Below are 115095 nucleotides of genomic sequence, written 5' to 3' on the forward strand. Positions count from 1 at the left end.
CCTCCCAGCGGTTGAACCGGCCCGTCGAACTGCCGTCGGATTCAAGCCTGACCGCAACGGTTTACAACCCGCTGGACGGATATCAGTTATTGGTCCGACAGCTAGCCGCCAACATCGGCGAGATGCGCCAGCGCTTGGCCAAGACGGCACCGCGCTGGAACATCTGACGTTTCTTTACGGCTTACTGCGTTGTTACCGTCCGACGAAATTTCAGGGTCCAACCCTGTTGCATGCCGGCAGCGGCCAACAGAATCGCGGCTACGCCGATCCATTGCAGCGGTTCCAGGCGATGGCCAAAGGCAAACCAGTCAACGAAAATCGCCGCAATCGGGTAGATGAAGGACAACGCACCGGTCAGTGCCGTCGGCAGTTTTTGGATCGCGCCATAGAGCAGCACATACATCACGCCGGTATGGACAATGCCCAGGGTTACCAGACTGGCCCAGGCACTCGGCGCTTGCGGCAGTGCCGAAAAGTGCGCGAACGGCGCGAGTAACAGCACGCCGGTGGTGACCTGAATCAGCGCGATCAGATGCGGCGGTGTGCCAGTCAGGCGCTTGATGATCAACGCGGCAATCGCGTAAAGAAATGCCGCCCCCAACGCCAGAGCGATGCCCATCAGGTAATCATTACCGCTCTCGCCCTGCCCGCCATGTGCGCTGACAATCGCCAGCATCCCGAGAAACGAAATACCCAGCCAGAACAGTTTCTGCAGAGTGATTTTCTCGTTGAGGAACAACGCGGCCAACCCCACCAACATGAACGGCTGAACGTTGTAAACCGCGGTGCCGATGGCAATCGAGGCGCGGGAGTAAGAAGCAAACAACAGCACCCAGTTGCCGACAATCGCCACGCCGCTGAGCACAGCCAGCAAGAACGTGGTGCGGGTAAGAATGCCGGGACGGAGGAAGCCGAATGCCGCGCAGATCAGCAACAACGTGCCGGCGCCGAACACGCAACGCCAGAACACTACGTCCAGCACCGGTTGCCCGGACACCAGCACGAACCAGCCGATGGTCCCGGAAATCAGCATGGCGGCGGTCATTTCAAATGACCCGTGACGTATGGTTTTGTCCATCATCAGACTCCTGTGTTTGAGCCCAAAGTATGCCAATCCGACGAGGGGCTTCTCCAGCGCAAAAAGCAGGCTAAACTCGAAATCTGCCTTTTTTATCAAGGCGGTTTTAATTAATTGCCTAATTGGGGGTCGTCATGACCGACGATATCGACCAAGTGCTGATCACGGCATTGATGGAAGACTCACGCCGCTCGCTCAAGGCTCTGGCGCAAATCAGCGGCCTGTCTTCGCCCAGCGTCGCCGAGCGTTTGCGTCGTCTCGAAGAGCGTGGCGTGCTCAAGGGTTACACCGTCGAGATCGACCCCAAATGCTTTGGCTATCAACTCCAGGCCATCGTCCGTATTCGCCCGCTGCCAGGCCAGTTGCAGGAAGTGGAACGGCAGATCCAGGCCATTCCCGAATTTACCGAGTGCGATAAAGTCACCGGCGACGACTGTTTTATCGCTCGCCTGCATGTGCGTTCGATGGAACAACTGGACACCCTGCTCGACCGCCTCAACACCCACGCCGAAACCAACACTGCAATCGTCAAGAAAACCCCGGTCAAGCGCCGCTTGCCACCGATGGCGTGAGTTCTCACTCAAATCGCAGGCAAGAAAAAACCCGCCGAAGCGGGTTTTTTCCTCAAGGCTGACGATTAATCATCGCGACTCATGATGCCGAACAGCTGCAACAAGCTGACGAACAGGTTGTAGATCGATACATACAGGCTGATGGTCGCCATGATGTAGTTGCGCTCACCGCCGTGAATGATGGCGCTGGTCTGGAACAGAATGCAGACCGAGGAGAACAGCACGAAACCTGCGCTGATCGCCAGTTGCAGACCACTGATCTGGAAGAAGAAGCTGGCAACCACCGCACCCAGCAACACGAAGAAACCCGCAGTGATGAAGCCACTGAGGAAACTCATGTCCTTGCGGGAGATCAGCACATAGGCCGACAGACCGCCGAACACCAGCGCAGTCATCGCAAACGCGGAACTGACCACCTCGGCGCCGCCCTGCATACCCAGGTAACGGTTGAGGATCGGGCCGAGCAGGAAACCCATGAAACCGGTCAGGGCAAATGCCGACACCAGGCCCCAAGCCGAATCACGGAGTTTGTTGGTGAGGAAGAAAAGGCCGTAGAAACCGATCAGCACCACGAAAATGTTCGGGTAGCCGACGCGCATCTGCTGAGCGACATACGCCATCACGCCGCTGAATGCGAGGGTGAGAGCGAGTAAGCCGTAAGTGTTGCGCAGGACGCGGCTAACCTCTAGCTGCTCAGCCTGCACGCTGTTATTAACTGCGTAATCCTGTTCGCGCATGGCGACACTCCTGTTGGTTTGAAACGTTCAGTCGCAAAGATCATAACAGACGCTCTGTAACAAGCTATGCGGAGAGTTTGACAGTGTGTTTCATTCAGGTATTATGGCGCCCGCAACGCAAACGGAGGTGTGGCCGAGTGGTTTAAGGCAACGGTCTTGAAAACCGTCGACTGTAACAGGTCCATGAGTTCGAATCCCATCGCCTCCGCCATATTTGTATCGATAGAGCCCTGATTATTCAGGGCTTTGTCGTTTCTGGCTTTTGGAAAAATCGTCGAGCCCACACCTCAACCCACACCCTGGATGAAGTATGGCTTTTCGACCAGCGGCTAATTTTTCGAATGGTCTCTTACCTGTATCTGCAGCCGTGAAGAACGGGGTTTGAATCAGCGTCCGCAGGAAGCGCCGGAACGAAAACAGAGGTTGTGATCTCTTTTCGACACAGCCCAACAAACTACGCGTAAATCGGCATAGGGGTGGCCTTCATAGGCCGTTCCCCTGCGAGCAACCGACTCACTTGCGCCCAACTTACCGTTTGAACCGCTTTTTTGCCTTGTAAGACGCTACACACTTGACCTCGTTTCGGGAGAACCACAGTTCGTAGCCCAGAAACTTGCGACCCAATGCACTCGCCACCGCACTCTTGCTCTCGTTGACCCTCAAGTGCAGCTTTTCATACAGACGCTTCAGCAAAGCCATCACCCGCTGCCCGACCCTCTGGCTGCGCACGTAAACGTTCACATCATCGGCATATCTAATAGCCTTTAGACCGATCAACCACATTCAAGAGTGGCAGTCCCTCACACTCTCTTTGGAGATTCTCAACAATCACCGCCACACCACCTTCAATCTGCAAATCACTTGCAACATGAGGAGTCAGGAGCACTCGAGGGTGTTTCCAGAGTGGGTTGTCTTGGGCGGGAGGCTCTTGTACCAAAACATCCAGTACGGCACCTCCCAGACGGCCTTCATCCAACGCAGAGAGCAGATCCGCGTCTACAACGTGGGCGCCACGTCCCACGTTAATCAGTCCAGCGCCATAAGGGAGACAATCAAGCCTTGCTGCATTGAGTATTCCGTCTGTTTCGGGAGTCAGCGGCAACATGTTCACAACGATGTCGCACTGCCCTAAAAATTCCTCTAATTCGTCCAGGCCGACGTAACAGTGACCACCTGGCACCTCCTTCGAAGAACGACTCCAGCCGCTGAGTTGAAAGTCCAATGGCTGAAGGCGATCAAGCGCGGCGCGTCCGAGATTACCAACCCCCATGACACCAACACGCCGCTGTGAAGCGTGCACGATTGGTCGAGGTTGCCAGCGACCCCTGCGCTGATCCTCTTGGTAAGCGAGGATGTCTCGATGCAAGGCAAGAACACCAAACAGAACATACTCAGCCATGATGTCCGCCATCGAGCTATCTACCAGCCGTATGAGCGACACGTGAGCAGGCAAACGGGCCAAATCGAACTGATCAACTCCAGCCCCCGCAGCATAGAGGAGCCGAAGATTACCAAACTGCTCCACAAGGCTGGGAAGAGGCTCCCAAGCCAGGATGTAGTGCACCTCTGCCGGGTTACCGATATCAGGCCATTGGCGGAACTCTAGTTGAGGGGCGAGCGTTGACAGGCAATCTCGCCATTTCTGCGCATCGGCGGGATTGGCCATGTATAGGATGCACATTGAAAACCCCCTATTCGCCTTTCAAATGCGCATAGCTATCAACGAAACGCTTAAATTTGTGTTGGCCACACGTGTACGCTTCATACTTCGCGGGTAGAGCCTCACTCACGCAGGTTGGCACAGGTTCAACAACCGCATCGAAATCCAAATCAATAAAGAAAGGTATTGAATAGCGCTCTAGACCGCTGGTATTTATGACGCGATGCATTGTCGAGGTGTAGCGATCGTTGGTGAGGGTTTGAACCAGATCACCAATATTGACGATAAAAGTGCCTTCAACTGGAGGGGCAGTAACCCACTCCCCTGCACGGTTCCTGACTTGCAAACCGCCAACTGCATCTTGGGATAGGACCGTCAAGAAACCATAGTCCGTGTGCGCCCCAATACCAATCTCCTCTTGGGAAACTCTTCCGATCTGGGGCGGGTAACGCAAAATCCGCTGAATCGTGATGGGCTTACGCTGAAGGTGTTCAAAGTAATTTTGTGGTAGACCCAAGCTCAGCGCGATCCCACCAATAAGCATTCGCGCGAGTGCCAATACAGAGGAATGGTAATCTTCGGCAACCTTCTCAAATTGCGGCAGTGCCGACGGCATTTGATTAGGACCAAAAAATGGAGAGACCTCATCGTAATGAGCTCCGCAATCAAAACATTCTTTGAAATCGCGGGTATTAGCAGGATCGACGTTTTCCGCGTACATCGGTATATAACCACGTAGCGTGGGCCCGGAATTTACGACATTAAGCTTGTTCTTCTCATCAAAAGGAAGCTTGAAAAAGCTTTTGGTAAGCGCATACATCTCATCTATTAACTGCTGGTCAATACCGTGATTTTTTATATAAAAAAAACCCACCTTTTCGCATGCATCACCTATTTGGCTTGCCACCTCCTGTGGATTTTCGCCGTTTATGAGCGACGATATATCTATGACTGGAATTTCAGTGAAAGCTGTTTGTTTGCTAGCCAGACGAATATCAAATAACTCTGTCATGTATGTTCTCCTTTCAAGAATGTCAATTAGGCAGAAGATTTAGAAAGCACGGCGACGCCCTCTTTGATCTCACTGAGCCACATAATTCAACAGCATGCCCGCATGCTACTGCTCGTTTATTTTTCTCAAACTAATTTTCAAGAACCACTCATCATATAACGCCGCAAGGCAATACAATGGCCTGTGTCCGGCATTTATAAAAATCCGATCCAAAGATAAACACTCAACACCCTTCACTCACTGCAAAGGGCATCGAACTGCAAAATAGTGACAAAACAGTGGCCGTCGTCACTGGCCCGCTGTTGTTGCAGCAGTCGTGCCGTCAAACATTGCTGAAAAGCGGGGCTTGTTGGCTGAGTAGTATTCTGCAACTACCTTATCTGCCGAGCTATCACGCGCAGTAGCCATCATTTTCTCAAGGTCAGCTTTAGGGATTTTGAAGTTGGCGAAGAATCGAGCAACATCGGGGTGTTCTGCGCTAAAACCTTTGCGTGCGACCGCGTGGATTTGCTCAGAGCCTCCGAAAATCTGCTTCGGATCATCCAAATATCGCAGTGACCACTTGGAGAACATCCAGTGCGGGCTCCATGCGTTAATCAAAGACCACTTGTCACGTTTCAGATTACGGTCCAACTCGCTCAACATTCCAGACTCTGAAGAAGCGACCATCTTATAACCATCAAGACGATATTCTTTAATGGCCTTTTCCGTAAGTTTGTACTGACCATTACCCACTTCGGAAGTCAAAATCTTGCCGCCGAGTTTTTCCCTTACCTCTGGCTTGTTAAGGTCTTCGACACTGGCGATTTCACTGACAGGAATAGAAGTGGGTACCGCCATGCCAATCCGCCCCTCATAAAGCACCCCTAAGTCTTCGAGCTTGTCGCGGTATTTGTCATAAAAGGACTTGTGAGTGCTTGGCAGCCAAACCATAGGAATCAGGTCGATATTACCGTTAGCCAGCGCCTGGAACTGAATACCAATATCGGCCAGAACCAATTTAACCGGTTGCTTCAGGTGATCTCGCAACGCTGTGTCTGCCAGCTTTACAGCGATCTCCGTATCCGACCAATTCACCCAACCAATACGGATAGGCGCGGGCTCCTCGGCTTGAGCTATCAGGCTGCTGGAGATCATAACCAAACCTGCAAGCCAGCCGGTACAAGTTTTACTGGATAACGTAATCATGTGCATCTCCGCGTGCTGTATTAATAGTTATTGGCAGGACAGCAGAAGCATCAACTTCCCTCATAAAAATGCGAAGCTAATATTAAACTTTCAAATATAAAGTTTCGCACCTTGTTCTGCCATGGAATCATTATCAACTCACTCACAATGCCTGTTCGAGCGCCGGTAATGCCTCAAACAAATCCGCAACCAACATGTAATCTGCAACTTGGGCGATCGGCGCCTCAGCGTCCTGGTTGATCGCGACGATTACCTTTGATCCACTCATACCCGCCAGGTGTTGAATGGCGCCACTGATACCTGCGGCGATGTAGAGATCCGGTGCCACTATTTTCCCCGTCTGCCCGACTTGCAAGTCGTTGGGGGCAAAACCTGCGTCCACTGCAGCGCGTGATGCGCCTACGGCGCCACCGAGCTTGTCTGCAACACGTTCGATCAATGCAAAATTCGCTTTGCTCTGCATCCCGCGACCACCGGAAACGACGACACGAGCGCTCGACAGGTCAGGCCTTTCGCTCACCGTCAGCTGTTCGCTTACAAAGCTGACAGTGCTTGCACTGCGCCCCCCATTTACGGCCGTGACTTCGCAGCGATCCTGATGGGACGAGGCTTGGGCAAAAGCCGAGGCACGGAGGGTCAACAACTTGACTGAATCGATGGACTGAACGGTGGCGATCGCATTACCCGCATAAATGGGTCGCTCGAAAGTGTCTGCCGACACAATTTTGATGACGTCCGAAAGCATTCCGACATCCAGGCTGGCCGCTACCCGTGGCAACACATTGCGACCCATGCTGCTCGCATCGGCCATTACATGGGTATAAGTGTCGCCCACTAGCGAAGTGATCAGTGGCTGGACATTTTCGGCCAGCGTCTTCTCGAACATCTCATCCTGCGCGAGCAGCACTCGATGCAGGCCCTTGGTAAGCGCGGCCTGTTCCGCAACGTCTGATGCCTCCGCCCCTCCCATCACAAGCAAATCCGTTTCGAAGCCCAGATCGATAGCAGCAGTAATTGCACTCAACGTGCCTGCCGTGAGTTGACTACCTGTGTGCTCGGCTATAACCAATGTGCGCATCAAACTAACCCCGCCACGTTTCTCAGTTTTTCCACCAGTTCAGATACCGAACTGACGTTGATACCTGCTTTTCGCACTGGAGGTGGCGTCACCTTGAGCAGCCGGGTGTGCTCCCTCACGCTCGCGCCCAAGCCATCAGCGGCAATCACCTCGAGCGGTTTTTTCTTGGCCTTCATGATGTTCGGTAACGAGGCGTAGCGCGGTTCATTAAGGCGCAGATCACAGGTAACAACTGCGGGTGCCGTAAGGGCCACAACCTGGCTGCCACCATCGACTTCACGCTCAACAACCCATCGGCCATCGGCATAGCTGATGGCTGAGGCAAAGGTGGCCTGACCACTACCTATTAATTGCGCAACCATCTGCCCGGTCTGGTTGTTCTCCTGGTCGATAGCCTGTTTACCAAAAAGGATCAATTGAGGCTTTTCGTTATCGATCACTTTGCTTAGGTATTTGGCCACGTTGAGCGGCTCGAGCATCGCGTTCGTTTCCACCAGGAGTGCTCGATCTGCGCCAAGCGCTAATGCCGTACGTAATTGTTCTTGCGCAGCAGAAGTGCCAACTGAAACGACCACCACCTCGCAAACCACGCCTTTTTCCTTAAGGCGAATAGCTTCTTCCACTGCGATTTCGCAGAAAGGGTTCAAGGCCATTTTTACGCCATTCAGGTCGACGCCTGAACCATCGCCTTTAACACGAACTTTCACGTTCGGGTCGATGGCGCGTTTTACCGCTACGAGCACTTTCATAATTCCCTCGGGCACTCATCAATCGATGCAATGGATGAAAGGCGTGGATGAGCCAGTTCAGTCCTTGTTTTGACGGATGTTAATCCTGGATTTTTTGTTGCGCAAGCAAAATGTACACATGTGTCACCAACCATTGACACAGGTGTACATTTATCCTAATTTCTAGTCACCAAGCCTGATGAAGCCCACTTTGGAGCGCACCACGATGTCCAGCGATCCCTTGCTGCAACCCTATAAAATCAAGAATCTGACCCTCAGAAACCGGATCATGACCACCTCCCATGAACCGGCCTACCCTGTGGATGGCATGCCCAAGGATCTCTATCGCGCCTACCACGTGGAGCGCGCAAAGGCCGGTGTCGCCCTGACCATGACTGCCGGTTCCGCAGCCGTCTCCCGAGACAGCCCGCCGGTATTCAACAATGTGCTCGCCTACAAGGATGAAGTGGTCGGATGGTTGAAGGACCTGACCGATGAATGCCACGAACATGGCGCGGCAGTGATGATCCAGTTGACTCACCTGGGCCGCCGCACCCGCTGGGACAAGGCCGACTGGTTGCCGGTGGTGTCGCCGTCACACCGTCGCGAGGCTTCACACCGCTCCTTCCCGAAGAAAATGGAGGAATGGGACATTGAGCGGATCATCAAGGACTATGTAGACGCCGCGGAACGCATGAAGGCGGCAGGTCTCGATGGTCTGGAGCTTCAGGCTTACGGGCATTTGATGGACCAGTTCTGGTCGCCGTTGACCAATGACCTCGACGGCCCTTATGGCGGCTCGCTGGAAAACCGCATGCGCTTTACCTTCGACATCCTGCGTGGCATCCGCCAACGGGTCGGCGAAGACTTTCTGCTCGGGGTTCGCTACACCGGAGATGAAGAACTGCCCGGTGGCTTCAATGCCAGCGAGGGCATGCAGATATCCCACATGCTCAAGGACAGCGGACTGGTCGACTTCCTGAACGTGGTACGCGGCCACATCGATACGGACGCTGGCTTGACCGATGTCATCCCGATTCAGGGTATGCGCAACTCACCCCACCTCGACTTCGCTGGAGAGATCCGTTCGGCAACAGGCTTCCCGACCTTCCACGCGGCGAAGATTCCCGATGTTGCCACGGCGCGCTACGCGATCGCCTCGGGCAAAGTGGACATGGTGGGCATGACCCGCGCGCACATGACCGATCCGCACATCGTGCGCAAAATCATCGAGAAGCGCGAAGAAGATATTCGCCCGTGCGTCGGCGCCAACTATTGTCTGGATCGCATCTATCAGGGTGGCGCGGCCTACTGCATCCACAACGCAGCGACGGGGCGGGAAACCACCATGCCTCATGACATTCCCAAAGCCGCGGTCAAGCGCAAGGTGCTGGTGGTCGGTACGGGCCCTGCCGGGCTGGAAGCGGCGCGGGTCGCCGGTGAGCGCGGCCATGATGTAACGGTACTTGAGGCGGCTGACCAACCTGGCGGGCAGATTCGTCTGACGGCATTGAGCGAGCGTCGTCGCGAGATGATCAGCATCATTGATTGGCGCATGGCGCAATGCGAACGACTGGGGGTGAAGTTTCATTTCAACACCTGGGCCGAAGCCGACACCGTGCAAGCCTTCGAGCCTGACGTGGTCATCGTTGCGACCGGCGGTCTACCGGATACCGAGGTGCTCCGCAAAGGCAACGAACTCGTGGTTTCAACCTGGGACATCATTTCCGGTGACATCAAGCCCGGTCGCAACGTACTGATCTTCGACGATGCCGGGGATCATGCTGCTCTACAGGCAGCCGAAGTCATCGCCAATAGCGGCGCGAAAGTAGAAATCGTGACCCCTGACCGCTCGTTTGCACCTGAAGTCATGGCCATGAACCTGGTGCCCTACATGCGCAGCCTGCAGGACCTGGACGTCACCTTCACCGTCACCTATCGGGTCGACACAGTGGAAAAACGTGATGACGGGCTCGTTGCAACCTTTGGCAGCGATTACGGGCAGGTCCACAAGCAGCGCGTGGTCGATCAGGTGGTCGTCAACCACGGCACTCTTCCTCTGGACGACTTGTACTTCGACCTGCGTCCTCTCTCCACCAATGGCGGCGCGGTAGAGCAGCATGACCTGATAGCCGGCACGGCACAGAACATCGTCACCAATCCCGAAGGACGTTTCCAGCTGTTCCGGATCGGCGACGCCGTGTCTGCTCGCAACACCCACGCGGCCATCTACGACGCTTTGCGCCTGGTGAAAGAAATCTGAATTCGAGCCTTCATTCTTGTTGGAACGGAGGCTCGCCAAAAACAAGAGGGGGAACCATGTCAGCAGTGACCATTAAATCGAAGGCGGCAGTCGCTTTTGGCCCAGGACAGCCGTTGCAGCTGGTGGACATTGATGTCGCACCGCCCAAGGCTGGCGAAGTACGGGTGCGAATCGTGGCAACCGGTGTCTGCCACACGGATGCTTTTACTCTGTCGGGCGACGATCCCGAGGGGATCTTTCCTGCCGTATTGGGTCATGAGGGTGGCGGGATTGTCGAGTCGATCGGCGAAGGCGTGACGTCATTGTCGGTCGGCGACCATGTGATTCCGCTGTACACGGCCGAGTGCCGGCAATGCAAATTCTGTCTGTCGGGCAAGACCAACCTGTGCCAGGCAGTCAGAGCGACACAGAGCAAGGGCTTGATGCCTGACGGAACATCGCGCTTCTCCTTTGAGGGCCAGCCGGTGTTCCATTACATGGGCTGCTCGACCTTCTCCGAGTACACGGTATTGCCAGAGATCTCCCTGGCCAAAATCCCCAAGGATGCGCCTCTAGAGCAGGTGTGCCTGCTGGGCTGTGGCGTGACCACAGGCATAGGTGCCGTACTCAACACTGCCAAGGTCGAGGCCGGGGCAAGCGTTGCGATATTCGGGCTCGGCGGGATCGGGCTGGCGGCCATCATCGGCGCGAAAATGGCCAACGCCGGGCGAGTCATCGCCATTGATATCAACCCGGCCAAGCGGGACGTCGCCCTATCGCTCGGCGCCACCGATTTCATAAACCCCATGGACTATGACAAGCCCATCCAGGACGTGATTGTCGAGCTCACCGACGGTGGCGTGGACTATTCGTTTGAATGTGTCGGCAACGTCAAATTGATGCGAGCTGCTCTGGAGTGCTGCCACAAGGGCTGGGGTGAATCGATCATTATCGGTGTTGCCGGTGCGGGCCAGGAAATCAGTACCCGCCCTTTCCAACTGGTAACCGGGCGCGTCTGGCGTGGCAGCGCGTTTGGTGGAGTCAAGGGCCGCACGGAGCTTCCCAGCTACGTCGAGAAAGCGAGCACCGGCGAAATTCCACTGGAAACCTTCATCACTCACAACCTTGGCCTTTCAGACATCAACAAGGCTTTCGAATTGATGCATGCAGGGCAAAGCATCCGCACCGTCATTCATTTTTGACCAAGGCACTGCCGTGATACCGGCCAGCGCTCACACCCGCATCACAACCCAAAGGAAATCAAAATGTCTGTTTTTACCCATGTCACTGTCGGTACCAATGACCTTGCCGAAGCACGGACCTTCTATGATCGTGTTCTCAAAGAAATTGGTCTTAACCGTGTTGCCGACCTTGATGAATCCGGCTCCATTTGGGGCGTGGATAAACCGTCGTTCTTCGTGCTAAAACCCGCCAATGGCAATCCTGCCAACGTTGGCAATGGCGTGACCGTGAGTTTCGAAGCGCCAAGTCGCGCTGCAGTACATGCATTCCACGAAACCGCACTCGCGGCGGGTGGCACCTGTGAAGGCCAACCGGGTTCGCGTAGCTGGGCTGAAAATGCCTATGCCGCTTACGCTCGGGACCTTGATGGCAACAAACTGGCTGTCTACTGCTTCAAGGCCGAATAATCGCAATCGGTTGACGCTTTCTACAGTGAAGGCCCTTCAGCGGGCCTTCACTGTCTATCCCCTGCCCTGGCTACATTCCCCGACGCGCAACTTCAGCGCCGGCCTTTACCGCCGTCCCCACAATGGACTCGATGTTCTGATCGGCCATCGACTGCAGCGCTGCCGCCGTCACGCCACGATAAGCCATCAACGACTCAATCATTTGTCGCGGATCGCGGCTGGCAAGCATCTGGCCTCCCCCCACCACCACGCTTTGTGCAGCGTGTTGCGCGATGGCAAGTGGAATTCCTGCAGCCACCGCCTGATTAGTCAGCGCCATTTGCAACATCGCCGGGAAGGCCGGCCCAGTCCCGGACAATGCACTGAGATAATCAATACAGTCTTCATCAGGCACTTCGTCCGCCGAACCTACGCACTCGAACAGTCGCTGCACCCATTGGCGGTCGCGCTCAACAAGGTTTCCGGCACAGTACCAGGGCGTGAACGACTGCCTGATTTCCACGGCCGCATTCGGCATGGCCCGCACGATTACATCTGCACCGGTTGCCGCACTGATGACTGCCGCCGGAACTCCGGCCATCAGAGAAATCACTAACTTGCCGCGGGCGTTGATCAGCAGTTCGCGAAACTGCTCCGGCCGGATGGACAGCACGACAATATGGCTGAGGTCCACCAACTGCTGGTTGTCGGCCAGCAGCCTCACGCCTGGCTCGAAAGCACTGACGCCGGAGCGGTTCGAGATCAACAAATGGTCAGGCTTGATGAAGCCGCTTTCAAGGAGCGCCTGCGCGATTGCGCGCCCGAGCCAGCCGGTGCCCCCAATGATACCCAGGGTTCTATTCTCCATCGGCAGGAGACTCCTCGAATGTATCGACCAAGGGAACGAAAACACCGGGCTCTTTTTCTGCGTAGCCGAACTTTCCATAAAAGCGGTCCAGCTCGCGACGCTTCGGTACCTTGCCGGTAAACACGCTCACGTACTGAGGAATCCGTCGAAATCGCACGACAATATCTTCATTGGTTTTCATCGAGATGTAGCCGATCTGTGTGAGATAGATCGTCCTGGCCCGAACGTCAGCCCCCTCGACGTCGTAACCAAACCGTCGGAACATCGCGGCCAGGGCATTCATCCGCGCTTCATCGGCTAAAGCGATTTCAGCTTTGACTTCGTCCGATTGCAGCGCCCAACTGCGCACGGCAAATTCAAACTGCGAGTCGAACAGCTCAGGGTTCAGCCAGCACTCGAAGACGTTGAGAATCGCTTCGGAAATACTTTCTGCATAACTCTCACATTGGCTGACCATACCGCCGGTGTTCTTGTCCCGCCAACGAGCCAGGAGTGCCGCTAGCAGCTGTTCTCGATCTTCATAGAACCAGTAGAAGCTGGTACGAGACAAATTCAAACGCTTGGCCAGCGGCATCACCCGCACAGCATCCACACCCGACTCTTTGAGAGCATCGTAAGCGGCATCCAGCCAACCATCGACGGAGCCTCGCCAGCCTGCGTCCTGCGCTTTGGTTTTCGCCCTTCCTGTCTGTGACATTCGGGTTGCACCTTTCTTTGAAAATTCTTCGTCACTGTACACCTCGGAATCTGTGGCGTACACGGCATGTACATCGGCGTACATTTTTTAGACATATGTTCGCCATGCCAAGAGGATGTTGCGCGCGCGATTTTTTGGATAACGCCACGTCATCCTTTGGCCCAGTAAAAAAGTTGTTGGACGTTGCGATCCATTGAAACCAAATAATGGCTGCGCCAAAAACTTCAGGCAGGTTGCCCTATGAAATTCAATAATAAAGTGGTGGTCATTACCGGCGCTGCCGGCGGTGTCGGACAGGCGCTAGCACTATTGTTCGCCCGAGAAGGCGCCAAGCTTGTCTTGTCTGATCTTGATGAAGCCGGTTGCAAATCAATCTCCGCCAAAGTCCGTGACCTGGGCGCAGAAGTCCACTACGTGGCAGGCGATTTACGCCGAAAAGAATATTGCGAAGCGATTGTCCAAACGGCCGTCGATGTTTTTTCGGGGATCGACATCGTATTGAACAATGCGGGCATCATTCCCCGCGGCACGATTGAGGAAACCACCGACGACATGTGGTTCGACGCCATGGGCGTAAACCTGAATGCGGTGTTCTTCATTTGCCGTGCCGCGATACCGCACATGAAAAATCGCCCGGGCGCCGCAATCGTCAACACATCATCTGTCTGGGGCATTTATCCCGGCCCCGCTCATGTGGCGTATTGCACAAGCAAAGGGGCTGTTGCGGCATTAACCAAAAATCTGGGCCGCGATTGCGCCCCTTTGGGCATCCGTGTCAACGCCGTATGCCCGCACGAAATCAACACCCCGATGATACGCAGCGGCTTTGAGCGTCGCGGCCTGGATCCGGACAAAGCCGTGCAAGAACTGAACAAGAGCGTGCCATTAGGCCGCATCGCCGAGCCTGAAGACATTGCGGATGTCATCGCATTTCTGGCGTCCGACGAGGCCAGGTACATCGCCGGTGAAACGGTAGAAGTCACAGGCGCCAAGCCGGTATCCGGCTAAGGAGAGGTAGCGATGCTCAACGGTAAAAATGTAGTGGTGACCGGGGGCGGCAGAGGGATTGGCCGAGGCATCACCGAACAATTGCTTGAGGCGGGAGCTTCTGTGTTGATCGCTCAGCGTCAGGCACTGGACGCCGACTTGCAAAATCACCCTCAAGTCTATTTCGTCGAGGCTGATCTCGCCTCGATGGAGTCACCCAATTTGATTGCCAAGTTCGCCCAGGAGCAGCTTGGCGGAATCGATGTCCTGGTTAACAACGCCGGGTTCATGTTCGAGAAATCCATTGATGATATGAACGAGCAGGACTGGGATCGCATGATGGCAGTCAATCTGCGGGCGCCAGCATTCTTGTGCAAGGCGTTGGTGCCTCAGATGCGTCATCGAGGCGGTGGCAGCATCATCAACATCGGTTCGATCGAAGGCATAGGTGCCAACCCTGAACATGCCGCGTACTGTGCCTCCAAGGCCGGCATCCATGGGCTGACCCGAGCCTTGGCAATCGATCTCGGCCGGGACGGGATCCGCTGCAATGCCATTGCTCCAGGGTGGATCAATTCCGAGTTGAGTGATGCGTACCTCGCCGCTCAAGCTGATCCGCGTGCGGCGCGCCAGGCACTCCTGCGCCTTCACCCGGTCGGGCGTACCGGATTGCCGGCGGATGTTGGCGGGACAGTCGTTTTCCTGGCCTCCGAATCATCGGCCTTCATCACCGGGCAGGTGCTGGTGGTGGATGGTGGGCGCACGGCGAAACTACCACTGCCGTTTTGATCGAATTCGCCCAGCTCGGTCGGAACTGACGATGCCTCGAGAGTTCGCGTATGCACAGTTGAGCGTCCTGAAACTGGTGGCGAATGGGTGCTAAATGCTCTCGCCGGGTACTGATACCAGGCGTAGGATCGATACGATGACTGCTAATCATGCGTCGTTGGAAGGTGACTTCCAACCAATCTGCATTCACGCGCAAACGCAAGACATATACCGCCGCACTGTAAGGCCACGCGACCCTTCGCAGTACAAGGGCCGTGTTCTCACAACAACAAAAGCGAGGTGAAATCATGTCTGGTAATCGTGGTGTCGTGTATCTCGGCGCAGGCAAGGTCGAGGTGCAGACCATCCCCTATCCGAAAATGCAAGACCCGCGCGGCAAGCGCATTGACCATGGCGTGATCCTGCGCGTGGTTTCGACCAATATCTGCGGCTCCGACCAGCATATGGTACGTGGCCGGACCACGGCCCAGGTCGGGCTGGTGCTTGGCCATGAGATCACAGGCGAGGTAATCGAGAAGGGCCGCGACGTGGAGAACGTGCAGATCGGTGATCTGGTCTCGGTGCCGTTCAATGTCGCCTGCGGCCGTTGTCGCAGTTGCAAGGAACAGCACACAGGCGTTTGCCTGACGGTCAACCCGGCGCGCCCCGGCGGTGCCTATGGCTATGTGGACATGGGCGACTGGGTTGGCGGCCAGGCCGAATACGTGCTGGTGCCGTATGCCGACTTCAACCTGCTGAAGCTGCCTGATCGCGACAAGGCGATGGAGAAAATCCGCGACCTGACCTGCCTCTCCGATATCCTGCCGACCGGCTACCACGGCGCGGTGACCGCCGGTGTCGGCCCTGGCAGCACGGTGTATATCGCCGGTGCCGGTCCGGTCGGACTGGCTGCCGCCGCCTCCGCCCGTCTGCTGGGTGCGGCGGTAGTGATCGTCGGCGACGTCAATCCACTGCGTCTGGCCCATGCCAAGGCTCAGGGCTTCGAGATCGCCGACCTGACCAAGGACACTCCACTGCACGAGCAAATCGCCGACCTGCTCGGTGAGCCGGAAGTCGATTGTGCGGTCGATGCGGTGGGCTTCGAAGCCCGTGGCCACGGCCATGACGGCGCACAGCACGAGGCCCCGGCCGAAGTACTCAACGCGCTGATGGGCGTGGTGCGGGTCGCCGGCAATATCGGTATCCCCGGTCTGTATGTCACCGAAGACCCGGGCGCGGTCAACAAAGCCGCCAAGCATGGCAGCCTGAACATCCGTTTCGGCCTCGGCTGGGCCAAGTCCCACAGCTTCCACACCGGCCAGACCCCGACGATGAAGTACAACCGCCAGCTGATGCAGGCGATCATGTGGGACCGCATTCACATTGCCGAGGTCGTCGGCGTGCAAGTGATCAGCCTGGACGACGCGCCGCGCGGTTACCACGAGTTCGACGCCGGGGTGCCGAAGAAATTTGTCATGGACCCGCACAAGCTGTTTAGCGCGGCCTAAGGGGTAGGTTGGGAAAAGGGCAGCGTTGAGCTGCCCTTTTTTATCGCCGTGCCTCGCCCTGAAAACCAACCACGCATTGATTACTTCATACACTCAGGTGCGTTCACGCCTTTGCCTTAATCGCATACAGCCCACCAATAATCACCAACGCAGCACCGACAACCACCCAGGTGTCCGGGCGCTCGGCAAACACGATCACACCAATCAACGTGGCGAACACCAGAAGCGCATAGTTGAACGGCTGCAGGGAAGAAGCGGTCGCGTATTTCAGTGCTTGAATGAAGAGAATCTGTGCGACTACTCCGGTCAATGCCAGGATCCCCATCAAGAGGCCCTGGACTGGAGTCGGAGTCACCCATGCAGGCAGCCCCGCAAATGTGACCGTCAGGGCACCCACACTTGCCATGTAGAGCATGTTCGTTGCGAAGGAGTCGTGCTGGCTAATCCGGCGCGTCAATACGTTGAACACCGCGAACGCCAAAGCAGCCAGCAGGGGGATCAGCGCCGCGAGTTCAAAGACGCCCGCGCCTGGTCGGAGAATGATCAGTGTGCCGGTGAACCCTATCGCCGCAGCAACCCAGCGCCGCAGCCCTATGAACTCCCCAAGCACCGACCCCGCCAATGCCAGTGTCATCAGCGGAAATACGGCATAGAGTGCATGCATTTCGGCCAGGCCCAAATATCGTAGCCCCACTGCAAACAGTACGGTTTCACCCACAGCCAGCAACGCTCGAATGATTTGCAGCCAGGGGTGCTTACTGCGAAACGACGCTTTTGCCCTACCGTGGCAGGCGGCATATCCGAGTGCAAAAACGACAAACACCCAATAGCGCATCATGACCAGTTGGGCGACCGGGAAGTCTTTGACAAGCACCTTGGTTATTCCGTCCTGGCTCGCAAAGATAAGCATTGAAAGCAGGCATAGAAAGATCCCGAGTCGTGGCCTCGCGACCCCAGGATTAGCGGCGACAGTGGGCGCAGTATTTTTTGTTCGGTCGCTCTTCAATCGCAACTCGGCCATGCCCTCCTCCTTAAAATTTCAGCAACGGCCTGTTTTTTACTTCGCCATTCGCATTTCTCTCGAAGGCCGGTAACCAAAACTCATCACGCCCACAAGCGCGAGCGCGCAGGATGCCTTCCAGATATTTCTCATGGATTATTCCGTTCTTATTAGTGACTTGTTAAACGGCCTTTATTGGAAAGTCCGACAACTTAAATTTGTTAACCTTCTCGCCCGGCCCAAAACTCATGCCAGCGAATAACCGAACTGACGCCCAGTTTCGTTATTATTTTAGGTGGTAGCTTGCTGGGGCCTGGTGCGTGACAGAAGCTATCGAGAAACGCCGAACGCGTGCCCGATGCCAACTCCGCAGCCATCACACCTGCCAGGGTGCTTTTCACAGTACCCAGTCCATTTTCGCAACATGCCGAATACAGATTTTCTTCAATCTCGCCAAATGCCGCAGCACTGTTACGACTTAAGCACAGGCGGCCGGCCCAACTGAATTCCAACGCCGTGGATTTCAGCTCGGGAAAGCGCGCATCCAGGGAGTGACGCTGCTCCTTAGCCACCGCAGCTACCTGCTCTGGAGTGACTTGGATGCTCGGTTCATAGGTGAACTTTGTCCGAATGACAATTCGCGAGAGACCGTCTGAAGAGATCTTGCGAACGGTCGCTCCCATTGGATCAGCCGGCAGCAACGCCCACTTGGCTTTGCCCGGCACCTCTTTCCTGAATTCATCATCACTGTATGCCGCCGTCATGGACGCGTAAGTGAAGACGTGCAGCAGGCGCCCTTGATAATGGCCGAAGTTTTCAATGTGCCCGTTAACCCCCAGGATGACCTTGGGTGCGTGCACCGTACCGTTATGAGATCGAGCGCTCCAACCGCTTCCCTGCTTGGTCAACTCAATAATCGGAGAGCGCTCGAACAGCGTGATTTTCCCGTCGAGCCCTGCTGCCAGGTCTCTAATGTATTGCGCGGGTTGAATCATCACCGCGCCGGGAGTGTAGATCCCACCGTGGTAATAGGTGGACCCGGTGATTTCACGCATTTGCGCGGCATCAAACATCTCGAACTTTTCGCCAATGCGCTCAAGGGATTGAGCGTAATTGACGTTCAGCTTCAATCCCCGCTCAGTGGCGGCCGCGTTGATCTTCCCTGAAGGGTCGAAGGTGTCGGCGGACATGCCGTACTCCCGCGCAGCTTCAGCGGCAAATGCAATCGCAAAACGATTTTGCGTGATTTCCAGGGCCGTTGCAGACTCGCTCGCCACGGAGTATTCCCCGGACGACAGACTGTGCGGCACATCGATCATGAAACCAGAGTTTCTGCCCGCCGGCCCCTTGGCGACTTCATGAGCATCGACCACAACAATGCTGTCACCCGGGTGTAACTGTGAAAGCCTGCGAGCAGCGGACAGGCCAGCAAAACCTGCACCGATAATCAGCCAATCCGCCGTCACGTTTCCATCAAGCATGCGGACAGGCGCAGTGCGTGCGGAAATCGCCTCCCAACCTGAAACCCCGGTATCTACCGGCAGGCGCTTGATGGTATGGGTGCTCATTTTTCGGTCTCTTCGTCCGACCGATCAGACACATCGATCCAGATGGTTTTGATTTCGGTGTACTGGTCATGGGCGAAAATGGATTTGTCCCGACCGCCGAAGCCCGACTCCTTGTAGCCACCGAATGGTGTCGATGCGTCGCCCTCACCAAAGCAGTTCACGGTAACGATGCCCGCGCGAATTTCCCGCGACAACTTGATTGCCCGCCGCAGACTGCCTGTATATACCGAGGCGGCCAAGCCGTAGACCGTGTCATTGGCCAACGCAATGGCTTCGCTGATCGTGTTGAACGTGGTGACCGAAAGGATCGGGCCGAAGATCTCTTCCTGGAACAGCCGGTCGTCTCGACCAACACCGTCAATCACCGTTGGCTCTACAAAGGCACCGTTTTGGGTCGCGCCACCGTAAACAACTTGAAGCTTTCCGGCGGTGGCGTGCTCAAGGTACGACTTCACTTTTGCGAAATGCTCTGGGCTGACCAGCGACCCTACGCGATTCTGCGGATCGAGTGGGTCACCCATCTTCCATTCGCGGATGTAGGCGCCCATGCGCTCCAGCAGCTCGTCTTTAACAGACGCATGGACGATCAGACGTGAAGTCGCGGAGCAGTTTTCGCCCATGTTCCAGAATGCGCCATTGACGACATGCTGAGCGACGAGATCCAGGTCTTGGGCATCGTCCATCACCACGGCCGGATTTTTTCCGCCGCACTCAAGGACGATGCGTTTCAGGTTCGAATCGGCGGCGTAATGCAGGAAACGGCGGCCGGTCGCGGTGGAGCCGGTGAAGCTGACCATGTCGACATCGTTATGCAAACCGATGGGCTCACCAACGTCTTTACCCGTGCCGGTGACAATGTTGAGTACACCAGCGGGTATACCGGCTTCAAACGCCAGCTGAGCGACACGCAGCGTAGTCAGCGAGGTTTGTTCAGCAGGTTTGACGATGACCGAACAGCCCGCAGCAAGCGCCGGACCGATTTTCCAGGCAAGCATCAGCAGCGGGAAGTTCCAGGGCAATACACAGCCCACCACGCCGATCGGCTCCCGGACCACCATGGTCAGCGCGTCGCTGCCAACCGGTGCTGTGTTGTCATAAATCTTGTCAATCAGTTCTGCGTGCCAGCGGATCGTGTGGATGGTGTCCGGGATGTCGACCAACTGACATTCACTGACCGGTTTGCCGCTATCGAGACTTTCGAGGACGGCCAGTTCGTGTTGATGGCTTTCAAGCAGGTTTGCAAACTTCAACAGAACCGCTTTGCGCTCCCGAGGAGAGATAGATCTCCAGCGTCCATCCTCAAATGCCTCCTTGGCATTGCTCACTGCGAAGTCGACATCATCGGACGAACACGCTGCAACGTCGGTCAAAAAGTCACCGGTCGCCGGATTGTTCGTGGCGAAGGTTCTGCCAGAGATCGCGGGGTTGAACGCGCCATTGATGAACGCCTTGGATGGCAACGAAATGTCTTTGGCCAGAGCGGCATATTCGGCCTTGCTCAGAAGATCACCCATGGCTGGCTCCCGAAGAAATGTTGGCTACGTTACGTTTGAGTTCTGTAATGACCGACGCGAAACTCTGTTTTTCGTCCGCTTCAAGTGGCTGCAATGGCAGGCGCACGTTACCGACTTTCAATCCCGCAACTTCGCAGCCGTACTTGATCGACTGCACGAACTTGCCACCGTCCAACGCATTCATCAGCGGCATCATCGCCGACATGATTTGACGGCCTTTGTCGAAGTTCTTTTCGATCACGCAGGCTTCATAAAGCGCAACGTGTTCCTTGGGCAAAAAGTTGGAACCTGCGCACACCCAACTGCGGGCGCCCCAGGCAAAAAACTCAAGGGCCTGGTCGTCCCATCCGCAGGACAAGGCGATGTTGGGGAACTGCCGGGCCAGCCTATGCACCTGGCCCATGTCGCCAGAACTTTCCTTGATGGCGACAACGTTTTTCGATTGGCTGACACGCGTGAAATATTCTTCGTCCATCGAAACGCACATGCGCCCCGGATAGTTGTAAAGCATGATCGGCAAGTCCGCTGCGCGATCGATAGTGAGCGCGTGAATCGCGTTTTCCTGTGAGGTTGGCAGCGCATAAGGCGGGGACGTGACGAGAATGGCGTCAGCTTTGATCGATTTGGCATCCTTGGCGTACTGAACCGCATCTTCGGTACGAATCGCCCCGGTACTGACGATCAGTTGCACCCGAGTGCCGATCACATCTTTGGCGTAGGCCGCCAACTCGGTGCGTTCTTCGGAGGTCTGCGCATAATACTCGCCGGTCGACCCGCCGATAATAATGCCGTGCACCTTAGCCTCAATCAGCGACTCCAAAACTTGCGAGTACACATTCCAGTCAATCTCCCCGTCCGAGTTATAAGGAGTTACTGCTGGCGTATAAATACCTTCAAATTTCAAGATAAATGCTCCGAATGCGAGTCAGGTGGAAGATAAACGAGCGCGTCAGCGTTGATGCCTTGAGGCGCAATAAAAAACTCCATATTTCACGGGACACAGGCCCTGACGTTTAAAGTCCCTGCAAAGAGCAGTTTTCTGCTTTCACAAATGACCTGCAGAGGCTGTGTTACCAACTAGTGCGGTGGACTGCTGAATCCAGACTCGCATGCGCCAAGAAGGTGGTCAATAGTGTGTATTGCTGCCGCATACCTTTCTGAAAGGGTAAATCCTTCAGCCAATAAAATTAATTTCCCTTAATAATCAACAATATAAAAAATCATCGCCGAAGCGACGGCATCAATCGATAACATTTGTTTATGCATTGATAAGAGTAAATGTTTCTTGTTGACGCACGATTGCCGTCGTAGCCTTACAACAGCGATATTCTACCGATACATTGGATAAAGATTTTCTCGTACAGTCGTCTCATTAATTAAGATCTGGTTTCCCAGGCTCGAATTAAGGTGATGTAGAAATATAGCTATTGATGCAAACATTGGCATTCCGGAAATGTCTGCATGAGTAAGGACTTGAACGAAATGAGTGCACGGATGGCACCACCATCCAAGAAGGCACACTTTTCGTAAGGCGCTTTCTGGACGTGGTAAACCGTTCCGGTTCGCGGATAGAAGCAGCACAGTTTGATGGGCTTGCATCCTCAGACGGTACTGCGAACTCAAGACCGTTTGGCCTCACCTCGCTGAGCAGGCTGAACGTTTCGCCCCCTTGGTATTTTGGAGTGTGTTGACCGTGAGCACTAAATCGGCAGTTTCAAATCTTATCGCGCAGCGCAAGCCTGACCACGCGCTGCCAGGTGCCCTTTATAGCGATCCAGACGTTTACAGGCAGGATCTGCAACAGATCTGGCACAAAAGCTGGATCTTCGCAGGGCACACATTTGAGCTGGAGAAGTCAGGTCAGTACCTGTCGCTGCAAATCGGCGACTACCCTGTCGCTATCGTGCGCGGCGCAGACAAGCAGATTCGTGCATTCCACAACGCCTGCCGCCATCGCGGTTCCAAGGTGTGCCCGGAAGCCAGCGGCAAAGTTGCCAAACTGGTGTGCCCTTACCACAAATGGACATTCGAGCTGGACGGCAAACTGCTTTTCGCCGGGAACATGGGGGACGATTTCGACAAGTCTCAGCATGGGTTGAAGTCGGTGCATTGTGAGGTCGTCGAAACGTACATCTATGTGTGCGTTGCAGAGGTCGCCCCAGACTTTTCGTCGTTCAGAAAATCCGTCACCCCTTTCGTTGCGCCTCATAACCTGGACGACTGCAAAGTCGCGTTTGAGTCGAACATCATTGAGAAAGGCAACTGGAAACTGGTTTTCGAGAACAACCGTGAGTGCTACCACTGCGATTGTACTCACCCGGAATTGATGCACTCATTCGTGGACAACCCATCGGTGGGTGGCGCCGGCGGCGATGAAGATCCCGAACTCAAAGAGCACTGGGATCGCTGCGAGGCGGCAGGTCTGCCTAGCCGATTGGTCATGGATGATAAAGGTCGTTTCAGAATGACGCGCATTCCCCTGTTTTCCGGGGCTGTCAGCTACACAATGGATGGCAAGCCTGCGGTCGCTGGCCGGTTGGACACCACCGGAGAAGCCAACATCGGAGCGCTGCTGTATTTCAACTACCCATCAACCTGGAACCACTTTCTGGGCGATCACGCGCTGAGCTTCCGCGTACTGCCCATTGGTCCGGGCGAGACGTTGGTCACCACAAAATGGATCGTCAAGAAGGACGCGCAAGAAGGTGTCGACTACGACATCGATCACCTGACCAAGGTTTGGCTTGCAACCAATGACCAGGATCGCACCTTGGTTGAAGGGGCACAGGTCGGCGTCAGTTCTCCTGCTTATGAGCCTGGCCCATTGTCGGTAGCCAGCGAAATTGGTGTGTGTCAATTTGATGATTGGTACTGCAAAACGATGCTTGATCAGCTCAATGACACCATCCCGTTAAGATCTGTCGGCTAAGTGCAACACTGCCGGTGGTGAGAATCATGAATGATCACCACCGGCATCCCCTTCAGTTCTGCCTTGAGCAATACCTGTTGGCGGTGGAGCTCCCCGCACCTCGAGTGATTGCTCAATCACGGCCGCCTTCCTTTCTTCTAAACGGCTCAGGAAAACTGGGCCAGAATCCAGTCGCGTAGCCGGCAACAGGCGTCGTCATTGATCCGGTCTTCACGAAATGTCAGATAGTGCTGGCTTTCATGGAGAACCACTTCCTCGTCGATCGGCCGAATCAGCGTGCCGTTTTCGATCAGGTTCTCGACCAGATGATTCCAGCCCAGCGCTACACCTTGGTGTGTCAACACCATGCTAATCACCAGGTTGTAGTCATTCGCGTTGAAAACGTGAGGACTGTCGTGGGGGCGTTTCTCGATATCAACATCGTGATAAGCCAGCCAAACACCCCAGTCGACGTGCTCCGCTACCTGGGATCTTCCATAGGGGCTGAGGTTTAGCAAAACCCCGTCGCGTAATCCTTCCAGGCTGGATAGCTCAGGGTGCTCCGCTTTGTAACGAGGCGTGCACACCGGGTAGATGACGTCATGGAACAACGGATAGCTACGATACCCATCCTGAATCCTGGCCATCTTGGTGATGAAGATGTCCGGAGTTACACCCGGCTCCATCGACAAAAAGTTTTGAGTGGTTACCAGATTGAGGTCGATGTCTGCGTTCTTGGTAAAAAACCCCGGCAGCTTCGCTGCGAGCCAGAGGGCTGAAAACGCGGGAGAACAGCAAAGCGTCAGCGTGCGTTTGCCTGCATTGTTGGTGCGAATGCGCTCCGCCGCTTGGGAAATATTGACGAAAGATAGCTGTGCCGCATCAAAAAAAATGGACCCGGCTTCCGTCAACTCGACCGCTCGACCCACCCTCTTGAAAAGATCCACCCCAAGGTACGCCTCAAGCTCCCGAATCTGACGGCTGATTGCCGCTTGGGTAACGCACAGCGCTTCAGCCGCACGCGTAAAGCTCTGATATTTGGCGGCGGCTACGAATGACTTCACTGCTTTCAGAGACGGCATTTTCAGCAGCGTCATGTCTGGATCGATGTGCTTAACCATAACCTAGAGTATTGAATATCCGGTTTGGGGCCTTTCGGAGGGCCGTTTGGGATGAGATCGGCCGAAGGGTTGCACCTAGAGCCTAAACTGGAGCGTAGCTGAAACAGTGGGTCTAAGACAGGCCCAGCGGCAGTGGTCTTCGCAACTAGCACTGTCGCAGTCGCAATTTGACCTATTTAAATGATTGATAACATCACGTTATTGATTGGCGGGAAGAAATGTTGTTAGACGCTGACCCTATTAGGTAATAACTTGGTTCTCAAGGAACTGCTTAATTCAGCGCCGATAAAACAAAAACAATAAACATCACATAATAAAGAGGATGGTCACAATGACTAATTCCCAATCTGTCTCCCATTTTGTCTGCCCCCACAAGCACCGTCTTAACTGATCAAGACACGTACACCTAAATTCTTGATCTTACGTCGTAATTGCAGCAGGAGGGGTTATGAGTCTTGGTGACGAGATACTCTCGGTAAAAAACATTTACAAAGTCTTTGGTACTCAGCCAAAGCTCGCGATGGAGATGCTGGCTCGCGGTGCTGACAAGAATGAAATTTTCAGCAAAACCGGTCAAGTCGTTGGCGTTTTTGATGCCAGTTTCTCCGTAAAACGCGGTGAGATTTTCGTCATCATGGGACTTTCCGGCTCTGGAAAGTCGACGATGGTTCGGCTGTTCAACCGACTGATCGAACCGACCTCGGGCACCATCCATCTCAACGGCCAGGAAATCACCGGTCTGTCAGATGCTGATCTCCTCAGCGTTCGTCGCAAAGACATGAGCATGGTGTTTCAGTCATTCGCCCTGATGCCCCACATGAGTGTGATCGACAACGTCGCTTTCGGCCTGGAAATCTCGGGTGTCGAGGAAAGTGAACGGCATAAACGTGCACTCGAGGCACTCAAACAGGTGGGGCTCGATGGCCACGCCTACAGCTATCCGCATCAACTGTCCGGCGGCATGCAGCAGCGGGTAGGTCTAGCCCGAGCGCTGGCCAACGATCCCGCCATCCTGCTGATGGATGAAGCCTTCTCGGCACTCGACCCACTGATTCGCCACGAAATGCAGGGCGAACTGATCCGTCTGCAGGCAGAACAGCATCGCACCATCATCTTCATCTCCCATGACATTGACGAGGCTATTCGCATCGGCCATCGCATCGCGATCATGGAGGGTGGTCAGGTCGTTCAGATCGGTACCCCGCAAGAGCTGCTTTGCAACCCAGCGAACGATTACGTCAGAGCTTTCTTCAAAGGCTTTGATGCCTCGAAGATCCTCAAGGCGGGTGATGTCGCCAAAATTTGCGCAGAGCATCCGTACGCCATGGATCACTCCACTCCTACGCTTCGCGACGATGTACTTCTGCAGGACGTCTTTCACATCGTTGCTGATGCCGTTAATCCAGTTGCCGTGCTCGATCGCCAGGGTGTGTTCAAAGGCACGATCTCCAAGAGCCTACTGCTTCAAACAATGAGCCGACACTAACAGGCTCTATTTGCTGGCTTGCCAGGCTCGGACATTCAGGTGATGACATGAACGAATTCAATTTCCTAGACCCCTTTCAATCCATCAACGTCCCTTTGGGCCAATGGGTAGAAGTTGCCCTGAACTTTCTGGTTCATAATTTCCGCGAGGTTTTCCGATCGATAAGATGGCCAATCGACCAAGTACTTAATGGTATTCAGTTCGGATTGTTGGCTATTCCTCCGTCAATATTCATTATTATTGCAACGCTCTTCGGCTGGCAGATAGGAGGGAAAAAGATAGGCATACTTTGTTTCGTCACCCTCACTCTCTTAGGAGTGATCGGCGTATGGAATGACGCCATGATCACCCTCGCCCTGGTGCTCACTTCACTGTTTTTCTGTGCAGTTATTGGCATTCCGCTGGGCGTCCTGTGTGCCCGAAGTGACCGACTAGAGATGCTTCTGCGCCCGGTACTCGATGCAATGCAAACACTGCCTGCATTTGTTTATCTGGTGCCCGTGGTGATGCTGTTTGGCATCGGTAACGTACCGGGAGTACTGGTCACGATCATCTTTTCGGTCGCACCACTGGTCAGGCTCACCAATTTGGGCATTCGCCAGGTACCGGAAGACAAGGTTGAAGCTGCACGGGCTTTCGGATGCACCCCACGCCAGATGCTGAGGCGGGTTCAACTTCCCTTAGCTGCACCGACGATCATGGCGGGTCTGAATCAGGCATTGATGTTGTCACTGTCCATGGTGGTGATCGCTTCAATGATATCGGTTGGTGGACTGGGGATGATGGTACTTCGAGGGATTGGCCGCCTCGATATGGGCTTGGCAACCGTCGGTGGATTGGGTCTGGTATTGCTGGCGATTTTCCTCGACCGACTGACCCAGGCAATGGGCGAACGCAGTAACAGGGCAACCAAAGGTGAACACTGGTACCAGACAGGACCGGCGGGCGTCATTTATCGCCTGAAAAGAAAAAACACTGTCATGAAAATAGAAGTCAGTCCTAAAGAAAGCTAACTCCGCTAAGCGGCGCGTCGTGAACCAAAAGAAATGCCAACTTCTTTAATCCAGCCAAGGCAAACGATAATGAACTTCACAACCTTCGGAATAAAACAGAAATTCATTCACTCTGTGGCGCTTTTAGTACTAGCGGTCTCCCCTGTTTTCGCATCAGCCGCCACGGCGCAGGAGCCCGGAAAAGGTATATCAATCACCCCGATTTTCCCGTCAATTGCCGAAGAGCGATTTCGCGGAGAGATCGCAATGGCGGGGCTCAAGGAATTGGGCTACGACGTTCAGACGCCTAAGGAAACCGAATACTCCACCATGATGATTGCGATTGCCAATGGTGACGCTGATTTCTCGGTTCATCTGTGGGAGGAACTGCACAAATCGTTCTACGCTAAGGCCGGCGGTGATGAAGCGATGGTGAAAACCGGCAATATTATGCCGGGCGTACTACAGGGCTACATGATCGATAAGAAAACGGCTGACCAGTATCACATCACCTCTCTTGATGATTTGAAAAAGCCAGAGATTGCCAAGCTGTTCGATAGTAACGGTGACGGTAAAGCGGACCTGACTGGTTGCAACCCCGGCTGGGGCTGTGAGCTGATCATTGCCCACCATATGAAAGCCTATGGCCTGGATAAGACTGTCACAAATAACCAGGGCTCCTATTTTGCCCTGATGGCCGACACCATTGCTCGTTACAAAGAAGGCAAGCCGATTCTCTATTACACCTGGGTACCTCAGTGGATCTCCGGTGTTCTGATCGAAGGTAAAGATGTTGTTTGGTTAACCGTGCCACGTACGGATCTTCCAGGTGGTAAAAACGATGTCAACACTACCTTCAACGGTAAAAACCTTGGTTTCGCGGTCGACAGTGTCAGAGCCGTCATCAACAAAGAGTTCGCCGAGAAAAATCCGGCTGCCGTGAAGTTCCTGTCTGAAATGCAGATCTCTACTGACGATGAAAGCGCGCAAAATCTCAAAATGCACAATGGTGAAAAAAGTGCAGCTGACATTACTCGTCACGCCAAAGAATGGATCGCGGCCCATCACGCGAAATACAACAGCTGGCTGGTAGACGCACGAGCCGCGGCTAATACCGCCACCGCAAAAAATTAATCCCGTCATTTAAATCTGCATAAAAGGTTGCCCTTCCCCGGGCAACTTTTTATCCGTTTCGGCGTTCATCATTCAGGAATCATGAAATGCAGTTGTATTCATTCGTCCAGAATTTCAGTTACAAGGACGCGCCCCTGCATACACGCGAGTTGGTTAAAACTTGCCTGCTCGACATCATTGGTGTGGCCGCCGGTGCTCGCGACAATCAAACCAGCGTGATGCTCAAAACCTACGCTGACACCCACTACTCTGCCAACAAGCTGTCCAGCCGCCTTTGGTTCGACGGCAGAGCCGTGCATCCATTGGGCGCTGCGTATGCAGGCGGTTTCTGCGTTGATAGCCTGGATGCACATGAAGGTCACTTCACCTCCAAGGGACATGCGGGTGCAACCGTTGTCCCGGCCCTTGTTGCATTGGTTGACGCGTATCGCAGCCAGGGCAAAGAGATCAGCGGCGAGGAGTTCCTCAGCGCACTGTGCATCGGTTACGAGACCGCCCTGCGTGCGGGCCAGGCATTGATGGCCACCGCTCCTGAATATCATGCCTCAGGCGCCTTTTCCGGAATCGGGGTCGTTTGCGCCGGTGCCCGCCTGCTGAAGCTTGATGAAGCGACATTCCGTCATGCGCTGGGTATCGCAGAATACTTCGGCCCGAGATGCCCGATGATGCGCCTGGTGAGCTTTCCGACAATGTTGCGTGATGCCCACGGCGCCGGGGCGTATGCCGGACTGAACGCACTACTGATGGCGCAGCTCGGTGTCACTGGCGCCCCAGCCGCCACCGTTGAACCGTTGGAGATTTCCACTTTCTGGCAGGACATTGGAACCCGTTGGGAGATCGACAAGCAATATTTCAAGCCTTGGCCGGTATGTCGCTGGGCGCAACCGGCACTCACCGCCATGACCGATTTGATGCGAGCACATCCGGTCATCACTGCAGAGTTGATAGAGACCATAGATGTCGAAACATTCCATGAGTCTGTGTGCTTGCAGGGGCATTTTCCGAAGAACGCGGACGAAGCCCAGTATGCGCTGGCGTTCCCGCTGGCGGCCTTGATCGTTCGCGGGAAGCTGGGGCCAAAAGAGGTCACCGGTGATTCCATTCATGCACCAGACATCTTGAGCATCAGCGAGAAAATCACCCTTCATGAGGCGCCTGACCTGTCGACCAGGTTCCCGGAGGAAATTCTGTCCCGCGTCACGGTTACCCTGAAAGACGGCACACGTCTTACGAGCCCAACCGCGACGGCCAAGGGCGACCCCGGCAACCCTATGTCGAGTGACGAACTCACCGCTAAATACCATTTACTGGCTGATGACAGTTTGGGAACCACACTCAGCAATGCCATCAAAAACAGTGTTGAAACATTGCCCGATAGCGATGACTGCCAATCATTCTTTGATTTGTTGCTGTCTGCTCCAAAAACCGCTGCGTAGATCCGCAACGGTTTCTTAGCTATTCGTTCAGGTGTCAAAGAGGATTTATGCCATTCGTATTCGAGAGCGTGCTCAAAGACAAGAACATGGGGTACTCCTATACGGCAGAGAAACCAATAAAGCCGCAGGCGGTGACTCGTGTAGCTTTCGTGCTTTTGAGCAACTTCTCGATGATGTCGTTCACCGGCGCTATCGATGCGCTGGTGACCGCCAACCTGATTAGCGAGACACCGGCATTTGAGATGTTGACTGTCGGCATCAAAAACCGTCTGGTAATGAGCGATTTGGGCATTGCGATTTCAGCAGACCTGGAGCTGTCACAACTACCGGATCGTATCGACGTTCTCATTGTCGCCGGTGGTTTACGAGTGAAGCTGGTCAGCGATCCACTATTACGACGCAAGCTGCGTAACGTCGCCTCTCTTGGCGCGACGATGGGCGGTTTGTGGAACGGTGCATTTTTCCTGGCGGAAGCTCAGCTAATGGACGGTGTCGAGTGCGCCTTCCATCCCGATGGACGAGCGATGATGGAGGATGTTTTCCCCAAAGTCCTGGTCTCTTGTCGAACTCACGTAATTGACAAAAACCGTATCACGTGCGCTGGCGCCAGCAGCTCGTTACGCATGATGCTCGAGCTCATCACTACTAAACAAAGCGTCTCGCTGACCCATGCTGTCGAGGAAATACTCAGTTGTGATCAGACCGCTGAAGTGTCTGGGATATCGACGGTCATCGTTGACTCTGACCCTACCTTGCCTCAAACCCTGAAGCTTGCTTTAGAACTGATGCAAAAGAACATTGAAGAGCCGTTATCCATCGACGAAGTCGCTGAGTGTGTGAACATTTCCCGACGACAATTAGAGCGTCGCTTCTGCCGTTTCGTGGGGGCCACGCCCACACGCTACTACCTTGAGCTGCGCTTGACTCGAGCGCGGCAGCTTATTCTGCAGAGCAATCGGCCCATCACCGATATCGCGATAGCGACCGGTTTCTGTAGTTTCGCCAATTTCCATTTGCGCTTTCGTGACTTCTTTGGCGTAGCGCCAAGTAGTTATAGAGCAACGTATGAGCGCAGGCGCTAGGTTTTCCGAAACCTCGGCCCGCCAAACACACACAAGAAACCCGTACTGTCTAAGCCCAACAAACGATGGCTAGCATCATCGATAAGGATTACCGAGAACTATGAATGCTCCATCGCCCGTGTTGGTACCCACGGCTAACCACAGCGAGCGGATGTCTACACGCATCGCCTTCCTTATCGCGGGTTTACTCATGTCCGCATGGGCGCCTCTGGTCCCATTGGTTAAAGCCCGCGCTGGCCTGGACGATGGCGGCCTGGGGTTGTTGCTGCTTGGCCTGGGCGGTGGATCTATCGTGGCCATGCCCTTCGCTGGTTATCTCACTGCACACTATGGATGCCGACCGGTCGTAATCTGGGCGACGATTGTCTTGTGTGCCCTTCTTCCGCTATTGAGCACCGTGGCGTGGCTGCCGGGCCTGGTGATCGCGGTCATTCTCTTCGGCGCCAGCATGGGCATGCTGGATTGCGCCATGAACATTCAGTCCGTCATTGTCGAAAAAAACAGCGGCCAGGCACTTCAGTCCGGCTTCCATGGACTGTACAGCGTCGGTGGCATAGTGGGCGCCGGGGCGATGACTGCTTTATTGACCTTCGGGCTGGATCCATTGATTGCGGCGCTTTGTATCGTTGCCGCCGTTCTGGGATCGCTTTACAAGGCTGCGCCGGCTTTGCTGACTTACGGCACTGAACGGGGTGGACCCATGTTCGCGGTGCCCAGGGGTATCGTGCTGTTTTTAGGGGCGCTCTGTTTCATCGTCTTCCTCACCGAAGGCGCAATCCTCGACTGGAGCGCGGTTTTCCTTGTCTCGAACCGAGGGTTAGAGCCGAGCATCGCCGGCTTGGGCTACGCATCCTTCGCCGCTGCGATGACGGTGGGTCGCCTGACAGGAGATGCCATCGTCATCAAACTAGGAGGCGTGCGCGTCGTTGCACTTGGCGGACTCTGCGCAGCCGCAGGCATGATCGTGTCACTTGGAATCGATGGCTGGGCCGCATCCTTGATTGGCTACGCTCTGGTCGGTGCTGGATGCTCAAACATTGTCCCTGTGCTCTTTACTGCTGTAGGCCGCCAGCAACGTATGCCACAGGCGGTAGCTATCCCCGCTGTCATCTCGATGGGCTACACGGGGATTCTGATAGGACCCGTATTTATCGGGGCGGTCGCCCATCTAAGTACCTTGTCATTTGCTCTGGGCTGCGTGAGTGTTTTGCTGATTTTTGTCAGTGCGACAGCGCGATTACTTCGCAATTAACCGGATCTTTTCAGAGGTAAAGGTCATGCTGTCACCCCGAACAGAACGGGACTTCAAGATTCTCGGACAAGCTGCCAGACATCAATAGAACTCGAAATACGTCAAATTAGCGGACATCGCCTCCGCCATATTTATACGAAAAAGCCCTGATTATTCAGGGCTTTTTCGTTCCTGTCTTTTGAAAAAGTGACCAGCCACCTGCGAGCATTGCTACGTCCAGTAATCGACCTGATGAGGCCAGTCGCTCGAAAGAAGTCGCCATTCAATCCCGAGCAATCTTGTCATTTGCCAAGGCTTAGGGCAGGGTCGATACCACTGAGATCTCTGTCAAAGGAGTCACCCCATGTCAAAGCTATATCCCAGTGTCGATCCCGAGGGGCTGGTCGAGTATTCAGTGGTCTACACCGACCGCTCGCTCAACCACATGTCACAGTCATTTCAAGACGTGATGAAGAACATTTCCAAAACCCTGAAACAGGTCTACAACGCCCAGGCTGTTGCGGTGGTGCCGGGTAGCGGCACATTCGGCATGGAAGCGGTGGCGCGACAGTTTGCCACCGCCCAGCAATGCCTGGTGATACGCAACGGCTGGTTCAGTTATCGCTGGAGCCAGATCCTTGAGATGGGCAACATCCCGGCGGCCACCACGGTGCTGAAAGCCCGACCGGTCGACACGGGTCGTCAGGCTGCCTACGCCCCACCCCCTCTGGACGAAGTGCTGGCAGCCATTCAGGCGCAGAAGCCGCAGATTGTCTTCGCCCCCCACGTTGAAACCTCGTCAGGGATTCTCCTGCCCGACGAGTACCTGCGGGCCGTCGGCGATGCCGTGCATGCGGTGGGTGGCCTGTTCGTGCTGGACTGCATCGCCTCAGGCACGCTTTGGGTCGATATGCAGAAATGCGCAGTCGACCTGCTGATCAGCGCACCGCAGAAAGGCTGGAGCGCCTCCCCTTGCTGCGCCCTGGTGATGCTCAGTTCTTTGGCCCTCGAGCGCATCGAACAGACGCAAAGCAGCAGTTTCGCCTGCGACCTGAAAAAATGGTTACAGATCATGCAGGCCTACGAACAGGGCGGACATGCCTACCATGCGACCATGCCCAGCGATTCCCTCGCGCGATTTAATGACGTGATGAAAGAGACGCAAGCCTACGGTTTCGACAAGGTCCGCGGCGACCAACAGGCTCTGGGCGATCGGGTGCGCGCAATGTTGGCCGGCAAAGGCATCAAAAGCGTGGCCGCAGCCGGCTTTCAGGCTCCTGGCGTAGTGGTGAGCTACACCGATGATGCCGACATCAAGAACGGTAAGAAATTTGCCAACCACGGCCTACAGATCGCCGCCGGAGTGCCGTTGCAATGCGACGAGCCGGCCGACTTCCAGACCTTCCGCATCGGTCTGTTCGGACTCGAAAAGCTGCACAACATCGAGCGCACGGTCAGCACCCTTGAGCAGGCACTGGACGAGGTGATGGTTAACTAAGCCCTCATCTTGCCCGCATCGAACTTGTGAATTCCGGGAGGGCTGGTTCTAACATCACGTCCGGGCGATAAGCGTCATATTCGCCGCACAATCGCGGATCAAAGGTCACGGGATTGTCATGAAGTGAAAAGGCGTTGTCGCCAAATGTAATGTCCACCGCTCCCCCGTCTATAAGCTGCTCCTCAAGATCTGCGTGGCAAGCCCTGCATTTTCCCAATGCACGACTTGCTCGTAGCCCTATAACCGCAAAGTGCCCGTCTTTTGGGCCTTACCGGAGTGGCGCAATGAACAAGAAAAATAAAGATTTGTCCCAGCTAGCTGCAACGCACACGTTGAACCTGAATCCGGCGGTCAGTCCTCGCGCGCGCGACCTGCTCGGCACCGCCCGCATGGTCCTTCGACAGGTGTTGAAGCAGCCGGTGCATAGCGCGCGGCACATGGCTGCATTCGGTATCGAGCTGAAAAATGTCTTGCTCAACCGCTCGCCGCTCAAGCCGGCGGCGGGCGACAAGCGCTTCGACGAATTGGCCTGGCAGCGCAACCCGCTCTACCGTCGCTACCTGAAGACTTATCTGGCCTGGTGCCAGGAGATGAACGACTGGATCAGCACCAGCAACCTCAGCGAACAGGACGCTCAGCGTGGTCAGTTTGTCATCGGCCTGCTGACCGATGCCATGGCGCCGACCAACACCCTGGCCAACCCGGTAGCGCTCAAACGTTTCTTTGAAACCGGTGGAAAGAGCATCCTCGATGGTTTCTCGCAGCTGACCCGGGATCTGATCAAAAACGGCGGCATGCCCAGCCAGGTGGACAAGACGGCGTTCGAGGTGGGCCACAATCTGGGCATCACTGAAGGTGCAGTGGTGTTTCGCAATGACGTGCTGGAGTTGATCCAGTACAAGCCCCGTACCGCGCAGGTGCAAGTGCGTCCGTTGTTGGTGGTACCGCCGCAAATCAACAAGTTCTACCTGTTTGACCTGACGCCGGAGAAGAGCCTGATCCGTTTTCTCCTCGACAGCGGTATCCAGACCTTCGCGATCAGTTGGCGCAATCCGGGCAAGGCACAGCGTGAATGGGGTTTGTCCAGCTACGTGGAAGCTTTGAAGGAAGCAATCGACGCGGTGCTTGCGATAACCGGCAGCGCCGACCTGAACACCTTCGGTGCCTGTTCCGGGGGCTGCACCCTGTCCTCGCTGCTGGGTCACTACGCCGCCCTGGACGAGAACAAGATCAATGCCTTTACCCTGGGTGTCAGTATGCTGGACATACAACCCGACACCCAGCTCGGGCTGTTCGCCGACGAAAAGACCCTCGAGGCAGCCAAGCGTCGTTCCTGGAAAGCGGGCGTGCTGGAGGGCCGCGAGCTGGCCAAGGTCTTCGCCTGGATGCGCCCTAATGACCTCATCTGGAGTTACTGGATCAACAACTACCTGCTCGGCAACGAGCCGCCGGCCTTCGATGTCCTCTACTGGAACAACGACACCACCAACCTGCCCGCCACGCTGCACGGCGAATTCATCGATATGTACCAGAGCAATCCGTTCGCCCGCGCCGGTGCGCTGGAAGTTTGCGGCACATCGATAGACCTCGGCCAGGTCACCAGTGACTTCTACTGCATCGCCGGCCTGAGCGACCACATCACCCCGTGGGACGCCTGCTACCGCTCCATGCATCTGTTTGGCGGCCAGGGCGAGTTCGTGGTGTCCAACAGCGGGCATATCCAGAGCATCCTCAACCCGCCGGGCAACCCCAAGGCACGCTTCATGACCGGCAGTCATCTGCCGGACGAGGCTCAGGAATGGATGGACGCCGCCAGTCAACAGGCCGGCTCCTGGTGGCCCCACTGGCTGGAATGGCTGCAGACACGCTCGGGTGATCACAAAAAAGCTCCGCGTAGACTGGGCAACCGAGCCTATGCAGCTGCCGAGGCTGCGCCGGGAACCTACGTGCACATGCGCTGAGCCTGTTGGCATCAAATGGGGCTACGCTGTCCTTAAAACCGAGGAATCGCGATGCCACATTCAGACCTGCTCCCCTCCTTGTTGTACAAGATCAACGAAAACCAACTCGCCCTGGAGGCCGCCATCCTGGAAATTTCCAACTGGGTCGAGGCGCGCGGCTCGGCTGACATTGCAGACAACGTGCGCGCCGAATTGGACACCATCGACAAGAACGAGGAGTTCATCAAGCTGACACTGGCAGTGCTGATGACCCCGGAGTGACCTGGAGCGACAGCTCGTCGCCTCGTCCGCGCCGCGATAGCCGCGTCTCGATTTGGCCAGGTTCTACGCCTGCCCCGCCGCCATGAAGATTGCCAGACATGCGCTGGAAGAGGTTTTGTAACGACGCCTTCACCCGCTGGTCTACCCTGAATGAACAGCAGGAGGGTTCAATCATGTGCGGACGCCTTTCACAGTACCGGGGAATTCACGACTTCGTCGCGGCGCTCAGTATCCCCCATGCACTGATCAACTATGCCGGCGACCAGCCTTTCGAGCGCTACAACGCCGCTCCGACCACTCAGCTTGCCCTCATTCACCAAGAAGGTCAGTTTCTGCGCGCTGACATGGTTCGCTGGGGCTGGCGCCCGCACTGGGCCAAAGACCGCGTCGCGCCGATCAATGCCCGGGTTGAGAAAGTTGCCCACGGACCGTTCTTCAAAGCGATCTGGCCTCATCGGGCGATCATTGCGATCGACAACTGGTTTGAGTGGGTTTATGAAGGCGGGCCAAAGAAACAGCCTTACCTCATTCGCCACCGTGACCGGACACCGATCCTCTGTGCCGCGATCGGTCAGTACCCCATCGCTGAGCGTGAACCGGGTGAGCAGGACGGCTTCGTGATCATCACCGCCGACAGCGCCGGAGGCATGGTCGATATCCACGACCGACGCCCGGTGACATTGAGCCCGGAGCTGGCCCGAGAATGGCTGGACCCGGCCCTGCCGAAAGAGCGCGCCGAGCAAATGGTCCTTCTTGAGGGAGAACCTGCCGAGGCCTTCGAGTGGTTCAAGGTTGACAATGCTGTCGGCAACGTACGGAATCAGGGGCGGGAGCTCATCACCCCCCTTGACCGAGACGGAGGCTGATCGAGCAATCGGTCAAGCGATTCGGACTCAGGATCGATTTCGCACCACTCATCGATAAAACTAAATAATCGAAAGTGCCTGCCGATAGTCAAAACAATGCCCCAGCATCATGGGATTTTAGAACGTGTAGTAGCGAGTTCAGGCTTATGAAAGATATCTATCTACTGATCGAGCATGGTATGGATCAGGGCGAAGTTTACGTACTGGGTTGGTTCGATGACGAGAAAAGGGCCAAGGAAGTGGCCGAGGAGAAAGAGTGGGAGGTTTACCGAGCCAGCTTGAAAGCTGAGCATCCCTGGTCAAATCACAAACCGTTGTCACCAGACCAAACCAAATACCGTCGCTTCTGGATCAAAGAAATTTCCAGATTTGATCACGTCCCGGTTCCCAGGTCTTCGGCAGTTCATTGACCCGGCAGGGCAGCGACGGCGTTCACGGTGCGAACTGAATCAGCTCCGCACCCTACTGGGTCTGGACTTCTCGCTAAAAGGACGCTCACTGACAATGCCAAAGAAGCGGCCAGTTGACACTGCTGCAAGTGCTGCAGATATCGAGAAATCCATCCAAGCCCTGAACAAAATGGCTGAACGCCTGTGGGGAGATGGTCGAGAGAGCGAGGCTAAAGCCCTCCTCGATGCCTTGGATGCGTTAAACCGGGCGCTGGACCGGATCAGGATTGGTGAAAGTCGCAGGGTTCTTCATTGAATACCGTCTTGGATCTGGAACGAGGGTTGATGGCATGGCGCACTCATTTCAATACCAGATAACCGAATCCGTTCGTGTGGTTGAGATCGAGATTGGAAAACTGCTCGATTTGGCGGCAATGCTGAAAGAGGATGGAAACGATGCCTTGGCGACGGCCGTCTCGAATCAGGCGAATAAGCTGCTTGAGGCTGCGGTGGCGCTGAGAATTGCAATGGCAGGCTAGCTGCATGCCGATCGTTCAAGAGTCTGCCCCACCCCGGGCTTTGCACCTGTCATGCCTTCGTCACACCGACCAAGCACACTGCAGGCAGCCAAAGGGATTTGGCCACGTGTATAAAGAGCCCGGCCTGGCGCCGGGCTTTTTCGTTCTTGAGCACCTCACAACGACAGCAATCCACTGTACAACCCATACGCTGCCAACCCGGCCCCGGCGATAACGCAGGCAAAAATCCCTTTCTCGACAGGCGAAAACAAAGGCTCGCCCTGCTCATGTTTTGCCTTGGCAAATAAAATCACTCCGGGCGCATACAACAACGCCGAGAGCAGCAAATACTTCACCCCGCCGGCATACAACAGCCACACCGCGTAACACAGTGCGATCCCGCCAATCATCAAGTCTTTGGTGCGCTCGGCCGATGCGTGTTCGTAGGTTTCGCCGCGCCCGCTCAACAGCACCGCATAGGCCGCCGACCACAGGTAGGGCACCAGAATCATCGATGACGCGAGGTAGATCAGACTGGTATAGGTGCCGGCAGAGAACAGTGTTATCAGCAGGAAAATCTGGATCATCACATTGGTCAGCCACAAGGCGTTGACCGGTACATGGTTGGCGTTTTCCTTTTTCAGGAAGGCCGGCATGGTCTTGTCCTTGGCCGTGGCAAAGAGGATTTCAGCACAGAGCAGCGCCCATGACAGCAACGCCCCCAACAGCGAAATCGCCAAACCAATGCTGATCAACAGCGCCCCCCAATGACCGACGATATGCTCCATCACCGTCGCCAGTGACGGATTCTGCAGTTTGGCCAATTCGGGCTGGCTCATGACGCCGAGGGACAGCACGTTAACCAATACCAGCAGCGCCAACACCCCGAGGAAACCGATGACCGTCGCTCGACCTACATCCGAACGCTTTTCCGCCCGGGCCGAATACACACTGGCGCCTTCGATGCCGATAAAGACGAAGACGGTCACCAGCATCATGTTGCGCACCTGATCCATCACACCGCCAAAATCCGGATTGCTGCGGCCCCAGATATCCCGGGTAAAGATGTCAGCCTTGAAGGCCACGGCAGCGATCACGATAAACATGATCAACGGGACGATCTTGGCGACGGTGGTCAGTTGATTGATGAAGGCGGCCTCTTTGATTCCGCGCATCACCAAAAAATGCACCGACCACAGAAGGATCGAGGCGCAGCCGATGGCGATCGGCGTGTTGCCTTGGCCAAAAACCGGAAAAAAATAACCCAGGGTGCTGAACAGCAGCACGAAGTAACCGACGTTGCCTAGCCAGGCGCTGATCCAGTAACCCCAGGCGGAAGAAAAACCCATGTAATCGCCAAACCCGGCCTTGGCATAGGCATACACCCCGGAATCCAGCTCGGGTTTGCGATTGGCCAGCGTCTGAAAGACGAAGGCCAGGGTCAGCATGCCAACGGCAGTGATTGCCCAGCCGATCAATATCGCGCCTACGTCGGCTTTCTCGGCCATATTTTGCGGCAGGGAAAAGATCCCGCCGCCAATCATCGACCCCACTACTAAGGCAATCAGCGCATTCAAGCGGAGCTTTTGCGTCGGCTGTGACATTTTTTGCGCCTCCGTTTACCCGCGGGGACTTTCATAGTCGGTATTAACCAATTGACAAAGCGTAATAGGGGTTACCGATTAACGCCAGGCAAAGGATTTTTTATAACGTTTCGCAATAAAAACAGCAGTGTAATTATCAGCACCTCATTGGGCACCCATGAAACAGCAATTAAAATTTGCCAAACACTGGAAACCAACTAGCGTGAAGTCAGCAATTATTTTCTCCCTGGCCGCTTAAAAACAGTCACGACAACAAGATTATTACGAACAGCCTTATTTTCGTAAGTCTTTAAATAACAATGAAATATAGATATGCATTAATCGAAAGAACATAACGAAACCAATGTTGTTTCTCCTCCCCTGCAATGGAGTCATGCAATGTCTGAATCCCCGGGAAAACTGAAACTCGGCGCGCTGGTTGCATTGGTCGTCGGTTCCATGATCGGGGGTGGGATCTTTTCCCTGCCGCAGAACATGGCCGCCAGTGCTGACGTCGGTGCCGTTCTGATCGGTTGGGCAATTACGGCCGTTGGCATGCTGACCCTGGCCTTTGTTTTCCAGACGCTGGCCAACCGCAAGCCCGATCTGGACGGCGGTGTCTACGCCTACGCCAAGGCGGGTTTCGGCGACTACATGGGTTTCTCGTCTGCCTGGGGCTACTGGATCAGTGCCTGGCTGGGTAACGTTGGTTACTTTGTTTTACTGTTCAGCACCCTTGGTTACTTCTTTCCGATCTTCGGTGAAGGCAACACGGTGGCGGCGATCATCGGCGCGTCGGTGCTGCTCTGGGCCGTGCACTTTCTCGTGCTGCGCGGGATCAAGGAAGCCGCATTCATCAACCTGGTGACCACGGTCGCCAAAATCGTACCGCTACTGCTGTTTGTCCTGATCGCGATTTTCGCCTTCAAGCTGGATATCTTCACCGCCGATATCTGGGGCCTCAAAAACCCGGACCTGGGCAGCGTGATGAACCAGGTGCGCAAGATGATGCTGGTTACCGTCTGGGTATTCATCGGCATTGAAGGCGCGAGCATCTTCTCGGCCCGTGCGGAAAAACGCAGCGATGTGGGTAAAGCCACCGTGATCGGGTTCATCACCGTGCTGCTGTTCCTGGTGCTGGTCAATGTACTGTCGCTGGGGATCATGACCCAACCGGAATTGGCCAAACTGCAGAACCCGTCCATGGCCGCGGTGCTGGAACACGTGGTCGGTGAGTGGGGCGCGGTACTGATCAGCGTCGGCCTGATCATTTCGTTGCTCGGTGCGCTGCTGTCGTGGGTGTTGTTGTGTGCGGAAATCATGTTTGCCGCCGCCAAGGACCACACCATGCCGGCCTTCCTGCGCAAGGAAAATGCCAACCAGGTGCCGGTCAACGCCTTGTGGCTGACCAATGCGATGGTGCAACTGTTCCTGATCATCACGCTGTTCTCGGCCAGTACCTACCTGTCGCTGATCTACCTCGCCACCTCGATGATTCTGGTGCCGTACTTGTGGTCTGCGGCTTATGCGCTGCTGCTGGCGATGCGCGGTGAGAGCTATGAAAACGCTCTGGCCGAACGCAGGAAAGACTTGTTCATCGGCGCCATTGCGGTGATTTATGCGATCTGGCTGATTTATGCCGGCGGCGTCAAATACCTGCTGCTCTCCGCCCTGCTCTACGCCCCCGGCGTCATTCTGTTCGCCAAGGCTAAACTTGAAGTCAATAAACCGGTTTTCACCAACGTCGAGAAGTTGATTTTCGCAGCAGTCGTCGTCGGCGCCCTGGTCGCAGCCTACGGGCTGTATGACGGCTTCCTGACCCTGTAACGCCTAAGTGTTTTGTCATCTGGAGGATCACTGCAATGACCACCGAAAAAGTTAAGTACGGCGTCCATTCCGAAGCCGGCAAACTGCGTAAAGTCATGGTTTGCTCCCCAGGCCTGGCTCACCAGCGGCTAACCCCGAATAACTGTGACGAACTGCTGTTCGACGATGTGCTGTGGGTCGCCCAGGCCAAGCGTGACCATTTCGACTTTGTCACCAAAATGCGCGAGCGCAACGTCGATGTGCTGGAAATGCACAACCTGCTGACCGATATCGTCGCCATCCCCGAAGCGTTGGACTGGATCCTGGAACGCAAGATCACCGCCGACTCGGTTGGGTTGGGTTTGATCAACGAAACCGGTTCCTGGCTGCGCAGCCTCGAGCCACGCAAGATCGCCGAGTTTCTGATTGGCGGGGTGTCTGCCGATGACCTGCCGACCAGTTTCGGTGGCAAGACCATCGAAATGTTCCGCGATTTCCTTGGCCACTCCAGTTTTATTCTGCCGCCACTGCCCAATACCCAGTTCACCCGCGACACCACTTGCTGGATCTACGGCGGAGTGACGCTGAACCCGATGTACTGGCCGGCGCGCCGTCAGGAAACCTTGCTGGCGACGGCCATCTACAAGTTCCATCCGCAGTTCACCAACGCCGACTTCCAGATCTGGTATGGCGATCCGGACAAGGACCACGGCAATTCCACCCTCGAAGGAGGTGACGTCATGCCGATCGGTAACGGCGTGGTCTTGATCGGTATGGGCGAACGCTCGTCTCGTCAGGCTATCGGCCAACTGGCAGTCAATTTGTTCAAGAACAAAGCGGTGGAGAAAGTGATTGTCGCCGGCCTGCCGAAATCCCGTGCAGCGATGCACCTGGACACGGTGTTCAGTTTCTGCGACCGCGATGTAGTGACCATCTTCCCGGAAGTGGTGAACCAGATCGTGGCCTTCACCCTTCGCCCTGACGAAAGCAAACCCGGTGGCATCGACATCCGTCGCGAAGAGACCAACTTCCTCGACACCGTGGCCAAAGCCCTCAACCTCAAAGCGCTGCGCGTCGTCGAAACCGGCGGCAACAGCTTCGCCGCCGAACGCGAGCAGTGGGATGACGGCAACAACGTGGTCGCCGTGGAGCCGGGTGTGGTGATCGGTTACGACCGCAACACCTACACCAATACGCTGCTGCGCAAGGCTGGCGTGGAAGTCATCACCATCAGCGCCGGCGAACTGGGTCGCGGCAGAGGCGGCGGCCACTGCATGACGTGCCCGATCATTCGCGACCCTATCGACTATTAATTTGCCCACCTGCGCCTGCGCTTATAAAGCACAGGCGTTGGGATAACCGACATCCAAGGAGATCCAAAATGGCCTTTAATATTCACAACCGTAATTTGCTGAGCCTGGAGCACCACACGCCTCGCGAATTACGCTATCTGCTGGACTTGTCTCGCGACCTCAAGCGCGCCAAGTACACCGGCACCGAGCAGCAACACCTCAAAGGCAACAACATCGCGTTGATCTTCGAAAAAACCTCGACCCGGACCCGTTGCGCCTTCGAAGTGGCAGCCTATGACCAAGGCGCCAATGTCACCTACATCGACCCGAACTCTTCGCAAATCGGCCACAAGGAAAGCATGAAGGACACCGCCCGCGTATTGGGTCGCATGTATGACGCCATCGAATACCGTGGCTTCAAGCAGGAAATCGTCGAAGAACTGGCCAAGTTCGCCGGTGTGCCAGTGTTCAACGGTCTGACCGATGAGTACCACCCGACGCAAATGATTGCCGACGTGCTGACCATGCGTGAAAACGCCGACAAGCCGATTCATGAGATCAGTTACGCCTATTTGGGCGACGCCCGTAACAACATGGGCAACTCGCTGCTGCTGATCGGCGCCAAGCTCGGCATGGACGTGCGCATTTGCGCGCCGAAAGCCCTGTGGCCGGCGGACGATCTGGTCGCTCGCTGCAAAAAATACGCAGAGGAAAGCGGCGCTCGCATCACCCTGACCGAAGACCCTAAAGCCGCCGTCAAAGGCGTGGACTTCATTCACACCGATGTCTGGGTATCGATGGGTGAACCGGTTGAAGCCTGGGCCGAACGCATCAAACAACTGCTGCCATACCAGGTCAATGCGGAATTGATGAAAGCCACCGGCAATCCGCGCACCAAGTTCATGCACTGTCTGCCGGCGTTCCACAACTGCGACACCAAGATCGGCAAGCAGATCGCCGAACAATACCCGCACCTTAGCAACGGTATTGAAGTCACCGACGATGTGTTCGAGTCGCCAGCCTGCATTGCCTTCGAGCAAGCGGAAAACCGCATGCACACCATCAAGGCGATTCTGGTGTCGACCCTTGCTGACCTGTAACGGCTGATGCGGTTTGCCTTTCTGTGGGAGCGTGGCTTGCCTGTATCGCGAGCAAGCCACGCTCCCACAGGAGACCGAGCCGTCCGTTGCCTCACTGTTTAGAAGGACTGCATTATGCGTATCGTCGTTGCTCTGGGTGGTAACGCCCTGCTCCGCCGTGGTGAACCCATGACCTCGGACAATCAGCGCGCCAACATCCGGATCGCCACCGAACAGATCGCCAAGATTCATCCTGGCAATCAACTGGTCATCGCCCATGGCAATGGTCCGCAGGTCGGCCTGTTGTCGCTGCAAGCCGCAGCCTACACCTCGGTTTCGCCGTATCCGCTGGACGTGCTGGGTGCCGAAACCGAAGGCATGATCGGCTACATCATCGAACAGGAACTGGGTAACCTGCTGGACTTCGAAGTGCCCTTCGCCACCCTGCTCACTCAAGTCGAAGTCGATGCCAATGACCCGGCGTTCCAGAACCCTACCAAACCCATTGGCCCGGTCTACACCAAGGCTGAGGCGGAACAACTCGCGGCCGAAAAAGGCTGGGCGATTGCCCCGGACGGTGACAAGTTCCGTCGCGTAGTCGCCAGCCCAAGACCCAAGCGTATTTTTGAAATTCGTCCGATCAAGTGGCTGCTGGAAAAAGACAGTATTGTGATTTGCGCGGGGGGTGGCGGCATCCCGACGATGTACGGCGCCAGCGGCAAACTGCAGGGCGTGGAAGCGGTGATCGACAAAGACCTGTGCTCGGCGCTGCTGGCTGAACAGCTGGAAAGCGATCTGCTGGTGATCGCCACCGACGTCAATGCCGCCTACATCGATTTCGGCAAACCCACCCAGAAAGCCATCGCTCAGGCTCACCCCGACGAAATGGAAAAACTCGGCTTTGCGGCTGGGTCCATGGGGCCGAAAGTCCAGGCCGCCTGCGAGTTCGCCCGCCATACCGGCAAAGTCGCGGTAATCGGTTCACTCTCGGACATCGAGGCTATCGTTCAGGGCACAGCGGGCACCCGTATCAGCACCAAGGCATCTGGCATTACCTATTTGTGAGGAGAGACGACAATGGCAACGTTCGACCCCGGACATCTGCACATCGAGCGCCACGCGCTGACCAAGGACGATGTCAACTACAACCTGCACCTGGACTATGAAGTGTTCAAGGATCCCAAGGAAGGCAAAGGGATGCAGTTCACATTGCACGGTTCGATCCAGGGCAAGGAGATGACGGAAACGTTCTTCCTCCCCAAGGATCAAGCCTACAACTTCGCCAGGAATGTCACGAAAATTCTTGAAAAGCACGGTATCCCCAAAGTGCACAGCAGCCTTGGGTCAAACCACAAATTCTACGACTTGATGTTCGAAGACATGAGGGAGCAGCTGGATATGAAATCAGGCGACCCGGTCAAACCAGAACATCTGGAGTGATCCGGGCGCGCTTTTCTATCGTTATCAGTGAAGCGGCCAGAACCACGCGTGCTGCTGCGGGTCCTGGCCGCGCAAATCCCTGAGGGATATCGGCAAGGCTTCAGCCCAATTCACTTTCCCGGATGAGCTTCTTGTTAATCTTCCCGACGCTGGTTTTAGGGATCTCGGCAACGAACTTGAACTGCTTGGGAATCGCCCACTTGTTGATGCGACCACGCTCGACAAACCCTTGAAGGTGCGCCTCCAGGATCTTGCGGTCCAGGTACTGCCCGGGCTCGCACACCACCAGCGCCATCGGCCGTTCGCCCCATTGCTCATCGGCGATGCCTACCACCGCGACCGACATGACAGCCACGTGTTCGCTGATCAGGCTCTCCAGCTCAAGAGAACTGATCCACTCCCCGCCCGTCTTGATCACATCCTTGATGCGATCCTTGATTTCCACTCCTCCCAGCGGGTCGATAGAGGCCAGGTCACCGGTGTGCAGCCAGCCGTTGTGCCACAACTCGGCGCCCTTTTCCGGCTCCTTGAAATAGCCTTGGGTCAGCCAGGGTGCGCGCACCACGATCTCGCCCAAAGACTCGCCGTCATGGGCAACCTCATTGCCACTGGCGTCGATGATTTTCAGGTCGACCATCGGCACAGGTGTGCCCGTCTTGATGCGGGTAGCCAGTTGGGCTTGCGGGGATTGTTCGAGGTCTTCGTCACGCAGGTAAGTCAGGCACAGCAACGGACAGGTTTCCGACATGCCATAGCCGCTGTGCACCTGAATGCCTTTGGCACTCGCTTCGCTGGCAATACCTAATGTCAGCGCGCTGCCGCCCAGGAGCATTTTCCAGCCATCGAATCGAGTTCGTTCAGCTTCTTCGCAGTTCAGGATCATTTGCAAAATGGTCGGTACACAGTGGGAGAACGTGACTTTCTCCTCTCGATACAGCCTGACCAGACTGTTGGGCTCGTAGCGACCGGGGTAGACCTGCTTGATCCCCATCAGGGTGGCGACATACGGCACACCCCAGGCATGCACGTGAAACATCGGCGTGATCGGCATATAGACGTCATCCGAGCGCAGCAGCGGCAACCCCTGATAGACGCCCAACGTGCCGACGGCATTCAAGGTGTGTAACACCAGTTGGCGGTGGGTGAAATACACGCCTTTGGGGTCGCCAGTGGTGCCCGTGGTGTAGAACAGGGTCGCCACGGAGTTTTCATCGAAATCGGGAAAGTCGTACTGGTCAGCCGCCCCGGCCAACAGGTTTTCATATTCCCCCAGCACCGGTAGCGACGTCTGGATGGCGGTGTCGTCCGTCAACTGCAGGTAGCCTTTGACGGTTTTGAGCTGCCCGTGAATCTGTTCTACCAGAGGCAGGAAATCGTCATGCACCAGCACCAGGTCGTCCTCGGCATGGTTCATGGTGAAGAGCACCTGATCCGGCGAAAGACGGATATTCACCGTATGCAGCACCGCACCGATCATCGGTACCGCAAAGAAGCATTCCAGGTAGCGGTGGCTGTCCCAGTCGAGCAGGGCCACCGTGTCCCCGGCCTTGACGCCGGCAGCGGTCAAGGCGTTGGCCAGCCGGCGGATCCGCTGGTTGAGGGTCTGGTAGCTGTAGCGCAGTTTGTCGGCATACACGATTTCCCGACCCGGCTCGTAGCGCACGCCGGACAGCAGCAATTGCTTGATCAGCAAGGGGTAGGCATAGGCGCCGTCGGCGGGCGGAATTATTTTTGTCGCCATCATGGTTGTGGTTCCCGGTCCTTTTTACGTGGGCTCAGAACTGCGCTGCGTCCAATTGATAGAGGCATTCGCTGCCCGCCTTGGCCGATGCACTCAACGAGTGGATGCGTGGCAGCAGACGGGCGAAGTAGAAGCGCGCGGTGGCCAGTTTGCTGGCGTAGAAATCGTCTTTTGAATGCGTGCTCATGGCCGCCTTGGCCATTCGCGCCCACATGTAGGCGTACGCGGTGTAGCCGAACACGTGCAGGTACTCGACCGAGGCCGCGCCGATTTCATTCGGGTTGCCCTGGGCCCGGTCCAGCAGCCATGTGGTCAGTTCGTCGAGGGTGTCGACGGCGGCGTTCAACGGTTGGGTGAACTCTCTGAGGTCAGCGCAGGCATTGGCGGTATAGGTGCGGATTTCCGAAGCGAACAGCCGGTACAGCGCCCCGCCACTGCCGACGATTTTGCGCCCGGCCAGGTCCAGTGACTGGATACCGTTGGTGCCTTCGTAGATCTGGGTGATGCGCACATCGCGAACCAGTTGTTCCTGACCCCATTCGCGGATGTAACCATGGCCGCCGAAGACCTGCTGGCCGTGCACCGTGGTTTCCAGCCCCATGTCGGTGAGGAACGCCTTGGCCACCGGGGTCAGCAGCGACACCAAATCTTCCGCGCGCTTGCGGGTGGTGGCGTCATCGCTGTACTTGGCAGTGTCCAGTTGCAGCGCCACGTAGCTGGAGAACGCCCGCCCGCCTTCGTTCAACGCTTTCATGGTCAACAACATGCGCCGTACGTCCGGGTGCACGATGATCGGATCGGCGGCCTTGTCCTTGTTCTGCGCACCGGTCGGCGAACGGCTTTGCAGGCGGTCACGGGCGTATTCGACGGCGTTCTGGTACGAACGCTCACCCAACGCCAGACCCTGTATACCCACGCCCAGACGTTCGTAATTCATCATGGTGAACATCGCCGCCAGGCCCTTGTTCGGCGCATCGATGATCCAGCCGGTGGCCCCGTCAAAGTTCATCACGCAGGTGGCCGAAGCCTTGATGCCCATCTTGTGCTCGATGGAACCGCAGGACAGCGAGTTGCGCTCGCCCAGCGAGCCATCGTCATTGACCAGCACCTTGGGCACCAGAAACAGGGAAATGCCTTTGGGGCCGGCGGGTGCATCAGGCAACCGCGCCAGTACCAGATGAATGATGTTTTCAGTCAGGTCGTGCTCGCCGCCGGTGATGAAAATCTTGCTGCCACTGATCTTGAAACTGCCGTCGGCCTGAGGTTCGGCACGGGTGCGAATCAGGCCAAGGTCCGTGCCGGCATGCGCCTCGGTCAGGCACATGGAACCGGTCCAGGTGCCGGCGTACATGTTTGGCAGATAGCGTTCCTTGAGCGCTTCACTGGCATGGGCATTGATCGACAGGCACGCACCGGCGGTCAGCATCGGGTAGAGGCCGAACGACAGGCTTGCCGAGTTGACCATCTCTTCGACCTGAGCCGAAATCGCCTTGGGCATGCCCATGCCACCGAACTGTGGATCGCCGCCCACACCCACCCAACCGCCTTCGGCGAATGCCTGGTAGGCCGCAACAAAACCATCCGGGGCCGTGACTGCGCCATTGCTCCAGGTGCAGCCCTGCTCGTCGCTGCTGCGGTTCAGTGGCGCGATGACTTCGCCACTGATTTTGCCGGCCTCTTCAAGGATCGCAGCGGCTGTTTCTTCATCGATCACCTCGGCCAGGCCAGGCAACCGGGCCCATAAGCTGGACACCTTGAAGACTTCGTTGAGTACGAAGCGCATATCGCGCAAAGGAGCTTTGTAATCAGACATGGTTGGCTTACTCGGAAGTGGTCAGGGCATGGGGCATACCCTGGCGTTGAGAGGTGTCGGTTTCAGCGGCTTGCGCCACGTGAGCTTGCAAAACGGGGTGACGCAGCAGGAAGTACGACAGGGCAGGAATCAACACCAGCGCGCCAAGCATGTTCCACAGGAACATGAAGGTCAGCAGGATGCCCATGTCGGCCTGGAACTTGATCGGCGACCAGACCCAGCACACCACGCCCGCCGCCAAAGTGATGCCCACCAGGCCCACGACCCGGCCGGTAAACGACACGGCGTTGCGGTACGCCTGAGACAGCGGCAGGCCCTGACGCTGGTAATGCAACTGCACGCTGAGCAGGTACAACGCGTAATCCACGCCAATGCCCACGCCCAATGCGATCACCGGCAGGGTGGCGACCTTCACGCCAATGCCCATGGCCACCATCAACGCCTCGCAGAGGATCGATGTCAGCACCAGCGGCAACAATGCAACCAACGTGGCGCGCCAGCTGCGGAAGGTGATCAGGCAGAACAGCGTGACCGCCGCATAGACGTAAAGCAGCATGGTGCGATTGGCCTCGCGCACCACGATGTTGGTCGCCGCCTCAATCCCGGCCGACCCGGCCGCCAGCAGGAACTGCCGATCTTCGCTGTTGTTCTCGCGAGCGAATTTTTCGGCAATGCCCACCACGGCATCCAGGGTCTCGGCCTTGTGGTCCTTGAGGAAGGTGATCACCGGCATCAGCGAACAGTCGGTGTTGAACAACTCCGGGGAGTTGACCGAGGCTTGCTGTGCGGCGTAGTTCAGCACGTCCTGATTGCGCTGGATGCTGTTGAGCTTGGGGTTGCCTTCGTAGGTGCCGGCGGTGATTTGGCGCACCGCGTTGACCAACGACGCCGTGGCCTGTACGCCCGGATACTGCTGCAGTTCCCAGGCCAGGCGGTCAGCGAGAACCAGCGTCTTGTAGTTCAAGCAGCCTTCTGGCGCAGTCTTGATCATCACCGCGAACAGGTCGCTGGACAGCGCGTAGTGGCTGGTGATGTAGGCGTTGTCACGGTTATAGCGCGAGTCGGCACGCAACTCCGGCGCGCCACTTTCCAGGTCGCCGATCTTCAGCTGCAAACTGACCATGAAGCCGCCGATGCCCATCAGCATCGCGACCAATACCGCCCCCGTGGCCCACTTGCGCGTGGTGAAACGGTCGAGCAAGTCCCACAGTTTGCCGAAGCCTTTGTGCCCCTCTGCGCGGGTGTCGATTTTCAGCGCACGCTCGGCAGCCTTGGCGCCGACGCCGACATAAGACAGCGCCACCGGCATCAGCAACAGCGAGGTGAAAATCAGCACCGCCACACCGATACTGGCGGTGATCGCCAGGTCGCGGATCACTGGAATATCGATCAGCATCAGCACCGCGAACCCGACGGCGTCGGCCAGCAGCGCGGTGACGCCGGCAATGAACAGGCGGCGAAAGGTGTAGCGTGCGGCGATCAGCCTGTGGGTGCCGCGGGCGATGTCTTGCATGATCCCGTTCATCTTCTGCGCCGCGTGGGACACACCGATGGCGAAGATCAGGAACGGCACCAGCACCGAGTACGGATCGATGGCATAGCCCAACCAGGCGACGATGCCCAGTTGCCAGACCACCGCGATCAACGAGCAGCCGACCACCAGCAAGGTGCTGCGCACGCATCGGGTGTAGGCGTAGATGATGATCAGCGACGTGACCACGGCCAGGCCGAAGAACATCATTACCTGGATCAAGCCGTCGATCAGGTCGCCCATCAGTTTGGCGAAACCGATCACCCGGACTTTGTACTGGCCCTTGCCCTCCTCCCCGGCCTTGCGTGCAGCGCTGTCGCCGGCGAACTCGATCTTGTCGCGCAACTGCTCTTCGAGCATCTGCGAAAAGGCGTGGTAGTCGATGCGCTGACCGCTGGCCGTGGCCTTGTCCAGCAGTGGCACGATCAGCATGCTCGATTTGTAGTCGCTGGCCACCAGGCTGCCGACGATACCGGCGCGGGAAATGTTCTGGCGCAGCTGTTCTATTTGCTCAGGCTTGCCCTCATAGGTATCGGGCATCACCGGGCCACCCTGGAACCCTTCCTCGGTGACTTCGGTCCAGCGCACCGCCGGGCTCCACAACGACTTCATCCAGGCGCGGTCGACGCCTTCGGTGAGGAACAACTTGTCATTGACCTGCTTGAGCACGTCCAGGTAACCGGGGTCGAAAATATCGCCCTGGGTGTTCTCCACCACCACCCGGACCGAGTTGCCCAAACCGCGCAGCGACTGGCGGTTTTCCAGGAAGTTCTGGATGTACGGCTGACTCTGCGGAATCATTTTTTCGAAGCTGGGGCGAAGCTCCAGACGCGTTGCGGCCATGTAGCCCAACACCACGGTGGCCAGCGCCATCAGCAGCATGAACAACGGGCGGTAGTTGAACACCAGCCGCTCCAGCAGGTTGCCGGAATGGCGGTCGAAATCCCGCAGATCGCGGATTACCGGCATGGTTTCTTGTTTGATATTGCCCATGTCTGGGTACTCGCTCTAAGGGTTCGAGGGCTTGTCAACGGACAGCGTCCGTGCACCACGGCTGCCAACCACTACCAGCGCACCGTTGGCGGCACGCGTGACGCCCGTCACCGGGACTGGTTCGGCTTGCTGCAACCAGTGCATTTGCGCACCGCCCCCCTGGCTCACCAGCATCTGCCCGCCCTGAGTGAACAGGCGGTAATCACCCTGGGCATCGACGATTCCGGCAGTGATGCTGACGCGCAGGCCACTGTCCTGCGGGGTCCAGCTGAGGCCGCCATCGGTGCTGCGCAGCACATTGCCGCGCAAGCCGTAGACGAGGACTTCCCCGGGTTTGCCGAGCACCCCGAAAAAACTGCCCTGATAAGGTGTCTGCACGGCGGCGAAACGCTGTTGGGCGTCATCCCATTTCAGCAACAAGCCCTGCTCGCCGGCGATGTACAGCGCATCCCCGGTGGAGGCGATGGCGTTGAGGTGAAAACCCTGCGGGTTGTCGGTGCGGTCCTGAAACGGTGTCCAGCTCTGGCCGCCATCCTCGGTGCGCAGGATCAGGTTGAACACCCCGACCACATAGCCGAGGCGCTCGTTGGCAAACCAGACATCGAGCAACGGTTTGTCGGCGCCCTGCGCCACCAGGCGCTCACCTTCGGCGACCAGCAGCGGCCATTGTTCGTTGCCCGGTTCTGCACTGGCCAACGCACCGTAATGCTTGACCAGCAAGGCCCCGATCTCGCGACCGTCCAGTTGCTTGCGCCAGGTCGCGCCCGCATCGTTGCTGTGCAACACCACACCGTCGCCGCCCACCGCCCAGCCTTGGGTTGCGGAAGGAAAACTCACGGCATTGAGGTCAGCACTGACCGGCACCACGGCCTGCTGCCAGTGCTTACCGGAATCATCGGAAAACAGAATATGGCCACGCTGACCGACGGCGATCACCCGCTCACCGGCGCGGGCCATGCCGGACAACGGACTGTTGATGGCCAAGGCACTGACCCTGGCGGGCAGGTCCAGCACATCGACGTAATCGGCCGCGTGGGTGACGCCCTGCAACAGGCCGAGCACCACACCAAACGCCACCTGCAAATAATTCTTATACGAACACATACCGCGTCCTCTTCGGAAAACCGCGCCGGGACACACATCCGTGTGTCTGACGTTCACACCTGGCGCCCGCGACGATCGGCGTGCACCGACCGCCACACGATCCACGCTTGGTGAGCCGTGGACCTTGCGGGCGCTTTTTGCGGTTGGCTTAGCGAATGCCGCTGCCGGCCAGGGATTCCGACGACCATTGCGCCTTGGAGAGCGGATCGATGTACTTGATGCCGCCGTAAGGCCCGACCACGCCGTTGATGTTGTACGAGCCTCCTACCAAGTCGTAGATCATGAAGGGCGTGGAATCCGGGATCTGCTTGTCGTAGCTCTGGCTGAGGAATGCGAAAGAGCCACGGTACAGCTGACCACGGGCGTCGTATTGATCAGAAGCCAGAGCGGTCCAGCTGTCTTCATCGAGGTAGAAGCGGCGCTTCTGATAGATGTGTCGGGCGCCGGCCTTGAGGTTGCCTTCCACGACCCAAACGCGATGTTTTTCCCAACGCACGTAATCGGGAGCCAGGTGATTGGCGGTGGTCAGCGACTTGGGATCCTGGGCGTAGGTCAGCTTGTAGGTGTTGTAGGGCACGATCATTTCCTGCTTGCCCACCAGCTTCCAGTCGTAGCGATCCAGTGCACCGTTGAACACGAAAACATCGTCGTAGGTGCCCGCGCCGGCGGTGCCGGGGTTAGGCGTGTCGTAAGCCAGGTTCGGCGCCAGCTTGACCCGACGCTGGCCAGGCAGGTATTGCCAGGCGCGACGCGGCTGTTGCAGCGGGTTGGCGGCGTCCTTGAGCATCACCGCTTCACCGGCCCGGCGCGCAGGGCCGGTGTAGGACAGCTTCATCTGGTAGTACACGTCGGCGCTGCTGATCGGCTGCGCGAGGTTTTCGTAGATCGGGTAGGAAATGAACGCCTGGCCGGTGGTCGCCAGGCTCGGCACGCCGGCGGAGTCGACGTTCCAGGAGTCGTACTTGGAATTGATGCTCACGCCTTGATAGCGCAGCAGGAAGTTCCACATTGCTTCGTTGCCCGACTGCGGGATCGGGAACGGCACGCCCGGCAGCACGTTATCGATGGCCAGACCGCCTTCGAGGGACTTGGCGCCGCTGGCATTCTTCACGCCGTTATCGAGGATGGCTTTGGGCAGCGAAACGGTGCGGTGGGTCGGGTAGACATTGACGTGGAAACTCGGGAAACGTTTGGCCAGTTCCGCCGTGGTTGCACTGAGCAAGCCCTTGTACTGATCGACGTTTTTGCCGTCGATCACCAGCAATGGTTTTTCGTTGGCGAAGGGATCCGGACGCATGCTGTCACCGGATTTGAAACTGGCCGGCGGCGTGGTCAAGCCACCCTCATAGGCGGGGATGGAACCATCAGCGTTCCCGGCCTTCTCGGCGCCCACCAGGGTCAGGCTGCTGCCCAATTTGGCAGCCTCCTGAGGTGAAACAGCGGCCTGTGCCTGGGCGGCAAGGACCATGGCCAGCGAAGCGGCCAACACGGTTTTTGCGAATTTCATCTTGTTATTCTCCTGCTTGCATTGAGCAAATCAGTGGTGCATCAAAAAGTGGTTTTCATCGTCAGGTAAACGGCGCCACGGTCCTCAGTCGTGGCCCCTCCACCGGAGAAGGCTGAGTAGCCACCGCCGTAACAGGCGTAGTTTTCATTGCCGCTAAAGGCATTGGGTGTGGAACCGTCGCCGCTGCCGGCATTGGCCGCGCCGGTGCTCAGACCGCTGGTGTCGCACTTGTCGGTCTTGCCGAAGGAGTCCACGTACTTCAGGTCAATGAAGTATTTGTTGTACACAACCGCCCCGAGGCCGATGGCGTAGTTTCCGGTGTCCTTGGCACCGCCACCGGAGACCGGTGAGACGCCGTCGAGACCGACGTTGATGGACATCGGTGCGTTGAGGTCTACGCCAGGAAACACCTGGTACCAGGTCGGCGTGAAGTTGACCGCGATGCCCCAGTTGTCCCGGGTCGGCTGGTCGATGCCGCGATAGGTGTCCTTGCCTTTGTAGAGCGCCTCGTTCTTGCTATCGAGCTTGAGCAGGTTGCTGTAATACAGCTCGCCCAGCAGGGTTGCCGAGTCGAATACCGGCGTTTTGGCAATGGTCATCAGACCGTTGAGCGTCCAGTGCAAGGTGTCGCCAGTGGCGGCCATGCTGTCGCCCCCCTGCGGGGTGTCATACACCACACCGGTGGCCGCCGTACGCGCCGGCAACAGGCCAAGACCCGCGCCCAGGCCCAGCGGACTGTTCGTGCTGACAACCGCCGGAATACTGGCCAGCGGCATGTTGTGACGGATGTTCAGGTCAGAACCGACGCTCACCCCGCCCACATCCTTGGACAGGCTCAAGCCAACGATCTTGATGTTGTCGGCATAGGCCATTTGATAGGTGGCGGTGCTCAGCGAGTTGAGCGTGTTGATCACCGCAGGCACTTGCCCGGCCGGCCGGGTGCCGTTGGGGTTGGCCGAACTCAGGCCTCTGGCATCCAGCCAGGCTTGCGGCAGGATTTCCGAGGTTTCGCGGTAGTAAACGCCGAGGGTGCCATCCAGCCAGGCCGGCGACCACTTGGCCATAACGCCCCAGTCACCGCGCTTGTCCGGTGTCAGGTCATGACCGCGACGCACATTGGTCAAGCCATTGCAGGGCGCCAGGCCACAACCCAGGGGGCTGCCCGGCACCACGCCATTGGTATTGCCCAGCAGGAACGACTGCGCACCGAAACCGACCAGATCGGAACCACCATAGTAAGTACCGGCTTCAGGCAGGCGCGCAGCATCCCAATCGAGGAAATACTGGGCACCCACGGTTAACTCGGGATTGACGGTGAACGACATCGACAACTGGTTACGCGGAACGAACAGTTCCTTGGCTTCGGTACCGGGCGAGGCAGCCAGTTTGGCCAGGTCCAGGCCCGATTGGCCGTAACTGTTCGAGTGCACCGGGTTGAGAATGGTCTCGCCCCAGAACACGTTGTGCTGACCGGCCTTGACGCTCAGCAGTGACTCCTCGCCCACTTCGGTGCTGTAGAACACGAAGGCATCGAGGATTTCGCCGGACGGACCGGTGTAGTAACGCTGGGCATAGTTGCTCAGGTGCGGGCTGCCGTTGCCAACGTTGTCACCGGTGACACCGGCCAGACGTGGATCGTTGGCGACCAGCCCCGACCTTGCGTCGTTGCCGTTGACGAACGGGTTGGAATTGGACCCGGTGTTTTCATAGGCCTTGTCATACCAACTGGCCGCACTGACACGAAAACCCATGTGGTTCTGGTAGACCACGTCCAGCTCGGTCAACAGGTCGACACGGTTGGTGATGTTGGTCCCGGCCTTGCGGAAGTTGTAGTCGCCGTCGTTGTTGTTCGGCGTTGCCAGCATGCGTTTGTCAGCGCTTTCGGTGCGTACGCCGTAGTTGTACTTCACGGTGTTATCAAGACGTACGGTCCAGTCCGGGTTACCTGTGTCGAGCTCGATCGCCTGCGCGACCGGCACGGCTGCGGCCAGGATGGCCGAGGCCAACAAGGTGTAACGCGAGGGTGCGAACCCGTGACTCTTATTGTTGTGCATTGCGTTGTCTCCGCCTTTTTGTATTTGTTTTAAGCGCAGCCGCCCTCGCGCAACCCCTTGTTCCAGGGGTTTACGGTTTCAGGAATGAGGGCAAATGCCGGATGGCGCGGGCCAAACGGCGCCTGAACTAGCGATCCAGCTCGAGGATGAGGGCTTCGGCGTGTGGCCAGTGCCCATACCCGGCAGCAGGATTGAGGTGACCGACTTCGCCGAGGTTGAGCAGTTCGCTGCCCCAGCCGTCGGCCATGCGCGTGGCGGCATCCAGGCTGGCAAGGTGGTCGTTGGTACTGGCGGCCACCAGGCTGCGGAACGGCAACCGGCCTTTGGGCAGAGGGTCCCAACCCTGGCTACGCAGGGTTTCAGCGGATGGGTAGCCCTGCGGCCACTGGGCATCGAGGTCCGGCGGAGCGGCCAGCAGCGCACCCTTGATCGGCCGACTGTGCTGCGCCGCCCAGTGCGCGACCATCAGCACACCCGCGCTGTGAGCGACCAGAATCACCGGCCCGTCGATCTGCTCCAGCGCGTGCTGGATCGCTTCGACCCGCTTGGCGCAATCGAGCTTGTCGGTGTCCAGCGGTGGCACACTGCGTACTTTGCACAGCCTGGCCTCCAGCAGCGTTTGCCAATGCTCGGCTACGTGCTCGCGCAGGCCCGGTACGATCAGAACGGTTGCTGCAGTTTGCAGTTTGTTCACTTTCAACACCTTCGCTTTCTCGATGACTCGACTGGCTCTGTTCGCCAGGGGCTTTTTGTAGGACTGACATTAAAGAGCGCCCGCCCGAAGCGCTTTTCATTAGACGTCAGGCACTTTTCTTTTCATGACAGATTTCCAGGTGTCGGGCACACAGCGACCATTGGTCGAATATCCCCACAGGTTCTCTACAGCTCACTGTAATCAAAGGGTGAGCGTCGATTGCTGGACAACGACGGTGTGATTTTGGACAGCATTGGGCGAACGCCCTCGACAACGTCACAACTGTTCAATCGTTGATGTGCTGGATATAGTCGCCACGCAAATTTGAATCGCAACTGGCCCAGGAAAGACCTTCGCATGCCCAAGCTTGTTCGCGCCGCCGTCTTGACCAACTACCTGGAGGTTACTCAATACCTGGGGTTCAACCCGCGCGATGTATTGGCCGGCGTCGGCTTGAGCAAAGCCAAGCTGCTAGCCCCTGAACATCGCATTCCCATCGATGCCGCCGTGCGTTTGCTGGAGGATTCGGCCGTCGCCAGTGGCTGCCAGAGTTTCGGCCTGAGCATGGCCGAGTCGCGCCAGCTCTCGGACTTCGGCGTGGTCAGCCTGTTGCTCAGCCACCAGCGTACGCTGCGCGACACGTTGCAAGTGTTGGTGCACTACCGTCATCTGATGAACGATTCGCTGGCCCTCTTCATCGAGGAGGCGGGCAAGATGGTGATCATTCGCGAAGAGGTGGTCACCGAATCGCCGATGCCCTGCCGACAAGCCAATGAACTGGCGATCGGGGTGATGTTCCGCCTGTGCGCCGCCCTGCTCGGCGCGCACTGGCAACCCTACAGCGTCAACTTCACGCACCAGCCTCCCGACAACCTGCAACTGCATCGCCGCCTGTTCGGTTGCAAACTGGAGTTCGGCAGCGAGTTCAATGGCATCGTCTGTCCCAATGCCAGCCTCGACATGACCAACCCCCATGCCGACCCGGCCATGGCGCGCTACGCCCAGAGTTACCTCGACTCACTGCTGCACCACGAAGGTCCGTCGATGCTGTTCGAGGTGCGCAAAGCCATTTACCTGTTGTTGCCGATGGGGCGCGCCACCATCGAGCAGATCGCCCAGACCCAGGGCATGAACGTACGCACCCTGCAACGTCGCCTCAAAGACGACGGCTGCGCCTTCAACGACCTGATCAACGACGTGCGCCGTGACCTGGTGTTGCGCTACCTGGAAAACCCGAATTATTCGTTGGGCCGGATCGCCGACATGCTCGGCTACTCCATGGCGAGTTCCTTCACCCGCTGGTTCATCACCCAGTTCGGCATGCCGCCCGCCGCTTGGCGCAGCGCGCAAAAGCACACCGTCAAGGCACCGTCGGACCTGAGCCCCCTGCCCGGCCCCAGCGAACCCTGAACCGGACGGAACAGACGCAGGACAGGCAAAAAAAACGGCGACTGCTGGCACAGTCGCCGTAAAAAGAACCGGTGTTTATGACACACCGGCCGAGGAGTTCCACTGCAATGTGGAGCGAGGTCCGGCTGTAGCAGCTGCTACGGATCGCATTACCGCCGCCAATATTTTTAACGGACTTAGAGGCCCCAACGCAGCAACAGCAGCACCAGCACGACGAGGAACACCGTTTCCCCCACCATCAGCAGGATCGGTTTGATGCCCACCGCCGCCAGCTCCTTGAGCTGGGTTTTCATGCCCAGGGCGCTGATGGAAACCACCAGGCACCAGCGCGACAGTTCATTGACCGACCCTTGCACCACCGGGGCCACCCAGCCGGTGCTGTTGATACAGGCCAGGATCAGAAACCCGACGGCGAACCAAGGCAGCAGCGGCGGCCGTTTTCCGGCCGGATCGGCACCTTGCATGCGGGTGATCATGGCGGCACAGACGATCACCGGCAGCAGCATGGCAACCCGCATCAACTTGACCACCGTGGCCGTATCGCCGGTCTCGGTCGACATGCTGTAACCGGCGCCGACCACCTGCGCGACATCGTGGATGGTCGCCCCCAGGAACACGCCCGCCACTTGTGGCGACAACGACAGCCAGTTGGCAATCATCGGGTACACGATCATCGCCAGGGTCGACAGCGCCGACACCCCGATCACCGTGAACAATGTCGCGCGTTCTTTCTGCGGATGATTGGGCAATGCCGCCGCCAGCGCCAATGCGGCCGATGCACCACAAATCGCGGTGGCGCCACCGGTGAGCATGCCGAACAAACGCTGAAAGCCCAGCGCCTTGGCTGCGATCACTGAAACGCCGATGGTCACCACCACCACAATCACCACCAGCGCCACAGGCTTCCAGCCCAGCGCGGCAATCTGTTCGAGCGTGATGCGCATGCCCAGCAGCGCCACGCCAATGCGCAACACGGTGCGTGCGGTGAACTCGATGCCAGCCTTGCAGGCACCGTCACCGGCCAGGAAGTTCAGCGCCATGCCCAGCAACAAAGCGAACAGCATTACCGGCGCGCCATAGTGCTCGGACAAAAAGGACGCAGCGGCTGCGACGATCAGGCTAACGACAAAGCCTGGCGCCAGCTCGCGCGTTCGGCTGTGGATACGGGTGAGAGCGATGGCGCTCATGGCGCGGACTCCTCGGCAACGATAACGATGAATGCCTGGCCGTCGATGATCTCGACCGGATAATTGGCGACTTTGACTGCGGTGGAATTGAGCAAGTAACCGCTGCGCAAATCGAAGCGCAGGCCATGGGCGCAGCATTGAATCACCCGTCCATCAAGGCGCCCGCCACACAGCGAGGCGCCCTGGTGCGGGCAACTGTCGTCGATGGCGAACACGTCACCTTCGACGTTGAATAACGCCAGGCTTTTGTCATCGAATTCGAACAGTGCACGACCGCCCGCCTGCGGGAGTTTTCCGGCAGGCACGGGGATACGCCGGTTCATGCCGGTTGCCGCTCGGTATCACTTTCTTTCAGTGCCTGGCTCATGGCCCCGAGCAGCGTCTGGGCAGGTTGTGCACCGATCACCGTCATACGGCGGTCGAACTGAAAGCTCGGCACCCCACTGGTCGCGCCGGGCAAGCCTTCAAATGGCGTGGCGTCGCCCTTCAGGCAATCGAGCACCACGTCCGTATCGACGCCGCAGGCGCGGGCAATGGCGAGCAAGGTCTCGCGGCACCCGAGGTTTTCGCGTTTGCGGAAATAAGCGGCGAACAGCCGTTCAAGCAACATTTCACGCTGAGCAGCATTGCCCAGTACGCTGACGCGTTCGAACAAACGGTGGGCGTCGGCGGTGTTGGGCATCGTCTCGATACGGCTGAGGTCGATGGTCAGTCCAACCGCCGCAGCAGCCTGCTGTACCTGGGCCTGGCGCATGGTCATGGCGTCGGCATTGCCCAGGCGTTTGCGATAGAAATCGGCGAAGGGCTCGCCTTCTACCGGCAACTGAGGCAGCAACTGCACGCCATGCCACACCGTGGTGATCTGCACGTCCGGGTGGCGACTGCGAAACTGTACCTGCGCATGCTCCAGTTGACGCTTGCCGATCAGGCACCAGGGGCAGATGAAATCGAAGAACACATCAATACGTAAACGACGACCACTCACAACTTCACCTCTAACACCGCTTTGCTAATCGAATCTCGGACTTGCTCGCCCTTAAGCCGGGCAATGTCCTTGTGGTAATGACACTTGGCATAAAAGAACACCGCCGCCGCCGCGATGCTGACCAGTGGCACCAGCTGAAAAGCAGCCTGCAAGCCAATCAGGTCGGACACCCTGCCCGTGATGAACGGCCCAGGCGCGAGCCCCAGCATGTTGTTGGCCAGGGTCAACGTGGCGAAGGCCGTGCCGTGGACCGAGTAATGCGTCAGGTTGGCAACCATCGCTCCGCAAGGGCCGGTCGTGCCGGCGGCAATCAACATGCCCAGGCAGATCAGCAGCAATTGCCCAGGCCCCGCCGGCAGAGCGAACGCCGCCGACAACAACAGGCAACTGCCCAGGCAATAAGCGATGGCCAACGCCACTTTGCGCTCCGGCGAATGGCGACACAGTCGATCACTGAGCATGCCGCACAGGATCATCCCCGCCCCGCTGCACAGCACGATGATTGCCGCGAGGCCACCTGCCTTGTCGGTGGCCATGTCGTAATAACGATTGAGGTAACTGGGCATCCACACAATCACGGTGCCGCCGACGAACAGTTGCAAGCCACTGCCGATGTAGGCCGCGATCACCGAGCGGCTGGAAAACAGCGTACGCAACGGGCGCTTGACCGCGGCAGCTGCCTTGTTCGCCACCTGAGCGGCACGTTGCGGCGCAATGCGTGCTTCCTTGACGATGATCGGATAAAGCACCGCCAGCAGCAGGCCGAACAGCGCCATGCCGGCAAACGACCATCGCCAGCCAAGCTTGGCGGCGATTGCACCACCCAGCGCCATCCCTAACACCGAACCGAACATGCCACCCGCCATGAACGCACTGGCCAGGGTTGCCCGCATGTGTTTGGGAAATACCGAGATCACCACGGCGATGCCGACGCTGCCGTACGCCGCTTCACCGACGCCGACCATGAACCGTGCAATGAACATCTGCTGATAGTCCTGCGCCAATGCGCAGCCCAGCGTCGCCAGGCTCCACAGCAAAGCCATCAGCGCCAGGCTTTTTACCCGGCCGAAGCGATCCGCCAGCAATGACAGGGGAATGGTCAGCAGCCCCACCATCAGGGCGACAATGCCACTGAGCAGGCCGAGCTGGCCGTCGCTCAGGGCCCATTCGCCCTTGAGCATCGGGAACACCGCGTTCAGCACCTGACGTGACATGTAATCGGAAATCAACAGCCCGAACGTCAGTGCAAAGACGATCCAGGCGTACTTGCGCGCAACGCCGACGCCACTGCAGTCGTCATCGTCTGCAGCGATTGGGTGAAAGGCCATGCAGCCTCCTCAAAGCTTTGTTTTATTGTTGTTATCAAGCGTGTTGCAGTGCAGCGAGCGGGAGGCCATTGACCGCCCGCTTCGTCTGCCGATCAGCCGCGTTGCGGCACACCTTTCTGCCCGGCCTTGCGGTTGGGGGCCATGCCATTGGCCAACAGGGTTTCTTCGATGCTTTGGTACTGCACACCGATGCGGTAGATCTCACGGGCTTCTTTACCCGTGGCGATTTCGCGACCCAGCTCATGAGCGATGCGCACGGTCTGCTTGATCTGCGCAACCGAGCCGAAACGATCGCCCTTGTGATCAATGATAGTGTCTTCATTGCCCACACGCGGGTGCATACCCATGGCCATCGACATGGTGTTGAACGGCATGACGTTTTTCAGCAGCGACTCGGAGGTCAGGGTGCAACCGTCTGGCGCGCGGTGGATGAAGTTGAAGAAGTTAAACGGATTGGGGCCATCGAAACCGCCGCCGATACCGATCCAGGTCAGGTTCAACGGGCCCTTGTAGACGCCCCTGCGCACCAGACGCTCGAGGGTTTCCATGGCATGCATGCCCGTCAGCTGGAAGTGCGGCTGGATGCCGTTGTCCATCAGACGCTTGAGGTGCTCGGCGACCCAGGCCGGGCCTGCCGGAACGGTCATTTCGCTGTAGGCGGCCTGATACAGCGGATTGGCCAGGGACGTGCCTTCCAGGTATTCCGGATACAGCAGCTCCATGATGTTCATCTGGGTGGTGTTGATGGCCACCGTGACCTGATCCGGTTTTGGCGTCAGCTCGGCCAGCATGTGCCGGGTATCGTCAGACAGCCACTTGGCGGCTTCGCCATCGCTTTCCGGCGCAAAGGAAATCGAGCCACCGACCTGGATGATCATGTCCGGCACGGCTTCACGCACGCCGGCGATCAACTCGTTGAATTTGGACAGGCGCTTGGAACCCTTGCCGTCCAGCTCGCGAACGTGCAAGTGCAGGACGGTGGCACCGGCCTCGTAACATTCGACCGCTTTTTGCACCTGTTCGTCCATGGTCAGCGGGATGTCTTCGGGGAAGTCTTCAGGCATCCATTCCGGGCCGTACGGGGCCACGGTGATCACCACCTTTTCCATGTTTTCCGGGTGCAGGGAATCGTCGAAGAATTGCATGAGTTACTCCTGTTCTTATGATTGTCGCGCCCACCCGGGATCGTGCCGGGCAGGCGTGTTTACGAGTGCGAATGCAGTTGCGGTCGATCAGTAGGTCTTGTCGCCGATGATCCCGGCACGCTCCATCTTGCGATGGCACGGCGGGTAATCCATGACGGCGTAGTGCTGGGTGCTGCGGTTGTCCCAGATGGCGATGCTGTTGGGTTTCCAGCGCCAGCGCACCTGATACTCGGGGATGTAGGCCTGGCTGATCAGGTAGCGCAGCAACTCGCTCGCGCCAGGGTTGGCGTCCTGGCCGAAGCGCACCCGCTCGGGGGTGTGGTAGTTGCTCAAGTGCGTGGTGAAGGCGTTGACGAACAGCACCTTCTCCCCGGTTTCCGGGTGGGTACGCACCACCGGGTGCTCGGCATCCGGATACATCGCCTTGAGCGCCAGACGCTTTTCGATTGGCATGGCGGCACCGAAACTCGCTTCGATGCTGTGGCGGGCGCGCAGGTCGGCAATCTTCACCTTCACGTCCTCTGGCAAGCGCGCATAGGCCTCGACCATGTTGGCCCACATGGTGTCGCCGCCCACCGGAGGGCATTCTACGCAGCGCAGCACGCAGCCCATCGGCGGTGCTTCGCGCCAGGTCGCATCGGTGTGCCAGGCGTTTTCGTAGCGGTCCATCGGCTGGTCCGGGTTCTTGTAGATGCGCACCAGCCCGGGATGATCCGGATCACTGCCAGCCACCGGATGGTCCTCCAACTCACCGAAGCGGCGGGCGAAAGCCACGTGCTCGGCACGAGTGATGTCCTGATCGCGCAGGAACACCACTCGATGCTTGAGCAACTGAGCACGAATCTCGGCAAAAAGACCGTCGTCATGCACCGCGTCGGCGAGGTTGACGCCGATCAGTTCGGCGCCAATGCTGCAGGTCAATTGTTCGACTTTCATGGCGGACAACTCCCTTAAATGACGAAAATCGAAGAGCCCGTGGTTTTGCGTGATTCCAGGTCGCGATGGGCCTGCACGGCATCCTGCAAAGCATAGTGCTGGTTGATCTCGATCTTGATCCGACCGCTACCAACGTGGTCGAACAATTCGCCAGCCAGGGCCGCTTTTTCCGCGGGGTCGGAAATGTAATCGGCCAGGGCCGGACGCGTCATGAACAGCGAGCCTTTCATCGCCAGCATTACCGGGTCGAAGGCCGGGATCGGACCGGATGCCGTGCCGACGCACACCATCAGGCCACGACGCTTGAGCGAATCCAGCGAACCCATGAAGGTGTTCTTGCCGACGCTGTCGAACACCACGTTGACCCCCACGCCATCAGTCAACTCGCGCACGCGCTGGGCGACATCTTCGTGGCTGTAATTGATGACATGGTCGCAGCCATGGGCCAGGGCAATTTCACCCTTGACCGCGGTGGACACGGTGCCGATGACGGTCAGGCCGAGCAGCTTGGCCCACTGCGAAACGATCAGGCCCACACCACCGGCAGCGGCGTGCAGCAGAATGCTGTCGCCAGCCTTGAAATCGTAAATGCGCCGCATCAGGTACGAAGAGGTCAGGCCGCGCATGGTCATGGCGGCGGCGGTCTCGAAACTGATGGTTTCCGGCAGCTTGATCAACGGCGCGGCCGGGATCAGGCGTTCGGTGCTGTAGGCCCCCAAGGTATTGAGAAACCCGGTGTAGGTGACGCGATCGCCTACACGGACATTGGTAACCCCCTCGCCGATGGCCTGGACCACACCGGACGCTTCAACCCCCATGCCGTTGGGCATCGGGATCGGGTAAGTGCCGTTGCGAAAGTAGGTGTCGGCATAGTTCAGGCCGACCGCCACATGACGAAGACGAACCTGGCCTGGACCGGGGTCGCCAACTTCGACCTCCTCATAGCGGAGGACTTCGGGACCACCGGTTTCGTAGAAGCGTACGGCTTTGGCCATTTTTCTTATTCTCCAATCTTTAAGATGGGCGTGCTGCGTCGAATTGCGCTGATTGGACTGTAGGACGACGTCTGCAGGGTCGCTTCTCATCAGACGACAATGGCTTTTCATTTCATGACAACCGGGTGGTTGTACAAGATCCCGGGAACCAGAAAGCCTTGGCCATTGGGAGAGTGAGTGAACAGCTTACGGACCACGAAGAGATCAAAAAGCGACTTCAACTGAAATGGCCAAAAACGCCACCCCCCTTGAGCAGTTTTGGCATAGGCCAAAATCATCACGGTGTCTAGACTCACTCCAAATAACAGTGCAAAAGCACACTTGAATCCAGGACTGTTCCAGGGGAACCCGCATGAACCCATCCGACATTTTTGTCATCAGCGCCGTCCGCTCCGCTATCGGCAGCTTTGGCGGTTCGCTCAAAGATGTGCCGCCCATTCAATTGGCGACTGATGTTTGCCGCGCCGCCATTGAACGTTCGGGGCTGGCGCCTGAACACATCGGTCACGTGGTGATGGGGCATGTGATCCCGACGGAAGCACGTGATGCCTACATCTCTCGTGCCGTGGCGATGAATGCCGGCCTGCCGAAAGAGACGCCCGCCTTCAACGTCAACCGTCTCTGCGGTTCTGGTTTGCAGGCCATTGTCAGTGCCGCTCAAAGTTTGATGCTCGGGGACGCCGGGGCTGCGCTGGCGGGTGGCGTCGAATCCATGAGCCGCGGGACCTATCTGTTGCCGCAGGCACGCTGGGGTGCACGCATGGGCGATATGCAAGCCATCGACTACGTGCTCGGTGTTCTGCAGGATCCGTTTGGCGGTTTCCACATGGGCATTACTGCGGAAAACATCGCCGAGCGCTATGGCATCACTCGTCAGGCTCAGGATGAGTTGGCGCTGCTCAGCCAGCAACGAGCGGCCCGGGCGATTGCCGAAGGGCGATTTACCGACCAGATCGTGCCGATCGAAGTGGCATCGCGCAAAGGCACCGTGACGTTTGCGACGGACGAGCATGTCCGCGCCGAGGTCAATGCCGAGCAATTGGGCAAGATGAAGCCGGCCTTCAAAAAAGACGGCAGCGTCACCGCCGGCAACGCGTCCGGCCTCAACGATGGTGCCGGTGCATTGATCCTGGCCACGGGTCAGATGGTTCTCGACCAAGGCCTCAAGCCCATCGCCCGACTGGTCGGTTATGCCCATGCCGGCGTGGAACCCGAGCTGATGGGGTTGGGACCGATTCCCGCCACCCGTCTGGTCCTCAAACGCGCCGGCCTGACCGTTGCCGACCTGGATGTCATCGAATCCAACGAAGCATTCGCGGCCCAGGCGTGTGCCGTGGCGCAGGAGCTGGGCTTCGACCCGGAGAAGGTCAACCCGAACGGTTCGGGGATTTCTCTGGGCCACCCGGTGGGCGCGACCGGTGCGATTATCGCCACCAAGGCGATTCATGAACTGCAGCGTGTTCAGGGTCGTTATGCCCTGGCAACCATGTGCATCGGCGGCGGCCAAGGCATCGCCGTGTTGTTCGAACGCGTCTGATCGACCCAAACGAAGGCGGCGCCGATTATGGCGCCGCCTCGTTTTAGTGCGATGGAATCAGTGCGCAATGCACGCAGATTCCAGCTCGGTGCAAGCCTCGAATACTGCACGACCCCACTCGAACTCCCTCCCCGATTGATTGCAAGGCGAACAACAGCACGCTGGCGAATTATCAGTCTTGGCGCGCTGACGACATGGCGGTATTTGCGCAAAAAACATGTTCTACCTCCCCGGCACCCGCGCCGAACTGATCAAGCAAATGCGTGCGCAAGGTTCTACTAAACTACGCAGAACCAAGCAGTTCCAGTGAATGATTTCACAGCACTGCTAAAGTGATAGCACGCGCCCCCACATGCCCCCAACGCTTGTCATTTTCGAAGGTGGGTGGCTGATCACGGTGACGCCAATGCTCTCAAGCGAGGGCTGCATGAACTGAATCGCGTCATCGAGCGCGAGGGGGCAGCAGACATGAGGTCTAAATATGATATTTGAGCCCAACAGTACCCGTTCCGTTCTCCAGCGAAGAAGCAGCACCAGTATCGTTGTCCAGGCGGGTCTCGATTGTGTTGCGGTGACCGGTGTTGCATGGTTTTTGATCAATTATCATATCGGCTTCATAACGCAGTCCTATGTCATCCTGCTCCTGTTGCTGCTGGGGGCTTTAGCCGTCGTGTACGACCACTACGCCATTTACCGCAGCAATGTCGGTTTTACCGTCAAAGCCTTCAAGCTTTTGAAAGCATGGACTGCCACGTTTGGCTTTCTCGTTGCCATGGCCTTTCTTACCAAGCAAAGCGAACAGTACTCGCGTTTATTGGTCGGGCAGTTATTCGTTGTTGGATATTTTGCTCAGTTGCTTTTGCACCTCGCGACCCGCGAGATGCAAAAAAAGTTTTTGGCCCATCCGACTCAATTGGAAAACTCGCTCATCATTGGCTCGGGCGAACTGGCCAGCTATCTTCACAAGAAAATCAGCAATAACCCTTGGCTCGGCGAGCGCATAGTTGGCTGTGTGTTGATTGGCGCGGACGATGACCGGGGAAAGGAAAGTCTGGAAGGCGCTCAGCGTCTGTCGATCCTGGGCGATATCGCCGACCTTGATGAGTTAGTTGTCAAACATGCCATTCGTACCGTCTATTTCGTGACCCCTCTGGGTGGCTCAGAGGTCATCCAGGATGTTTACTTAAGGCTGTTTGATAAACACATCTCTGTTAACTGGGTGCCTGACATTTTCTCGTTGCGCCTGATCAACCACAGCGTTCGCGAAATTGCCGGCATTCCCGTCCTGACCCTGTCTGAAACTCCGCTGATGGGGATGCGCCTGTTTCTGAAGAACCTTGAGGACAAAGTCCTGGCCTTTCTCATTTTGGTTCTTGCAGCGCCCGTCCTGGTAGTCGTCGCCATTGCCATCAAGCTCGATAGCCCCGGCCCGATATTCTTTCGTCAGCAGCGGATGGGCTGGAGTGGGGAAGCTTTTCGGATCTGGAAGTTCAGAAGCATGGTCGTCCATCAGGATGAAGACGGCATCGTCAAACAGGCGCAAAAGAACGACCCGCGCATGACCAGGGTTGGGGCCTTTATTCGGCGAACCAGCCTGGATGAACTACCGCAGTTATTTAACGTCTTGATGGGGGAAATGTCCCTGGTGGGGCCTCGCCCGCACGCTATCCAACACGATGTGCAGTACTCGCCCGATGTCTCGGGCTACTTTGCGCGCCACAACATTAAGCCGGGCATCACAGGCCTGGCTCAGGTACGTGGCTATCGAGGCGAAACGAAGGATATAGACCAGATGATTCGGCGTGTTGACTCGGACATCGAGTACATCAACAACTGGTCGCTATGGCTCGATTTCGTCATCCTTTTACGAACGGTGTTTGCCTTCTCCGGCAAACATGCCTACTAGCCATTCTCGAGTGTCTGGGCGATCTCAAGGCCATTCAGGGTTCCCCCGGAACAATGGAGGTTATTTAAAAAGACCGCCAAACGGATATGAACTTACGCATTACCCCTGCCCTTGTCCCTGTAGATCAATGTACGCAACAAGAACATCGGATTACCCAGCACATAGCGTCTGAATAAGCGCTTTGGCTCACCTATCAGCCTGAACACCCACTCACAACCGAGACGCCGCACCCACTGCGGAGCACGAGTGACTTTGCCGCCGAGAAAATCCAGGATCGCCCCTCCGCACACGACCAGACAGGGCGCGCCACTGGCGGCTAACCTCGCAGCAACGGCTTCCTGCTTGGGCATGCCCATACCCAGCACAACCAGTTCCGGCTGAAACTGCCGGGCAAGGTTTACATAGGTATCCACCGACGCAAAACCATGGTGAGCAGAGACGACATTGACCGCAAATATCGCTTCGCTTCGCTGCACCGCGTTGGCCAGAAAGGGCTCTTCAGTACCCCAGAAAGCCACGCGACGGCCCTTGAACGCGGCCAATAACTTGGGAATGAAATCGGTGCCATTCATATTCAACCCCGGCTCCAGGCCGAGGCGACGAAACAGAATAGCCATGCCGGAGCCATCCCGTAGTAACACGTCCGTAGCCAACAGGGCGTTGAAGTAGTCGGGGTTGGCCGCCACCAGATTCATGGCATGGGCATTGGCGAACCCGAGCACTGTCGTTACGTCAGGTCTGGATAACGCATCAATCAATGCTTGCTCGTCATCAGCATCGCTGACCACCCTGAGTTTCCGGGTAATCGTTTGCCAGCTGTGCTGCCAGGATAAAGCGCGCATTAGCTGTCATCTCGCTTCGACCGCACCCATTCAACCTGGCGTTTGAGCAAAAACCCGAGATACAGCGGGATTTTCCTCATCGCGTAGAACGGCGCATACATCAAGGCTGAAAAAGAAATAATCCCGCGACCAAATTGGCTCCATGCCAGCAAGATAGCCACACCCAAAATTGCCACCCCGCAAGAAGCTATCAATGCGGGCGCCAACGCTCCGGACAGTAGAAAGACCAACCATGACAGAACAAATGCCGCCGCCAAGGCCAACGTCAATAAGGCCAACGGAGGGACCAGCAAATCCAGGGTCATCGCCAGCAGACGCCAGTTACGCTGGCCAAGCGACTCGACCAGCAACTTTGGCGTGTCCCCAAGAATTACGCCTAAATGACCATGTTCCCAGCGCGTACGCTGGGTCGTTAAGCCTTCATCGCTGCGCGGAAAGTAACTGGTCACCAGAGCATCGGGGCAGAACACCGGCGGCTTGCCGTTTCGGCATAAATCCAGGCCCATCTTCAAATCTTCAACGATGTGGCCACTGGCCAAATTGATCAACGTCAGATCCTGCCAGACGAAAGCCATTCCCGTGCCCATTAGCTGACAGGGCAAACCTAGTCGGGTCCAACCCTGCGGCCGTACCCGATTCTTCACACACCAGGCAAACTCGGCAAGCCGCACTTTTAGCCCGGAACCTGCCGGAGCAAGCATTAAATTAAGAGCTTGCGCTGGCCGCCCTGAGTCGATGCAACGGATGGCCAAACGCTCAATTGAGCCCTCGGCCACCTGGCAGTCCGCATCGACAACAATCATGACGTCCGGCGCATCGCTGGCCAAATGACGTACCCCACAGTCCACCGCATAACCCTTGCCACGCTGCTGAGCATTGCTGCGCTCCACCACCTCGGCGCCCGCCGTGCGGGCCAGCGCCGCCGTGTCGTCAGAACAGTTATCCGCTACCACCAGCAGGCGATCACCCGAAAGCAACTGCGGCCGAATGCTATTCAACGTCGCGACGATGACCGAGGATTCATCGTGTGCCGGTATCAACACCGCCACCCGCGGTCGCGAGCCTTGCGCCGACGCAGGCGAACGCGCAGGCAGGCAGGCCATCAACACCTGCACAAACAGCACCAACACCGGCAGGAGGATGAGCATCAGCAGTGAGCTGAACAGCCAACCAAGTAATGTAGTCATGCTTGCGCCCTGAACAAATTAGCCAACTTGGCCGCTTCGATGTCGATGTCGTGTCGCTCCAGCACTCTCTGATAAGCCGCCTCGCCCATCCGCTGCAACACCTCGACAGGTTGCGCGAGGCAGTCCGCCAGCGCCGCCGCCAATTCATCCACGGCTCCCGCGGGAAACAACCAACCGTTCACACCCTGTTGTACCAACTCGGGAATCCCTGCCACATAGCTCGTCAATACTGGTCGGCGCAACGCCATGGCTTCCATGATGACCACTGGCAACCCCTCGGCGAAACTCGGCAACACCAAGGCCCGCGCCGCGAGAATTTCCGCCCGCACCTGATCGCTGCTGATCCAGCCGGTAATTCGCACCCGTGCTTGCAAGCCATGCCGTGCAATCAGGCTTTCGATTTCTGCGCGCATTTCCCCATCACCCGCCAGTACCAGTTCGAACTCCACGTCTTGTGCTGCCAGGCTGCGGACAGCCTCAAGCAACAACAGTTGTCCCTTTTGCTCACACAAACGACCGACGCAAACCAACCGCGGCGCAGATGGCACGGCAACGGCCGGCACATCGTGAAACGCCCGCTCCAGCCCGCAGTGCACCACCTTTACTCTTGGCCAATGCGCATGAGCCACCCAGCGAAACAGCTGGCTACGCCCATAAGAACTGATCGCCGCGACAAAAGCCGCGCGCCGGACTTTCTCGCCCAAATGAATAAACTGCGGTTTGTCGAACTCTTCCGGCCCGTGCACGGTAAAACTGTACGCTGGCCCACCGAGTACATTGGCCAGCATCACCACCTCGGTTGAGTTGGTGCCGAAATGCGCATGCACGTGCTCGGCTCCAAACGCCTGCAACCACATCAGCACACCACACGCCTCGGATAAATAAACCAAATGGTATGGCCAGGGGCGATCGGCACGCTGGCTCATGCGCAGCGCCAGCCACAGCGCCGAAAAAAAACGTCGCGGCTGGGCGCGCAATACCTGCAGCACAGGCACTAACAGCGCTTTGACTCCGCCCTCCAGCACATACTGGGTTTTATCGCGTTCAGACACGTCCTCGGCATCCACCAATTCGGCATCCCAGCCACGCAGAGCAATGCGCTGCACCACAAACCCCTGACGTTCCAACGCCAAAATCTCCCGGCGAATGAAACTATGGCTGACTTTGGGGTATTGATTGATGAAATAGGCGATGCGCATAGGAACCAGACTTAGTTGTCGTTGCGGTGGATTATTACTGCAAGCAATCCCACAGTAGTACAGGTAGCAGGAACCTCAACCAGCTTCACGGTTACTGCAATAACTACCTATCAACACGCTGTCTATCTTTTTAAAAGTGTCGTCCAGCAGCTCATAGCGCCGGCGATACATGGCGCGTTTTTTTGACGCAATACTGTCGAGCGGTTTCCTGGACAGAACCATTGGAATCTCAAAAAAATCTTCGCGCTCTGACGGCGTCGCGCCATGCTCTAACCAGATCACATCGTAATTTGCCGCCAGTTCCAGAGCTTTGTGAGCGCCAAAATACGGATGACGATGGTGGCGATACCCGTCCCCTACTGCGTAAATTTTCTCAACACCGATGTTAATGGCAATGTATTTAATGACTTCAATCAGAAAGCTTCTTGGTCGAAGACCTTCAAAGTCTTTTGTCAGGTCCCTGTAGATACTCAACGACAGTTCACTGTCGACGCCTTTATGTATCCCCTGAACGGCGCCAATAAAAATACATAGTTCAGTGTCTGTACGACACAAAGTAAATGCTATAGATGCAATGCGCAGATCCCCCTGAAACAAGTTCAGCACCAATTCCCCTTCACGCATAAACCAGAAGGGACGATCCAGCACCAGGGAGCAGCCATCAGCAAACTCCGATAAATCACTCAGCAGCAAACTTTCATTTCGCCCCAACAGCAATAGTTGCGGACAGCGTTGGGTGACCACTTCGTAATGCGAGGCCAACACGCCAAGTTTATTCTTCGGGCCCCAGTTTCTGCTGATGTAGGGCCAATGAACAACGCCGACACAATCCCCGCCTAATTTCTCGACACCGGACTTACCCAAGGCGCTCGACATACGCCCGCAAAACAACTTAAGTTCGGACCAGTTTTTTACAACCAGCACCAGCATCTTAAACTTATTATTCAACGCCCTTAAAGAGTACCCGGCATGTAAAAAAAATACACTTTTTACTATCACCCAATTATTCATATAAGTCTCACTTGTATTCGATCAACGCCGTCTTGCTGGCGCCGAATCTGTTCAGTAGAAACTTGACTTGCCCGAGCATCTCGGGAAATTTCCCCAGCACGAGAAAAAAAGCCCGCAGCCAGTTCTCGCGTGTGGATCTGTCGCCCCTGCGGGCGAGGCGCACGACTTGCAGTGGATAGACCAGCAGCACAAGCAGCCCAAACCACCCCGCCACCAAACTCGCGATAACAGTTGCCAGCGGGACACCCAATCCCCAGAACCAGGCACGGCGTGACTCGCGCAACCAATGTTGCTCCGGTGCGGCCCCATGTAAAAATGCGCCCTCGGCAAAGGCATAACCACCGCGCAGGGTACGCTGCCACCATTGGCCGAACCGGGTCATGGTTGCATCATGCAAGGTCATTTCCTCGCCCAGACGCCAGACCTTCCAGCCATTCCCGCGCAGACGCACGCACAATTCAGGCTCTTCCCCGGCAATAAGTCCCGGTCGAAACCCGGATGCTTCGGCAAAGGCGTCGGCCCGCATCAGCGCATCGCCACCACATGCCTTGGCCTCGCCTACCGGCGTATCCCATTCGAAATCACACAGCAGGTTGTAAACCGAGTGCTGCGGAAAACGTTCACGGCGCCGTCCGCAGACCACCGCGACGTCAGGATGCTTATCAAGAAAGGCCTGCGCCCGGGGGAGCCAACCGCCGACCACCTCGCAATCACCGTCGACGAACTGCACATAACTCATCTGCGGCAATGAGCGTTTCAGGCAGGCAAATCCTTCATTGCGTGCACGCGCAGCCGTAAAGGGAATCGTCATATCCAACTCAACCACATCGACCCCAAGCCTGAGTGCCGTCTGCACTGAATCGTCCGTTGATCCAGAGTCGACATATACAACCTTCTGCGCCGAACCGACGAGGGAAGTCAGGCAACGCTCAAGTCGTAGGCCTTCGTTGCGACCGATAACAACGACACCCATCCCCATAACCATGGCGTTCACTCAGCGACGCAATTGAAGTAATCCATCGGGTGGTTCATGAGAACTCCCTCGATTCTGCGTATTTCCTTTTCTTGATAGTCGCCGGCACGCCCACTGCCACCGAGTCGTCCGGTACATCGGTCAGCACCACCGCATTGGCACCAATCACGACATTGTTACCGATGCGGATATTGCCCAGCACCTTGGCCCCTGCCCCGATATCAACATTGTTACCCATCACCGGAGCAATCGGCTCATTCACATTCTTGAGGCCTACAACGACACCATTGCGGATACGGCAATCATCGCCGAATTGCGCATAGCCGCTGATGACGATTCCGCCGAAATGATCGATGACGAAGTTGCGCCCGACCACCACCTCACAGGGCAATTCGATACCCGTGACGATCTGCATCAGCTTGAAGAGCACTTTGTATATAAAGGAGAACAGCTTGCGTAACAGGGCCGGTCGCACACCGTAACGCCAGCGCCCAAAACGATAAACCACCATCACCCAAAACCCCTGAGCCCCCCAATCTCCGCCGTATGCACGTAAATCCGCACGTATGTTTTCGAACATAACTGGCTCTACCGTGTTGGTTGGCTAGCGAATTTGGTGTCACGCAACAACGCCCAGGTCACACGAGTATGCTGCCAACACGCTGCTAAAGCGGCCCGACCGCGGCCTTTCAATAACGCCTTGAGCGCCACAATCAGATCCCCCAGACTCACCAGCAGCATATGTGAGGCCAAACCAGGCAGACCGTAGTGCTTGCGAAAGTACAACAGCTGACTTTCGATTTGTAACGTAGGTAACTGGCGATTATCCGCATTGAGCTTGTCAACAGACTTGGCACTTTCACCGCCGATATGCACCACCGTGGTATGCGGGTAGTAAACGACCTTCCAGCCTGCCTGTTTAACGCGTTTGCAGTGATCGATCTCTTCGAAATAAAGGAAGTAGCGCGGATCGAACAAGCCAACCTCGTCGATGACTTCACGACGGATCAGGTAATAGCACCCGGGCACCCAGTCGCACTCACGCACCGAAGCATGGTCCCAGGCCATGTCGTCGATTCTTTTCACCACAGGGACAAAACGTTCAAGCCCTGTATGCGAAAGGAAGACATTTAACGGTGTTGGAAAATAGCGACAGGAGGGCTGCAAATCACCCTCACGTCCAACCAATCGAACGCCGAGGACACCGCAATCAGGATGAGTCTCCATGTAGTCGAGCGTCTTGCTCAGCGTATCCGCGGCCACAAAGGCATCGGTATTGAGGAGCAACGCATACTTGCCCTGCAGGTGTTCAACCAATTGATTATTGGCACGCCCAAAGCCAACATTATTTTCATTGGCGAGTTGCACTGCCTCTGGACAGATAGTTGCCAGACATTCCAGCGAATTATCGACAGAGGCATTATCCACCACCAAATAGCGCGTGCGATTCACGCTATTTGACTGGCGTAACGCATTAAACATCGGTTGCAACAACTCCGCTGTATTGTAATTGACTACCAATACGTCAAGAGGAGCACTAACCATTGGATCGCGCGCCAAAAAAGTATTCCGCTCTCATTTTTATGAGCGTCGGTTCAAGTTCCGAGTCGTATACACCACTGCGCTGCCTGATAAGGTCAATCCACGGATAAGTGGCACTACGCTCTTCGACTTTCGCCAACACCTCTTCCAGCGTACAAATAACCTTGGCTGGATTACCCGCAACCACCACCCCAGGCGGAACATCTTTTACGACTACAGCACCGGCTGCGACAATCGAATTAGGGCCAACAGTCACACGCGGTAAGATCATAGCGCCATAGCCGATAAAACAATTATCAAGAATGTCGACAGGACCGACAGAATCAAGTTTTCTATCAAAGACCACCTCGAGCATGCCGACTACTCCATCGTGGCCGAACAGCGTGCAACAAGATAAACCTACATTATTTCCGAGTCGTACTAGTGAAGGGTCAGGTATGTTGGCAGCAGGATTGATCCATACGCCTTGACCGATGGAGTGCAGCCCCCCCCACCGAACCATATGTTTAGCCCATTCATACCCGTCCGGTTTACAGAATTTTTTATAGAGCGGAGTCCCATACCCCGTTGTTTTTGCAATATAAGCAATAGTGCGTTTTAGTAGACCAATCATCCTGTCAGCCTCATTGATTCAGCGATAGACACCTGTGCCAAGGTTAGATACACCCTGATTCTTCATTACCACTACCCTAAGCGTAGACGCTTCCCTAAAATCCAACACTCCAATAATCCACCTGCGCCGCGCTCAGGAATACCTGCCCACCCCGGGCCCCATCTGATGGTTGAGATGTTCTGCCAGCCTTAAAGCAAGTTGCAAAAGAGGCATCGTGGGGTTACAGGCACCGCCTGTAGAGAACACACTGCTGCCCGCAACGTAAAGATTCTCAACACCAAACACTTTGCAGTTCTCATCGACCACACCAAACTCTGGCGAACTCGCCATCCGCGTGGTCCCCATATGATGGGCATGGGGATTGAGCCTCAGTGGCAAATCGACGTCATACACATATTCTTCCAGCTTGACGAAGCCCAGCCCTGTGTCGGCAAAACACTTCGCCACTTCCAGCCCTATGGACTTGACGGTTTCCCTGTCTGCTGGCGTTAGCGCCCAATGAATCTCGACCTTCCTCATCCCCAATGCATCTCGCTCGTCGAGCAATGAAATTCTGCTATCGGGGTTGGGAAACTGCTCGATCAACGTGCCGATCACCCCATCTCCAGGGCAATCGAACTTGGCGATGAACTCAACCTTGCGCTCCGCGCCTACTTCGCAAATGAGGTTCTCGAAAAAGCTTTTGATGGCAGCCATTCGTCCATAGGATTTCACTTCCGAGACAAGCGTGGCCGTCACATTCCCTTTACCTGAGTTGTGCGCCATCACGAATGCATCGGTCGTGAAGTATTCCTGCCGAGCATCTGTGTCCTGCCCGTCTTTCAGGATGAAGTTTCCCATCTCGACGTTCAGGTGCTCCATGAAGCATCTGCCGACGAAACCGTCCTTTTTTACGATACCGCCAGCCGCCAGGGACTCGCTGTTGAGCAGGTGCCTGGCATTCTCGATTCCGCCTGTCGCCAGAATGAATCGTTTTGCCGTAACTCGCTCTCGATGTAACTGGTAGTCCGAGACGACTATCGTTGCGATGCGGCCGGTCTTGCTGTCGAACTCAAGATCGACGCAATTGCAATGGATGAAAACATCCAGCCCCTCGGTCTCATTAAGTTCCTTGGCATATTTTTGTGCAAATCGCGTCGGCGGGCTAAGCAGGAAACGATCCGCTTCAAAGTCGGTACCGTCCAGACTTGCATTGATCGCCTTGAATCCGGAGTGCGGCGCAAGATCAACAATATCCATGGCCGCCGACAAATTGCGCTCGATCTCGGAAAAGGCGATGGGCCAACCCGGCACGGGACCCGGAGGTCCTACGGTAAAGTCCGACTTTTCGAATGGGCGGCATCGCCCGGCCCAGTGATTGGAGGTCCCACCGAGGTAACGCAGGCGGGTTTCATGGGCGTACATCTCGAGGCCTGAAGATGAAATCTTATAAAGGTCCTGCGAAGTCGACGAATACTCGTGCCCTCCACCCTCGACAAGCAACACACGTCGACCATTACCAGCTAAACGCAAGGCCAGCGTAATGCCGGCGGGGCCCCCACCGATGATGCAGAGGTCATAGTGATCGCGGAGTTCTTTCTGCGATTGGTAGTCTTTGATCATGCTGGCGTTTGCCGAAAATGCTGGGCAGGCAGCACCCATCCGTTGATTACAACAAACTCGGATTTAACAACAGACGGCCGGGCAACGGTTTTTGAAAATCCGAACATGAGTCCTCCAATACTCAATAGAGCAGAAGCCTGGAGAAAGCTTCTGCGCCCCATCACAGAGGTATTCAAATCAGTTGCTCTCATGATTCAAAGCTCCACGACATCGAAATTGCGTTGAAAATTTCAACTACACATCAAGGCCACATACTTTGGCGACGGCCATCAATACCTCAATGGCGACGCTGTGCCACAGCTTTGAAAACTTGAGAGAAACAGATCAGATCAAAGCCATTTAAAAAGATCCGTCAATAACTCCCCACACAAAGCCCCCACCGCGAGCATGGGCAGCACTATCAATTCACGCTTGAGGCTGAATAGCCCCAGACGATAATTGACGTAAAAAACCAGGATAAGCGTAGGAAACGTGTACAGGGCTGCGCCCCAAATCGCATAGTCGACCCCGCCAATCGCCAACAGCAGAGGCAGCAGCACCCACAACGAGACGGCGCGAATAATGTTATCCATGGCCTGGTACTTGGTCAGTCCCAAGGCAATCCAGACCTGATTCGCCAACAGGTAGCGCATTGTGAAAAAAGAGAGTGAAAGAATGGCCATCATGTTGCCGGCCTGAGCGTAACGCTCATCGTACAAGATGCCGATGAGCAGTGGACTGCCGGTCAGGAACAGTCCACAGAGAAACAGGCAGGCAAGATCGAGCATCAATTTCAAGCGGTAATACAAAGCGTGGAGCCGTACGGTGTCATTAGTTCTTGAGGCCTCACTGAAGGCCGGCAAGGCCACGGCCCCGACGATCTTTTGCAACGCAAGCTGAACAGCGCCCAGAATCAGCACGGCAATGGAGTAAACGCCCAGTTCGCTGGCCGTCATGCTGCCGCCGAACCAGACGCGATCACCGTACATGGCCAATACGCCCACCGCTGACGACAACAGAATCCAACGGCCGAAACCGACTAATTCATTGAGCGCAGCACGCTCCCACCGTAGACGGTTGGAAGGGCCTTCAAACCAGAAATGCCCCAGCAGCGTGCTGACCATCGACTGGACCAGACCTGCAATCACCAGCGACCAGATGGACCTGGTGAAGTAACCGATACCCAGCATGACCAACAGCCCGACGACCTGAGAACCAAACTCGGTGAGTACCACTTTCTTTTGCTGGAAAGTGCGCACTGCCAGGTCCATTTTGGTCGACTGAAAACCAACAATGATTGCCGAGAAACTGGTCACGGCCAACACCAACGGCAACTCGGGGGCGGCGTAGGTGGAATTGGGCGCCCACAAATTAATGGTCTGTGCATACCAGGCGAGGGCCGCAAGAAGAAGTGTTGAAGCAAAAAGGATAAAGCCGCGCACGATCTGCACGGTCCAGATGGTATTGAGAAACACCGGATCGTCGCCACGTGGGCTCTGGATGATGTTCTGGCGCAAGCCGGCATCGGAAAGCATGTGCAGAACCAGAGAAACGGTGATGGCGATCATCATGATGCCGAACATCTCCGGCATCAGCAGACGGGCCATTATCAGGTTGCCGCCCAAGCGAAAGGCTTGAGAGGTAACCAGCGCCCCGAAATTCCATGCGCCGGCAGAGATCGCTCGCTTACGAAGGCCCAACGCTGGCGAATCGACTAACGACATAACATCATCCCCGGACTCAATGGCTCAAAACGAACTATAGTCGCGTTTAGCCATTCCACTAGCCGTCGATCAACAATCAATAAGTGCAATCATCCATGCCTGAGCACTTCCGAGCGTTAGTAGTCATTCTGGTCCTCACCGGCATCGTTTTTGCCATGGCACGTCGACCAGCAGCAGACCTGATTCCCGACCGTAATTTCACTCGTCGGCGCAACTTGTGGTTCGTATTGACGCTATTGGCATTTGTTTCGCACAGTTTCTGGGTGTACGCAGGCATTGCCACGATCGTTTTGACCTTCGCACGAAGTCGCGAACGCAATCCGATGGCGCTATTTTTTCTTCTGCTGTTTCTCATCCCGCCGGCCACGGCGGAGATTCCGGGCTTCGGCCTGGTCAACTATTTTTTCTCCCTCAACCATATTCGTGTGCTGGCACTGTGCGTGTTGCTTCCGGCTTTTTTCACTTTGCGCAGGCGCGCCGACACGGTCTCTTTCGGGCGCACCTGGCCTGACAGACTGTTAGCCGCCTACCTCCTGCTGACGAGTCTGCTTTTCCTGCGCGAAACCACCGTCACCGACACCTTGCGCCAAATGCTTTACCTGTTCATCGAAGTTTTTTTGCCTTACTACGTTGCCAGCCGGGCGCTGAAAAACCTCAGCGACTTCAAGGACGCTTTGCTCGGTTTTGTACTCGCCGCCATGGTGCTGTCGCTTATAGGTCTCTTCGAATATGCCAAGCACTGGCAGCTGTATAGCGCGGTTGTTACCGCCATGGGCATGCAATGGGATCCTGGCTACTTGAGTCGCGGTGGCTCACTACGTGCCAGCGCCACTACCGGCCAGGCCATTGCCCTGGGCTTCGTCATCAGTGTGTCCATCGGCTTTTACCTGTACTTGCAGGAGGAAGTACGTAGCAAATTACAGCGCACCCTCGGCGCACTGTTGCTAGCCGGTGGTCTGTTCGCACCGCTGTCGCGTGGCCCCTGGATTGGTGCAGCCGTCATTATCGTCGTGTTCATCGGCACTGGCCGCAAAGCGATCAAACGCCTGACGCTGCTGGCGGTCGCCGGGATCCTCGCACTTCCCTTGCTGGCCATCGTGCCGGGCGGGCAAAAAGTGCTTGATCTGCTACCGTTTATCGGCACGGTGGAAGTCGAAAACATCACCTATCGGCAGCGCTTGATTGATAACGCCGTGATCGTTATCCAGCGCAACCCTTGGCTGGGCTCTTTCAATTTCCGCAGCACACCGGAAATGCAGTCCATGATTCAAGGCCAGGGAATCATCGATATCGTGAATACCTATATCGGCATAGCGCTGTCGTTCGGCTTGATTGGCTTGACACTTTTCGTGGTTTTTTTCGTCAGTGTCCTGCAGGGCCTGCGCAAGGGGATTCGTTCTTTCCCCAAAGAAGACGATGAGGCACGCCGACTCGGACGTGCACTGCTGGCGACACTGGCCGGGATCCTGATCACCATCGTCACCGTTAGCAGTATTACGGTAATCCCCGTGGTGTATTGGTCGGTGGCTGGACTGTGCGTGGCCTACGCTCAGATGGCACGCAGGCTCAAGAACACCTCGACGGCCGTTGCGGCGAGTGCCCACCTCCAACTCAGGTAGCCCCCATGATCCAGTTGTCTCGCCGCCCTCAAATACTGCTCCTGCTGCTTTTTGCCATTTGGCCGCTTGGCACCTGGGCATCGGACTGGGTCGTCAGTGTGGATGAGCGCAACGGCCTGCCAATGCTGGAGCGTGGTGGCAGTCCGGTGTTCGTTACGACATTCTCGTTTTTTGGACCCAGCTGGGGCTGGACGTATTTGCACCCTGAATTCAAGGTAAACACCCCTTATCGATACTCCTTCGCGGGTAAAAACAAAGCGCTGGATTTCGACTTGACTGCTCAGATTCAGAAGCAAGGCGAGCAAAAGCTGACCTGGAACTTTGTACTGGATGCACGCAGTGGGAAGTCGGGCCTTTCAGGTGGTGGCATCGTCTTCACATTCGACCCCGCTCTGTTCGCTGGAGAAATGGGCGAGCCCACTTTGCTACCCGACAACCGCGGCTGGACCTGGGGCAATGCACAAGGGCGGCGCATCGAAATGCGCTTCGAGCCCGCACTGGAGAGCGTGTACTTTGAACCGGGCAGCAAATCCGAGGTGCGTGCTTTTCTCTACAAGAACACGCTCAAACGTGGCCGCCAGGATTTCACGGCTACCTTGAGCGTTTCTGGTGATGTGACGGTCGGCCCAACCACAACCGAGCGCTTCGGGCTGTCGGACCCCAAGAGCTGGCCGACCGACAAGCTCGACTGGAAAACCTCGCCAGTCGACCTGTCCTTTCTCAACGCTCAGGAAAAACCAGCCGGCAAGCGCGGCTTCATCAAAGCCTCCGGTGAGCAACTGCAATTTGCCGACAACACTGTGGCGCGTTTCTGGGGCACCAACCTTTCGGCCTACTCGCTGTTCCTCACGTCAGACGATGCCATCAAGCTACAGGCCAAACGCCTGTCAGCACTGGGCTTCAATCTTGTACGACTGCACCACCATGACTCGCCATGGGTCTTCCCGAACATCTTTGGCGACGGCAGGATCACGCGCAGCACCCAGCAACTAAGCCCGGAATCGCTGAAAAAGATCGACTGGTGGATCAAGTGCCTGAAAGACGAAGGCATTTATGTCTGGCTCGATCTGCACGTCCAGCGCGTCTTTACTGAAAAAGACAACATTTATGGCTTCGATGAATTGCCAAAAGAAGAACAGAACTACACCTATCTCAAGGGCTATTCCTATGTGAATCTCACCATTCAGAAAGCCATGAAGCGCTTTACCGAAGACTACCTGACCCATGTAAACAGCTATACCGGTCTCGCCTACAAAGATGACCCGGCGATTGCCGCCGTACTGATTACCAACGAAAACGACGTCACCAACCACTTTGGCAATGCCCTGCTGCCAGACAAGAATTTACCGAAACACAACCGCATCTATATGGCCGAGGCCGAGGCTTTTGCCAAACAGCACAACCTGTCCGCAAACCAGACCTGGCGCTCCTGGGAGCCAGGCCCCTCCAAGATGTTCCTTAACGATCTGGAACGACGTTTCAACGTCGACATGATTCAACACTTGCGTGGTATAGGCGTGAAGGTCCCCATCGCCACGACCAGTAGCTGGGGTCGCAATGGCCTGAACTCCCTGCCGGCCCTTACCGCCGGGGACGTCATCGATGTCCATAGCTACGGGGGTTCGGGACAGATAGAGAAAAATCCGCACTACAGCGAAAGCATAGTGAACTGGATTGCCGCCGGCCAGGTCGTCGGCAAACCCTTGACCGTTACCGAGTGGAACAATGAGCCCTTCCCGACAGCAGACCGTCACTCGCTGCCACTCTATATCGCCGGCACCGCCAGCCACCAAGGCTGGGATGCACTGATGCAATATGCCTATAGCCAGGAGCCAATGGGCGGCAACGGGATGAGTGCCAATAACTGGCATGCCTATAACGACCCTGCAATGCTGGCCACCCTGCCCGCCGCCGCTTTGCTTTATCGCCGTGCAGACGTTCGCGGAGCAACGACGACCTACGTCTTCGCTCCGACGCCAGGCACTCTTTTCAATCAAATGATCACACCGGCCAGCTCTGCTTTCCTGCGTACAGCCATGGAGAAAGGCAAGCTGGAAATCGCGATGCCACAGACACCGGAATTGCCATGGTTGCAACCGAGCGTTATCCCAAGCAATGCACAGGAATTTCATGATCCTGACCAGTCGCTGCTGGACGCCAACACCAGCGAGTCCACGACCGACACCGGTGAGCTAAAGCGCAACTGGAAACAAGGCGTCTACACCATCAATACGCCGCGCACCCAGGCTGCGACCGGCTGGATCGGCGGCGAGTCGATCAGCCTTGGCAACATCAAGATTCAAGTGAAGACTGCCAACGCCAGTGTGGCGGTGCAAAGCCTGGACGACTCACCTTTGGGTCAATCGCAGGATTTAATGATTTCGTTGGGCTCCCGTGCCATCCCCCAAGACGGCGACAAAATACCTTTTTACGTGGAGCCCCTCGAGGGCACGCTAACCATTCAGGCGCCGCAAGGCTTGACACTGTTTACCCACGGTATTCTGCGGCAAATGAAGAAACTGCCTGCGACCTACCTCGATGGCCGCTACACAATCAAGCTCGACGGCTTACAGGCCTCAAACTGGTTGTTCTTGAAAAAGGACGTCACGCCAGCACAACCTTAGGCGCCGTAACCGGCCTCAACCTGAGAACAACGCCTTGCGGCGTTGTTCAACGAGGGGTATTTAAAGAGCGTCAAAATCAAACGATGGAACATAGCCTGCGCCGAGTAAATGCGGACATTTCGACGAAACGAAATCATCACTTGATAAATCATCCGAACTTTTATACCTGTTCGTAAAAACCCCGGTGATATTTAAAAGCGTATGGGGCAAGGACGATATGCTTATTTTCTGACTTTCTCTTTCCTTCAGCTTTAAAAATTTGAGCGATTGCTGGTTTGAAACATTCTCGGACGCCCAGATAAACGCCGAAACCGGAAGATCATATTTATTGCCAATCCCGTGACCCAACAACCCTCGACTGTCATCCATCATGTTTTCGCCATGATCTGATGAGTAAAACAAGACGGATGGTTTTTTGCTCGACTTCAACTGATCAATAATCGTACTCAACAACCAGTCTGTATACAAAATACTATTATCATATTCTGCAGTGATCTTGTCTTTGAAGCTGCTTGTTGCCGGCTTGAATTGATCGAAGCTTTCCGGGTATCGGCGTGAATACTCGAAATGGCTTCCCTTGACATGAATGAATATGGCTTTCTTTTCCGTTTCGTTTTTATTGAGTATTTTTTCATATTCCGACATCAACGCCCCATCATAACTTCTCTCAAAGTATTGACGGTATTGTGCCTCGGCGGCTATTTGTGGAATTATTCCGCCAAAACTATCAACTTCCTGCACCGACAACCAATAGGTCATGTACCCGGCCGCCCGATATATACTCACCAACGATTTCGTTGACGCAATGGAGTCCCAATCCGATATAGGCTCAAGGCTCAGCATTGAAGGCACGGCGAACGAGGTGTATGGGGCTGTCGTACAGATCTTATTAAACTTGAAAATGCCCGCCTGCTTACCAAGATTCGGAGTTGTGTCCTTGTCATAACCGTAGAGGGACCAGTTGTGCGGCCGCGATGACTCACCGATTACAAAAACAATGGTTTCTATAGTTGACTGATCCGATAGGCTGGTTATTTTTACGTCAGATTCCCGACGACGTTTGATGAGCTTCTCCGTCCCAAAATACAAGTTTGCAGTAAGGGTAATTTGCGACAAATAACCTACTGGCGTGCTTTGATCTTTTGCAAGGAGATCCATGACTGCAGACTTGCCGAACGAGTTAAGCTGAACGGTTTTATAAAAATACGCCCCATACCCTGCGATCAAGGCGCTAACAGCCAAAACAAAAACACCTTTGCTCTTATATAATTTGCGTTTATGCAGGCCTATTAATCCAGCCCCATAGCACAGTATGAAAATCATCAAAACGATACTGATGGGTCGCCAATAAGTCGGCAGGAATTCGCTTGCTTCCTGGAAGTTCGTCAAGCCAATAAACAGATAGGCAGCCGTCAATCTCGAGTTGAAGTTCAAAACCAAAAAGAGATCAATAGCTGCTACCAAATAGAATGGCAGTAGAATGAGGTGAACCTTGAATTGATTGGAGGAAATAAATCTGATTGCCAAAAGCCACAACACCGACATGCCAAGGGTGTAAAAGACTAACAAATCAATTTTAGAGTACTGATAGCTTGTCAGCGTTCTAACCACCAAGGGTGAAAGCAAATATGACCACAACACTAAATTTGGCCATTCTGCTTTTAATATTCTTAATGAGTTATCAATAATTTTGACAGAATTTTTCATTGGTAATTATTCCCGCAGGGTGCCCATATGCCTCCTCAGAGGGTAGCTCCAATTGGCGTACTCGCTGCATTACGTTCAAAAATACTCCCTCGTTTGGTGCTCCAGACGTAGCGAGCTGCAAGGTTTGGCGCTGTGCATCCTTGGCATGCAGGAACAAATGAAGAAGCTGTTTGCGACCTGCCTTGATTGCCGCTATACAATCATTCGAGCTCACAGCAAAGCGCCCAGGAAATCGGAGATCAGGATGAAATTTTTGGTGGTGGGTGGCGCGGGTTATATTGGCTCGCACATGGTGAAGCAGCTACTGAGCGCAGGTCACGATCTTGTGGTGGCAGACAATTTCTCAACGGGTTATCGCAGCGCGTTGAGAGGCGGGACATTGGTCGAACTGGACATAGCCGACGAACAGGCACTGGATGTCCTGTTTGCGAGACACCACTTTGATGCTGTGTTCCACTTCGCCTCCTTTATACAGGTGGGCGAATCTGTCGCTGAACCTGCCAAGTACTATCAAAACAACTTCACCGCCACCCTGACGCTGCTCCAGGCGATGGTTCGCGCCGGGGTTAAAAACTTCATTTTTTCCTCTACCGCCGCAGTCTACGGTGACCCGGTGTATGTACCGATAGACGAAGAGCATCCCAAGGCAGCGATCAACCCTTATGGGCGCAGCAAGTGGATGGTGGAGCAGATGCTAGAAGATTTCGATCGTGCATACGGGCTGAAATCTGTCTGCCTGCGCTACTTCAACGCCGCCGGAGCAGACCCTGAAGGACAGTTAGGTGAACGCCATGAACCGGAAACCCACCTGCTGCCCCTGATCCTGCAAGCAGCCTCGGGACGGCGCGCAACCATCACCGTCTACGGCTGTGATTACGACACACCTGACGGTACTTGCATCCGCGACTACGTCCACGTTGTCGACCTCGTTGCCGCTCACGCGCTTGCCTTGGATTATCTGCTGGCAGGCGGTGCAAGCACGGCGTTCAACCTCGGTAACGGTCAAGGTTTCTCAGTACAGCAAGTGATCGATACCGCGCGCTACGTGACCGGCCAGGCTATATCTGTCAGCGCAGCGCCACGTCGCGCGGGCGATCCACCCCGCCTGGTGGCCGATCCCCGCAGGGCCAACACATTACTTGGCTGGCACCCGCAATTTGGCTCACTTGAACAGATAGTGGCGCATGCCTGGAGCTGGGAGCAGAAGTACCCTTGGCACTGAGCGTCGGCGCCAGCCGATAGCGCCGACCTCGTGCGGATGATGCTCTAGTAGTAAGAGCGGTTTTCAGGCTCGGCTTTGTTCAACACCGTGCCAATCAGGTTGGCTGTGCCAAGATGATGCAGACTTTCCTCGATCTCTTTCTTGCTGTTCAATCCATTAGCGACAACGAGCAGGACGCAGTCGAACCTGGGCAGGACGTTAATCACATCATCCGAACTCAACAACGGCGGCAAGTCGAAAATCACGATGCGTGAGTTGTAGCGCTCGCGCAGATCAGCAATCAAATGGCTCACTGCAGGCGATGACAACACTTCGGTGGAAAGAGGAATCGGCTCGCGCGTCGGCAGGACTACAAAGCGCGGCAAAGTCGGGTTGACCAGTACCTCTTGCAGTTCAGCTTCATCTGCCAACAATTCATTAAGCGATTTATCCATCGGCAGTCCCAGATATTCACCCACCTTCGGACGACGCAAGTCGAAGTCCACCAGCAACGCCGTCTTGGTGGTGTGATGCGCAATACTCATCGCCAGGTTTATAGCCAATACCGTCTTGCCTGCCTCCGGGGTCGGCGAGGTGATGGCGAGCGTGCGCCAACCATTTTCCTCCATGATTTTCAGCACTTGTGTACGCAGTAGATCGAATGCTCCGCCCACATTCGAATTTTTGTTGTAAGCCACAATTCGGTTGCGCTCAAGGTGACCCGGTCGCAAAGGTACAACCTTGGTTTGCACATAACTGAGCGCATTCAGACTTGTTGATTGCGCGGTCGGTGTCATGGCTTTTGACGAGGTCTGTTGCTCGGCTTTTTCGGTATCGGAATTGATTATTTCCATGGCTATATTCCTTATGCAAACCGGCCCAAAGCTTTAAATATCAGAAGATCCAGAGGCATATAGAGGAAGTGCAAGAGCACTAGAAAAATCGCGATTAATGCGACTCCACAGACGATCGATAGCATTCGCCACTTCCTGCGGCGTGCCAGTTCAGCCTTGGTGTGAATGTAAGGAATGGAGACCAGTACGCGTCTACCCAGCACGCTGGCCAAGGCCTGGGCACCGCGCACACGCTGACTCATCATCTCGAGGAGCATCACCAGCGCGCCAGCACCCACCGGGGCAAGCAAGAAACCCATGGCGACCACTTTTTTACGGTTTGGCCGTACCGGTTTTTCGGGCATCAGCGGCGATTCCAGAAGAACGAAACGCTCGGCTTTGTTCTCCTGCTCCAGGCTTTCTGAAATTTTCGCACTCATTTCCTTGGTGCGGATTTCTTCATATTTTTTACGAGCATTATCATGGTCACGCATCACCGTGACCAAGCCGCGCTCGATTTGCGGCGTCTCAATAATTTGTGCCTCGTATTCGGCTATTTTTCCGAGTATTTGCTGCTTTTGATCGGCCAGCGACTTGATCCGTGCTTCGGCTGCGGAGATCCGCGCCTGAGCCCTGGCAACGTCCAGATTGACCGAAGCTGATGCGCCAGCGCCTTTGCCGGCCTGAAGTGCAGCAATTTTGCGCTTGACGGCACGCACGTCGGGGTGGGCTTGCGTATACAGCGACTGCAAGCGGATGTACTCCGCTTTGAGGCTAGCCAGATCCTGTGGTTTATCAGCAGCCGTACCGAGTGCTCCAGGTCTTGTCGCTAGCCCGGCATTTGCGGCGGAAAGCTCCAACTCATTGAAGCGCAACTCCTCACGGGCAGTCTTGTAGTCACGGTCGATCTCCTTCAGCTCGGTTTCGGCGCGCGTCAACATGTTCATGCGCAGCTCTTGATGCTCGGGCAGCGCGTTGCTGTGTGCCTGCTTGAAGTCCGCCAGCCGATTCTCAAGGGTTTCTAGTTCCACCCTCAGTTTGTCCGCTTCCTGCGTCAGGAACTCTGTGGTTTCACTGGCGCGTTCGGTGCGCTGCTTGATGTTTTCATCCAGAAACAGCGTCACCAGCTCCTTGGCAACTTTGTTCGCAATCTCTGGCTGGCGGTGCTCAAAGGAAAGACGGAAAGCAATCGTCACCTCTCCGCGCCCCTTGACGGCAGCACTGACGAGGGAGACCACAATCGCATTGCGCATTTCTTCGATCTTCTCGGTAACGGTCAGTTGCCGACTTTGCGAAGCAAAAAGATTGTATTTGTTGATGATCCCTTCCAGATGCTCACGGGTCATCACGCGCTGGCGAATGACTTCGATACGCTCATCGGCAAAGGTATTGTTGTTGGCCGCCACCAGGTCTGGCGAAATCTGCTGAGACTCCACCAGTATCGTGCCGGATGACTCATAGGTAGGCGGGAGAGAGATTGCTACCGCTACGCAAACGCCGAGTATGACCACGAAACTCACGATCAACAGCAGGGCGTGGTGCTTGATGATAGCTAGGTAGTCGTTGAACGACATTTCGTATTCAGTGGCCATATTTCTCACACAGCTGAATGTCAGAGACCGGGATAACTATAAGTCAGCGTCAGCCCGACTACGTTTGCAGTGGCATCCGGCAAGCCATCTTGCTGGCGTTGTTTGTATGTGTAGGATAGGCGGGCAATCCAAAAAGGCGAGAGTTCTTGGCTAAACCAGGCACCGTAATTTTGCAGGGTATTAGGCGTCCGGCCTTTGGCGTCTTGCCAGGAAGCATCGAAACCGGTGCGTCGGGTCTCGTCGATCGAATAGCTCCATGAACCTCTCAGGGCATCAACCTCGACGAAACCACCGTCGCCACTGGCGAGCGTGCTGCGACTGGCATCGATGCTGGTATCAATACGCTCACCGGCATATTGCAGCAATAAACCGCCCTGGCCTTTTGGGCCGCTATCTGTGCCGGAGACTTGGTTGAGACCCACGTAAGCCGTCCCCCGTAGCCGCTCGGAGAATTGGACATTCAAGCCGGTCGTTGGGGTGTAGCTGTTTGAGGAAGCCACCGCAGAACCCTCCTCCGGCTCATAGCGCCTCACGCCAAGACGGGTGAACAGCTCGACCTGCTCACTCCATGCATAGTTCCAGCTGAAGCGGGTTGCCAGCTCGTCATAGTCGGTCAGTGAATCAATATCGTAAGTGACATGAGTGTAGTCAGTTTCGTTAACCAGGGTACTTCGCTCGCTGAGAGCAGTGCTCCAGTTGCCGCCCACCAAATACATCTTTTGCGTGCCATCAGAGGCAACTACGCCGGTTTCCTGGACCACCGTGGAAAGCGTAGAGTTTTCTTCATACCTCGCCACAAGCCCAAAAGCCCCCGTTTCGGTCTCGCGCTGCCACCCCAACCTTAATCTGGGATCTTCACGGTCCGAAACGATCGACGTATCCGACGAACGCACGATATTCACCCCCAGACCGAACCGGTACTCATCCGGCCCGGAAGTACCCACAAGGCTGTAATCGGGGGCGATGATGGTACGAGTCACCCCTTCCTCATCACTCGTGAGCAGCAGTGGGTTGCTGTCGTACTCGACCGTCGAAGGCACGGCTATAGCTGATTGCCAAGTAGCAGCAGAGGCCATGTCCGAACACGACAAAGCCAGGATTGCCGTCGCAACCCCGGTAGTTCGAAATCCAAGCAAGATAATCCTTAGTGCCAAGGCTAAGGCACGACCAGCGTATCGCCGGCTTTAAGTAGAAAATTGGTGGACATGTCATCCCCCGACATCAACTTGCTGTAGTTGACGCGCAGGATCTCTTGTTTAGTCCCGTTGAGTCGCACGACCTTAATGTCGTCTTTATCGGCGAATTTGTCGAGCCCACCCGCCATGCTTATTACCTGCAGCACTGACGTTTGACCTGACATATGCACGGTGCCGGGTTTCAGCACTTTGCCCTGAACGTAGACGAGATTACCTTCGGTGCCGGTGACGACCACGCTCACCTGCGGATCAGGTATGAATTTCTCAAGCCTGGCAGCGATTTGCTGCTCGACAGCGGTGGTATCAAGCCCCTCAACATCGACTCGCCCTACCAGCGGAAAGGTAATGCTGCCGTTGGGGAGTACGCGTACATCCTGCTTGAGCTTGTCTTCCCCCCAAACGGAAATAGAAAGGTTGTCTCCCTGATTCAGCTTGTAAGCCCCGTCATTTTCGACGGCATTGGAAATGCTGGGCCAAACGGCCAGCGCGCACAGCACAGGTATCAATGAACGGAACATCGGGATCCCTCCGTCTAAGTAGCCATGCAAAGAGCTTAGAACAAAAAAACCTAGTCAAATGACTCTAGCCCATTTCACGCAAAAGAAATTACCAAACAGGATCGCTTTGAGCTTCCGGGTGGTCAATTCCGACAATGCAACACACCCGAAACCGGAACGTTAGTGCAAGACAACAAAATAGCGTTATTTAACAACAGGTTGGAACAAGCAAGCTGCCTTCGACGTATTTGCGTCAATATTAGCCACACCATACCCGCTTGAGCCGGTTTAACTGCAACACCGTCAATCTGTTAATGGCAACCTTTGCCGATGCAACTAACTTTATATCCATACTTACAACCAACGCTTAGTGTCATCCATCTATATCTTCCGTCGGTTGGCAACCACAATAAAACCAATCAATGCGGAAGAGAACAACCATGCTGCCGCTGAAAGCGGTACCGCATTCGGTTGATTGGTATCAGTTGTTTCAGCCAGACTTTTAACCTGGATTGCCGAATCAGTCTTGATCTGCTTATTGTTTGCCGCCGCCATTAATCCGTCACTCGAAGAAGAATTGACGGATACGCCAACGCCTGAGTCAGCGTGATCGATGACACCATTAAATTTGGAGGAATCGGCATTATCGAAATAAATATCGGTGATCAACGAAGGCAAACCAAGACCCTTTCCCAAAGTAAGCGAAGCGCCATCCGCATACTTCTCAAGAACCGCGCCAAGTTTGGGCCTCAACGCCTCGCTGGTATTGCCTATGCGACTAATTTCATAGGCCAGACTGGTCGCCTGCGCACTAGCAACGGCTGCACCATTCAGGATCACGGACAACAACACGAATTTAATGACAAATGTTGAGCGCATAACACCGCCTCCTTGCGTAAGGGGGTTATTCTTTTGTCGGTTTAAGAAATCTATATCGGCTAAATTGAGCCTATAAGCACATCGCCATTACGTCAATAGCTCGTCACAATAATAAATCCAAATTTAAATTCAGGGTGGATGGCGTCAAAATAACGCCACAATATGCCCCGCAACCCAGTAAATTCTATCCCTGTGAAATGGCTTTGCGCATGAGGCGTCAGCCCGCTTCGGGCTGTTGGCGTCGACCCGGAACAGCTTCCCCGCAACGGGCTACGGCGGCTCAGGGAAAGCCATGCACTGGACCGACGACGCCTGCATCGCGATTGAAGGCAGGATGATCACCTGACCATTACTTCGGTTGCGCTACCGTACGCAAATACGGTTTCACCGTCTTAAAGCCTTCCGGGTACTTCTTCCTTGCATCGTCGTCGGATACCGACGTTGGAATGATCACGTCCTCGCCCGGACGCCAGTTCACCGGAGTGGCAACGGTGTGCTTGGCGTTCAACTGGATAGCATCGAGCAGCCGTAATACTTCATCGAAATTGCGCCCGGCACTCATCGGGTAGACCAGCATCGCCTTGATCTTTTTATCCGGACCGACAATGAACACTGAACGCACCGTTGCGTTGTCCACGGCAGTACGAGCGCCGCCACTGGCGTTCGGGTGAATCATGTCGTAGAGCTTGGCCACCACCAGGTTCTCATCGCCGATCATTGGGTAGTTGACTGCATGGCCCTGGGTTTCTTCGATGTCTTTGGACCAGGTCTGATGGTTACCGACCGGGTCGACGCTGAGACCGATGATCTTGGTGTTGCGTTTGTCGAACTCCGGCTTGAGCCCGGCCATATAACCGAGTTCAGTGGTGCAGACCGGGGTGAAGTCCTTCGGGTGTGAGAACAGGATGGCCCACTTGTCGCCAATCCATTCGTGGAAATGGAGCGTGCCTTCAGTGGTTTCGGCGGTGAAATCCGGTGCTTCGTCGCCAATACGAATGGTCATATGCGTTCTCCTCGCTGTGAAGGGTAGGGACACTCTCGGAACGATCCAGTATAGGAGACCTTGAAGACTTCGCTCTGTATCCGCGATCCGCCAAAGGGCTAGCAGACCTATCCGCTGCATACCGATTTACGAGACGAAATGCTGCCTATACTGCAATCCGGGGTCGATAGAGAAACGGACAAAGCGCCAAGTACTCAGCCTGTCAGGTTGAGGTCATGGAAGCTGACGCCGAGCCGTCAGGAAATGCAGAAAGTGGCCCTGCTCTGATGCTGCCCGCACGGTGTTTTCCGCACTCGGGTTCCCCAATCCAGCTGCCCTGATTGTCTGCGCCAAGGACCTGACAGATGAATGTGATCGAATATTTTGATCGAGTAAGAATCATCAATATCTCGTCAAGAAAGGATCGCCGTTTAGAAACAGTTGAAGAGTTCACTCGCAACGGCTTTCACATCGATGATGAAAAAACAGGCTTTTTTGAGGCTATTACGCCCACTGAGGGAAATGGCTTCCCGAGCGTCGGCGTCAGAGGCTGCTTTCTGAGTCATCTGGGGGTGCTGGAAGAGGCAATCCGCCTGAATTTGAAAAATGTCTTGATCCTGGAGGACGACATACAGTTTTCCAGACACATTTCTCAATACGGTAGAGAGGCCATCAAGGCTCTGGAAGGTTTGGAGTGGGACATCGTCTATTTCGGGCATCCGTTTGAAGAAAATTCAAACTTGCCCGCCTGGAAAGCAGTCGACCGGCCAATACACCTGGCCCATTTCTATGCTGTAAACGGGAAGTGCTTTGGGAAATTGAGGGATTTTTTATTCGAGATTCTGGAGCGGCCACCGGGACATCCTGACGGAGGCCCAATGCATTATGACGCGGCTCTCAATACGCTCATTCATAAGAACAAAGAAATTTCGGCTTACTATTTCACCTGGAATTGCGGCTACCAAAGGCCCTCGCGGACCGACCTGCATGAGCTTTCCCTGTTTGACAGGGTGCCTCTCCTGCGGCCGGTAATGGGTATGCTCAGGAGGTTAAAGGCAAAAAACCTGAGAAGGACTCGATAGTTCTCCCTCTACAGGAAAGGCCTCAATTACCCGACTGACGTACCAGGCCGGCACGGCGCAGAACCGTGTCCGGATGATTGTGGCGGTCCACCCTCCTTATTTGCGTGCCAACTTGTACCGCACGCACTCCTCGTAAAAGCTCTCGCGCAGGGCTGCGGGCTTCATCCGCGAATGACTGTCATAGGTCTGCTCGGTAATGCCCATCGCCATCATGTGCATCCACGGCTTGCTGAATTTGTAGGTATGTAGCTTCTGCCGCGCTGCATACAGGGAAACCCCGGACAGCTTGAGTTCCTGGGCTTTTGCCGCGGTACCTGCGCCCCAGCTGCAAATGTAACGATCACTCGATGCCAGCTCTTTGGCCTGGACAGAGGCGGCAACGCTCGCCAGGCCTAACGAAATCAGCGCAACCATCACATTCCGCATTTAAATTCGATCCCAACTAACTGAAAGTAAATTGATTTTGGTCAAAAGATTCAATCTTCGGGGCCAGCAAAATGCCTTAAGTGCGCTATAGCCGGTTTTTCTCCTGTCGTACGGACGTTTCTTGCGCCAATTCAATCCTTTGCTATAGCTAACGCTCTCTCCCGCCAACAAATGAGGCAACGGAATGTCAGTCGCAAAGAAAATGACAGTGGGGCAACTGACGATGTTGACAGCCGTCAACATGTTGGGCTCCGGTATTGTGCTACTCCCCACAAAACTTGCCGAAGTCGGCGGTATTTCCATCCTTTCCTGGCTGATCACGGCCACCGGCTCCCTGGCGCTGGCCTATGCCTTTGCGCGCTGCGGGATGCTCAGCCGAAAGACCGGGGGCATGGGCGGCTATGCCGAATACACTTTCGGCAAGGCAGGCAACTACATCACCAACTACACCTATGGCCTCTCGCTGTTGATTGCCAACGTGGCGATCAGTATTACCGCGGTCGGCTATATCCAGGAGCTGTTCCATGTTCAGCTTGATTCACTGCAAGTGGGTCTGGCGACCATCGCTCTGTTGTGGATCACCACTTTCGCCAACTTCGGCGGCGCGCGGATTACCGGCCGGATCGGTGCGATCACGGTTTGGGGGGTGATTGCGCCAGTGGTATTGGTATCCACCATTGGCTGGTTCTGGTTCGACAGCAGTGTCTACGCCGCCGGCTGGAACCCGCATAACATGGGCTGGTTCGATGCCGCAGGTGCATCGGTGGCGATCACCTTGTGGGCCTTCCTCGGTCTCGAGTCGGCATGCGCCAACACCGATGCTGTGGAAAATCCGGAGAAGAACGTACCGATTGCGGTCCTCGGCGGCACCCTGGGTGCAGCCGTGATCTACATCGTCTCTACCAACGTCATCGCCGGCATTGTCGATAACCCGGAACTGGCCTCCTCCACCGCACCGTTCGGGCTGGTCTTTGCCAAGATGTTCACGCCTATGGTCGGCGACATTGTGATGGCCGCAATGGTATTGGCGTGCATCGGTTCGCTGCTGGGCTGGCAATTCACCATCGCTCAGGTCTACAAAAGCTCTGCGGATACCGGTTATTTCCTGTCGATCTTTGCCAAGTCCAACAAGGCCGGAACACCCATTATCGGCATGCTGGTGCTGCTGGCAGTACAAACGGCGCTGGCTTTTCTCACCATCAGCCCTGACCTGAGCAAGCAGTTCGACACACTCGTCAACCTCGCGGTGGTCACCAACCTGGTGCCCTACATCCTATCCATGGCCGCGCTGATGACCATGCAAAAAGTGTCCAACGTACCGGCGGGCAAGGCCTTGGCCACCAACATCATTGCGTGGGTGGCTGCGGCTTACAGCTACCTGGCGCTCTACAGCTCGGGCCCGCAGGCGCTGATGCTCGGCGGCGTGGCAACGATCTTCGGCTATACGCTGTTCGGCTTCGTCAACAACCGCCTGATCCGCCTCGAAGCACTCAATAACAGCGTACCAACACAGACCGTCAACGCTCGGCACATCACGGGCAAACCGGTGCCGGTCAATAACTTGCATGCAGTCAGAGTGGAGGCTTAATCATGATGGAACATAGACATTCGCTTGGAATGCTCACGCTGTTGGTCAGCAGCCCGCCGGACAAACGCACCGTCTTCGGTCGCGCCCTGGATCAGTTGATCAACGATGTGGAGGAACGCGCAGTCCAGGTGCTGGCGTCGGAAACCCTGAGCGATGCCACGTCGATCCTGCGCTCGGACCCAGCCATTCAATGCGTGCTACTCAGCTGGGAGATGGACAAAAGCGCAGGTCACGAGGAATGCATCCAACTGCTGGTCAGTCTGCGTGAGCGCAACACCCGCGTGCCGGTTTTCCTGATTAGCGATCGCAGTACCGCGTCGAGCATTCCGCTGGTGGTCATGCAGCACGCCGACGACTTCATCTGGTTGCCCGAGGACACCAGCCGCTTCCTCAGCGGGCGCATCCTGGCAGCCATCGAACGTTATCGCCAAGCCGCACTGCCTCCCATGTTCGGGGCGCTGGTGAAGTTTTCCCGAAGCTATGAATACTCCTGGCACACCCCTGGACATGCTGGCGGCACAGCTTTTTTGAAGAGCACCGCGGGGCGCGCTTTCTATGAGTTTTTTGGCGAGAACCTGCTGCGTTCGGACCTGTCGATTTCGGTCGGCGAACTCGGTTCGCTGCTTGATCACAGCGGCCCTATCGGCCAGGGCGAGCGCTACGCCGCCAAAGTGTTCGGGGCCCACCGCACCTACTACGTCACCAACGGCTCGTCGATGTCTAACCGCGTCATCCTCATGGCCAGCGTTACGCGCAATCAGATCGCCCTGTGTGACCGCAACTGCCACAAGTCCGCCGAACATGCGATGACCCTGTCCGGTGCCATCCCGACCTATCTGGTACCGACCCGCAATCGCTACGGCATCATTGGCCCGATCCTGCCGCAAACCCTGAGCGCCAGCGGCGTGAAAGACGCCATTGCCAGTAACCCGCTGGTCAAGCAAGGCATCGACCCGACACCCGTCCACGCGATCATCACCAACTCCACCTACGACGGCCTGACCTACAACGTCACCCGCGTCGAAGAGTTGCTGGGGCAAAGCGTCGATCGTCTGCATTTCGATGAAGCCTGGTACGGTTATGCGCGTTTCAACCCGCTGTACCGCGAGCGCCACGCCATGCACGGCAGCCCGGACGATCACGACGACTCGAAGCCGACGGTGTTCGCCACCCAGTCGACCCACAAGTTGCTGGCCGCCCTCTCCCAGGCCTCGATGATTCACGTGCGTAACGGCCGCAACCCGATCGATCATGGTCGCTTCAACGAGTCGTACATGATGCATGCCTCGACTTCGCCGAATTACGCGATCATGGCTTCATGCGACGTCAGCTCGGCGATGATGGACGCGCCCAGCGGGCAAATCCTCACCACCGAATCGATCGAAGAGGCTATCAGTTTCCGCCAGGTAGTCTCGCGCATGCACAACGAGATGTTGAGCAAGGAAGAGTGGTTTTTTACCTGCTGGCAGCCGCCGACCGTGCAGGTTGGCGCGGCCACCGTGCCGTTCCATGAAGTCGACCCGGTGCTTTTGAAAACCGAGCCGAACTGCTGGGTATTGCATCCCAACGCGGTATGGCACGGCTTCGGCGACATCGAAGAAGGCTACTGCATGCTCGACCCGATCAAGGTCTCGGTGCTCAGCCCCGGCATGGGCGACGACGGCAACCTGCTCGACTCGGGCATCCCGGCCTGTGTGCTCACGGCCTACCTGGGACGCCAGGGCATCGTGGTCGAGAAAACCACCGACTTCACTATTCTGTTCCTGTTCTCTATCGGGATCACCAAAGGCAAATGGGGCACTTTGCTCAATGCCCTGCTCGACTTCAAACGCGATTATGACGACAACGTCGAACTGGAACTGTGCCTGCCGGATCTGCTGGCCGCCAACCAGGCTCGTTATGCCGGCATGGGCCTCAAGGACCTGGCCGACGAAATCTTCGCCGCCATGAAGAAACACAAAACCACCGCCAACATGGCCCAGGCGTTCGGCACACTGCCCAAAGCCGAATTCAGCCCGGTGGAGGCCTACGAAAAACTGGTCAGAAACGACATCGAACGGGTGACACTCGAAGAAGCCGCCGGGCGTATCGCTGCGACCGGGATCGTGCCGTATCCACCGGGCATTCCATTGCTGATGCCGGGCGAAAACGCCGGGACTGCGGACGGCCCGTTGCTGGCCTATCTCAAGGCACTGGAAGCCTTCGACAGATCCTTCCCGGGTTTCACCCATGACACCCATGGGATCGAAAGCGAGGGCGGGGTTTATAGCTTGCTGGTGTTGAAATGAACTAGCGCCTGTACACAGTGCAAAGTACAACAACGGGCGCCTTGAAGGCGCCCGTTTTACATGTCTTTTCCTGAGCGGGTAATCCGTGGGATTTAAATCCTCACATTGCGTCCCGGCACCGAAGATCGCGAGCTCGATGAAGCGCTGGGTTTTCGCCGGAAGCAACAGCGTCTCGGTGAGGGCATACACCGACTGATCAAGGCGTTGAGCAGTGGTGAACCGCGCGTCCTTATGACTGGATGCGATTCCCCTTGAAAGCCTCACGCCGTGCGTTTCGTTCTTCGATGTAGGCGGCGCTCGGCTCGCTGATCAGCTCTTCACGGCGCAACAGTTCGCCGCAATGTTCGCAAAGCGGCCCCAGCCCGGCGGGCTGGCCACAGGTTTTGTGGGTGTAAACGACCGCCAACTCTTCCTCTGGCGACTTGCACCAGGTTTCACCCCACGCGCGCAGCGCAAGGATCACCGAATAGAAGGCCTGCCCTTTCGGGGTGAGGTGATACTCGTAGCGTGGCGGCCGCTCGTTATAGGGACGGCGAGCGACGAGTCCGTCAGACTCCATATTTTTCAGGCGTGCGGCAACCATTTGCGGGGTTCCTCCGGTCTGCGCCTGGATTTCGTCGAATCGATGGCTCCCCATGAACAACTCACGCAGGACCAGTACGGTCCAGCGGTCCCCCACGACCGCCTCGGCCCGTGCAATCGGGCACAGGGTTTGAACAGCACTTGTGTTTACCGACATAAGGACTTGCCTCTTTTGCAGTTGCTATGATTATCATATCAACAGCGCACCAAGGCAAGCCTTCGGCGCGAGTCATCCAAAATCCCTGGAGAAAATCGCCATGTCCAAAGCCATTTATCCCCTCACCAGAACCGCGTATCTGCTGGTCGATCCTTACAATGATTTTCTGTCGGAAGGCGGAAAGGTCTACCCCTTGATCAAGCCGATTGCCGAGCAAGTCGGCCTGCTCGAAAATCTGCGCGCCCTCGACCGCGCCGTCCGTGCACTCGATATTCCGGTGGTCATCGTACCGCACCGCCGTTGGGAACAAGGCGACTACGAAGGATGGGATCATCCGAGCCCTACCCAGTGCAAGGTCATGCACATGCATCACTTCGCACGCGGGGAATGGGGCGGGGAATGGCACCCCGATTTCACGCCCAAGGACGGCGACATCGTCGTTCAGGAACATTGGGGCTCGAGCGGCTTTGCCAACACCGACCTTGATTTTCGCCTTAAGCAGAAAGGCATCACGCACGTGATCATCGTGGGTCTGCTGGCGAATACCTGCATCGAGGCAACCGCGCGCTACGCCGTGGAACTCGGTTACCACGTCACATTGGTACGTGATGCGACCGCTGCCTTCACGCCGGAAATGATGCAGGCCGCGCACGAACTCAACGGCCCTACGTTCGCCCACGCCATTGTGGCGACGAACGAGCTCATCGCGTCTCTGGCACAGCAGGGGTGACACACATGACATTGACTGGAAACCTCACTATCGGCGCAAACGAAGTCCCGGCCATTGAAGGGACAATGAAGGCGCTCAACCCCGCAACCAACCAGTTGATCGAGCCGGATTTCGCACTCGGTGGTATGGCAGACGTCAACCAGGCCGCGATGCTTGCCGACGAAGCATTCGACCATTACAGCCATACCTCGCTCACCCGGCGCGCGGCGTTCCTGGAAAGCATTGCCGACAATCTCGACGCTGTCCGTCATGAGCTTGCCGCACGGGCCGCGCTCGAAACGGGCCTGCCTGAGGCTCAGCTTGAAGGCGAAGCGGTAAAAGCTGCCACCCAGTTTCGCCAGTTCGCGGCGGTCGTACGTAAAGGACGCTTCCTCCAGCTGGCCATCGATCCGGCCCAGCCCCATCGTCAGCCTCGCCCACGCATGGATCATCGACTTCAGAAAATGGCAATCGGCCCTGTGGCTATTTTCGGCGCGAGTAATTTTCCCATTTCCTATTCGGTCGCAGGTGGCGATACCGCTTCGGCATTGGCAGCTGGCGCGACCGTCATCGTGAAGGCGCATAACGCCCATCCAGGCGCATCGGAAATTCAGGCGCGTGCCATCCGCAAGGCGGTACAAGAGAACGGACTGCCTGAGGGTGTTTTCTCGATGGTGCGTGGCATTGGCAACACGATCGGCGAAGCCTTGGTCGATCATCCGTTGATCAAGGCCGTGACGTTCACCGGCTCGGAGCATGGCGGCATGGCGCTGTATCGGCGTGCGCAGCTACGCCCTGATCCCATTCCCGTATTCACCGAGATGACCAGCGTCAACCCCACGTTCATCCTGCCCCATGCGCTGGCCGAGCGTGGAGCGCAAATCGGTGCTGGCTTTATCGAACGCATGCTGGTCAATGTGGGGCAAGCCTGCCTCAGACCCGCCATCCTCTTCGCCATCAAAGGAGCTGGCTTTGAAGCGCTGCGCGCCGCCATGGCAAAAGGCGTCACCGAAGCATCGGCGCGCACGATGTTGACGCCAGGTATTCATGCCTCCTACTTGAGCGGACTCGGCGCAATGGAGAGCGTCGGTGCAAATCGCATCGCCGAAGGCTCGCGAGCCAACGCTGATTTTGATGGCCAATCGGTGTTGCATGAGGTCGACGGTCAACGCTTCCTGACCGAAACGGTACTTGCGCAAGAAGTATTCGGTCCCTCAGCACTGCTGGTGAACGTCAAGGATGAGGATGAACTGCTTGACGTCGCTCGCTCGCTCAAGGGCCAGCTCAGCGCCGCCATGCATCTTGTTGAGCGCGATATGCCGCTGGCTCATCGCATGCTGCCGGTCCTGGAGCGGCGTACCGGGCGAATCGTGGTCAACGCTTTCGCGCACCCTCAGGAGGTGACTTTCGCCACCATCCACGGTGGACCGTTTCCGGCAACGTCGGACAGCCGTTTCACCTCGGTGGGCATGACGTCGATTGAACGCTTTTTGCGCCCGGTGTCCTACCAGGGTTTTCCGGATGCGCTATTGCCTGAGACGTTGCGCGAGTTTGATCCCTTGGGGCTGCCTCGCCTCGTAGACGGCCAATAAAAGCCGTCCTTGAGGCAGTCTTTGCCAATCCGCCCGGTAGTACCCGTTCGTTGAGCGAGGCTGCCGGTCAACCCCATGGACTCAGCCCTTGGCCGCCATCGCCGTGACTTCCACACGCATGCCTTCAACCGCCAGGGAGGCCACGCCAACGGCGGCCCGAACCGGCCAGGGCTTGGCGAAGAAACGCTGGTAAACCTCGTTGAAGGCGGCGCGGTCGGCCATGTCGGTAAGGTAGATGGTCAAATGCAGAACCCGGTCCATGGAACTGCCGGCGTGCTCCAGCGCAACCTTGAGCGCCTGCAGGGTGCATTCGCTTTGCAAAGTGATGTCGCCCAGTTCCAGGCTGCCGTCAGCGCGGGTGGGAATCTGAGTGGAGACCAGCAGGCCGCCGAAACCGGCGACATCGGAAGAGATGGATTGCGGATCGGGGTCGGGGAGAAAGGTCAGATCGTGGTTTGCCATGGGTGTCTCTTGCTTGAGGGGGTGAAGAGGCTGTCGAGTATATAGCGGCTGGGAACTCGGTGTGGAAGGCCCCGTTTTGAAAACGATATCTACTGGATTGAGAGTCCAAGTCTTGTGTAGCAAGCCCTGGATTCATCAATCGGCACCTACTCCTCAAAGCGACCAGCGGGGTCACGATCGCGCTCGTAGCGTCTCATGAGCGGAAACGCCGGCAACCAGGATTCACGACGCACGATCCAGCTTTCGTAGGTAGGCCTCAGTTGGTCCGGGGCATCCAGCGACCCCAGGTTCACTTCGATTTCGTCGTCGCTGCGGGCGAAAACAGACGAGCCGCAGCGGGGACAGAAAAATCGCCCGCCGTAGTCGCGTGTTTCACCTTCAATCGTCACCGCATTCTGAGGAAATATCGCGCAAGCATTAAAAAGCGCCCCATGATGCTTGCGGCAGTCGAGGCAGTGACAAAGGCCAACCCGATACGGGAGTCCCGACGCCTCAATTCGGACGTTGCCGCACAGGCAACCCCCCGTGAATCGCTCCATGCTGCGTCTCCTCTGAAATCAAACAGTCGGAACGTGATGAGTTGCACCCTGCCTGTGCCCGACTTTTAAGCCTAGACCCGGCGTTTCCCGTTCGCCAGAACGGCAAATACCCTATGGGCAAACCCGATTGCAGCACTCTATGATTGACCCCATGACCACCACGCCTCCGATCCGCCAACCCTGCCCACCCGGCGTCTGCGACTGCGGGCGAGACCCGCTGCTGGAAACACCGGGGGCGGACGTGCGCATTCTGTTTCTGACCCGCTCAGAGGAAAAGCGCCTGATCGAACGTCTGGAAAACCTCCAGAGCCTGAGCGATCTGGAACGCCTGCAACAGCGGATGTATGAGCAGTTGGGCATTCGCGTCGACATCGCCCCCGGTTTCAACGAAGTACGCACCATGCGCGGTATCGGTATCAACCTGGGTGAACAACCGGGGCTATGCCGCAAAACCCGTCAGTCGATCCCGGCCGCGATTCGTCGCGCACTGGAGAAGCGCCCGGAAATCGCCTACGCGCTGCTTAACGCCAACGACCTGTTGCGCGATGCGTGAAATCAGCGGCATGAATATCGCCCTCCAGGCACCGGAAAAATTCGTTGCCATATAGCGAAACAGGATCAGCGGTCATGCGCCGAGTCTGGCCCGCTGCTATGCCTTCTCATGGGAGCAGTGGTTTCAAGCCAGTCAGGGATGAAACTGGACATTCAAGCGTGACCTTGGTCCCGGCACCCGCCAGGTGCGCGAAGAGCAACAGGTGCCAATCCGTCGCAGGAGGTGGCAAATGTTATTCATAGTCAGTTGGTCTATCAGTTCGGCAAATCGTAACAACGCGATCGAGCGTTTCCTCAAGACCGGAGGTGCGCCACCCGCTGGCGTCAAGATGCTTGGACGTTGGCACGCCATCGGTGGTGCATCCGGTTTTGGCGTGGCAGAGGCCAGTGATCCGGCAACCATTCAGAAGTGGGTGCTGGAATGGAGTGACCTTATGACCATGGAAGTCCAGGCGGCACTGACCGATGAACAGATAGCGCCGCTGCTGGCGGCCGCTGTCGGCAAGCAATAGTCGTTGGGGCGGCGAGCCGGGCTCGCCGCCCCATGCCCTTCCGCGTTGGAACAATACATTCTCTATGACCGATCCAGGCACGGGAAACAAAGGCCTGTGGTCGAAAAACCAATAACTGGAAATTTAACGATTCATACCTACGCTCATCGCGGGGGATTCAGTGGGTGGCCGGTCGGGGGGCTCGTCTCAGGGTACGCCAGACGCAAACCGGACTTTTACCGTGCCAATGCGAGAATCCTGGCGCATTGCGGCCGGAGCCACCTATGCTCTGAACGAGGTCACCGGCATTGAATGTCAGCTGGGCCATGGTCTGGCCGGGCGATAAGCCGGTGGAGGAGACCAAATTCACGTCGGGTATATTCGAACTTCTAGTCAGTTCGACACTGCCTGGATTCAAGCCGTCACCGGCAACATGACTTGGCGCTTCTAATGATCTGCTACCGAAAAAACGACTTAATCCATGGAGCACACACCACTATGAATCTGTCCCGAAAGCTGTTTATTGGCGTTGCGCTGACCAGCCTGCTGCTCGGCGGTTGCACCTCGAAAGTCACCGAGCGTGAGCAGTATTCCGGCTTCCTGTCCAACTACAACAATTTGCAGCAAGTCACCACCACCAGCGGCGAAACAGCCATGCGCTGGGTCAGCCCGTCCTGGAATCCAGAGGCCTATAACACCGTGGTTTTCAATAAGCTGGAGCTCTACCCGGCGCCCAAGCCTACTGAGCGGGTCAACCAGCAAACCCTGGACGAGTTGCAGAGCTACATGACCAGTAAGGCCAAAGGTGTGCTGGGTCAGAAATATCGGGTGGTATCGAGCACGAAATCAGCGCCAGCCGGTTCAAAAACCTTGATCATGCGCGCGGCGATCACCGGAGTGAGTGCCGAAACCGAAGGCATGAAGTGGTATGAAGTGGTGCCGATTGCCGCCGTCGTCGGGGGTGTTTCCGCCGCCAGTGGTCACCGCGATCAGGACACCACACTGTTCATCGAGGCCGAGTTCGTCGATGCCAGCAACAACCAGACCGTGGCCAAAGTCGTGCGCAAAGTCTTTGGCACCACACTGGAAAACGCCAGCCAGAAGATCACCACCAAGGATTTCAAAGTCGCAATCGACAAGCTGACCAGCGACCTGCAGGCCTTTATCAAATAGCTTTTTGTAGGAAGCACGGCTTGCCGGCGATGGCGCCCTAGAGAACGCCATCGCCGGCAAGCCGTGCTCCTACAAGATGTACGTGGCTATTTTTTCATCCCGACCCGCCGCCGCATCTCGGCGGTGATCGATTGCCGGGTTTTCTTCAAATCCTTCCAGGGCTCGTCGCCGACCTCGGCCAGGCGTTGATGCACTGTGTGGATGTTCCACTGATTGCCCCCCTTGAGCTCGCCCACCTCTTCGCGAAAAATCGGCACCGACACCGGCAGCCCATCGCGGGCGCGCACAGCGTAAGCGCAGATGGTCGTGGCCCCGAGGCCGTTGCGCAGATAATCGATGAAGATCCGCCCGACCCGGTTCTTTGGGCCCGACACCGCGGAAAAACGCTCCGGCAGCAACTTGGCCATGTGGCTGACGATTGCGTGGCTGAAGTCTTTCACCTCATCCCAACCCAGCTTGCGCGTCAGTGGCACCACCAGGTGAATCCCCTTGCCGCCGCTGGTCTTGAGAAACGCCTTGAGTCCCAGTTCATCGAGCACCGAGAGGGTCAGTTGAGTCGCCTCGACCATGCTTTTCCAGGGCAGCGCCGGGTCCGGGTCGAGGTCGAGGACGAAGCGGTCGGGTTTGTCGAGGTTGTCCGAGGTGGCGTTCCAGGTGTGCAACTCAACAGTGCTCATCTGCACGGCGCCGATCAAGGCTTCGGCGTTATTGATGATCATCACCGGTTGCCCGGTGAGTGCCTTGTCCAGGGTGGTAATTCCCGGAATGGCCAGGCGCTCGGCGTTCTTCTGGAAAAACAGTTCGCCGGCAATGCCGTCCGGCGCACGCACCAACGCCACGGGGCGATCCTTGAGTTCAGGCAAAATCCACTCGGCGACGCTGGCGTAATACTCCGCCAGTTGCACTTTGGTGGCGCCGCTGCTGGCGTCGATCACCCGCTCGGGGTGAGTGATGCGCACCTTGCCCTCGCCCAGGCCGATTTGTGAGGGTGCGGGCGTGGCTTTCTTTTTGGCAGGGGTGGAAGGTTTTTCGGCAGTGGTCTTTTTCGCGGCTGAAGTCTTCACGGCTTTCGGACGCTCCTCGGTAATGTCTTCGGCAGGTTTGTCGTCACGCAGACCATGGAACACCGCATGACGGACTGAACCTTCTTTGGTCATTTCGGCAAAAGCGACCTCCGCCAGCAGTGTCGGCTTGAGCCAGTGCACACCCTTGGCGTCAAAACCGCTCGGCGGATTGACCACTGGGATCTTTTTCGTCTGCAACGGTTTCAGTTGCTCATAAATGCGCTTGAGCGTCGTCTCGTTAAACCCGGTGCCGACCTTCCCCGCGTAACGCAACTCACCGCTATCGCGGTCATGCAACCCCAGCAGCAGCGCACCGAAGGCATTGCGCGAGCCTTTCGGGTCGGTGAAGCCGACCACCACAAATTCCTGTCGATGCTTGCACTTGAGCTTGATCCAGTCGCTGCTGCGCCGAGACACGTAAGGCGTGCCCAGGCGTTTGCCGATCAGCCCTTCCATCTGCATTTGGCAGGCGCTGTTGAGCAACGCTTGCGGTTCTTCGCTAAAGGAATCGGAGAAGCGCAGCAGCGGATCTTTATTGGGGTTGAGCACGGTCGACAGTGCAACCCTTCGCTCCTCGACCGGCACCTCGCGCAGGTCCACACCGTTGAGGTAAGGCATGTCGAACAGGTAGTAGAGGATGTTGCCGCTGCGGCCCGAGTCGAAGGCGTTTTGCAAGGCCTGGAAATCCGGCACACCCTGTTCGTTGGCGACCACCATTTCCCCGTCGAGCCAGGCCGATTCGAGACCCAGCGCCGCCAACGCCTGGGCTTGCCTGGGCAGTTTATGGGTCCAGTCATGGCCGTTGCGGGTGAACAGTTTGACTTCGTCGTGGTCGATGCGGGCCATGATCCGATAGCCATCGAACTTGATCTCATAGCTCCACTCGCCGCCTGGGGCCTTTTCGACCAGCGTCGCCAGTTGCGGCTTGAGCATCTCCGGCAATTTGGCTTTGCGGGCGCCCGTCAAGGGTGCCGATTTTTCGTTGCGCGCCGGGCTGGCAGGTTTGTCGACGGGCTTGGGTTTGGCAGCAGTCTTCGGCTTTTTGGCAACGATGGTCCGGTCACTGAGCACGCTGTCGGGCTCGGCGGCGACTACGTCGTAATCGCTTTCGGGCCTGGCCGCGCCGTCCTGATGCTTGATCAGAAACCATTGCTCCTGCTTGCCTGGCATGTGCGTGCGCACCAGGTTCCACAGCCCTCCCAGCTTCTCGCCCTTTAGCTCGAATTTGAGCTTGCCCTTGGCGTATGCCTCGGCCGGATCGTCCTGAGGTATCCAGACTCCCCGGTCCCAGACAATCACCTCGCCGGCACCGTAATGCCCTTCGGGAATGCTGCCCTCGAAGGTGGCGTAATCAATCGGATGGTCTTCGACGTGCACTGCCAGGCGCTTGACCGTGGGGTCCAGTGACGGGCCTTTGGGCACCGCCCAGCTTTTCAGCGCGCCATCGAGCTCCAGGCGAAAGTCGTAATGCAGGCGCGAGGCGTCGTGCTTCTGGATGCAGAACTGCAACGCATGGTCTTTCGCGGTTTTCTTGCCCGAACGTTTGCCGGCAGCCGGTTCAGAGGTTGCCGAAAAATCGCGCATGCGATTGTAATCGTCCAGGCTCCTGCTCATGGCGCACCTGCTGACGCGGTCACGGTGCCCCCGATGCCTGGGCCGATACGCGTGACAATCAGGGCGACGACGGCAATTCGCTCCACCCGCTGATAGCCTGGCGTCAACAGCTCTTCACCGAACACGTCGGGGTCGATTTCATGGTAGGTCCAGCCGAACATCGGCGACTCCAGGCGCGGCGCCACTGCATCCAGAAACGGATCGATGCCATCGATCATTGCCACGCCGGTGTACAGCACCAGCGAACCACCGGGAGCCAACCGATACAGGGCCTGTTCGACAATGCGCAACGACAATTGCGCGCCCAGCGCGCCACCGCCATGCCGGTAAGCACGCTCGGCCGGGTCGGCCATGTACGGCGGATTGGCGACGATCAGGTCGAATTGGCCGTCGACGTCTTGCAGCACATCACTGGCCTCGATGCTGACGTTAGCCACCTCGGCGAGGGCGACGTTGACCGCCGTCATGCGTAACGCCAACGGGTTGATGTCCACGGCCAGGACTTCCGCTTCCCGGCGTGCGCGGGCAATCAAAATCGCCCCGACGCCCGCACCGCAGCCGATATCCACGGCGCGCCTGATCGGCGCGAAGCTGTGTTGCAGATGGGCGTGAATCAGCTGAGCAAAACGGTAGGTGTCGGGGCCGAAGAACACCGCGTCAGCGGCATCAGTGGGGTAACCCGAATGCACGAACAACAGGTCATCGAGACTTGACCAGCGCACATGACTTTTCAGTCGACCATTGCATTCATCGAGGACGCCAGCCTGTTGCAACTGCCGTTGCTCATCCACCGACAACAGGCCGGGCTCAAACGGCCGCGACCAGCCGAACACTTCGCGCAGGGTCCGGGCGCTTTGCCCAAAGGAGCGATCATTGACCCGTTGATGGGTCAGCGGCGTTGGCGTGATGAAACGGTAGCCGTCGGCCTGCAAACGGCGCCCCAGTTGCAACAAGGCCAGATCGGCGGCGCCAAGGTGTTCTTCCTGATTCATGAAGGGCTCCCTATCGAAAACCGGATTTGAGTTCGATGAACCGTCGCGTGGCCAGCAGGCCAGCGGGGTGGGCGTGCCGATGGGCGGACAACCACGGAATCAAGACTTGCATTTGCTCGTCGGCGGCAAGCCCTTTAAGTGTAGCGTGCAGGCTTTCGACATCCGGGTCATTGGCGGGTACGGGTGGTTCGGTCGCGGCGCGGCTACTGCGTCGAACCGCAGCGGGCGATCGCTCAGGTCGCCAATCTCCGGCAATCCAGTCGTGCAGCAGTTGCTTTTCGTAGGGGCTGAACACCCCGAACATGGCCGCGCCGTCACCCTCGACCAGTTGCCAGAAACGACTCGCTTGCGGGTTCTGGTGACGTTTGATCCAGCCCTTGTTTTCCATGGCGCTGAGGAAGCCTGGCAACTGCTCCGGCGACGACAGCCATTGATTGACGGTCTGGCCTTCCAACCGGCAATAGTCGGAATGCATGTGCTGACCAAACGGGCGCTTGCGCTCAAGCATGCTCAGCAACTCGCCGTACAGGTCGAACGATTCGATGATCGCTCGACTGCCCTGCCCCAGATCGTTGAGCCGATAACCCAGCGCAACCCTGCGCAGAAAGTCTTCGCGGTCGGCTTCCACCGGCAACAATTGCAGCACCGACTGCACGGCCTTTTGCGCGTGGCCGGTGCTGGCATTGTCGATGGTCACGTGCAGGGTGAAGTAATACGGATCGATGCCCAGCTCACTGAGTTCATAGGCGCTGATCAGCAAGTGCAGCGGCAGTTGTTCATAGCCGAGGTTGTAGCCGATCACTTCTGGCAAAAAATCGTCGCTGCAATAACCCAGCGCCAATTGCACCGCACCTTGCAAGTAACGCTCGTCCGGGATGAACGGATTGTCCAGCAAGCCCTGTTCGGCGAGCAGCTTGCGGTATATCACCACATGATTTCGCGCCGGGTTGCCCTCCCCCAACTCTTCCAGATAGGTGCAAATCAGCCCTTCGAAACGCGGGTCATGCCAGTGCCGCAGCAGTCCATACAGCCACGCGCCGTCCACCAGTTTGGTCGGGGCAACGGCTTGCAGGAAATACAACGCGTGCGCCTTGTTGGTAAAGAACTGCCGCGGTCCGCCGTCCTTGCGCTGTTGCAGGTAATCGGCATATTGGCGTGCTACATCGGCGCAGTGTTGTTCGACAAAGGTTTGCAGTGTCGACAGGTCTTGCGGCATGTCTTCAGGCAGGTCCGCGGCCTGCGCCAGTTGAGCCTTGAGAAAGGATTGGGCGAGTGCACGCTGGTGTTCGATATCGTCGCTCAGCAATAACTGTTCGTAGACAGGTTTCAGGTTCCCGGCGGTCAGGATCGCGCATTGGGCAGTCCGCTGGGATTCAAGTCGTGTCAGGGCAGTCATGGGGTCGTCTCTCGGTCTGAGGCCAGTCAGGACGCTGAATCAGCACGTCTCTACATCAGCAGAGCGACCCCTGCGGAAGAAAATTCCATCAGCGTGGGAATCGCCCGGACAGACGGGCTTGTGGCACGGCACCCGATGCCGGATCGAGTGAATATACTCAGCGTGTGTGGTCTCATCCTACGGAGAGCAATCATGCGAACGATTCATGTCATCGAGGCCGACAAAAAACCCGACCCGGTCAGTGTCGTGGGCGAGGCCATCACCATTCTTGCGGGCGGGGATCTGAGCAAACCTTTTGAAATGCATATCCAGGAAGGCGTGCAAGGCGGTGGGCCGCCTGCGCACTTTCATCCATGGGACGAAGCGTTCTACGTGATTGACGGGCAGGTGGAAGTGACCGTTGCGGGCAAGGCCACCACCCTTTCCCCCGGGGGTTATGTGCATATTCCCGCTGGGACTATTCATGCCTATAAGAACATCAGTGCGACGGCGAAGATGATCGGCGTGGTGTCTGATCCGCGCGGTGGCCAGTTCTTTGCCGCACTGGATCAGCTCAAAGTGCCGCAGGATTTGCCGCAGATCCTGGCCATCGCCGAGCGCTTCGGCGTTACGTTTCTGGTGCCGAAAGCCCCCATGACCTCGTAGGCGTTGATCGTTCCCACGCTCCGCGTGGGAACGCCTCTCGGGACGCTCCGCGTTCCATCCACGATGCCAGAGCCATACCCGGCAACTTGGTGACGCAAAGCGCAGAAACAATCATCAGGCCACGCCACCTTTGGCCTGTTGCTCCAGATGCACTTGCAGGTCCGGATCGATGTTCAGCGCCGCAGCCAGTTCATCGAGATAGCGACGTTCGGCGTCCTGCTGATCGTCCACCAGCATCACACTGGCCAGGTACATTTCCGCCGCCATGCCGGAATCCGTGGCCGACTGCGCCACATCGGCGGCGTCCAGCGGCCGTGCGACTTCGTCATCCAGCCATTGCTGGAGTTCCGGATCGTCGGTGTGGCGGCCGATTTCGGTGCTGATCATCTGCTTCTCGGCGGCATCAATCCGGCCATCGGCCTTCGCCGCCGCAATCAATGCCCGAAGAATCGCATGGCTGTGGTCCTCGACTTCCGGGCCGGACAACAGGTCGACAGTGCGCGGTGCCGGTTGCGGCGCCGAGGCCTGGCTGCGTTGCCAGGCTTGATAAGCCTGGAATGCCATCATTCCGAGCGAAGCCAGTGCCGCGTAGTTCGTGCCGCCACCCGAGTGGGTCCGGGTCGAACCACCCATGGTTGAGCCACCGCCCAGCAGACCACCGAGCAAACCACCCAGGCCACCGCCCCCGGCGCTTGACCCGGCACTGCCGCCCAACAGGCCGCCGAGCAACCCACCGAGACCACCTTGGGCCGACGCGCCACCGCCACCCTGTTGCGACATTGAGCCTTGACCGGCCCGCAGTAGTTGTTCGAGCAGATCGCTGGTGTTCATGAGATGTCCTCATCGGTTGGGGTGATCCAGTCAGGCAACGATAGTCCTCGCCGACGAATGCGCCACCACCGTTTGGCTTTATTACCCCCGAATTGATCCGGGGTATTTTTTTTCAGCCCAGCTAAGATTTACAGATGGTGAACCTTATCCCCGGATACCCGGTCGATACATGCAACCTGACTTGGTTTGCCGACACCCCCGATTGAAGGGGTGATAACAGGCTTGCTTCACTTTCTGGAGAATACTCCCGTGATATCGACCCTACACATCGCCAGGCTCAAAGCATGGGGCGCCCATGGTTTTACCGCCACCGGCGTGGTCACTGCCTTCCTCGCAACCCTCGCCCTGCTGGAAAACCAGGCGACAAACTGCCTGCTGTGGCTGGGTGTCGCCCTGATCGTCGATGGGCTGGATGGCGCGTTGGCGCGCAAGGTCAATGTCCAGTCGGTATTGCCAAGTTTCGATGGCTCGATTCTCGATCTGGTCATCGACTACCTGACGTACGTGTTTATCCCCGCCCTGTTCATTTATCGTTACATCCCCTTGCCGGACTACACACTGCTGTTGTCCGTCTCGCTGATTCTGGTCTCATCGCTGTTTTGTTTCTGCAACGTCAACATGAAGAGCAAAGACAACTACTTCCAGGGCTTCCCCGCCGCCTGGAACGTGGTTGCGCTGTGCCTGTACATCATCGCTCCGCCGTCGTGGATCACTTTTCTCGCGATCATCGGCCTGGCGCTGTTGACCGTGACCCGGATGAAGTTCCTCCACCCGTTCCGCGTGCGCAAGTTCATGCCGATCAACATTGCCGTGACGGCGATCTGGCTGCTGTGCAGCTTGTCGCTGGTGGTCAACCATCCAGTGATCAACCCGCTGGTAATGGGGCTTTGGCTGCTGATGTCGGCTTACTTCCTGGGGATTTGCATCTGGCGCACGGCGCTGGAGTGGTTCGAAAGCTCGCGGTAATAAAGGAAGGTAGAGCATGCCCATCCATATCGTGCGCCTCGGTTCACCGCGCGCAGCCAATGAAGGCCTGCGCCTGGGCACGGTGCGGCGCCCGCCGCGTGGCGTGCCGAAAGCCGAGTTCGCCAGCCGTGATTTTTATGACGTATGGCAGCCGTTGCTGTCTCCCAGCGCCGAGCTGGTCGCAGAAGCCAAAGCGGCGGAAGACGACAAGGCGTGGGAAGTGTTCAAGCGCAAGTTCAAGAGCGAAATGAACCACCCGGCGCCCAGTCAGTTGCTCGATTTACTGGCAGCGTTGTCCCATCAAACGTCACTGGCCATTGGCTGTTATTGCGAAGAGGAAGCGCATTGCCATCGTTCGGTATTGCGGGAGTTGTTAGAGGCGCGAGGTGCTCAGCTCAACTAGTCGCTCGCTATGGCGACATTGACCGTTCAAGATCGACTTAGGATTTTGGCAAAGACACAAGGATTGGGGTCTTCAAATGAATAACCAGATTCGACTCGCCACCCCTGACGATGCGGCAGACATCAGCCAGGTCATCATTCAATCACTGCGCCAGTCCAATGCTCGGGACTACCCGCCCGACGTCATCACCCAGGTAGAGAAAAGCTTTTCTCCCGAGGCCTTACGCGCCCTGTTAAACCAACGCCAGGTCTTTGTCGCCACCCACGATAAGCGTGTAGTCGCCACGGCCAGTCTTGATCAAGACGTTGTACGCAGCGTATTCGTAGACCCAGACCATCAGGGCCGCGGACTCGGCAGGCAGTTGATGGCGACCCTTCAATCGGTCGCCCAAGCCGCAAATATCGAGGTACTGCGCGTCCCCTCTTCCATCACCGCCGAAACCTTTTACTTCAAGCTGGGTTATCGAAAAATCCGCGACGAGTTTCACGGTGCCGAGCGTACGATCATCATGGAGCGGCGTTTGCCGACGTCAGTTCAACGGGGCTGACATTCAAATCAAGTAGGAGTCGATCGATGCGCATCGCCTTGCTGTCAGACATCCATTTGTCCGTCAACGCGTTACCTTTTCCCGATGTGGATGCTGACATTGTCGTTCTCGCCGGAGACATTTCCCGTCCGGCTGCGGCCATTGAGTGGGCCAAATCGTGCCCTCTTCCGATCGTGTACGTGGCTGGGAATCACGAGTTTTATGGCAGTGACCTGATTTCTACCTACGAACAGTTGAACAGGTTGTCGCAAGGGACACGGATCCACGTATTGGAACGTTCGGAGCATGTCCACGACGGCGTGCGGTTTTTGGGTTGCACCCTTTGGTCCGACTATCGTCTTTTCGATTCTGCAGAAGATCGGGCACGGGGTGTTGATCTGGCTACGAAGCTTATGCGGGACTACACCCACATAAAAATCTCGCCCGATTTTCCAGACCTGTTCACTCCGGCAGTTTCACAACTGGTTTTTTTGCAGACAGTCGCCTGGCTGGAAGACTGCTTCACCCGCGACAGAACGACGCCCACGGTGGTGGTTTCGCATTTCGCACCGACACGGTTGAGCATAAGCCCGCTATTCGAGAATTCACCGATCAACGCGAGTTTTGTTTCAGACCTCGAAGAACGGATCAACGTCTGGCAGCCGGCGCTTTGGCTGCATGGCCATACCCATGGAAGCTTTGACTATGCGGTGGGCAAAACCCGGGTCATTTGCAATCCCCGGGGTTATGCAAAAAATGGCGTTAATGAAAACCCGCAATTCAATGATTCATACGTAATTGACCTGGATGTCTGAGGCAACACGGCCCTGCTTCCTGCACGCCGGATCGAGAAAGCCGAGCAAGGCCTGCCGGGTGTCATGCAAGGCCGCCGGGTGTTCCATATCGAGGAAATGCCCGGTGTTCCTGATGGTGTGGAAGCTGGCCTGAGGGGCGTGATCGGCAAAAATCCGGGCGTCTTCTACCGAGGTGTACTCATCCCATTCGCCGTTGACAAACAGCAGCGGGATTTCAATGGCATTGGCACAGGCGACATAGCAATGAGTGTTTTGAGTCAGCACCTCATTGACGTGGAAATGCATCTGCCGGTACTCGTGCTCGGCCAGGCTGCTGACATGGCGGTCATTAAAGCGTTTGAACAGCGATGGCAGGTGCTTGCCGATCGTGCTGTTGATCAAGCGACTGACATTGAGGCGGTCACACGCCTGGAGATGGTTCAGGCCGCGCTCCAGGTAATCGCGCATCGGCGCATTGACCCGTGCTGCGAATGAACCGATCACCGCTTTCTCGATACGTCGCGGCTGCTGGGCCAGCGCCAGCAAGGTCGCCGCACCGCCCCAGGAAAAGGACAGCACATGGTGTGCACAAAAGTGTTCGATCAACTCCAGCAGTATCGCTGCCTCGTCTTCCTTTCGGATCGGTTCGCCGTGGAGGTTGTGTTGCTTCGACTGACCGGCGTAGGGCTGGTCGTAAAGGACCACGTTGAATCGTGGTTGCAGGTAACGCACCGTTTGGGCAAAGGATGCTGTCGTTGCCAGTGAGCCGTTGACCAGAATGATGGTCTTGTTAGCGGCAGTGTTGAGATAGTGCTCGGTATGAACCTTGTACTTCCCGCAGATCTCGACGATGGCAGTTTTCGGCATCATGTAACTTTTCCTTTTACCAATTTGAGCTAAGCGCACAGCATGACGGTGCCCGTACGGCCTCCGTGACTACCCGGTCACGGACTGACCATTGATTCAGAGTTAAGCAGGGATTTTCCCGTCTGCAAGAACCCAGACGCGTTAGTTCGGATGCCGTCGCGCCGGCACTGCACAAAAAAAAGCCGAAGTCCCTAAAGGCTTCGGCTGTTTTTTTCGATCTGTTTTCGAAAGGCAGTGGCTGTCATCAATCGCTAGACGGTCGATTGCACGACTGCCGTTTGCCGCCCCTTGAACGCCAACGAAAAACAGAAAAATACTGCCAACGCGAACCCGGCCGGGAACAGCCAGATGCTTTTCCAGTCATGGCTGCCCGCCAACGCGTAGTGATCGGTTACTTGTCCCGCGACCCAGAAGCCGATCAGCATGCCCAGGCCGTAGGTCGCCAGGGTAATCAGGCCCTGGGCGGAGCTTCTGAAGTGCTCCGAAGCTTTGGCATCGGTGTAGATCTGGCCCGAGACGAAGAAGAAGTCGTAGCAGATGCCGTGCAAGGCAATGCCGGTGAACAGCATAAAGGCCAGGTCGCCATTGTTACCGTAGGCGAACAACAGGTAGCGCAAGGCCCACGCCAGCATTCCCACCAGGAGCGCGATTTTGATGCCGAAGCGCTGAATGAACAGCGGCAGGAGCAGCATGAACAGCACTTCCGAGACCTGACCGATGGCCATTTTCGCGGTGGGGTTGGTCATGCCGATGTCCGCCAGGAACGGATTGGCATTCTGGTAATAAAACGCCAGTGGAATGCAGATCAAAATGGAAGCAATGAAGAACACCAGGTAGCTGCGGTCCTTGAGCAAGCCCAAGGCGTCCAGCCCGAGCATTTGCTTGAGGCCGCCGCTGCCGGACTCTGGCTTCAGAGGTGCAGTGCGCGGCAAGGTGAAGCTGTAAAGGCCCAGAACCAGAGACGCCATCGCCGACATCAGAAAGGTATTGCGCAACCCGCCTGTTGAAATCGCGGCTTGAGAGTCCCAGGCAAACACAAAACTGATCACCACACCGGCCACAATCCAACCAACGGTGCCCCACACGCGGATGCGCGAAAACTCCAGGGCCGGGTCGCTCATCTGCCGGAACGCGACCGAATTGACCAATGCCAGGGTCGGCATGTAGATCATCATGTAGGCCAGTACGAACGGATAAAACGTGCTGAAATCCGGCGCTCGATAAAGCTGATACAGCAATACCGCGCCTACCAGGTGCAGCACGGCGAGGATGCGTTCGGCATTGAAGAAACGGTCAGCGATCAAACCGATCACAAACGGCGCGATGATCGCACCCCAGGACTGGGTCGAGAACGCCATGCCGATCTGCCCGCCGCTGGCGCCCAGATCACTGGCGAGGAAGGTACCGAGGGTGACGAACCATCCACCCCAGATAAAGAATTGCAGGAACATCATGGCGCTTAATCGCGCGGTCATCAGGGTCATAACAGTCACCGACTTATTGTTTTTGTTTTTGGAGAAGAGCAACGAACAGCGTTTTATTCAGGCAGCGGGCAAACCCAGCAGGCGGCGATTGAAACCTTCGTCGGACGTCACGCTGGCGAAGTCGTCGAAGGCCTTTTGTGTCTTGGTAATCATGTGCTGCTCGATGAACGCCGCTCCTTGCGCGGCCCCCTGTGCCGAATCCTTCAAGCAACACTCCCACTCCAGCACGGCCCAACCGGCAAAGTCGTATTGGGTCAGTTTGCTGAAGATCGATTTGAAATCGATCTG

General features: G+C 56.7%; 104 protein-coding genes, 1 tRNA gene and 2 pseudogenes (2 of these 107 running past the window's edge). 48 read left to right on the top strand and 59 right to left on the bottom strand.

Annotated elements, in window-relative coordinates; genetic code table 11:
* Positions 1–167, top strand: partial view of an FUSC family protein gene (locus tag AC3WP4_RS01060; protein ID WP_102614278.1) — the final stretch only. Its footprint begins 877 nt before the window's first position; only the last 167 of its 1044 coding nucleotides appear in the window; its start codon lies off the left edge, out of view; the stop codon is at positions 165–167.
* 14 nt (positions 168–181) lie between these two features.
* Here AC3WP4_RS01060 and AC3WP4_RS01065 read toward each other — a convergent pair whose 3' ends face one another.
* Positions 182–1078, bottom strand: a complete 897-nt coding sequence (locus AC3WP4_RS01065; protein WP_076030739.1) for a DMT family transporter — start codon at positions 1076–1078, stop codon at positions 182–184.
* A gap of 134 nt (positions 1079–1212) precedes the next feature.
* On the opposite strand from AC3WP4_RS01065, the gene AC3WP4_RS01070 reads away from it, so the two are divergent.
* Positions 1213–1650 (top strand): Lrp/AsnC family transcriptional regulator, encoded by a 438-nt coding sequence (locus tag AC3WP4_RS01070; RefSeq protein ID WP_008155029.1) that lies wholly within the window; start codon positions 1213–1215, stop codon positions 1648–1650.
* 65 nt (positions 1651–1715) lie between these two features.
* Here AC3WP4_RS01070 and AC3WP4_RS01075 read toward each other — a convergent pair whose 3' ends face one another.
* The gene (locus AC3WP4_RS01075) at positions 1716–2387 is read right to left on the bottom strand and encodes a Bax inhibitor-1/YccA family protein (RefSeq protein ID WP_045057637.1); all 672 of its coding nucleotides are present in this window, start codon (positions 2385–2387) and stop codon (positions 1716–1718) included.
* A 123-nt stretch (positions 2388–2510) separates the two neighbouring features.
* Between AC3WP4_RS01075 and AC3WP4_RS01080 the strand changes: the two genes are divergently transcribed.
* Positions 2511–2598, top strand: a tRNA-Ser gene (locus AC3WP4_RS01080).
* A gap of 320 nt (positions 2599–2918) precedes the next feature.
* Here the strand turns inward: AC3WP4_RS01080 and AC3WP4_RS01085 are convergent.
* The 6 genes and pseudogenes from AC3WP4_RS01085 to AC3WP4_RS01110 all read right to left on the bottom strand — a co-directional run.
* Positions 2919–3146 (bottom strand): annotated as a pseudogene (locus AC3WP4_RS01085) (reverse transcriptase domain-containing protein); the annotation flags it as partial.
* Complete coding sequence (locus tag AC3WP4_RS01090; RefSeq protein WP_256581127.1) at positions 3142–4053, bottom strand: 2-hydroxyacid dehydrogenase; 912 nt, start codon at positions 4051–4053, stop codon at positions 3142–3144. The gene AC3WP4_RS01090 and the pseudogene AC3WP4_RS01085, both read right to left, overlap by 5 nt.
* Before the next feature lie 25 nt (positions 4054–4078).
* On the bottom strand, positions 4079–5059 hold the full coding sequence (locus AC3WP4_RS01095; protein ID WP_102614275.1) for an isopenicillin N synthase family dioxygenase: 981 nt from the start codon (positions 5057–5059) through the stop codon (positions 4079–4081).
* Positions 5060–5347: 288 nt separating this feature from the next.
* Positions 5348–6247, bottom strand: coding sequence for a glycine betaine ABC transporter substrate-binding protein (locus tag AC3WP4_RS01100; protein WP_102614274.1), 900 nt, complete (start codon positions 6245–6247; stop codon positions 5348–5350).
* A gap of 142 nt (positions 6248–6389) precedes the next feature.
* A complete protein-coding gene (locus tag AC3WP4_RS01105; RefSeq protein ID WP_102614273.1) occupies positions 6390–7325 on the bottom strand; it encodes an electron transfer flavoprotein subunit alpha/FixB family protein in 936 nt (311 codons plus the stop codon).
* On the bottom strand, positions 7325–8074 hold the full coding sequence (locus tag AC3WP4_RS01110; RefSeq protein WP_102614272.1) for an electron transfer flavoprotein subunit beta/FixA family protein: 750 nt from the start codon (positions 8072–8074) through the stop codon (positions 7325–7327). The genes AC3WP4_RS01105 and AC3WP4_RS01110 overlap by 1 nt, the downstream gene beginning before the upstream one ends.
* Before the next feature lie 205 nt (positions 8075–8279).
* Between AC3WP4_RS01110 and AC3WP4_RS01115 the strand changes: the two genes are divergently transcribed.
* The 3 genes from AC3WP4_RS01115 (at position 8280) to AC3WP4_RS01125 (ending at position 11944) form a co-directional block, all read left to right on the top strand.
* Positions 8280–10316, top strand: coding sequence for an NADH:flavin oxidoreductase (locus tag AC3WP4_RS01115; protein ID WP_102614271.1), 2037 nt, complete (start codon positions 8280–8282; stop codon positions 10314–10316).
* A gap of 56 nt (positions 10317–10372) precedes the next feature.
* Positions 10373–11497 (top strand): S-(hydroxymethyl)glutathione dehydrogenase/class III alcohol dehydrogenase, encoded by a 1125-nt coding sequence (locus AC3WP4_RS01120; RefSeq protein ID WP_102614270.1) that lies wholly within the window; start codon positions 10373–10375, stop codon positions 11495–11497.
* A gap of 63 nt (positions 11498–11560) precedes the next feature.
* Complete coding sequence (locus tag AC3WP4_RS01125) at positions 11561–11944, top strand: VOC family protein (protein ID WP_095631894.1); 384 nt, start codon at positions 11561–11563, stop codon at positions 11942–11944.
* Between the two features lie 70 nt (positions 11945–12014).
* On the opposite strand, the gene AC3WP4_RS01130 is transcribed toward AC3WP4_RS01125, so the two are convergent.
* The gene (locus AC3WP4_RS01130; RefSeq protein ID WP_102614269.1) at positions 12015–12791 is read right to left on the bottom strand and encodes a pyrroline-5-carboxylate reductase family protein; all 777 of its coding nucleotides are present in this window, start codon (positions 12789–12791) and stop codon (positions 12015–12017) included.
* Positions 12781–13488 (bottom strand): TetR/AcrR family transcriptional regulator, encoded by a 708-nt coding sequence (locus AC3WP4_RS01135; protein WP_095632016.1) that lies wholly within the window; start codon positions 13486–13488, stop codon positions 12781–12783. The genes AC3WP4_RS01130 and AC3WP4_RS01135 overlap by 11 nt, the downstream gene beginning before the upstream one ends.
* A 240-nt stretch (positions 13489–13728) precedes the next feature.
* Here AC3WP4_RS01135 and AC3WP4_RS01140 point away from each other — a divergent pair, with 240 nt between their 5' ends.
* The 3 genes from AC3WP4_RS01140 (at position 13729) to fdhA (ending at position 16751) form a co-directional block, all read left to right on the top strand.
* Positions 13729–14496 (top strand): SDR family NAD(P)-dependent oxidoreductase, encoded by a 768-nt coding sequence (locus AC3WP4_RS01140; RefSeq protein ID WP_095942149.1) that lies wholly within the window; start codon positions 13729–13731, stop codon positions 14494–14496.
* 12 nt (positions 14497–14508) lie between these two features.
* Positions 14509–15264: an SDR family NAD(P)-dependent oxidoreductase gene (locus AC3WP4_RS01145; protein WP_102614268.1), complete on the top strand. Its 756-nt coding sequence runs from the start codon at positions 14509–14511 to the stop codon at positions 15262–15264.
* Positions 15265–15551: 287 nt separating this feature from the next.
* A complete protein-coding gene (gene fdhA, locus AC3WP4_RS01150) occupies positions 15552–16751 on the top strand; it encodes a formaldehyde dehydrogenase, glutathione-independent (RefSeq protein ID WP_102614267.1) in 1200 nt (399 codons plus the stop codon).
* 103 nt (positions 16752–16854) lie between these two features.
* Here fdhA and AC3WP4_RS01155 read toward each other — a convergent pair whose 3' ends face one another.
* From AC3WP4_RS01155 to AC3WP4_RS01170, 4 genes are all read right to left on the bottom strand, one after another.
* The gene (locus AC3WP4_RS01155) at positions 16855–17772 is read right to left on the bottom strand and encodes a DMT family transporter (RefSeq protein WP_102614266.1); all 918 of its coding nucleotides are present in this window, start codon (positions 17770–17772) and stop codon (positions 16855–16857) included.
* 200 nt (positions 17773–17972) lie between these two features.
* A complete protein-coding gene (locus AC3WP4_RS01160; RefSeq protein ID WP_102614265.1) occupies positions 17973–19319 on the bottom strand; it encodes an NAD(P)/FAD-dependent oxidoreductase in 1347 nt (448 codons plus the stop codon).
* Positions 19316–20833, bottom strand: a complete 1518-nt coding sequence (locus AC3WP4_RS01165; RefSeq protein ID WP_102614264.1) for an aldehyde dehydrogenase — start codon at positions 20831–20833, stop codon at positions 19316–19318. The genes AC3WP4_RS01160 and AC3WP4_RS01165 overlap by 4 nt, the downstream gene beginning before the upstream one ends.
* Positions 20826–21737 carry a dihydrodipicolinate synthase family protein gene (locus tag AC3WP4_RS01170; RefSeq protein WP_102614263.1) on the bottom strand — a complete coding sequence of 304 codons (912 nt, stop codon included), beginning with the start codon at positions 21735–21737 and terminating at the stop codon, positions 20826–20828. Before AC3WP4_RS01170 ends, AC3WP4_RS01165 begins: the two co-directional genes overlap by 8 nt.
* A 789-nt stretch (positions 21738–22526) precedes the next feature.
* Between AC3WP4_RS01170 and AC3WP4_RS01175 the strand changes: the two genes are divergently transcribed.
* Positions 22527–23762 (top strand): aromatic ring-hydroxylating oxygenase subunit alpha, encoded by a 1236-nt coding sequence (locus tag AC3WP4_RS01175; RefSeq protein ID WP_102614262.1) that lies wholly within the window; start codon positions 22527–22529, stop codon positions 23760–23762.
* Positions 23763–23908: 146 nt separating this feature from the next.
* Here AC3WP4_RS01175 and AC3WP4_RS01180 read toward each other — a convergent pair whose 3' ends face one another.
* Positions 23909–24862 carry a LysR family transcriptional regulator gene (locus AC3WP4_RS01180; RefSeq protein WP_173860435.1) on the bottom strand — a complete coding sequence of 318 codons (954 nt, stop codon included), beginning with the start codon at positions 24860–24862 and terminating at the stop codon, positions 23909–23911.
* Positions 24863–25310: 448 nt separating this feature from the next.
* Between AC3WP4_RS01180 and AC3WP4_RS01185 the strand changes: the two genes are divergently transcribed.
* The 13 genes from AC3WP4_RS01185 to AC3WP4_RS01245 all read left to right on the top strand — a co-directional run bounded on the left by AC3WP4_RS01185 (position 25311) and on the right by AC3WP4_RS01245 (position 37737).
* Positions 25311–26348: a quaternary amine ABC transporter ATP-binding protein gene (locus tag AC3WP4_RS01185; RefSeq protein ID WP_095631884.1), complete on the top strand. Its 1038-nt coding sequence runs from the start codon at positions 25311–25313 to the stop codon at positions 26346–26348.
* Positions 26349–26356: 8 nt separating this feature from the next.
* Positions 26357–27361, top strand: coding sequence for a glycine betaine/L-proline ABC transporter permease ProW (proW, locus tag AC3WP4_RS01190; RefSeq protein ID WP_223527127.1), 1005 nt, complete (start codon positions 26357–26359; stop codon positions 27359–27361).
* A gap of 69 nt (positions 27362–27430) precedes the next feature.
* On the top strand, positions 27431–28474 hold the full coding sequence (proX, locus tag AC3WP4_RS01195; protein WP_173860436.1) for a glycine betaine/L-proline ABC transporter substrate-binding protein ProX: 1044 nt from the start codon (positions 27431–27433) through the stop codon (positions 28472–28474).
* An 86-nt stretch (positions 28475–28560) separates the two neighbouring features.
* The gene (locus AC3WP4_RS01200) at positions 28561–29910 is read left to right on the top strand and encodes an MmgE/PrpD family protein (RefSeq protein ID WP_102614260.1); all 1350 of its coding nucleotides are present in this window, start codon (positions 28561–28563) and stop codon (positions 29908–29910) included.
* Between the two features lie 47 nt (positions 29911–29957).
* Positions 29958–30992 carry a GlxA family transcriptional regulator gene (locus AC3WP4_RS01205; protein WP_102614259.1) on the top strand — a complete coding sequence of 345 codons (1035 nt, stop codon included), beginning with the start codon at positions 29958–29960 and terminating at the stop codon, positions 30990–30992.
* Between the two features lie 100 nt (positions 30993–31092).
* Positions 31093–32244, top strand: coding sequence for an MFS transporter (locus AC3WP4_RS01210; protein ID WP_102614258.1), 1152 nt, complete (start codon positions 31093–31095; stop codon positions 32242–32244).
* A 343-nt stretch (positions 32245–32587) separates the two neighbouring features.
* On the top strand, positions 32588–33721 hold the full coding sequence (locus tag AC3WP4_RS01215) for an aminotransferase class V-fold PLP-dependent enzyme (RefSeq protein WP_102614257.1): 1134 nt from the start codon (positions 32588–32590) through the stop codon (positions 33719–33721).
* Positions 33722–34005: 284 nt separating this feature from the next.
* Entirely contained in the window at positions 34006–35682 is a 1677-nt protein-coding gene (gene phaC / locus AC3WP4_RS01220) for a class II poly(R)-hydroxyalkanoic acid synthase (RefSeq protein WP_102614256.1), read from the top strand.
* A gap of 51 nt (positions 35683–35733) precedes the next feature.
* On the top strand, positions 35734–35943 hold the full coding sequence (locus AC3WP4_RS01225) for a hypothetical protein (protein ID WP_074877699.1): 210 nt from the start codon (positions 35734–35736) through the stop codon (positions 35941–35943).
* A 173-nt stretch (positions 35944–36116) separates the two neighbouring features.
* A complete protein-coding gene (locus tag AC3WP4_RS01230; protein ID WP_102614255.1) occupies positions 36117–36809 on the top strand; it encodes an SOS response-associated peptidase family protein in 693 nt (230 codons plus the stop codon).
* 146 nt (positions 36810–36955) lie between these two features.
* On the top strand, positions 36956–37219 hold the full coding sequence (locus AC3WP4_RS01235; protein ID WP_074877703.1) for a hypothetical protein: 264 nt from the start codon (positions 36956–36958) through the stop codon (positions 37217–37219).
* Between the two features lie 94 nt (positions 37220–37313).
* Complete coding sequence (locus AC3WP4_RS01240; protein ID WP_076030655.1) at positions 37314–37514, top strand: hypothetical protein; 201 nt, start codon at positions 37314–37316, stop codon at positions 37512–37514.
* Complete coding sequence (locus AC3WP4_RS01245) at positions 37489–37737, top strand: hypothetical protein (protein WP_256581126.1); 249 nt, start codon at positions 37489–37491, stop codon at positions 37735–37737. The genes AC3WP4_RS01240 and AC3WP4_RS01245 overlap by 26 nt, the downstream gene beginning before the upstream one ends.
* A 155-nt stretch (positions 37738–37892) precedes the next feature.
* Here the strand turns inward: AC3WP4_RS01245 and arcD (AC3WP4_RS01250) are convergent, their stop codons facing one another.
* A complete protein-coding gene (gene arcD / locus AC3WP4_RS01250; RefSeq protein WP_102614254.1) occupies positions 37893–39320 on the bottom strand; it encodes an arginine-ornithine antiporter in 1428 nt (475 codons plus the stop codon).
* 378 nt (positions 39321–39698) lie between these two features.
* Between arcD (AC3WP4_RS01250) and arcD (AC3WP4_RS01255) the strand changes: the two genes are divergently transcribed.
* The 5 genes from arcD (AC3WP4_RS01255) to AC3WP4_RS01275 all read left to right on the top strand — a co-directional run bounded on the left by arcD (AC3WP4_RS01255) (position 39699) and on the right by AC3WP4_RS01275 (position 44916).
* Complete coding sequence (arcD, locus tag AC3WP4_RS01255) at positions 39699–41126, top strand: arginine-ornithine antiporter (protein WP_102614253.1); 1428 nt, start codon at positions 39699–39701, stop codon at positions 41124–41126.
* Positions 41127–41161: 35 nt separating this feature from the next.
* Positions 41162–42418 carry an arginine deiminase gene (arcA, locus tag AC3WP4_RS01260; RefSeq protein ID WP_102614252.1) on the top strand — a complete coding sequence of 419 codons (1257 nt, stop codon included), beginning with the start codon at positions 41162–41164 and terminating at the stop codon, positions 42416–42418.
* Between the two features lie 68 nt (positions 42419–42486).
* The gene (locus AC3WP4_RS01265) at positions 42487–43497 is read left to right on the top strand and encodes an ornithine carbamoyltransferase (protein WP_074877720.1); all 1011 of its coding nucleotides are present in this window, start codon (positions 42487–42489) and stop codon (positions 43495–43497) included.
* 114 nt (positions 43498–43611) lie between these two features.
* Positions 43612–44541, top strand: a complete 930-nt coding sequence (gene arcC / locus AC3WP4_RS01270; RefSeq protein WP_102614251.1) for a carbamate kinase — start codon at positions 43612–43614, stop codon at positions 44539–44541.
* Positions 44542–44553: 12 nt separating this feature from the next.
* Positions 44554–44916: a DUF5064 family protein gene (locus AC3WP4_RS01275; RefSeq protein ID WP_074877724.1), complete on the top strand. Its 363-nt coding sequence runs from the start codon at positions 44554–44556 to the stop codon at positions 44914–44916.
* A gap of 100 nt (positions 44917–45016) precedes the next feature.
* On the opposite strand, the gene AC3WP4_RS01280 is transcribed toward AC3WP4_RS01275, so the two are convergent.
* The 7 genes from AC3WP4_RS01280 to AC3WP4_RS01310 all read right to left on the bottom strand — a co-directional run bounded on the left by AC3WP4_RS01280 (position 45017) and on the right by AC3WP4_RS01310 (position 56353).
* Positions 45017–46660: a fatty acid--CoA ligase gene (locus AC3WP4_RS01280; RefSeq protein WP_102614250.1), complete on the bottom strand. Its 1644-nt coding sequence runs from the start codon at positions 46658–46660 to the stop codon at positions 45017–45019.
* A gap of 31 nt (positions 46661–46691) precedes the next feature.
* Positions 46692–48470: an acyl-CoA dehydrogenase C-terminal domain-containing protein gene (locus tag AC3WP4_RS01285; RefSeq protein WP_074877728.1), complete on the bottom strand. Its 1779-nt coding sequence runs from the start codon at positions 48468–48470 to the stop codon at positions 46692–46694.
* Between the two features lie 7 nt (positions 48471–48477).
* Positions 48478–50994 carry an efflux RND transporter permease subunit gene (locus AC3WP4_RS01290; RefSeq protein ID WP_074877730.1) on the bottom strand — a complete coding sequence of 839 codons (2517 nt, stop codon included), beginning with the start codon at positions 50992–50994 and terminating at the stop codon, positions 48478–48480.
* A gap of 15 nt (positions 50995–51009) precedes the next feature.
* A complete protein-coding gene (locus AC3WP4_RS01295) occupies positions 51010–52098 on the bottom strand; it encodes a WD40/YVTN/BNR-like repeat-containing protein (RefSeq protein WP_102614249.1) in 1089 nt (362 codons plus the stop codon).
* Positions 52099–52246: 148 nt separating this feature from the next.
* Entirely contained in the window at positions 52247–53605 is a 1359-nt protein-coding gene (locus AC3WP4_RS01300; protein WP_074877733.1) for a DUF1329 domain-containing protein, read from the bottom strand.
* A 41-nt stretch (positions 53606–53646) separates the two neighbouring features.
* Positions 53647–55659 carry a DUF1302 domain-containing protein gene (locus AC3WP4_RS01305; RefSeq protein WP_102614248.1) on the bottom strand — a complete coding sequence of 671 codons (2013 nt, stop codon included), beginning with the start codon at positions 55657–55659 and terminating at the stop codon, positions 53647–53649.
* 127 nt (positions 55660–55786) lie between these two features.
* Positions 55787–56353, bottom strand: coding sequence for an RBBP9/YdeN family alpha/beta hydrolase (locus AC3WP4_RS01310; protein WP_074880755.1), 567 nt, complete (start codon positions 56351–56353; stop codon positions 55787–55789).
* Positions 56354–56710: 357 nt separating this feature from the next.
* On the opposite strand from AC3WP4_RS01310, the gene AC3WP4_RS01315 reads away from it, so the two are divergent.
* On the top strand, positions 56711–57763 hold the full coding sequence (locus tag AC3WP4_RS01315; RefSeq protein WP_074877738.1) for an AraC family transcriptional regulator: 1053 nt from the start codon (positions 56711–56713) through the stop codon (positions 57761–57763).
* A gap of 176 nt (positions 57764–57939) precedes the next feature.
* Here the strand turns inward: AC3WP4_RS01315 and AC3WP4_RS01320 are convergent, their stop codons facing one another.
* From AC3WP4_RS01320 to AC3WP4_RS01350, 7 genes are all read right to left on the bottom strand, one after another.
* Positions 57940–58950 (bottom strand): YeiH family protein, encoded by a 1011-nt coding sequence (locus AC3WP4_RS01320; RefSeq protein ID WP_074877741.1) that lies wholly within the window; start codon positions 58948–58950, stop codon positions 57940–57942.
* A complete protein-coding gene (locus AC3WP4_RS01325) occupies positions 58947–59273 on the bottom strand; it encodes a Rieske (2Fe-2S) protein (RefSeq protein ID WP_102614247.1) in 327 nt (108 codons plus the stop codon). Before AC3WP4_RS01325 ends, AC3WP4_RS01320 begins: the two co-directional genes overlap by 4 nt.
* On the bottom strand, positions 59270–59935 hold the full coding sequence (locus tag AC3WP4_RS01330) for a DsbA family oxidoreductase (RefSeq protein WP_102614246.1): 666 nt from the start codon (positions 59933–59935) through the stop codon (positions 59270–59272). The genes AC3WP4_RS01325 and AC3WP4_RS01330 overlap by 4 nt, the downstream gene beginning before the upstream one ends.
* Positions 59932–61263 carry an MFS transporter gene (locus AC3WP4_RS01335; protein WP_074877748.1) on the bottom strand — a complete coding sequence of 444 codons (1332 nt, stop codon included), beginning with the start codon at positions 61261–61263 and terminating at the stop codon, positions 59932–59934. Before AC3WP4_RS01335 ends, AC3WP4_RS01330 begins: the two co-directional genes overlap by 4 nt.
* A gap of 92 nt (positions 61264–61355) precedes the next feature.
* The gene (locus AC3WP4_RS01340; protein WP_008155072.1) at positions 61356–62408 is read right to left on the bottom strand and encodes a beta-keto acid cleavage family enzyme; all 1053 of its coding nucleotides are present in this window, start codon (positions 62406–62408) and stop codon (positions 61356–61358) included.
* A gap of 87 nt (positions 62409–62495) precedes the next feature.
* Positions 62496–63344 (bottom strand): TauD/TfdA dioxygenase family protein, encoded by an 849-nt coding sequence (locus AC3WP4_RS01345; RefSeq protein WP_008020209.1) that lies wholly within the window; start codon positions 63342–63344, stop codon positions 62496–62498.
* Positions 63345–63358: 14 nt separating this feature from the next.
* On the bottom strand, positions 63359–64339 hold the full coding sequence (locus AC3WP4_RS01350) for a quinone oxidoreductase family protein (RefSeq protein ID WP_074877750.1): 981 nt from the start codon (positions 64337–64339) through the stop codon (positions 63359–63361).
* Positions 64340–64691: 352 nt separating this feature from the next.
* On the opposite strand from AC3WP4_RS01350, the gene AC3WP4_RS01355 reads away from it, so the two are divergent.
* Both AC3WP4_RS01355 and AC3WP4_RS01360 read left to right on the top strand, forming a co-directional pair.
* Positions 64692–65876: an acetyl-CoA C-acyltransferase family protein gene (locus tag AC3WP4_RS01355; RefSeq protein ID WP_102614245.1), complete on the top strand. Its 1185-nt coding sequence runs from the start codon at positions 64692–64694 to the stop codon at positions 65874–65876.
* A 481-nt stretch (positions 65877–66357) separates the two neighbouring features.
* Positions 66358–67782 (top strand): undecaprenyl-phosphate glucose phosphotransferase, encoded by a 1425-nt coding sequence (locus AC3WP4_RS01360; RefSeq protein ID WP_074877754.1) that lies wholly within the window; start codon positions 66358–66360, stop codon positions 67780–67782.
* 92 nt (positions 67783–67874) lie between these two features.
* Here the strand turns inward: AC3WP4_RS01360 and AC3WP4_RS01365 are convergent, their stop codons facing one another.
* From AC3WP4_RS01365 to AC3WP4_RS01415, 11 genes are all read right to left on the bottom strand, one after another.
* The gene (locus tag AC3WP4_RS01365) at positions 67875–68624 is read right to left on the bottom strand and encodes a WecB/TagA/CpsF family glycosyltransferase (protein ID WP_074877756.1); all 750 of its coding nucleotides are present in this window, start codon (positions 68622–68624) and stop codon (positions 67875–67877) included.
* Positions 68624–69811 (bottom strand): glycosyltransferase family 2 protein, encoded by a 1188-nt coding sequence (locus tag AC3WP4_RS01370; protein WP_102614244.1) that lies wholly within the window; start codon positions 69809–69811, stop codon positions 68624–68626. The genes AC3WP4_RS01365 and AC3WP4_RS01370 overlap by 1 nt, the downstream gene beginning before the upstream one ends.
* A complete protein-coding gene (locus tag AC3WP4_RS01375; RefSeq protein WP_102614243.1) occupies positions 69808–71010 on the bottom strand; it encodes a glycosyltransferase in 1203 nt (400 codons plus the stop codon). The genes AC3WP4_RS01370 and AC3WP4_RS01375 overlap by 4 nt, the downstream gene beginning before the upstream one ends.
* A 75-nt stretch (positions 71011–71085) precedes the next feature.
* Positions 71086–72021, bottom strand: a complete 936-nt coding sequence (locus AC3WP4_RS01380) for a DUF535 family protein (protein WP_102614242.1) — start codon at positions 72019–72021, stop codon at positions 71086–71088.
* A 7-nt stretch (positions 72022–72028) separates the two neighbouring features.
* On the bottom strand, positions 72029–73006 hold the full coding sequence (locus AC3WP4_RS01385) for a glycosyltransferase family 2 protein (protein WP_074877763.1): 978 nt from the start codon (positions 73004–73006) through the stop codon (positions 72029–72031).
* Positions 73007–73049: 43 nt separating this feature from the next.
* A complete protein-coding gene (locus AC3WP4_RS01390; RefSeq protein WP_074877765.1) occupies positions 73050–73574 on the bottom strand; it encodes a serine O-acetyltransferase in 525 nt (174 codons plus the stop codon).
* Positions 73575–73582: 8 nt separating this feature from the next.
* Entirely contained in the window at positions 73583–74539 is a 957-nt protein-coding gene (locus AC3WP4_RS01395; RefSeq protein ID WP_102614241.1) for a glycosyltransferase family 2 protein, read from the bottom strand.
* Positions 74532–75149, bottom strand: a complete 618-nt coding sequence (locus AC3WP4_RS01400) for an acyltransferase (protein WP_074877768.1) — start codon at positions 75147–75149, stop codon at positions 74532–74534. Before AC3WP4_RS01400 ends, AC3WP4_RS01395 begins: the two co-directional genes overlap by 8 nt.
* 132 nt (positions 75150–75281) lie before the next feature.
* Positions 75282–76751, bottom strand: coding sequence for an FAD-dependent oxidoreductase (locus AC3WP4_RS01405; protein WP_102614240.1), 1470 nt, complete (start codon positions 76749–76751; stop codon positions 75282–75284).
* Positions 76748–76942: a hypothetical protein gene (locus AC3WP4_RS01410; RefSeq protein ID WP_102614239.1), complete on the bottom strand. Its 195-nt coding sequence runs from the start codon at positions 76940–76942 to the stop codon at positions 76748–76750. The genes AC3WP4_RS01405 and AC3WP4_RS01410 overlap by 4 nt, the downstream gene beginning before the upstream one ends.
* Positions 76943–77080: 138 nt before the next feature.
* Positions 77081–78454 (bottom strand): oligosaccharide flippase family protein, encoded by a 1374-nt coding sequence (locus AC3WP4_RS01415; RefSeq protein ID WP_102614238.1) that lies wholly within the window; start codon positions 78452–78454, stop codon positions 77081–77083.
* Between the two features lie 95 nt (positions 78455–78549).
* Between AC3WP4_RS01415 and AC3WP4_RS01420 the strand changes: the two genes are divergently transcribed.
* Positions 78550–80073 (top strand): O-antigen ligase family protein, encoded by a 1524-nt coding sequence (locus AC3WP4_RS01420; protein WP_102614237.1) that lies wholly within the window; start codon positions 78550–78552, stop codon positions 80071–80073.
* Between the two features lie 5 nt (positions 80074–80078).
* On the top strand, positions 80079–82697 hold the full coding sequence (locus AC3WP4_RS01425; RefSeq protein ID WP_102614236.1) for a glycosyl hydrolase family 5: 2619 nt from the start codon (positions 80079–80081) through the stop codon (positions 82695–82697).
* Between the two features lie 60 nt (positions 82698–82757).
* Here the strand turns inward: AC3WP4_RS01425 and AC3WP4_RS01430 are convergent, their stop codons facing one another.
* Positions 82758–84404 (bottom strand): phosphoethanolamine transferase, encoded by a 1647-nt coding sequence (locus AC3WP4_RS01430; RefSeq protein ID WP_102614235.1) that lies wholly within the window; start codon positions 84402–84404, stop codon positions 82758–82760.
* A gap of 244 nt (positions 84405–84648) precedes the next feature.
* Between AC3WP4_RS01430 and galE the strand changes: the two genes are divergently transcribed.
* Entirely contained in the window at positions 84649–85626 is a 978-nt protein-coding gene (galE, locus tag AC3WP4_RS01435) for a UDP-glucose 4-epimerase GalE (RefSeq protein WP_074877781.1), read from the top strand.
* Positions 85627–85670: 44 nt separating this feature from the next.
* On the opposite strand, the gene AC3WP4_RS01440 is transcribed toward galE, so the two are convergent.
* The 6 genes from AC3WP4_RS01440 to AC3WP4_RS01465 all read right to left on the bottom strand — a co-directional run bounded on the left by AC3WP4_RS01440 (position 85671) and on the right by AC3WP4_RS01465 (position 91605).
* Complete coding sequence (locus AC3WP4_RS01440) at positions 85671–86402, bottom strand: CpsD/CapB family tyrosine-protein kinase (RefSeq protein ID WP_232252300.1); 732 nt, start codon at positions 86400–86402, stop codon at positions 85671–85673.
* A 68-nt stretch (positions 86403–86470) separates the two neighbouring features.
* Positions 86471–88030: a GumC family protein gene (locus tag AC3WP4_RS01445; protein WP_102614234.1), complete on the bottom strand. Its 1560-nt coding sequence runs from the start codon at positions 88028–88030 to the stop codon at positions 86471–86473.
* A 20-nt stretch (positions 88031–88050) separates the two neighbouring features.
* Positions 88051–89106, bottom strand: a complete 1056-nt coding sequence (locus AC3WP4_RS01450; RefSeq protein WP_074880757.1) for a hypothetical protein — start codon at positions 89104–89106, stop codon at positions 88051–88053.
* 80 nt (positions 89107–89186) lie between these two features.
* Positions 89187–89744: a polysaccharide biosynthesis/export family protein gene (locus AC3WP4_RS01455; RefSeq protein ID WP_074877788.1), complete on the bottom strand. Its 558-nt coding sequence runs from the start codon at positions 89742–89744 to the stop codon at positions 89187–89189.
* A gap of 360 nt (positions 89745–90104) precedes the next feature.
* A complete protein-coding gene (locus tag AC3WP4_RS01460; protein ID WP_074877790.1) occupies positions 90105–90602 on the bottom strand; it encodes a hypothetical protein in 498 nt (165 codons plus the stop codon).
* A 349-nt stretch (positions 90603–90951) separates the two neighbouring features.
* Positions 90952–91605, bottom strand: coding sequence for a peroxiredoxin (locus AC3WP4_RS01465; RefSeq protein WP_074877792.1), 654 nt, complete (start codon positions 91603–91605; stop codon positions 90952–90954).
* Positions 91606–91949: 344 nt separating this feature from the next.
* Between AC3WP4_RS01465 and AC3WP4_RS01470 the strand changes: the two genes are divergently transcribed.
* Positions 91950–92666, top strand: coding sequence for a glycosyltransferase family 25 protein (locus AC3WP4_RS01470; RefSeq protein ID WP_102614233.1), 717 nt, complete (start codon positions 91950–91952; stop codon positions 92664–92666).
* Between the two features lie 96 nt (positions 92667–92762).
* On the opposite strand, the gene AC3WP4_RS01475 is transcribed toward AC3WP4_RS01470, so the two are convergent.
* Positions 92763–93092 (bottom strand): hypothetical protein, encoded by a 330-nt coding sequence (locus tag AC3WP4_RS01475; protein ID WP_074877794.1) that lies wholly within the window; start codon positions 93090–93092, stop codon positions 92763–92765.
* A gap of 184 nt (positions 93093–93276) precedes the next feature.
* On the opposite strand from AC3WP4_RS01475, the gene potE reads away from it, so the two are divergent.
* Both potE and AC3WP4_RS01485 read left to right on the top strand, forming a co-directional pair.
* Positions 93277–94680 (top strand): putrescine-ornithine antiporter, encoded by a 1404-nt coding sequence (potE, locus tag AC3WP4_RS01480; RefSeq protein ID WP_074877797.1) that lies wholly within the window; start codon positions 93277–93279, stop codon positions 94678–94680.
* A gap of 2 nt (positions 94681–94682) precedes the next feature.
* Complete coding sequence (locus AC3WP4_RS01485) at positions 94683–96968, top strand: Orn/Lys/Arg family decarboxylase (protein ID WP_102614232.1); 2286 nt, start codon at positions 94683–94685, stop codon at positions 96966–96968.
* A 229-nt stretch (positions 96969–97197) separates the two neighbouring features.
* On the opposite strand, the gene AC3WP4_RS01490 is transcribed toward AC3WP4_RS01485, so the two are convergent.
* Complete coding sequence (locus AC3WP4_RS01490; RefSeq protein WP_102614231.1) at positions 97198–97707, bottom strand: winged helix-turn-helix transcriptional regulator; 510 nt, start codon at positions 97705–97707, stop codon at positions 97198–97200.
* A 100-nt stretch (positions 97708–97807) separates the two neighbouring features.
* Between AC3WP4_RS01490 and AC3WP4_RS01495 the strand changes: the two genes are divergently transcribed.
* Both AC3WP4_RS01495 and AC3WP4_RS01500 read left to right on the top strand, forming a co-directional pair.
* On the top strand, positions 97808–98437 hold the full coding sequence (locus AC3WP4_RS01495) for a cysteine hydrolase family protein (RefSeq protein WP_102614230.1): 630 nt from the start codon (positions 97808–97810) through the stop codon (positions 98435–98437).
* A 5-nt stretch (positions 98438–98442) separates the two neighbouring features.
* Positions 98443–100008 carry an aldehyde dehydrogenase (NADP(+)) gene (locus AC3WP4_RS01500; RefSeq protein WP_102614229.1) on the top strand — a complete coding sequence of 522 codons (1566 nt, stop codon included), beginning with the start codon at positions 98443–98445 and terminating at the stop codon, positions 100006–100008.
* An 81-nt stretch (positions 100009–100089) separates the two neighbouring features.
* Here AC3WP4_RS01500 and AC3WP4_RS01505 read toward each other — a convergent pair whose 3' ends face one another.
* Positions 100090–100470: a RidA family protein gene (locus tag AC3WP4_RS01505; RefSeq protein ID WP_074877808.1), complete on the bottom strand. Its 381-nt coding sequence runs from the start codon at positions 100468–100470 to the stop codon at positions 100090–100092.
* A gap of 146 nt (positions 100471–100616) precedes the next feature.
* The gene (locus AC3WP4_RS01510) at positions 100617–101009 is read right to left on the bottom strand and encodes a GFA family protein (RefSeq protein WP_074877810.1); all 393 of its coding nucleotides are present in this window, start codon (positions 101007–101009) and stop codon (positions 100617–100619) included.
* A 151-nt stretch (positions 101010–101160) separates the two neighbouring features.
* On the opposite strand from AC3WP4_RS01510, the gene AC3WP4_RS01515 reads away from it, so the two are divergent.
* From AC3WP4_RS01515 to AC3WP4_RS01530, 4 genes and pseudogenes are all read left to right on the top strand, one after another.
* On the top strand, positions 101161–101562 hold the full coding sequence (locus AC3WP4_RS01515) for a hypothetical protein (protein WP_074877812.1): 402 nt from the start codon (positions 101161–101163) through the stop codon (positions 101560–101562).
* Between the two features lie 229 nt (positions 101563–101791).
* On the top strand, positions 101792–102073 hold the full coding sequence (locus AC3WP4_RS01520) for a DUF3303 domain-containing protein (protein ID WP_102614228.1): 282 nt from the start codon (positions 101792–101794) through the stop codon (positions 102071–102073).
* A 199-nt stretch (positions 102074–102272) separates the two neighbouring features.
* A pseudogene (locus AC3WP4_RS01525) lies at positions 102273–102503 on the top strand (transporter); the annotation flags it as partial.
* 47 nt (positions 102504–102550) lie between these two features.
* Positions 102551–103225, top strand: coding sequence for a DUF3313 domain-containing protein (locus AC3WP4_RS01530; RefSeq protein WP_076027771.1), 675 nt, complete (start codon positions 102551–102553; stop codon positions 103223–103225).
* A gap of 86 nt (positions 103226–103311) precedes the next feature.
* Here AC3WP4_RS01530 and ligD read toward each other — a convergent pair whose 3' ends face one another.
* The 3 genes from ligD to AC3WP4_RS01545 are packed head-to-tail and all read right to left on the bottom strand — an operon-like array spanning position 103312 to position 108291.
* The gene (gene ligD, locus AC3WP4_RS01535) at positions 103312–105903 is read right to left on the bottom strand and encodes a DNA ligase D (RefSeq protein WP_102614227.1); all 2592 of its coding nucleotides are present in this window, start codon (positions 105901–105903) and stop codon (positions 103312–103314) included.
* A complete protein-coding gene (locus tag AC3WP4_RS01540) occupies positions 105900–106895 on the bottom strand; it encodes a methyltransferase (RefSeq protein ID WP_102614226.1) in 996 nt (331 codons plus the stop codon). Before AC3WP4_RS01540 ends, ligD begins: the two co-directional genes overlap by 4 nt.
* 10 nt (positions 106896–106905) lie before the next feature.
* Positions 106906–108291 (bottom strand): iron-containing redox enzyme family protein, encoded by a 1386-nt coding sequence (locus AC3WP4_RS01545; RefSeq protein ID WP_102614225.1) that lies wholly within the window; start codon positions 108289–108291, stop codon positions 106906–106908.
* 192 nt (positions 108292–108483) lie between these two features.
* Here AC3WP4_RS01545 and AC3WP4_RS01550 point away from each other — a divergent pair, with 192 nt between their 5' ends.
* Positions 108484–108936 carry a cupin domain-containing protein gene (locus AC3WP4_RS01550; RefSeq protein ID WP_076027775.1) on the top strand — a complete coding sequence of 151 codons (453 nt, stop codon included), beginning with the start codon at positions 108484–108486 and terminating at the stop codon, positions 108934–108936.
* A 114-nt stretch (positions 108937–109050) separates the two neighbouring features.
* Here AC3WP4_RS01550 and AC3WP4_RS01555 read toward each other — a convergent pair whose 3' ends face one another.
* Positions 109051–109767 (bottom strand): tellurite resistance TerB family protein, encoded by a 717-nt coding sequence (locus AC3WP4_RS01555; RefSeq protein ID WP_102614224.1) that lies wholly within the window; start codon positions 109765–109767, stop codon positions 109051–109053.
* A gap of 249 nt (positions 109768–110016) precedes the next feature.
* Between AC3WP4_RS01555 and pcsA the strand changes: the two genes are divergently transcribed.
* The 4 genes from pcsA to AC3WP4_RS01575 all read left to right on the top strand — a co-directional run bounded on the left by pcsA (position 110017) and on the right by AC3WP4_RS01575 (position 112477).
* The gene (gene pcsA, locus AC3WP4_RS01560; RefSeq protein ID WP_102614223.1) at positions 110017–110733 is read left to right on the top strand and encodes a phosphatidylcholine synthase; all 717 of its coding nucleotides are present in this window, start codon (positions 110017–110019) and stop codon (positions 110731–110733) included.
* A gap of 16 nt (positions 110734–110749) precedes the next feature.
* Positions 110750–111136, top strand: coding sequence for a DUF488 domain-containing protein (locus AC3WP4_RS01565; protein ID WP_074877830.1), 387 nt, complete (start codon positions 110750–110752; stop codon positions 111134–111136).
* A gap of 76 nt (positions 111137–111212) precedes the next feature.
* Entirely contained in the window at positions 111213–111683 is a 471-nt protein-coding gene (locus tag AC3WP4_RS01570; protein ID WP_102614222.1) for a GNAT family N-acetyltransferase, read from the top strand.
* 26 nt (positions 111684–111709) lie between these two features.
* The gene (locus AC3WP4_RS01575; protein WP_074877834.1) at positions 111710–112477 is read left to right on the top strand and encodes a metallophosphoesterase; all 768 of its coding nucleotides are present in this window, start codon (positions 111710–111712) and stop codon (positions 112475–112477) included.
* On the opposite strand, the gene AC3WP4_RS01580 is transcribed toward AC3WP4_RS01575, so the two are convergent.
* The 3 genes from AC3WP4_RS01580 to AC3WP4_RS01590 all read right to left on the bottom strand — a co-directional run.
* Complete coding sequence (locus AC3WP4_RS01580) at positions 112451–113326, bottom strand: alpha/beta fold hydrolase (protein ID WP_102614221.1); 876 nt, start codon at positions 113324–113326, stop codon at positions 112451–112453. The genes AC3WP4_RS01575 and AC3WP4_RS01580 overlap by 27 nt on opposite strands.
* Before the next feature lie 248 nt (positions 113327–113574).
* Positions 113575–114807, bottom strand: coding sequence for a nucleoside permease (locus tag AC3WP4_RS01585; protein WP_076027780.1), 1233 nt, complete (start codon positions 114805–114807; stop codon positions 113575–113577).
* 57 nt (positions 114808–114864) lie between these two features.
* A protein-coding gene (locus AC3WP4_RS01590; RefSeq protein ID WP_102614220.1) for a sugar phosphate isomerase/epimerase family protein crosses the window boundary here: on the bottom strand, positions 114865–115095 show its end. The gene runs 873 nt beyond the window's last position; only the last 231 of its 1104 coding nucleotides appear in the window; its start codon lies off the right edge, out of view; its stop codon occupies positions 114865–114867.

This window comes from Pseudomonas sp. FW305-20, assembly GCF_058788075.1.

Coding starts and splice junctions, on each gene's coding strand:
- AC3WP4_RS01065 (WP_076030739.1), bottom strand. CDS start 1,078: ATGGACAAAACCATACGTCACGGGTCATTTGAAATGACCGCCGCCATG.
- AC3WP4_RS01070 (WP_008155029.1), top strand. CDS start 1,213: ATGACCGACGATATCGACCAAGTGCTGATCACGGCATTGATGGAAGAC.
- AC3WP4_RS01075 (WP_045057637.1), bottom strand. CDS start 2,387: ATGCGCGAACAGGATTACGCAGTTAATAACAGCGTGCAGGCTGAGCAG.
- AC3WP4_RS01090 (WP_256581127.1), bottom strand. CDS start 4,053: ATGGCCAATCCCGCCGATGCGCAGAAATGGCGAGATTGCCTGTCAACG.
- AC3WP4_RS01095 (WP_102614275.1), bottom strand. CDS start 5,059: ATGACAGAGTTATTTGATATTCGTCTGGCTAGCAAACAAACAGCTTTC.
- AC3WP4_RS01100 (WP_102614274.1), bottom strand. CDS start 6,247: ATGATTACGTTATCCAGTAAAACTTGTACCGGCTGGCTTGCAGGTTTG.
- AC3WP4_RS01105 (WP_102614273.1), bottom strand. CDS start 7,325: ATGCGCACATTGGTTATAGCCGAGCACACAGGTAGTCAACTCACGGCA.
- AC3WP4_RS01110 (WP_102614272.1), bottom strand. CDS start 8,074: ATGAAAGTGCTCGTAGCGGTAAAACGCGCCATCGACCCGAACGTGAAA.
- AC3WP4_RS01115 (WP_102614271.1), top strand. CDS start 8,280: ATGTCCAGCGATCCCTTGCTGCAACCCTATAAAATCAAGAATCTGACC.
- AC3WP4_RS01120 (WP_102614270.1), top strand. CDS start 10,373: ATGTCAGCAGTGACCATTAAATCGAAGGCGGCAGTCGCTTTTGGCCCA.
- AC3WP4_RS01125 (WP_095631894.1), top strand. CDS start 11,561: ATGTCTGTTTTTACCCATGTCACTGTCGGTACCAATGACCTTGCCGAA.
- AC3WP4_RS01130 (WP_102614269.1), bottom strand. CDS start 12,791: ATGGAGAATAGAACCCTGGGTATCATTGGGGGCACCGGCTGGCTCGGG.
- AC3WP4_RS01135 (WP_095632016.1), bottom strand. CDS start 13,488: ATGTCACAGACAGGAAGGGCGAAAACCAAAGCGCAGGACGCAGGCTGG.
- AC3WP4_RS01140 (WP_095942149.1), top strand. CDS start 13,729: ATGAAATTCAATAATAAAGTGGTGGTCATTACCGGCGCTGCCGGCGGT.
- AC3WP4_RS01145 (WP_102614268.1), top strand. CDS start 14,509: ATGCTCAACGGTAAAAATGTAGTGGTGACCGGGGGCGGCAGAGGGATT.
- fdhA (WP_102614267.1), top strand. CDS start 15,552: ATGTCTGGTAATCGTGGTGTCGTGTATCTCGGCGCAGGCAAGGTCGAG.
- AC3WP4_RS01155 (WP_102614266.1), bottom strand. CDS start 17,772: ATGGCCGAGTTGCGATTGAAGAGCGACCGAACAAAAAATACTGCGCCC.
- AC3WP4_RS01160 (WP_102614265.1), bottom strand. CDS start 19,319: ATGAGCACCCATACCATCAAGCGCCTGCCGGTAGATACCGGGGTTTCA.
- AC3WP4_RS01165 (WP_102614264.1), bottom strand. CDS start 20,833: ATGGGTGATCTTCTGAGCAAGGCCGAATATGCCGCTCTGGCCAAAGAC.
- AC3WP4_RS01180 (WP_173860435.1), bottom strand. CDS start 24,862: ATGGTTAAGCACATCGATCCAGACATGACGCTGCTGAAAATGCCGTCT.
- AC3WP4_RS01185 (WP_095631884.1), top strand. CDS start 25,311: ATGAGTCTTGGTGACGAGATACTCTCGGTAAAAAACATTTACAAAGTC.
- proX (WP_173860436.1), top strand. CDS start 27,431: ATGAACTTCACAACCTTCGGAATAAAACAGAAATTCATTCACTCTGTG.
- AC3WP4_RS01200 (WP_102614260.1), top strand. CDS start 28,561: ATGCAGTTGTATTCATTCGTCCAGAATTTCAGTTACAAGGACGCGCCC.
- AC3WP4_RS01205 (WP_102614259.1), top strand. CDS start 29,958: ATGCCATTCGTATTCGAGAGCGTGCTCAAAGACAAGAACATGGGGTAC.
- AC3WP4_RS01210 (WP_102614258.1), top strand. CDS start 31,093: ATGAATGCTCCATCGCCCGTGTTGGTACCCACGGCTAACCACAGCGAG.
- AC3WP4_RS01215 (WP_102614257.1), top strand. CDS start 32,588: ATGTCAAAGCTATATCCCAGTGTCGATCCCGAGGGGCTGGTCGAGTAT.
- phaC (WP_102614256.1), top strand. CDS start 34,006: ATGAACAAGAAAAATAAAGATTTGTCCCAGCTAGCTGCAACGCACACG.
- AC3WP4_RS01225 (WP_074877699.1), top strand. CDS start 35,734: ATGCCACATTCAGACCTGCTCCCCTCCTTGTTGTACAAGATCAACGAA.
- AC3WP4_RS01230 (WP_102614255.1), top strand. CDS start 36,117: ATGTGCGGACGCCTTTCACAGTACCGGGGAATTCACGACTTCGTCGCG.
- AC3WP4_RS01235 (WP_074877703.1), top strand. CDS start 36,956: ATGAAAGATATCTATCTACTGATCGAGCATGGTATGGATCAGGGCGAA.
- AC3WP4_RS01240 (WP_076030655.1), top strand. CDS start 37,314: ATGCCAAAGAAGCGGCCAGTTGACACTGCTGCAAGTGCTGCAGATATC.
- arcD (WP_102614254.1), bottom strand. CDS start 39,320: ATGTCACAGCCGACGCAAAAGCTCCGCTTGAATGCGCTGATTGCCTTA.
- arcD (WP_102614253.1), top strand. CDS start 39,699: ATGTCTGAATCCCCGGGAAAACTGAAACTCGGCGCGCTGGTTGCATTG.
- arcA (WP_102614252.1), top strand. CDS start 41,162: ATGACCACCGAAAAAGTTAAGTACGGCGTCCATTCCGAAGCCGGCAAA.
- AC3WP4_RS01265 (WP_074877720.1), top strand. CDS start 42,487: ATGGCCTTTAATATTCACAACCGTAATTTGCTGAGCCTGGAGCACCAC.
- arcC (WP_102614251.1), top strand. CDS start 43,612: ATGCGTATCGTCGTTGCTCTGGGTGGTAACGCCCTGCTCCGCCGTGGT.
- AC3WP4_RS01275 (WP_074877724.1), top strand. CDS start 44,554: ATGGCAACGTTCGACCCCGGACATCTGCACATCGAGCGCCACGCGCTG.
- AC3WP4_RS01280 (WP_102614250.1), bottom strand. CDS start 46,660: ATGATGGCGACAAAAATAATTCCGCCCGCCGACGGCGCCTATGCCTAC.
- AC3WP4_RS01285 (WP_074877728.1), bottom strand. CDS start 48,470: ATGTCTGATTACAAAGCTCCTTTGCGCGATATGCGCTTCGTACTCAAC.
- AC3WP4_RS01290 (WP_074877730.1), bottom strand. CDS start 50,994: ATGGGCAATATCAAACAAGAAACCATGCCGGTAATCCGCGATCTGCGG.
- AC3WP4_RS01295 (WP_102614249.1), bottom strand. CDS start 52,098: ATGTGTTCGTATAAGAATTATTTGCAGGTGGCGTTTGGTGTGGTGCTC.
- AC3WP4_RS01300 (WP_074877733.1), bottom strand. CDS start 53,605: ATGAAATTCGCAAAAACCGTGTTGGCCGCTTCGCTGGCCATGGTCCTT.
- AC3WP4_RS01305 (WP_102614248.1), bottom strand. CDS start 55,659: ATGCACAACAATAAGAGTCACGGGTTCGCACCCTCGCGTTACACCTTG.
- AC3WP4_RS01315 (WP_074877738.1), top strand. CDS start 56,711: ATGCCCAAGCTTGTTCGCGCCGCCGTCTTGACCAACTACCTGGAGGTT.
- AC3WP4_RS01320 (WP_074877741.1), bottom strand. CDS start 58,950: ATGAGCGCCATCGCTCTCACCCGTATCCACAGCCGAACGCGCGAGCTG.
- AC3WP4_RS01325 (WP_102614247.1), bottom strand. CDS start 59,273: ATGAACCGGCGTATCCCCGTGCCTGCCGGAAAACTCCCGCAGGCGGGC.
- AC3WP4_RS01335 (WP_074877748.1), bottom strand. CDS start 61,263: ATGGCCTTTCACCCAATCGCTGCAGACGATGACGACTGCAGTGGCGTC.
- AC3WP4_RS01340 (WP_008155072.1), bottom strand. CDS start 62,408: ATGCAATTCTTCGACGATTCCCTGCACCCGGAAAACATGGAAAAGGTG.
- AC3WP4_RS01345 (WP_008020209.1), bottom strand. CDS start 63,344: ATGAAAGTCGAACAATTGACCTGCAGCATTGGCGCCGAACTGATCGGC.
- AC3WP4_RS01350 (WP_074877750.1), bottom strand. CDS start 64,339: ATGGCCAAAGCCGTACGCTTCTACGAAACCGGTGGTCCCGAAGTCCTC.
- AC3WP4_RS01355 (WP_102614245.1), top strand. CDS start 64,692: ATGAACCCATCCGACATTTTTGTCATCAGCGCCGTCCGCTCCGCTATC.
- AC3WP4_RS01360 (WP_074877754.1), top strand. CDS start 66,358: ATGATATTTGAGCCCAACAGTACCCGTTCCGTTCTCCAGCGAAGAAGC.
- AC3WP4_RS01365 (WP_074877756.1), bottom strand. CDS start 68,624: ATGCGCGCTTTATCCTGGCAGCACAGCTGGCAAACGATTACCCGGAAA.
- AC3WP4_RS01370 (WP_102614244.1), bottom strand. CDS start 69,811: ATGACTACATTACTTGGTTGGCTGTTCAGCTCACTGCTGATGCTCATC.
- AC3WP4_RS01375 (WP_102614243.1), bottom strand. CDS start 71,010: ATGCGCATCGCCTATTTCATCAATCAATACCCCAAAGTCAGCCATAGT.
- AC3WP4_RS01380 (WP_102614242.1), bottom strand. CDS start 72,021: ATGAATAATTGGGTGATAGTAAAAAGTGTATTTTTTTTACATGCCGGG.
- AC3WP4_RS01385 (WP_074877763.1), bottom strand. CDS start 73,006: ATGGTTATGGGGATGGGTGTCGTTGTTATCGGTCGCAACGAAGGCCTA.
- AC3WP4_RS01390 (WP_074877765.1), bottom strand. CDS start 73,574: ATGTTCGAAAACATACGTGCGGATTTACGTGCATACGGCGGAGATTGG.
- AC3WP4_RS01395 (WP_102614241.1), bottom strand. CDS start 74,539: ATGGTTAGTGCTCCTCTTGACGTATTGGTAGTCAATTACAATACAGCG.
- AC3WP4_RS01400 (WP_074877768.1), bottom strand. CDS start 75,149: ATGATTGGTCTACTAAAACGCACTATTGCTTATATTGCAAAAACAACG.
- AC3WP4_RS01405 (WP_102614240.1), bottom strand. CDS start 76,751: ATGATCAAAGACTACCAATCGCAGAAAGAACTCCGCGATCACTATGAC.
- AC3WP4_RS01410 (WP_102614239.1), bottom strand. CDS start 76,942: ATGAGAGCAACTGATTTGAATACCTCTGTGATGGGGCGCAGAAGCTTT.
- AC3WP4_RS01415 (WP_102614238.1), bottom strand. CDS start 78,454: ATGTCGTTAGTCGATTCGCCAGCGTTGGGCCTTCGTAAGCGAGCGATC.
- AC3WP4_RS01420 (WP_102614237.1), top strand. CDS start 78,550: ATGCCTGAGCACTTCCGAGCGTTAGTAGTCATTCTGGTCCTCACCGGC.
- AC3WP4_RS01425 (WP_102614236.1), top strand. CDS start 80,079: ATGATCCAGTTGTCTCGCCGCCCTCAAATACTGCTCCTGCTGCTTTTT.
- AC3WP4_RS01430 (WP_102614235.1), bottom strand. CDS start 84,404: ATGAAAAATTCTGTCAAAATTATTGATAACTCATTAAGAATATTAAAA.
- galE (WP_074877781.1), top strand. CDS start 84,649: ATGAAATTTTTGGTGGTGGGTGGCGCGGGTTATATTGGCTCGCACATG.
- AC3WP4_RS01440 (WP_232252300.1), bottom strand. CDS start 86,402: ATGACACCGACCGCGCAATCAACAAGTCTGAATGCGCTCAGTTATGTG.
- AC3WP4_RS01445 (WP_102614234.1), bottom strand. CDS start 88,030: ATGGCCACTGAATACGAAATGTCGTTCAACGACTACCTAGCTATCATC.
- AC3WP4_RS01450 (WP_074880757.1), bottom strand. CDS start 89,106: ATGGCCTCTGCTGCTACTTGGCAATCAGCTATAGCCGTGCCTTCGACG.
- AC3WP4_RS01455 (WP_074877788.1), bottom strand. CDS start 89,744: ATGTTCCGTTCATTGATACCTGTGCTGTGCGCGCTGGCCGTTTGGCCC.
- AC3WP4_RS01460 (WP_074877790.1), bottom strand. CDS start 90,602: ATGCGCTCAACATTTGTCATTAAATTCGTGTTGTTGTCCGTGATCCTG.
- AC3WP4_RS01465 (WP_074877792.1), bottom strand. CDS start 91,605: ATGACCATTCGTATTGGCGACGAAGCACCGGATTTCACCGCCGAAACC.
- AC3WP4_RS01470 (WP_102614233.1), top strand. CDS start 91,950: ATGAATGTGATCGAATATTTTGATCGAGTAAGAATCATCAATATCTCG.
- AC3WP4_RS01475 (WP_074877794.1), bottom strand. CDS start 93,092: ATGCGGAATGTGATGGTTGCGCTGATTTCGTTAGGCCTGGCGAGCGTT.
- potE (WP_074877797.1), top strand. CDS start 93,277: ATGTCAGTCGCAAAGAAAATGACAGTGGGGCAACTGACGATGTTGACA.
- AC3WP4_RS01485 (WP_102614232.1), top strand. CDS start 94,683: ATGATGGAACATAGACATTCGCTTGGAATGCTCACGCTGTTGGTCAGC.
- AC3WP4_RS01490 (WP_102614231.1), bottom strand. CDS start 97,707: ATGTCGGTAAACACAAGTGCTGTTCAAACCCTGTGCCCGATTGCACGG.
- AC3WP4_RS01495 (WP_102614230.1), top strand. CDS start 97,808: ATGTCCAAAGCCATTTATCCCCTCACCAGAACCGCGTATCTGCTGGTC.
- AC3WP4_RS01500 (WP_102614229.1), top strand. CDS start 98,443: ATGACATTGACTGGAAACCTCACTATCGGCGCAAACGAAGTCCCGGCC.
- AC3WP4_RS01505 (WP_074877808.1), bottom strand. CDS start 100,470: ATGGCAAACCACGATCTGACCTTTCTCCCCGACCCCGATCCGCAATCC.
- AC3WP4_RS01510 (WP_074877810.1), bottom strand. CDS start 101,009: ATGGAGCGATTCACGGGGGGTTGCCTGTGCGGCAACGTCCGAATTGAG.
- AC3WP4_RS01515 (WP_074877812.1), top strand. CDS start 101,161: ATGACCACCACGCCTCCGATCCGCCAACCCTGCCCACCCGGCGTCTGC.
- AC3WP4_RS01520 (WP_102614228.1), top strand. CDS start 101,792: ATGTTATTCATAGTCAGTTGGTCTATCAGTTCGGCAAATCGTAACAAC.
- AC3WP4_RS01530 (WP_076027771.1), top strand. CDS start 102,551: ATGAATCTGTCCCGAAAGCTGTTTATTGGCGTTGCGCTGACCAGCCTG.
- ligD (WP_102614227.1), bottom strand. CDS start 105,903: ATGAGCAGGAGCCTGGACGATTACAATCGCATGCGCGATTTTTCGGCA.
- AC3WP4_RS01540 (WP_102614226.1), bottom strand. CDS start 106,895: ATGAATCAGGAAGAACACCTTGGCGCCGCCGATCTGGCCTTGTTGCAA.
- AC3WP4_RS01545 (WP_102614225.1), bottom strand. CDS start 108,291: ATGACTGCCCTGACACGACTTGAATCCCAGCGGACTGCCCAATGCGCG.
- AC3WP4_RS01550 (WP_076027775.1), top strand. CDS start 108,484: ATGCGAACGATTCATGTCATCGAGGCCGACAAAAAACCCGACCCGGTC.
- AC3WP4_RS01555 (WP_102614224.1), bottom strand. CDS start 109,767: ATGAACACCAGCGATCTGCTCGAACAACTACTGCGGGCCGGTCAAGGC.
- AC3WP4_RS01565 (WP_074877830.1), top strand. CDS start 110,750: ATGCCCATCCATATCGTGCGCCTCGGTTCACCGCGCGCAGCCAATGAA.
- AC3WP4_RS01570 (WP_102614222.1), top strand. CDS start 111,213: ATGAATAACCAGATTCGACTCGCCACCCCTGACGATGCGGCAGACATC.
- AC3WP4_RS01575 (WP_074877834.1), top strand. CDS start 111,710: ATGCGCATCGCCTTGCTGTCAGACATCCATTTGTCCGTCAACGCGTTA.
- AC3WP4_RS01580 (WP_102614221.1), bottom strand. CDS start 113,326: ATGATGCCGAAAACTGCCATCGTCGAGATCTGCGGGAAGTACAAGGTT.
- AC3WP4_RS01585 (WP_076027780.1), bottom strand. CDS start 114,807: ATGACCCTGATGACCGCGCGATTAAGCGCCATGATGTTCCTGCAATTC.